Here is a 112,850-nt window from a genome sequence, read left to right as displayed (position 1 = left end):
AACAACCCCGACGGCGGACGCAACGACAGCCTCAAACGGCTGGCCTGGGTACTGGCCAAACACAACATCGCCAGCGTGCGCTACGACAAGCGTGGCGTGGCGGCGAGCCTGGCTGCGACTCCGGACGAACGCAATTTGTCGGTGGAGGCCTATGTGGCCGACGCCGAAGCCTGGGGCCACAAGCTCAAAACCGATCCGCGTTTTGGCAAACTGATTTTGCTGGGCCACAGTGAAGGTGCGTTGATCGCCAGTCTGGCGGCGCCGAGCGTCGATGCCGCAGCGGTGATTTCCATGTCCGGCAGCGCCCGGCCGATCGATCAGGTGCTGCGCCAGCAGTTGAGCAATCGCCTGCCGCCTGCGTTGATGCTGCGCAGCAATGAACTGCTCGACAGTCTCAAGGCCGGCCACACCGACGACAACGTGCCACCGCAATTGCAGGTAATTTTCCGCCCCAGCGTACAGCCGTATCTGATTTCGCTGTTTCGCCAGGATCCCGCCGCCGCTTTCGCCAAACTGAAAATGCCGGCGCTGATCATCCAGGGCAGCAATGACATTCAGGTCGGCGTGGGTGACGCCCAGGCGCTCAAGGCTGCCAAACCGGACGCCGAACTGGCGCTGATCGAAGGCATGAACCACGTGATGCGCATCGTGCCCAACGACGTGAAGCGGCAATTGGCCTCCTATAAGGATCCGCAACTACCGCTGGCAGCGGAACTCGGCGCGCGAATCCTCGGGTTTATTGACGGACTTCGCTCCAGTTAAGCGCTGGTAGGGGGCGTTCTCAACTAGTTTTCACGCCGCGCCGGGCCTGCTGTTGTGCAGGGCAAGGCGCGAGAAGCGTGGTTTGGTCATTCCAAATAAGCTTCGAGCAACGCAGCCCTGCACAACAGCAGGCCCGGCCCTTCGGGTTGTGCCTTAAAGCGGGCCAGGCTGCGTTGCAGGCCTTGGAAAGGGAACAACCATTCCCAGCGGCCTGCGCCTTGCCTGGCCCGCTTTAAGGCGACAACGCGGCGTGAAAACTAGTTGAGAACGCCCCCTAGCCCTCCAGTCCTGAAAAAAACGGCCGATAAGCCTTTGTCGCCAGCGCACTGGCTGGCGGCAATCAGGGCTTGGACAGGATCTCGCCGTTATGACTGATACCCAGACTTCACCCGACACCACCGCTGAAAAAGACGCACCGCCAGCGGTCGAGCTGCCGTGGGCGGACGTCCACGTCGAGCACCACAAAATGCTCCGCCTGGCGCCGCTGCAAACCGACCGCAACACTGGCGGACGGCCATTGCGCTTTGTCGAATTCGGTTACGCCGAACGCAATAGCAAGGAACACAGCCTGATGCGCATGGCCATCAAGCTACCGGGCCAGCGTGTGCGCAAAGAACAGAATCATCTGGACGTGTGGGTCAATCACACGACCAAACGCGTGCATTTCGGGCCGGAAAGCGGTTTGCAGATCGAGCCGATGAACCGCGGCATCGGGCGTTATATGGCCGCTCAGGGCATTACCTGGGCGAAGAAGAGATGGCCCGCCTACACCGTCGATGGCACTGACCTGAACAACAAGGATGCGCTGAACGAAGACACTCGCCTGCGCCGCGATCACTTTCTGCGGGTGCACGGTTTTGACGTGGTCTACTCCGACGCCCAGCATCTGAAGGGCAGCGTCAAAGAGGTGCAGGTCGGTGATTTACTCGGCGACTGGAACAGCGAAAAGCTGCAGCAGGTGGAAATCCTCGAGGCCGCGCAGATGCTCCAGCAAGCCGAGCAGAACCTGGCTGAGCAAGAAGTCAAACTGAAGAAGCATGAAGAAAAGGTCAGCAAGTACAAACGCGAAGACGCCGGGCTGCGTTTTACCATTACCTGTCTGGTGGCGTTTGCGGTGTTTCAGGCGGGGTTATTGATCTGGATTGCTACGCAGAGGTGACTGATCGTTCCCATGCTCCGCGTGGGAACGATCATTGCGGAGTTAAATGCGAGAAGCGAACAACGCCTGATGATCGCGGCACTGCTCCGCTGTCAGCATGAACACCCCATGCCCACCGCGCTCGAACTCCAACCAGGCAAAGTCGACTTCCGGATACAGCGCCTCGACGTGAACCTGGCTGTTACCCACCTCGACAATCAGCAAACCCTTCTCAGTCAGATGATCCGCAGCTTCGGCGAGCATGCGGCGCACCAGGTTCAGACCATCGTCGCCACACGCCAGGCCCAGCTCCGGTTCGTGCTGATACTCGTCCGGCATGTCGGCGAAATCTTCCGCATCGACGTAAGGCGGGTTCGACACGATCAGGTCGAAACGTTGCCCCGGCAAACCATCGAAACCATCGCCCTGAACGGTGTACACGCGCTCGTCGACACCATGACGCTCGATGTTCTGGTTGGCCACTTCCAGCGCTTCGAACGACAGGTCGGCCAGTACCACTTCGGCATTCTGGAACTCGTAAGCACAGGCGATGCCGATGCAACCGGAACCGGTGCACAAGTCGAGGATGCGCGCAGGTTCGGCGCCGAGCCACGGCTCGAAACGCTTTTCGATCAGCTCGCCAATCGGCGAACGCGGGATCAGCACGCGCTCGTCGACAATGAACGACATGCCACAGAACCAGGCTTCGCCCAGCAGATAAGCCGTCGGAATACGCTCTTCAATGCGGCGCTTGAGCAAGCGTTGCAGATTGACCAGCTCGTCTTCTTCCAGACGGCAGTCCAGATAGCTGTCGGCGATTTCCCATGGCAAGTGCAGCGCACCCAACACCAGGTGCCGGGCTTCGTCCCAGGCGTTGTCGGTTCCATGGCCGAAAAACAGATCCTCCCCATGGAAGCGGCTGACGGCCCAACGGATATGGTCACGCAGGGTACGAAGTCGGGAAGTGATCACGGGGCAAACTCCAGAAAAAACGACTGACGATTCTAACAGCCAAAAGGCGCGGCGACGACGCAGGAAAAACACCGGATCAGATGTAGGACTCTTCTATTTTTTCAGCAAGCTATTGAACAGAACGAGTATCTTGACAAGGCTGCGAGCCAACAACGGCGGTGCCTACGATGGTAGCGATTCACAGAAGCGCTCCGCCAGAGGACAATGTCGCAAAAGCCCCACTCGAAGGAGCCCCAGAATGTCCGTTCCAAAAACGATGTTTCAACTCAGCGGCCGTGGTTATGCAGCGGCCAATCTGGGTCATGCGACCCTTGTCATCATCGATGCCCAGAAAGAATACCTCAGCGGCCCCTTGGCACTGAGCGGCATGGATGCTGCCATCGCGAACATCAAACAACTGGTGGCCGCTGCCCGTGCAGCCGGTCGGCCGATCGTGCACGTGCGCCATCTCGGCACCGTCGGTGGGCTTTTCGACCCGCAAGGCGAGCGTGGCGAGTTCATCCCGGGGCTCGAGCCACAAGGCGACGAAACCATCATCGGCAAATTGCTGCCGAGTGCGTTTCATGGCACCGAACTGCTGGAGCGCCTGCAGAATCTCGGCTCGCTGGACCTTATCGTCTGCGGCTTCATGAGCCACTCCAGCGTCAGCACTACCGTGCGCGCCGCGAAGAACCTGGGCTTTCGTTGCACATTGGTTGAAGACGCCTGCGCGACTCGCGACCTGCCCTACAAGGGTGGCGTCCTGAGCGCCGAGCACGTTCAGCACACCGAGATGGCGATCATGGCGGACAATTTCGCCACCCTCGCCCAGACCCGCGAACTGATCTGATCAACGCTTCGATGAGCGGTCCATGCCGCCGCTCATCCGCAAAAGCCTCTCATTTGCTGTAATTGCCCTAGCCTCAGGAACATCCCGGTCAACTCCCGGTCGAAGGGCCGATACCCATTGAGGAAGGTCGGAATGAAGTTATCCGATGGTTTTGATGCACGCCGCTTGCGGCCTAAAGGCCAAAGCAACTGGCGTTTTCGCTTCGGCGCAGCGTTCGCTGCCTTGCTGGCGACGTGCGGTGTGTTGCTGGCGATGGCCGGCGCGGCCAGCCTGCTGGGCCGGCCACCGGCGCTGGGCGAGTTGAATGCCAGCCCGCTGGGCTCGGCGATCATTCTTGCCGTGGGCCTGTTCGTTCTGTACATCGGTGTGTGGTTGTGGCGCCGCTGCCGTCGCCGCTCGCGCCAGTCGCAAGAGCTGAATATGGCACCGCATCTGATGAAAAAACACGACTGAGCCCAACGTCGGACGTTTTGTCGCGCCCCATTCGTCCCGACTTGGGTAAACTGGCCGCCCTTCGCGGAGGCTGACATGCAAGACGACGATTTTTCCCTGTTCAAAAACGCGATCCAAGGCGTCAAGCCGATCAAGCACGATCGCGCCGAAACCGGCAAACCCAAGGCCGACCGTGCGCAAATCGCCAAGCTGCGCCAGGCCGCCACTGTGCGCACCGATGCCACCACTGTTGACGGGCTGTCTGATCAGTTCGTCATCGATGTCGGCCCCGAAGATGAGCTGATGTGGGCCCGCGACGGCGTCCAGGAAAGCCAGATGCGCAAGCTCAAGATCGGACAGATTCCGTTCGAAGGCAGCCTCGATCTGCATGGCATGAACGTGGAAAAGGCCCGTGAAACCCTATGGGCCTTTCTGGCCGAAGCGACCAAATTCGAAATCCGCTGCGTACGTGTCACCCACGGCAAAGCGGTGCGCCTGGACGGTAAACGGCCGATGATCAAGAGTCACGTCAATACATGGCTACGTCAGCATTCACAGGTGCTCGGCTTCACCTCGTGCCAACCAAAACACGGCGGCGCCGGAGCGGTTTATGTGATGCTCAAACGCACCATGATGGAAGGTCGCGACGAGTGATGCTGTCGCTTCACGCTTGCAGCGCCGTGTCCGTCACCGTACCCTTGCCCTTTGCGTAAAATCCCACAGGTAGTTTCATGTCCCTGGAACAGAATTACACCGAGATTCTCGGCCAATTGGGCGAGGACGCCTCCCGCGAGGGCCTGCTCGACACGCCAAAACGTGCCGCCAAAGCCATGCAGTACCTCTGCCGCGGTTATGAACAGACACTGGAAGAGGTCACCAACGGTGCCTTGTTCAGCTCCGACAACAGCGAGATGGTGCTGGTCAAGGACATCGAGCTCTACTCGTTGTGCGAGCACCACATGCTGCCGTTCATCGGCAAGGCCCATGTTGCCTACATCCCGAGCGGCAAGGTTCTGGGGCTGTCGAAAGTCGCGCGGATCGTCGATATGTACGCCCGTCGCCTGCAGATCCAGGAAAACCTCAGCCGCCAGATCGCCGACGCGGTCCAGCAAGTCACCGGCGCCCTGGGCGTTGCGGTGGTGATCGAGGCCAAGCACATGTGCATGATGATGCGCGGTGTGGAGAAACAGAATTCGACGATGATCACCTCGGTGATGCTCGGCGAGTTCCGCGAAAACGCGGCCACCCGCAGCGAGTTTCTCAGCCTGATCAAGTAACACGCAGCACGAAGAAAACCGGCACTGATCGCCGGTTTTTTTTCGCCCGTGAAAAATCAGGTAAGCTGCGCGCCTTCTGTTTGCCCTGTGAGGCTTATCCCGTGTTCGTTAAAGCACTTCGTATCGGCCTCGGCCAACTGATCATCTTCATCGATTTCATCACTCGTCCGGGCAAGAAGCAGCGCCCCGCCGCCGCTCAGGCTCAGGTCGAAACCGCCGCCAAGGGCCTGACCCTGTATCAGTTCCACGCCTGCCCGTTCTGCGTGAAAACCCGCCGCACCCTGCGTCGCCTGAACGTTCCGGTGGCATTGCGTGATGCGAAGAACAACGAACAGGATCGCCAGGCTCTGCTGGAGCAAGGTGGCAAGATCAAGGTGCCGTGCCTGCGCATCGAAGAGAATGGCCAGACCACCTGGATGTATGAGTCCAAGGTGATTATTGATTATCTGGATAAGCGGTTTGCTGCTGCCTGATGGTGTGGTGTTGCTGATTGCCTCTTCGCGGGCAAGCCTCGCTCCTACGGATTGGCGGTGTGTGCAAATGGTCACCTCGCCCCTGTAGGAGCGAGGCTTGCCCGCGAAGGCGTCAGCACAAACACTACAAATCCCAGACAAAAATTAACCGGCCGATTGGCCGGTTTATTTGTTTATACCCTACCCTCAGGCCGCTTCTGCCGCCTGAGCCTGACGCACCACCGCCGCCAATCGCTTGAGCCCTTCGTCCAGCCGCGCCGGGTCGATGTGGCTGAAGTTCAGCCGCAGATGGCCGGGGTTCTTGTCTGGCTCAGGAAAAAACGGTTCGCCCGGCATAAACGCCACATCCGCCGCCAGCGCAGCCTTGAGCAGCGTGCGGGTATCCAGCGGCTGCTTGAGCGTCAGCCAGAAAAACAGCCCACCCTGCGGCACATTCCACTGCGCCAGGTCGCCAAAATGCTTTTCGAGTGCTGACTGAAATGCGTCCCGACGAACCCGATAAAAGTCCCGCAACTCGCTTAGGTGCTGCTGGTATTTCTCAGTGCCGATCCATTGCAGCGCTTGCCACTGCCCGATGCGGTTGGTGTGCAGATCGGCCGATTGCTTGAGCCGCAGCAGGTGTGGGAACAAGTCTGGGCTGGCGATCAGATAACCGACCCGCAGGCCCGGCAACAGGGTTTTCGACACGGTGCCGGTGTAGATCCAGCTGGCCTTGTTCAAGCGACTGACAATCGGCGTGGCACTACCGCCGTCGAAGGTAAGTTCGCGGTAGGGTTCGTCTTCGATCAGGGTCACGCCGAACTCGTCGAGCAACGCCGCCACCGCGTCGCGCTTGGCTTCGCTATAACGCACCGCCGACGGGTTCTGAAACGTCGGAATCAGGTAGATGAACGCGGGTTTGTGTTTTTCCAGACAGCTGCGCAATTGCGCCAGGTTCGGGCCATCGGCTTCCAGCGGGACGGTGATGCAGTCGGCGCCGAACAGCTGAAAAATCTGCAACGCTGCCAGGTAGGTCGGCGCTTCAAGCAGGATCTCGGTGCCTTTGTCGATGTAGAGCTTGGCCGCCAGATCGAGGGTTTGCTGGGAACCGCTGACCACCAGAACCTGACTCGCCTCGCACGGCACGCCCAACGCTCGAGCTTCGGCCGCCAGCGCCTCACGCAGCGCCGGCTCGCCTTCACTCATGCCGTATTGCCCCATGGACAGCGGCATATCCGCCCACTCGACTTCCGGCAACATGGCTTCGGCCGGCAAGCCCCCGGCGAACGACATCACTTCCGGGCGCTGGGCGGCGGCGAGGATTTCACGGATCAAAGAACTTTTAAGGCGCGAGACACGTTCGGAAAAAGCCATGGGGGTCACCGGTAGCGAGGCCTGAGGAAAATGAGTCAAACTGGTTGACCGAAATTACGACAGACCGAGCGGATACGTCAATATGCTTGACCTTAAAAACCCCAGCACTCAGCAACAAGCCATGGAAGCGTTTTTCTTCGGTTACCAGGCCTTCACCGCCAAAGCCGACGAAATGCTCGAGCGTCGCGGCTTGAGCCGGGTGCATCAACGCATCGTGTTTTTCATCGCCCGTTACCCTGCCCTCAGCGTCAAGGAGTTACTGGCGTTGCTGGGTGTGAGCAAGCAGGCGCTGAACATTCCGTTGCGGCAATTGTTGGAAATGCACCTGGTGAACAGCGTTGCGTCCGAGACCGACAAGCGTAAGCGGCTGCTGGAACTGACCGACGATGGTGCGCGGTTCGAACAGTCATTGCGGCGCGAGCAGGTGAAATTGCTGGAGCGGGTGTTTGCCGAGGCTGGGGAGACGGCGGTGAATGGCTGGCTGGCGGTGAATCTCGCGCTGGGTAAAGCCCAGGTCTTTCCAAGCTGATCGTTCCCACGCTCTGCGTGGGAATGCATCCCGTGACGCTCTGCGTCACATCAACGGCGGACGCAGAGCGTCCATGGCGGCATTCCCACGCAGAGCGTGGGAACGATCGTCTATAGCCGATATATCCCAATCAACAAACTTTTCGTCTACAAAATCAAAAACATTATTTGCTTTATTTGTATACAAAAGCATAATTCGCTTCGTGCGAGTTCTTGACCAACAAGTCAACAAATTCGCAAGCACCTCAAAGGGTCGCTGCCACCCTCATGGGTCCGGCCCTGGAAATAACAATAAAACTCTTGAGGAGTACTCGCTGTGGAAAGCCGCAAATCCGAAGCCTCGACGCTGGAACTCTCGCCGCCATTACGCAATGGCTGGCTGGAGCGCATCTTCAAACTCAGCTTGCATGGCACCACGGTGAAGACCGAGCTGATCGCCGGTCTGACAACCTTCATCACCATGGCCTACATCATCTTCGTCAACCCGAACATCATGGCGGATGCCGGCATCGATCATGGGGCGGCGTTCGTCGCCACCTGCATCGCCGCCGCGCTGGGTTGCCTGTTGATGGGTCTGTACGCCAACTGGCCGGTTGGCCTGGCGCCGGGCATGGGCCTGAACGCGTTCTTCACTTACACCGTGGTCGGCACCATGGGCTACAACTGGGAAACCGCACTCGGTGCGGTGTTCGTCTCCGGTGTGTTGTTCATGATTCTGACCTTCTCACGGATCCGCGAATGGCTGCTCAATAGCATTCCAGTGAGCCTGCGCTTCGCCATGGGGGCCGGCGTAGGTTTGTTCCTCGGACTGATCGGGTTGAAAACCGCCGGTATCGTCGTCGATAGCCCGGCCACGCTGATCAAGCTCGGCTCCCTGCGCGAACCTGGCCCATTGCTGGCGGCCATCTGCTTCCTGATGATTGCGGTGCTCAGCTACCACAAAGTGTTCGGCGCGATTCTCATCAGCATCATCACCGTGACTCTGGCTGGCTGGGGTTTGGGCCTGGTGCATTACGAAGGAATTATGTCAGCGCCGCCGAGCCTGGCTCCGACCTGGATGGCCATGAACGTCGCCGGCGTGTTCAACGTCAGCATGATCAGCGTGGTCCTGGCGTTCCTCTTCGTGCACATGTTCGATACCGCCGGCACCTTGATGGGCGTGGCCCAGCGCGCCAATCTGGTGAACCCCGACGGCAAAATCGAAAACCTTTCCCGCGCCATGAAAGCCGACAGTGCATCCAGCGTGTTCGGTGCAGTGGTCGGTGTTCCGCCAGTCACCAGCTACGTGGAAAGTGCCGCTGGCGTCGCAGCGGGTGGTCGGACTGGTCTTACCGCTGTGACCGTAGGTGTGCTATTTATTGCCGCGATGTTTTTCGCACCGCTGGCTGGCATGATTCCCGCTTACGCCACCGCCGGTGCGCTGATTTATGTGGCGATGCTGATGATGGGCGGCATGGCTCATATCGAATGGGACGAAGCGACCGACAGCATTCCGGCGATCGTCACCGCGATCATGATGCCGCTGACCTTCTCGGTCGCCGACGGCATTGCGCTGGGCTTTATCACTTACGTGACGCTGAAGGCCGGCACCGGTAAGTACAAGGAAATTTCCGTCAGCCTGTGGGTGCTTTGCGCGATCTTCATCGCCAAGTTCATTTTCTTGTAAGCCGTACACGTTTCAAAAACAGTGTTTCAAAACAGCCTCACCCCGTCGGGTGGGGCTTTTGCATATAGGGAGGAAAGTGATGAGTCTGGAAACCTGGCTGCTGTTCAGTGGCGCTGCGCTGGTGGTGATCCTGATCCCGGGGCCACTGTCTTTGCTGATGATCAGCAACAGTCTGAATTACGGTTTGCGCCGTTCTTACCCGGCGTTTCTCGGCGGTGTGATCGCATCGATTTGCCTGCTCAGTGCTTCGGCTTTGGGTCTGGGCGCCTTGTTGCTGGCGTCGGAACAGCTGTTCAGCGCCCTGAAAATCGTCGGCGCGCTGTACCTGTTCTACCTCGCCTGGCAGAGCTGGCAGCAATCGCGTCAGCCATCCCAGAGTGCCGAAGTGCCCCAGGCTGCACCGGTGCCGCGCTTTCGCGCACTGTTCGGGCGCGCATTCATGCTCGGCGCGAGTAATCCGAAAGATATTTTGTTCTTTGCCGCTTTCCTGCCGCAGTTTTTGAGTGCCGAGCAACCGTTCCTGCCGCAGTTGCTGGTAATGATCGTGACCTGGACTGTGCTGGATCTGCTGTGCAAATTGGCTTATGGGCTGGGGGCTCATGGCGCTGCGCGGTATTTGCGCAGCGGCAAGGGGCAGAGTTGGTTTAACCGGGTGAGTGCGGGGTTGTTTAGTGGGGCTGGTGCGGCGTCGTTGTTGAGCCGTTAAAAGCAAGAGCTTCGCGGGCAAGCCTCGCTCCTACAGGGATTGGTGAACGGCATAAGTCAAATTGTGAACGACACAGATCAATTGTGAACGGTTTAAATCAATGTGAACGGCACAAATCCCCTGTAGGAGCGAGGCTTGCCCGCGAAGGGTCCCTCCCCTACACCGCATTTCTCAGGGCAAAAAAAGCCCGCAGTGTGAGCGGGCGAAAGACCAAAGAAGCTATATGCGCAGTTGCTTCTGAGAAAGATAGCTTGGGGGATCTAGCTTCCTCTGTAGGTCGAATAGCTATACGGCGAAATCAACAACGGCACATGGTAGTGATCCTGTTCCGCAGAAATGCCGAAACGCAGCACCACCACATCCAGGAACGCAGGCTCAGGCAGCTGAACCCCACGGGCGCGGTAGTAATCACCCGCATGAAACTGAAGCTGATAGACCCCGGATCGATAGTCATCGCCTTGCAGCAGTGGCGAATCGACACGACCGTCGCTGTTGGTAATCGCAGTGGCGACCCACTCCAGCTGCGAACCTTCAACGCGGTACAGCTCGACCTTGATCGAACTGCCCGGGCAACCGTGTGCAGCGTCCAAAACGTGTGTAGTCAAACGTCCCATTGATTCTGCGCGCCTGCCTGCGTGGAGCAGTCAGACCTCGCGCCTCCCGAAGTCAGTTGAAAACGAGGCCGCACCGTTTCGGAGCACGAAAAGCTGCGGCGAGCGACTGATTAAGACACTTTTTAAAAAAATTGTACACAATAAAAACGACATTTTTACCGCCATCCCCGTCATTCAAGGTTTGACAGCGAATCGAACGCTGAACCATAAGATCAAAGGATCTCTTATCCATTAGCTGACCAGTCAGGCAGGTTTCTTGCAATACCGTTCAAAGTGGACAGTCAGTGAAAAATGCAAAAAATCAGGCTTACAAAGTGAATATAAAGTTGTATACAATCACTCCATCGCTGTGACGCCAGCCTGCCCTCTCATCGCCAGGCCGCCACACACACCCTGACTTTGAACAAGTCGACACGAACAAGAAGGAAGACTGCAGTGAGCGCTGACTATCCACGCGACCTGATCGGTTACGGCAGTAACCCTCCTCACCCACACTGGCCGGGCAATGCCCGTATCGCGCTGTCCTTCGTGCTCAACTACGAGGAAGGTGGCGAGCGCAATATCCTGCACGGCGATAAAGAGTCCGAAGCATTCCTCTCGGAGATGGTCTCGGCGCAACCGCTGCAAGGCGAGCGCAACATGAGCATGGAATCCCTTTACGAGTATGGCAGCCGTGCCGGCGTCTGGCGGATTCTGAAACTGTTCAAGGAATTCGACATCCCGCTGACCATCTTCGCCGTGGCCATGGCCGCCCAGCGCCACCCGGACGTGATCCGCGCGATGGTCGATGCTGGCCACGAGATCTGCAGCCACGGCTATCGCTGGATCGACTATCAGTACATGGACGAAGCGCAGGAACGCGAGCACATGCTCGAAGCAATCCGCATCCTCACTGAAGTAACCGGCGAGCGCCCACTGGGCTGGTACACCGGCCGCACCGGCCCGAATACCCGTCGGCTGGTGATGGAAGAAGGCGGTTTCCTTTACGACTGCGACACCTACGACGACGACCTGCCCTACTGGGAACCGAACAACCCGACCGGCAAGCCGCACCTGGTGATTCCGTACACCCTGGACACCAACGACATGCGCTTCACCCAAGTCCAGGGTTTCAACAAGGGCGACGACTTTTTCGAGTACCTGAAAGACGCCTTCGATGTGCTGTACGCCGAAGGCGCCGAGGCACCGAAGATGTTGTCGATCGGCCTGCACTGCCGCCTGATCGGCCGCCCGGCGCGTCTGGCTTCGCTCAAACGCTTTATCGAATACGCTAAAAGTCATGAACAGGTGTGGTTCAGCCGTCGCGTCGACATCGCCCGTCACTGGCACGAAACCCACCCGTATCAAGGGGCCGCGAAATGAGCCACTTCCAAACCCTGAAGCCATCGACCCTGAGCCGCGACGCGTTTGTCGCCGCCTTCGCCGACATCTACGAACATTCGCCATGGGTGGCCGAGAAGGCCTTCGACCTGGGCCAGGACGCTTCGATCGACGAGATCGAAACCCTGCACCAGCGCATGAGCGACATCTTGTTGAGCGCTGATCACACCAGCCAACTGGCCCTGATCAACGCTCACCCGGACCTGGCCGGCAAAGCCGCCGTCCAGGGCCAGCTTACCGCAGCCAGCACTGAAGAACAGTCTGGCGCGGGTATTCACCAATGCTCGAGCGATGAGTTCCAGCGCTTCACCGAGCTGAACGATGCCTACAAGGCCAAGTTCAAGTTTCCCTTCATCATGGCGGTAAAAGGCAGCAACCGGTATCAGATCCTCGCAGCGTTCGAAACGCGCATTCACAACTCGGTCGACACCGAATTCAAATGCGCGCTGGCGGAGATCAACAAGATCGCGTTGTTCCGATTACTGACTCTTTAGCAAGCCTGGCCCGAGCGTAAATGAACGTAAAAATCGCCCAGGGCCCTGCAAGCATCCCAAGCCACTTATTTAAAGGCAGACAAGAAGAATGAAAGCTTACGCCGTACCTTTCGAGAAGTTCGTCAACCTGGCCGACGCCCGTCTGGGCACCAAAATCATCTCGGTCACCGATGACTGGTTCGCAGACGCCAACCGTCTGTTCCAACCGACTCCGGCCGTGTGGAAGGAGGGCGTGTTCGATGACAACGGCAAGTGGATGGACGGCTGGGAGTCGCGCCGCAAGCGCTTCGAAGGCTACGACAGCGCGGTGATCCGCCTGGGCGTACCGGGCTCGATCAAAGGCGTGGACATCGACACTTCATTCTTCACCGGCAACTTCCCGCCGTCGGCCTCCCTGGAAGCCTGCTTCCTGGCCTCGGGCGAGCCGGACGAAAACACCCAGTGGACTGAAGTGCTCTCGGCCGTCGAGTTGCAAGGCAACAGCCACCACTACCACGAAATCAACAACGACCAGGCGTTCAGCCATCTGCGCTTCAACATCTACCCGGATGGCGGCGTGGCCCGTCTGCGTGTGTACGGCATTCCGTTCCGCGACTGGTCGGCTGTGGGCGACAACGAACAGGTCGATCTGGCCGCAGCTCTGAACGGCGGTCGCGCACTCGCCTGCTCCGACGAACACTTCGGCCGCATGAGCAACATTCTCAACCCGGGCCGTGGCATCAACATGGGCGACGGCTGGGAAACCGCGCGTCGTCGTACGCCGGGCAATGACTGGGTGATCATCGCGCTGGGTCATGCGGGGGAGATCGAAAAAGTCATCGTCGACACCCTGCACTTCAAGGGCAACTACCCGGACACTTGCTCGATCCAGGGTGCATTCGTGAAGGGCGGCACCGACAGCCAGATCGAAACCCAATCGCTGTTCTGGCGCGAACTGCTGCCAAGCCAGAAGCTGGAAATGCACGCCGAACACACCTTTGCCGAGCAGATCAAGGCACTGGGCCCGATCACCCACATCCGCCTGAACGTGTTCCCGGATGGGGGTGTGAGCCGCCTGCGCGTTCTCGGCAAGGTCGCGAAATAAGATTGCGATGATCGTTCCCACGCTCTGCGTGGGAATGCATACCGTGACGCTCCGCGTCACAGTGGACGCGGAGCGTCCATGGCGGCGTTCCCACGCAGAGCGTGGGAACGATCAAATTCAAAAGATTAAGAAGACCAGCATGCGCACATTGACGATTGAACCGCTGACCAAAGAAGCCTTCGCCCCTTTCGGTGACGTGATCGAAACCGACGGCAGCGATCACTTCATGATCAACAACGGTTCAACCATGCGCTTTCACAAACTGGCTGTGGTCGAAACCGCCACGCCAGAGGACAAGGCGATCATCAGCATCTTCCGCGCCGACGCGCAGGACATGCCACTGACCGTCTGCATGCTGGAGCGTCACCCGTTGGGCAGCCAGGCCTTCATTCCGCTGCTCGGCAACCCCTTTCTGATCGTGGTCGCGCCACTTGGCGATGAACCTGTATCAGGCTTGGTCCGCGCCTTCGTCACCAACGGCAGGCAGGGCATTAATTACCATCGCGGCGTTTGGCACCATCCGGTGCTGACGATCGAAAAGCGGGATGACTTCCTGGTGGTTGATCGCAGTGGCACAGGCAATAACTGCGATGAGCATTTTTTCAAAGAGGATGAGCGGTTGATCCTCGCCCCCCACCAATAAGAGAAGGTCTGATCACTCGACGACAGAGTGACAGGCGAGAGGTAAAGACTGTGGAAGCACATCTGTTGGAATGGCTGAACCTGAGCGTGCGCTGGGTTCACATGATCACTGGCGTGGCCTGGATCGGCGCGTCGTTCTATTTCGTCTGGCTGGAAAACAACCTCAATCGGGTCAATCCGAAAAACGGGCTGGCGGGCGATTTGTGGGCGATCCACGGCGGCGGTATCTATCACCTGGAAAAATACAAACTGGCTCCACCAACCATGCCGGACAACCTGCACTGGTTCAAATGGGAAGCCTACTTCACCTGGCTGTCGGGGGTCGCGCTGCTCTGCCTAGTGTTCTACTCCAACCCGACGCTGTACTTGCTCGCTCCAGGCAGCAGCCTGACCGGCCCTGAAGGTGTTCTGTTGGGCATCGGCTCGCTGTTCGTCGGCTGGTTCGTCTACTCCTTCCTCTGCGACTCGGCCCTGGGAAAACGCCCTGCCCTGCTCGGCTTCATCCTGTTCGTGCTGATCATCGGCGCCGCTTACGGCTTCAGCAAAGTGTTCAGCGGTCGTGGTGCGTACCTGCACGTCGGCGCAATCATCGGCACCATCATGGTCGGCAACGTGTTCCGCATCATCATGCCGGCGCAGCGCGCCTTGGTCGCGGCGATCGCCGAGAACCGCACACCCGATCCGGCGCTGCCGGCCAAAGGCTTGCTGCGTTCGCGACACAACAACTACTTCACCTTGCCGGTGCTGTTCATCATGATCAGCAACCACTTCCCGAGCACCTACGGCAGCCAATACAACTGGCTGATCCTGGCCGGGATCGCGGTGCTGGCGGTGTTGGTGCGTCACTACTTCAACACCCGTCACGACAGCCACAAGTTTGCCTGGACCCTGCCCGCTGCGGCGGTCGGCATGATTTGTCTGGCCTACGTGACCGGGCCGGCGCCGATGTCCAGCGCACCTGAAGTGGCCAAGGCGCCTGGGACCATCGAGTACCAGCCACTGCCGGAAACCGCCCTTGGCGGTGGTGCCAAACCTGAAGCGGCCAAAGCAGCGCCGGCTGCTGAACCGGCTCAGGCATCAACTCCGGGGCCGTCGTTCGACAAGGTGCATGACGTGATCCAGGAACGCTGCACAGTCTGCCATTCGGCCAAACCCACCAGCCCGCTGTTCAGCGCGGCGCCGGCTGGCGTGATGTTCGATACGCCCGAACAGATCAAGCTCCAGGCTCCGCGCATCCAGGCCCAAGCCGTCGCCAGCCAGATCATGCCACTGGGCAACATCACCCAGATGACCCAGCAGGAACGTGACCTGATCGGCGCGTGGATTGTTCAGGGAGCGCCGACCAACTGATTCATCGTTGAAAGGCTTCGCTGGCAAGCCAGCTCCTACATGTGCATGACCTGTAGGAGCTGGCTTGCCAGCGAATGGCCGCACCGCGGTCACCCTGATGCACGACCGGCGTGCCGCCCTTTCACCGCATCATCCACATACGTACACGCATGACAGGCAGACCTGCACCCACGGTCGCCGTCAGCGACTGCCTGCGCCTCAAACAATAAAAACAAGAGGGAGCAACAGATGATTCGTATCCCGACAAGCCTGTCGTTCAACGCCCGGCTGACCGCCGGTAACCATGCCCCAAACCTGTCACCGCCGCTCTGTTGCGGGGCACTTGAGCCATGGCGCGGGAGTCAGTATTCTCCGCGCCCGCCCGAATCCGCTCTAAAGAAAAGCGCGGATGTAATTTCTGACCGGAAAGCCAACTTACCCCGGCTCTGGACAGTACCAAGGCACCCCAAAATCACGCCCAATCGACTGTTTTCGAACAGCCGAACGGGCGTTTTTTGGCTTTTTGAAAGCCTTGGCTCAGCTCTTGCTTACAGCACTAAAGCTGACCGAATGGATGATTTTTTACAGCAGCAAGAAAAGGCGCCACACCAGAGCGCCGACCTTAGAAAAATAACGTCGAACCACCTACTTTTGGGAGCAACCGAATGAAACGTACGTGCACCAGCCTGATGCTCGCGGGATCCTTGCTGGCCGGGGGCCAGGCAATGGCCGGCGACTTGCTGCAATGGCAGAACAACAGCCTGACCTACCTCTATGGCAAGGACTTCCAGGTCAACCCGCGCATTCAGCAAACCGTCACCTTCGAGCACGCCGATGCCTGGAAATACGGGGATAACTTCTTCTTCGTCGACAAGATCTTCTACAACGGCGAAAAAGACTTCAACGCCGGCCCGAACACTTATTACGGGGAGTTCCAGCCGCGTATTTCGCTGGGCAAAGTCCTCGACCAGAAGATCGAATTCGGCCCGATCAAAGACGTGCTGCTGGCCATGACGTACGAGTTCGGTGAGGGCGATACCGAGTCCTACCTGATCGGTCCGGGTTTCGACCTGGCGATTCCAGGGTTCGACTATTTCCAGTTGAACTTCTACCAGCGCCACACCGAAGGCAGTCGCCCGGGTGACAACGTCTGGCAGATCACACCGGTCTGGTCCTACACCATTCCCGTGGGTGATTCGAACATCCTGATCGATGGCTTCATGGACTGGGTGGTCGACAACGACCAGAACAGCAAGGGCACCTACCACGCCAACCTGCACTTCAACCCGCAGATCAAATACGACTTGGGCAAAGCGCTGAGCATTGGCGAGAAGCAGTTGTACGTCGGTGTCGAGTACGACTACTGGTCAGACAAGTACGGAATCAAGGACAGCCAGTACTTCAAGACCGATCAAAGCAACACGAGCTTCCTGGTGAAGTTCCACTTCTAATCGCCAAAAGCTTCGCGGGCAAGCCACGCTCCTACAGTAGATTTGTGAACGGCACAGATCAATGTAGGAGCGAGGCTTGCCCGCGAATAGCCGCACCGCCAATCTCAAGCCGAAACCGCAGGCTCCACCAACCCCAGAAACCGGCACAACTCATCGCGCTTGGCCAACGCATCGCGCCGCCCCAGATCGATCAATTCGCTGCAATACCCCGCCTCGAACAGCAGATAACTCAGCACCCCTGCCCCGCTAGTCTTGGTCGCCCCCGGCCCGCGCAAAAACAAGCGCAAGGCCGCCGGTAATTCCTGGCGATGCCGTGCCGCAATTTCATCGATCGGCTGACTCGGCGAAATCACCAGCACCTCCACGGGCGCCGCCCCCAATGCACGACTTGGCATGCCGTCGGGCAGCAGATGGCTGAACTGATTCAGACGCTGCAGCAACTCAATGTCACTTTCCAGGCTATCAATGAACGTACTGTTGAGCATGTGCCCGCCGATTTGCGCCAGAGTCGGCTGCTGCCCGGTGTAGACACGCTGCAGCGGCTGTTGCGGATCCACCCCGCGCGGGTTGCCGCTGACGCCCACCACCAGCACGCGGCTGGCGCCAAGGTGCAGGGCCGGGCTGATCGGTGCCGATTGGCGTACCGCGCCGTCTCCGAAATATTCTTCGCCGATTTTCACCGGCGCAAACAACAACGGAATCGCCGAACTGGCCAGCAAGTGTTCGACGCTCAATTGGGTCGGCACGCCGATTCGCCGATGCCGCAGCCAGGACTCGATGGTGCCGCCGCCCTGATAAAACGTGACGGCCTGACCGGACTCATAGCCAAACGCCGTGACCGCCACCGCCTGCAATTGCTTTTGCGCGATGGCCTCGGCAATCCCGGGCATGTGCAGTTTGTCGTTGAGTAAACCGCGTAGCGGCGAGCTGTTGAGCAGGGCCACTGGCACCGGAGCGCCAATGCCCATCAGATTGTGACTGACAAAACGGGTAGCTTGATGGATCACCCCCGGCCAGTCGCTGCGCAATACCAAATGGCTGCGAAAACCTTGCCAGAAGGCGGTCAGACGCTGAATCGCGCCGCGAAAGTCCATTGCCCCACTGGCCAGGCTGACCGCGTTGATCGCGCCGGCTGAAGTGCCGACGATCACTGGAAACGGATTAGCCGCCCCGACTGGCAACAGCTCGGCAATCGCCGCCAGCACACCTACCTGATAAGCCGCCCGAGCCCCGCCGCCGGAAAGTATCAACCCTGTAACCGGTTCAGCAGAACTCATCGCAACACTCCATGGTGCTTAAAGGGATCGGTGACTCAACCGCGTTTGGCGTACAGCTTCGCCTCGCCCGGTGGACGGGTCTTGAAGCGACGATGGGCCCAGAGGTATTGCTCCGGACATTCACGCAAAGCACTTTCGACCCACTGGTTGATCCGGATGCAGTCAGCCTCTTCCGTCTCACCGGGAAAACCCTCGAGCGGCGCATGAATCACCAGCCGATAACCGCTGCCATCCGCCAGTCGTTCCTGGGTGAACGGCACCACCAGCGCCTTGCCCAGCCGGGCGAATTTGCTGGTGGCGGTGACGGTCGCCGCCTGAATTCCGAATAGCGGCACAAAGATACTTTGCTTGGCGCCGTAGTCCTGATCCGGCGCGTACCAGATCGCCCTGCCTGCCCGCAGCAGTTTGAGCATGCCGCGCACGTCGTCACGCTCCACCGCCAGCGAGCCGAGGTTATGCCGCTCGCGGCCAAGACGCTGGATGTAGTCGAACAGCGGATTCTTGTGTTCGCGGTACATGCCATCGATGGTGTGTTGCTGACCGAGCAGTGCCGCACCGATCTCCAGCGTGGTGAAATGCACGGCCATCAGAATCACGCCCTTGCCGTCGCGCTGGGCCTGTTTCAAATGCTCCAGGCCTTCGACATGGGCCAGTTTCGCCAGACGCTGGCGCGACCACCACCAGCTCATGGCCATCTCCAGGAAGGCGATGCCGGTGGAAGCGAAGTTTTCCTTGAGCAGGCGCTTGCGCTCGGCAGCGGACTTTTCCGGGAAACACAGCTCAAGATTGCGCTTGGCGATGCGCCGTCGGTCGCCGGCTACCCGATACATCAATGCGCCCAAGGCGCGACCGATCGACAGCAACGCCGGATACGGCAGCTGCACAATCAGCCACAACAGCCCCAAGCCACACCACAGTGGCCAGAAACGTGGAGAAAGAAATGCTGTTCGAAAACGCGGGCGATCCATTAAAGGTTCCGTCAAGACAGTGGCCGCGCATTCTACATCGTTCGACCCGGCTTGCGGCCCGCGGGCGTTCTCGTTATAAGTCTCGGCACTTTTAGTGACAAGCCGTTGTATGCCGACCATGAGCCAAACCGAACCGCTAGACCAAGATCCCGTGTTCCAGTTGAAGGGCAGCATGCTCGCCATTACGGTGCTGGAACTGGCCCGTAACGACCTTGAGAACCTTGATCGGCAATTGGCCGCCAAGGTCGCCCAGGCGCCAAACTTCTTCAGCAACGCGCCGTTGGTACTGGCCCTGGACAAACTTCCGGCCAGCGAAGGCTCGGTCGATCTGCCGGGGCTGATGCGCATCTGCCGCCAGCATGGCCTGCGCACCTTGGCGATCCGTGCCAGCCGCATTGAAGACATCGCCGCCGCCATCGCGGTCGATCTGCCGGTACTGCCGCCGTCCGGCGCCCGTGAGCGACCGCTCGACGCGCACGAAGGCATCGTTGCGAAAAAACCGGAAAAACCACCGGAACCAACCATCAAACCGACCAAAATCATCACTTCCCCAGTACGCGGTGGCCAGCAGATTTATGCCCAGGGTTGCGATTTGGTGGTGATTTCGTCGGTCAGCCCGGGGGCGGAACTTCTCGCCGATGGGAACATCCATGTATACGGCGCGATGCGCGGTCGTATCTTGGCCGGCGTCAAAGGTGACACGAAAGCCAGGATTTTCTGTCAGCAAATGACCGCTGAACTGGTCTCCATCGCCGGCCACTACAAGGTTTCCGAAGATCTGCGTCGTGATCCATTGTGGGGCGCGGGCGTACAAGTCAGCCTGTCGGGCGACGTGTTGAACATCATTCGGCTTTAACGGATACTGCCGCATTTTCCAAGCATCTCTAAAACGTAGCGAAAACGGCTCAAACGAAGTAGGAAAAAGGCTAAAAGCAGTGTTTACCGGGGGTAAACGCCGCTCAGAACCGGATTCCAGCCAAGGCTGTCCGACTGCAGTAGTTTTTCAAGAGATGTTTTTCAGGGGCTAAACGTCCTTTTTCCTTAGGGGTAAAACACCTTGGCCAAGATTCTCGTGGTTACATCCGGCAAGGGTGGTGTGGGTAAGACCACCACCAGCGCCGCTATCGGTACCGGCCTCGCTCTGCGCGGTCACAAAACAGTTATCGTCGACTTCGACGTCGGTTTGCGTAACCTCGACCTGATCATGGGTTGCGAGCGCCGCGTGGTGTATGACTTCGTCAACGTGGTGAACGGCGAAGCCAACCTGCAACAGGCCCTGATCAAAGACAAGCGCCTGGAAAACCTCTACGTCCTGGCCGCCAGTCAGACCCGCGACAAAGACGCGCTGACCGTCGAAGGCGTGGAAAAAGTCCTGATGCAGCTCAAGGAAGACTTCGAATTCGTGGTCTGCGACTCCCCGGCGGGCATCGAGAAAGGCGCCCACCTGGCCATGTACTTCGCTGACGAAGCGATTGTGGTGACCAACCCGGAAGTCTCCTCCGTACGTGACTCGGACCGCATGTTGGGCCTGTTGGCCAGCAAGTCCCGTCGCGCCGAAAGAGGCGAAGAGCAGATCAAGGAACACCTGCTGATCACCCGTTATCATCCAGAACGTGTGAGCAAGGGCGAAATGCTCGGTGTCGAAGATGTGAAGGATATTCTCTCGGTGACATTGCTCGGCGTGATCCCTGAATCCCAGGCGGTGCTCAAGGCATCCAACCAGGGCATTCCGGTGATTCTCGACGACCAGAGCGATGCTGGTCAGGCTTACAGCGATACCGTTGACCGCCTGCTGGGCAAAACCGTGGACCATCGTTTCCTCGATGTCGAGAAGAAGGGATTCTTCGAGCGCCTTTTTGGAGGTAGGTAATGAACCTTTTTGACTTCTTTCGTGCCAGTAAAAAGGTCAGCACCGCGTCGGTAGCGAAAGAGCGTCTACAGATCATCGTGGCGCATGAACGCGGCCAGCGCAGTACACCGGATTACCTGCCAGCCTTGCAGAAGGAACTGGTGGAAGTGATCCGCAAGTACGTCAATATCGGGTCCGATGACGTGCACGTCGCTCTGGAAAACCAGGGCAGTTGCTCGATCCTGGAACTCAATATCACCCTGCCAGATCGCTGAGTCGATCCGGCAGGAGCCACGGCGGCTCAGGCTCTTACGCACTCCGTAGAAGCGGAGCTTGCTCGCGAACACAGGCAACTCGGTGTATCTGATAGACCGAGGTGACGCATTCGCGAGCAAGCTCCGCTCCTACAGGGGCGGGGCCTGAGCCGCCGTTGGCGTTTGTTACGAGGCTGTTTTAATGCCGTTGTCCAACATCCGCATCATCCATCAGGACGCCGCCGTACTGGTGGTGGACAAACCGACCCTGTTGCTCTCTGTCCCTGGCCGGGCTGATGACAACAAGGACTGCCTGATTACCCGCCTGCAAGAAAACGGCTACCCGGAAGCGCGAATTGTCCATCGGCTGGACTGGGAAACCTCCGGCATCATTCTGTTGGCCCGTGACCCGGACACTCATCGCGAACTGTCTCGGCAATTTCACGACCGCGAAACCGAAAAAGCCTACACCGCCCTGTGCTGGGGACAACCGGAACTGGACAGCGGCAGTATCGATCTGCCCCTGCGCTACGACCCGCCGACCAAGCCACGCCATGTGGTGGACCACGAGTTTGGCAAGCACGCCTTGACCTTCTGGCGTGTGCTGGAGCGTTGTGGCGACTGGTGCCGCGTCGAGTTGACGCCGATCACCGGTCGTTCCCATCAGTTGCGCGTGCATATGCTGTCGATAGGTCACCCGCTTTTGGGTGATGGGCTCTATGCCCATGAGCAAGCACTCGCCGCCTGGCCACGCCTGTGCCTGCACGCGAGCATGCTCAGCTTCACCCACCCCCAGACGGGCGAACGCCTGCGATTCGAGTGCCCGGCACCGTTCTAGAGCAGCAATACGCCCCCCCTGTAGGAGCGAGCTTGCTCGCGAAAGCGGTACATCTGGCGACATTAATGTTGACTGTACCGCCGTCTTCATCGCGGGCAAGCCCGCTCCTACAAGGAATCTTGCACACCAGCGGTCCACCGCCAATTCTCTGACCAATACGTTAAACTGGCGCCATTGCTGTCTGGAGCTTCTTATGCGCGAAGAGTTGAACCAAGGCCTGATCGATTTCCTCAAGGCCTCCCCTACCCCGTTCCATGCCACCGCCAGCCTTGTCCAGCGTCTTGAAGCTGCCGGCTATCAACGTCTCGATGAGCGCGAGCCCTGGAACACTGAAACCAATGGTCGTTACTACGTCACCCGTAACGACTCTTCGATCGTCGCGATCAAAATGGGTCGCCACTCGCCGTTGCACGGCGGTATTCGCCTGGTCGGCGCGCACACCGATAGCCCGTGCCTGCGGGTCAAGCCGCAACCGGAACTGCAACGTCAGGGCTTCTGGCAACTGGGCGTCGAAGTCTATGGCGGTGCACTGCTGGCGCCGTGGTTCGACCGTGATCTGTCGCTGGCCGGCCGTGTGACTTTCCGCCGTGATGGCAAGGTCGAGAGCCAGTTGATCGACTTCAAGGCACCGATCGCGACCATTCCGAACCTGGCCATTCACCTCAACCGCGAAGCCAACATGGGCTGGGCGATCAATGCCCAGACCGAACTGCCGCCGATCCTCGCGCAATTCGCCGGTGACGAACGCGTGGACTTCCGCGCCGTGCTCACCGATCAACTGGCGCGCGAACATGGCCTGAACGCCGACGTGGTACTCGATTACGAGTTGAGCTTCTACGACACCCAAAGCGCTGCGGTCATCGGCCTGCATGGCGATTTCATCGCTGGCGCGCGCCTGGACAACCTGTTGTCCTGCTACGCCGGCCTGCAAGCATTGCTGACGGCCGAAACCGACGAAACCTGCGTGCTGGTCTGCAACGATCACGAAGAAGTCGGTTCCTGCTCGGCCTGTGGCGCCGACGGTCCAATGCTTGAGCAAACCCTGCGCCGTCTGTTGCCCGAAGGGGATGAATTCGTACGGACCATTCAGAAATCCCTGCTGGTCTCGGCCGACAACGCCCACGGCGTGCACCCGAACTATGCGGACAAGCATGACGCCAACCACGGCCCGAAACTCAACGCCGGCCCGGTGATCAAGGTCAACAGCAACCAGCGCTACGCCACCAACAGCGAAACCGCCGGCTTCTTCCGCCATTTGTGCATGGCCGAAGAAGTACCGGTGCAGAGCTTCGTGGTGCGCAGCGACATGGGCTGCGGCTCGACCATCGGCCCGATCACCGCCAGCCACTTGGGCGTGCGCACCGTGGACATCGGTTTGCCGACGTTCGCCATGCACTCGATCCGCGAACTGTGCGGCAGCCATGACCTGGCGCACCTGGTCAAAGTGCTGAGCGCGTTTTACGCCTGCCGCGAATTGCCGTAGCCCTTGGTGATTAAAAGGTAACTTTTGTGGCGAGGGAGCTTGCTCCCGCTCGGCTGCGAAGCAGTCGTAACTTGGGCGAACCCGGCCTCACTGATAACCCGATATTGCTTGTTTTTGGGGCTGCTTCGCAGCCCAACGGGAGCAAGCTCCCTCGCCACGATGATCTTCATCACCTCCGTTCGTCCGAAAGCCGCCTAGACTTGCAATACCCCTCTCCGACAAGGCTGTCACCATGATCTCGTTGTCTTCGTTTCACGCCATGCTGATCCCGATTCTTTCCGGGATGATCATGCTGGCCATCGGCTTCAACTTTCGCGACAAGAACGCTGGCGTGTTCGCAATGTGGGTCGGCATGCTGATGATCCTCGCCACCGTGATCTACAAGATCCTCGCCAAACTCAACGAATAAAACCTAGCGCCTTGATGCTGATGCAGGAGCTGCCGAACGCTGCGCCTACACCACATCCACCCCGACATGAATCGCATCATGGCGCCAAAACTCCAGGTCACAATCGATCAGTCGTTCATGCTGATCGTAATTGACCCGCGCAATCCGCAACCCCGGGCTGCCCACCGATACCCGTAAAGCCGCCGCCGCGTCCACCGACAACGCCGTCGGAACAATCTCGAAGCGCACCCGCCCGTAATGCAAGTCGTAATGCCGTGCATACAATTCGGTCATCGACTGATTCAAATCAAAATCCAGAATCCCCGGAAAAAACTGCGGATTCAGGTAGTGCTCCACATACAGCACCAATCGCCCGTCAATCCGTCGCGAGCGGCAGATCTGGATCACGCTCGATAGCGCCGGCAACTGCAACCAGGCACACACCGCCGCCGACGCTGGCTGCAACCGCGCCGAAATTACCTCGGTGGACGGCACCCGTCCCTGCGCACTGACCATGGCGTGAAAGTGGCTGCGCTGCATCAGGTTATAAGCCAGCCGCGGTGGCGACACGAACCAGCCGCGCCGTTCCTCACGATAAATCTGGCCCTGAGCCTCCAACTGCAATAAAGCCTCGCGCACGGTGATCCGCGTGGTACCGAACAACTCACTGAGCTTGCGCTCTGCCGGCAACTTGCTCCCGGGCGCCAACAAGCCGTGGTCGAGCTGTTCCTGCAGAACCTGCCCGATGGCTGTCACCGCTTTGGTTGTCTCAATGCGCATCAACGTTACCTATCTGGACTAGACCAGCACTGATTCAGGGCAGAACCGCGATTCAAATCGGTTCCTTCAACTGCCAGCAAGCCTAGGCACTGCACATGACTGACAGATGACAAAGCCGCCGAACGGTCGCGCCAGACACCTGCAATTTTATGGCCAAGTCCCTTTCATATCAGCCTTTTAGCCATGGTCTACGCTTATCTCGCACCCCGCGTATCCGAGCGCAGAAAATTCAGGCCGACCGGTCGTCGACATTAAAATGTCATCCAATCCGCCTAAATTGGCTCAGGTATTGCTGACCTAGACCAACACAACCGCAATCGCAGCGTTGAAAACGCCCAAAGGAGCTTCGGATGAAACAGTTTTTCCTGGCATCACTGTTAGGCTCGACCATCGCCCTGTGTACCTCCGCCATGGCGGCGGATGATCTGAAAACCCTGGAAGCCGCTGCGAAAGCGGAAGGCGCAGTCAACAGCGTCGGCATGCCCGATGACTGGGCCAACTGGAAAGGCACCTGGGAAGACCTGGCCAAGAAATATGGCCTGAAACACATCGACACCGACATGAGCTCGGCCCAGGAAATCGCCAAGTTCGCCGCCGAAAAAGACAACGCCAGCGCCGACATCGGCGACGTCGGTGCCGCCTTCGGCCCGATCGCAGTCAAGCAAGGCGTGGTGCAACCTTATAAGCCAACTACCTGGGAACAGATTCCGGATTGGGCCAAGGATAAGGACGGTAACTGGGCGCTGGCCTACACCGGCACCATCGCGTTTATCGTCAACAAAAAATTGCTGCATGGTTCTGAAGTCCCGACCAAATGGGCCGATCTCAAGACGGGCAAGTACAAAGTCTCCATCGGTGACGTCAGCACCGCAGCCCAGGCTGCCAACGGTGTACTGGCCGCCGCCCTCGCCAACGGTGGTGACGAGAAAAACATTCAGCCAGCCCTGCTGATGTTCGCCGACATCGCCAAGCAAGGCCGCCTGTCCATGGCCAATCCGACGATTGCCACCATGGAGAAGGGTGAAATCGAAGTCGGCGTGGTCTGGGACTTCAACGGCTTGAGCTACAAAGCCAAGATGGCCAATCCGGATGATTACACCGTGCTGATTCCGTCCGACGGCTCAGTGATTTCCGGTTACACCACCATCATTAACAAATACGCGAAGAACCCGAACGCCGCCAAGCTGACTCGCGAGTACATCTTCAGCGATGCCGGCCAAATCAACCTGGCGAAAGGCAACGCCCGTCCGATCCGCGCCGAGCACATCAAACTGCCGGAAGACGTGAAGACCAAGCTGCTGCCTAACGAGCAGTACAAAAAGGTCACGCCGATCAAAGACGCCGACGCGTGGGAAAAGACCTCCAAGTCGCTGCCGCAGAAGTGGCAGGAAGAAGTCATTATCAACATGCCGTAACACGGTAGATCCCCATTCGGGGATCTGATGGAGATCCATTGTAGGAGCGAGGCTTGCCCGCGAAGAGGGACTGACATTCAACATTGATGTTGGCTGACAGTCCGCCTTCGCGAGCAAGCTTCGCTCCTACAGGCTTGACGATATTCACTGTTTTTTGCGGAGTCATCGCCCCTATGAAGCACAACGTCATCCTTGTCGTGCTCGACGGCCTCAATTATGAAGTCGCGCGCCACGCCATGGGGCATCTGCAGGCTTACGTTGGCGCAGGGCGCGCGGCACTCTACAAACTGGAGTGCGAACTGCCGGCCCTGTCCCGACCACTTTACGAATGCATCCTGACCGGCGTTACGCCGATCGACAGCGGCATCGTTCACAACAACGTCTCGCGCCTGTCCAACCAGCGCAGCATTTACCATTACGCCACCGACGCTGGCCTTACAACCGCAGCCGCGGCCTATCACTGGGTCAGCGAGTTGTATAACCGTTCGCCGTTCGTGGCCGCCCGGGATCGTCATACTGACGACCCCAAACTGCCGATCCAGCACGGTCACTTCTACTGGAGCGACCACTATCCGGACTCACACCTGTTCGCCGACGCGGAAAACCTGCGTCTGCGCCACGCGCCGAACTTTTTATTGGTCCACCCCATGAACATCGACGACGCCGGGCACAAGCACGGCCTCGACACCCCGCAGTATCGCAATAGCGCTCGCTCAGCCGACATCATCCTGGCTGACTACCTGCAAGGCTGGCTCGACGCCGGTTATCAGGTACTGGTGACAGCCGACCACGGCATGAACAACGACCGCTCGCACAACGGCTTGCTGCCCGAAGAACGCGAAGTGCCGCTGTTCGTCCTCGGCGATGCCTTCAGCTTCAACCAAAACGCCGCACCGAAACAGATCGAAATCTGCGGCACCGTCTGCGAACTGCTGGGCGTGCCCCACGACAAACCTGTGTGCCGGGAGCTGCTCAAGTGAATGCCATGACCCGCGGTAAATGGCTGGCCGCTCTGTGCCTGGTGCCCTTCGCGATTTTCTTCTTCGTGTTCCAGATTGCCCCGTTGCTCTGGGTAATGATCAACAGCCTGGAATCGGAAGAGTTCGGCTGGGGCCTGGCCAACTTCAGCAAAATCTTCAATTCGAAGTTCTATCTGCAGGCGATCCGGCACAGCCTCGAGATCAGTTTCTGGTCCAGCGTGTTCGGCATTATCATCGCCGTCCTCGGCGCTTACTCCTTGCGCCGGGTCGACTCGAAACTGCGCAACTTCGTCAACGCCTTCGCCAACATGACCAGCAACTTCGCCGGCGTGCCCCTGGCCTTCGCGTTCATCATTTTGCTGGGGTTCAACGGCACCTTCACCATCATGCTGAAACAGGCCGGGATCATTCAGGACTTCAACCTGTACTCGAAAACCGGGCTGATCATTCTCTACACCTACTTCCAGATTCCCCTGGGCGTACTGCTGCTCTACCCGGCTTTCGACGCCTTGCGCGAAGACTGGCGTGAGTCCGCCGAATTGCTCGGCGCCAATGGCTGGCAGTTCTGGCGGCACATCGGTTTGCCGGTGCTGACCCCGGCGCTGTTGGGGACGTTCGTGATTCTGCTGGCTAACGCCCTCGGTGCGTATGCCACGGTCTACGCCTTGACCACCGGCAACTTCAACGTGTTGCCGATCCGCATTGCAGCGATGGTCTCCGGCGACATTTCCCTCGACCCGAACCTGGCCAGCGCCCTGGCCGTGGTGCTGGTGGCGTTGATGACCCTGGTGACCATCGTGCATCAGCTGCTGTTGAAGAGGAGCTACCATGTCTCGCGCTGAACTGGGCCCCGTCGGTGTCTATCACCGCGTCGTGGTGTATTTGCTGTTTGCGATTCTGCTGCTGCCGCTGCTCGGAACGCTGATCTACTCGATCTCCAGCAGTTGGTCCGCGACGATTATGCCCAGCGGTTTTACCTTCAAGTGGTACATCCAGCTGTGGAGCGATCCGCGCTTTCTCGACGCGTTCGGTCAATCATTGCTGGTCTGCGTCGGCTCGCTGATTCTGTCGGTGGTACTGATTCTGCCGCTGCTGTTCGTGGTGCATTACCACTTCCCGAAACTCGACGCTTTGATGAACATCCTGATCCTGCTGCCCTTCGCGGTGCCGCCGGTGGTGTCGTCGGTGGGGCTGTTGCAGCTCTACGGTTCGGGGCCGTTCGCGATGGTCGGTACGCCGTGGATTCTGATCGGTTGCTACTTCACCGTGGCGCTGCCGTTCATGTACCGGGCGATCACCAACAACCTGCAAGCGATCAACCTGCGCGACCTGATGGACGCCGCGCAACTGCTCGGTGCCAGCACCTGGCAAGCGGCATTCCTGGTGGTGCTGCCGAACCTGCGCAAGGGTTTGATGGTGGCGTTGCTGCTGTCGTTCTCGTTCCTGTTCGGTGAGTTTGTGTTCGCCAACATTCTCGTCGGCACCCGCTACGAAACCCTGCAGGTCTACCTCAACAACATGCGTAACAGCAGCGGCCACTTCACCAGTGCGCTGGTGATTTCCTACTTCTTCTTTGTGCTGGTTCTGACCTGGGCTGCCAATATCTTGAACAGGGACAAAAGCGAATGAGCTACGTCAGCGTCCAACATCTTCAAAAAAATTATTCTGGAACCACGGTATTCAGCGACATCAACTGCGAAATCAAGAAAGGCGAATTTGTCACGCTTCTCGGCCCGTCCGGTTGCGGCAAGTCCACCCTGCTGCGCTGCATCGCCGGCCTGACCTCGGTGGACGGCGGCAAGATCCTGCTCGAGGGTCAGGACCTCGTCCCGCTGAGTCCGCAAAAACGCGGAATCGGTATGGTGTTCCAGAGTTACGCACTGTTCCCGAACATGACCGTGGAGCAGAACGTCGCCTTCGGCTTGCGCATGCAGAAGGTCAACGCCGACGACAGTCACAAGCGCGTTGCCGAAGTGCTGGCATTGGTGGAACTCAAAGATTTCGCCGCCCGTTACCCGCATCAATTGTCCGGTGGCCAGTGCCAGCGTGTCGCCCTGGCTCGCTCGCTGGTGACCCGGCCTCGATTGTTGTTGCTGGATGAGCCGCTGTCGGCATTGGATGCGCGAATTCGCAAGCACTTGCGCGAACAGATCCGTCAGATCCAGCGCGAACTGGGCCTGACCACGATCTTCGTCACACACGATCAGGAAGAAGCCCTGACCATGTCTGACCGAATCTTCCTGATGAATCAGGGAAAAATCGTACAAAGCGGAGACGCCGAAACCCTTTACACCGCGCCAGTCGATGTTTTTGCCGCAGGCTTCATCGGCAACTACAACCTGCTGGACGCCGACAGTGCCAGCAAACTGTTGCAACGACCGATCACCCATCGCCTCGCGATTCGCCCGGAAGCCATCGAACTGAGCCTCAACGGCGAACTCGACGCGCAGATCCGCAGCCACAGCCTGTTAGGCAACGTGATTCGCTACCGGGTCGAAGCCCGGGGCGTGGAATTGGTAGTGGATGTGCTGAACCGCTCGGCGGCCGACCTTCATCCCGATGGTCAGCGCTTGGCGCTTTCCATCGATCCGACGGCCCTGTGTGAGGTAGCCTGATGACTTTGCTGATGTTGAAGAGAGAACTGCACTGATGGCCCTGGCAATTTTTGATCTGGACGAAACCCTGATCCACGGCGACTGCGCCTCGCTATGGAGCGAACAGATGGCCCGCCTCGGCTGGGTCGACGGCGAATCCTTCCTGCGTCGCGACAGGGAATTGATGGATGCGTATGGCAGGGGCCACTTGGCCATGGAGGAGTACATGGCCTTCAGCCTGGAGCCGATGATCGGACGCACGCCCGAAGAGGTCGAGCATCTGGTCGGCCCGTGGGTGGAAGACTTCATCGAGCCAATCATCTTCAGCGACGCCACCAAAGCCATTGCCGCCCACCGCAAGGCCGGCGACCGGATTCTGGTGATCTCGGCCTCGGGCACGCACCTGGTCGGGCCAATTGCCGATCGCTTGGGCATCGACGAAATCCTCGCGATCGAACTGGAAGTGACCCACGGGGTTTATAGCGGCCACACCGTTGGCACCCTGACCTACCGCGAAGGCAAGATCACCCGCTTGCTGGAATGGCTGGATGCGGAAGAGGAAAACCTGGAAGGCGCGAGTTTCTATTCCGATTCACGCAACGATTTGCCGCTGCTGCTGAAGGTGGATTTCCCACACGTGGTGAACCCGGATCCAGTGCTGCTTGAGCACGCCGAAAAGGCCGGTTGGCCGATCCATATCTGGAAGTAACCCCGCCCCCACTGATCGTTCCCACGCTTCGCGTGGGAATGCAGCCCGGGACGCTCTGCGTTTCCAGAAGCGGACGCAGAGCGTCCATTGAGGCATTCCCACGCGGAGCGTGGGAACGATCATCCCTAAACCAGGCTTTCGTCGATCACCAACACCAACTTCCCCGACACCTTGTTCGTCGCCAGCTCCGCAAACGCCGCTTCGGCATCCTTGATCGCAAATGTCTTGGCCAGTTGCGGGCTCAAACGCCCTTCGGCAAACAACGGCCAGACGTGCTGGCCAAGATCGCTGAACAAGTCGGCCTTGAACTGCTCGTCGCGATTGCGCAGGGTCGAACCCAGCAATTGCAAACGCTTGGCCAGCACCTGAGCCAGATCCAACTGAGCCTCCCGACCGCCCATCAAACCGATCAGCACCCAACGACCATCGCGAGCCAGCAGCTTGAGGTTCAGCGCCGCATAGTTGCCACCCACCGGGTCGAGGATCACGTCGAACGGCGCAAGATCATTCAAGCTGTCCAGATCGCGGTTGCGCACCACTCCACCCTGCGCGCCCAACGCTTCACAGTAGGCCAGACGCTCGGCGGAACCGACGCTGACCCAGCAAGGATTACCAAACGCTTTGCATAGCTGAATGGCAGCTGAACCGATTCCACTCGCTCCAGCGTGCAGGAGAACTTTCTCACCCGGTTTGAGCGCAGCTAGTTGAAACAAATTCAGCCAAACGGTCGCATACACTTCCGGCAATGCTGCCGCCTCGGCCAGAGACAAACCTTCGGGAACCGGCAACACATGCCGTCCGTCGACAACCACCTCTTCGGCCATCCCACCCCCGGCCAGCAAGGCGCAAACCCGATCACCGACCTGCCAGGACGAGCCCGGGCCGACCTCGCTGATCACCCCGGAACACTCAAGACCCAGTACTGGACTGGCCCCCGGCGGTGGCGGGTAAAGTCCTGCTTTCTGTAACAAATCGGCGCGATTGAGTCCTGCTGCCGCCACCCGGATGCGAACTTGCCCTACATCGCACGTAGGACTCGGCTCTTCAACCCACTCCACTCGCCCCTCAACGCCTTGCAATGCTTTCACAGTGCCTCCATAGTGAGTCTGGACTGAGCCCGAAGCTGTAGCACCGGGCTTTTTGCATTATGCGACCGGTCCTTGTGGATCCGGCGACTTCAAAGACGGCCTAATATGCGTTATCAATTGTCCCCGCGTCGAATCAGCATGAAGCATCTGCTCCCCAGCACCGCCCTCGCTCTTGTCATTGGTTTCGGTCTTTTGCCGATGTCGAGCAATTCGTTCGCAGCCAATAGCTGGGACAAGCTTCAGCCCGATCGTGACGAAGTAATCGCCAGTCTGAACGTCGTCGAATTGCTCAAGCGTCACCATTACAGCAAACCACCGCTCGACGATGCGCGCTCCGTGATCATCTACGACAGCTATATCAAGCTGCTGGATCCATCGCGCAGCTACTTCATGGCCAGCGATATTGCCGAATTCGACAAATGGAAAACCCAGTTTGACGACTTCCTCAAAAGCGGCGACCTGAACGCCGGGTTCACCATCTACAAGCGCTACCTGGACCGCGTCAAGGCGCGTCTGGACTTTGCCCTTGCCGAGCTGAACAAGGGCGTCGACAAGATCGACTTCACCGCCAAGGAAACCTTGCTGGTCGATCGCAAGGATGCCCCTTGGCTCAAGACCACCACCGAGCTGGACGACCTGTGGCGCAAACGTGTCAAGGACGAAGTGCTGCGGATGAAGATCTCCGGCAAAGAGTCGAAGCAGATTCAGGAAACCCTGACCAAGCGTTACAAGAATCAGTTGTCACGTCTGGACCAGACCCGCGCGGAAGACATCTTCCAGGCGTACATCAACACCTTCGCCATGTCCTACGACCCGCACACCAACTATCTGTCGCCGGATAACGCGGAGAACTTCGACATCAACATGAGTCTGTCCCTCGAGGGCATCGGTGCTGTGTTGCAGAGCGATAACGATCAAGTGAAAGTCGTGCGTCTGGTGCCTGCCGGCCCGGCCGACAAGACCAAGCAGGTTGCACCGGCCGACAAGATCATCGGCGTGGCCCAAGGCAACAAAGAGATGGTCGACGTGGTCGGCTGGCGCCTGGACGAAGTGGTCAAACTGATTCGTGGTCCGAAAGGCACCGTGGTGCGTTTGGAAGTGATTCCGGCCAGCAATGCGCCGAATGACCAGACCACCAAAATCGTGCCGATCACCCGCGAAGCGGTGAAGCTCGAAGACCAGGCGGTGAAGAAGTCGGTCCTCAACCTCAAGCAGGATGGCAAGGACTACAAGCTCGGCGTCATCGAGATCCCGGCCTTCTACCTGGACTTCAAGGCCTTCCGTGCCGGCGATCCGGACTACAAGAGCACCACCCGCGACGTCAAGAAGCTGCTGACCGAGTTGCAGAAAGACAAGGTCGACGGCGTGGTCATCGACCTGCGCAACAACGGCGGCGGTTCCTTGCAGGAAGCCACCGAGCTGACCAGTCTGTTCATCGACAAGGGTCCGACCGTACTGGTGCGTAACGCCGACGGCCGGGTCGATGTACTGGAAGATGAAAACCCGGGCGCGTTCTACAAAGGCCCGATGGTGTTGCTGGTCAACCGTTTGTCCGCCTCGGCTTCGGAGATTTTCGCCGGTGCCATGCAGGACTACCACCGCGCATTGATCATCGGCGGCCAGACCTTCGGCAAAGGCACCGTGCAGACCATTCAGCCGCTGAACCATGGCGAGCTGAAACTGACCCTGGCCAAGTTCTACCGGGTTTCCGGTCAGAGCACCCAGCATCAGGGCGTACTGCCGGACATCGATTACCCGTCGATCATCGACACCAAGGAAATCGGCGAAAGCGCCCTGCCGGAAGCCATGCCGTGGGACACCATTCGTGCGGCCATCAAGCCTGCGCTCGACCCGTTCAAACCGTACATCACTCAACTCCAGTCCGAGCATGAGATGCGCACGGCCAAGGACGCGGAGTTTGTGTTCATCCGCGACAAACTGGCCCTGGCGCAGAAGTTGATGAGCGAAAAAACCGTCAGCCTCAATGAAGCCGATCGTCGTGCACAACATGCCGATATCGAAGCCAAGCAACTAGCCATGGAAAACATCCGTCGCAAGGCCAAGGGCGAAGAGCCGCTCAAAGAGCTGAAGAAAGAAGACGAAGATGCCCTCGCGGCCGAGCCGGACAAGACCAAGCCTGAAGACGATGCCTATCTGAGCGAAACCGGGCGGATTCTGCTGGATTACTTGAAACTCAACACCGCGGTGGCCAAGCACTAAGTTGTTACAATCAGGATGATGGCAATTTAATACTAATGCTCCCCGGAGCGTCATCAAACAGTCATCATTCTGTCGTGAAATAAAGGACCTGAGTGCACATTGCACTCGGTCCTTTTTTTTCGCCAGAGAACGCCATGACCACAACCGAACAGCTGAGTGCCTTGAGCTCGATACTGACTCAAAGCGGTTTGCACAGTCTGTTCCAGCCGATCATTTCCCTCTCTGAACGACGTATCATCGGTTACGAAGCCCTCAGCCGTGGCCCCTCCAATAGTCCGCTGCACTCCCCCGTCGCCCTGTTCGCGGTAGCCCGTCAGGCCGGTCGCCTCAGCGAACTGGAAATCGCTTGCCGTCAAAGTGCTTGCCGCCGTTTCAATGAACAGCAACTGCCTGGCAAACTCTTCCTCAATGTCTCCCCGGAATCTCTGCTCGAAGCCGCCCACCAACCCGGACGCACTTTGCAACTGCTGCAGGATTTCGGCATACCACCGAGCCAGGTGGTGATCGAACTCACCGAACAGACCCCGACCGACGATTTCCAGTTGCTGCAAACCGCCCTGCATCACTATCGGGCAATGGGGTTTTCCATTGCACTGGATGATCTGGGTGCGGGTTATTCAAGCTTGCGGCTCTGGTCTGAGTTGCGCCCGGATTACGTCAAGATCGATCGGCACTTTATCGACGGTATTCACCAGGACGCGCTCAAGCGTGAGTTCGTCGGCTCGATCCTGCAGATTGCCAAGGCTTCCCGGGCAAAAGTGATCGCCGAAGGCATCGAATTGCCGGAAGAATTGGCGGTGTTGACGGAGATGGGCGTCGATCTGCTGCAAGGCTATCTGCTCTGCCGACCCCAGGAGCATCCGCCCCGCGATGCCCGTAGTTTCATACCCAAACCAAACAACGCCGCAGCGGTACTGAATGAAGAAGTCAGTGACCTCAGCGCCCTGCTCAACGACCAACCGGCAGTGACCAGCCACACCCCGACCGCCACCGTACTGGAAGCCTTCCGCCGCCAAGCCAACCTGAACTCCCTGGCGGTGCTCGACGAACAGGGCCAGCCCTGCGGCATCGTCCACCGTCATTCGCTATCGGACGCCCTGCTCAAGCCCTTTGCCACCGACTTGTTCGCCCGCAAGCCCATCAGCCGCTTGATGAGCGACGACTTCCTCGCCGTGGAGCTGAGCCAGTCGCTGCAACAGGTCAGCCGTTTGATCACCAGCCGTGCCCGCCAGCGCATCGAAGAGGACTTCGTTATCACCCTTAACGGCGGTTATCTGGGACTCGGCCGAGTGATCGACGTGCTCAAGCTGATTACCGAACTAAAAATCCAGCAAGCCCGCTACGCCAACCCATTGACCCTGCTACCAGGCAACGTGCCGATCCAGCAATGCCTGACACGCCTGCTGCAACAGGAACGGGCATCGGTGATCTGCTACGTGGACATCGACAGCTTCAAACCCTTCAACGACATCTACGGCTACGGTCGCGGGGATGAAGTCCTGCTGTGCCTGGCGCAATGCCTGAACGACCGCGTCGACCCGTCCCGCGACTTCGTCGGCCATATCGGCGGCGATGACTTCCTGCTGGTGCTCGGCCCGGAAGACTGGCGCAAACGCCTGAATCAACTGCTGGATGACTTCCACAGCCAATGCCGACGCTTTTACCGCAGCGAACACCTGGAAGCCGGCTGCTTCATCGCCCCCAACCGCCAGGGCGTACGGCAGGAGTTTCCGTTGCTGTCGCTGTCCATCGGCGTGGTGCATTTGCATCCACAGGCCTGCGGACAACTCGATGCGAGTCAGTTGGCGGAAATGGCTTCGCAGGCCAAGCATCACGCGAAGAATGTGCCGGGGTATAGCGTGCATGTGATTGATAGCCTGGCGGTGCCCGGACCTGAAGAAGAACTGCTCATTGGGCATCGCTGAATGATCTGACGCCTTCGCGGGCAAGCCTCGCTCCTACAGATTTTGTGTTATTCACGATACCCACAAATGACTCAAGACCTGTAGGAGCGAGGCTTGCCCGCGAAGAGGCCCGCTCAGTCGCCGCAAATTTCCAGGACTAATCCGTCACGAGACATCGCCCGAAGGCCGAGCCCGCAACCGCCGCCCAATAACATCCAGCACATCGCACCCATCGCGCAGTGGAATGGCACAGAGCAAGGCAAAGTCGCTGAGTATCGTCGAATCACACTCGACTGAGCCGCGCATGGACAGGTTCTCAAGCACCTGGGTGACGGCACGAATTCGGTAGCTGGCAGCGTCGGTCAAAATATCGAGTGGCGCGTGGGTATCGACAGCGTGGGCATGTCGTTGCAGTTGCTGGTGAGCGCCATGAAGCGGCTTTTGGGGTGGGGAATTGGTTTTTCGTAGGGTGGATCAGGGGTAATTGCCGTCATTGTTTGATTCCTAACGTATGGATTGGAGCCGCCAGAAATCACTTCCACGCAATAGGTGGCGGCTGTACGCAGGTGTGGAAGACCAGGACGTTAGGCACCTGGCGCACTCGAAAGCGCCCCGCGCACAGCCACCATAAAACACAGACGATAAAAAACGCCGAACTGGTGGCGCTTGATGCGCCTAACGATAGAAGGGCTTCCACGCCCTGTCACTGAATTTGCAGTGACAACCCCAAGACTATCGATGGAGCGCATCGCGCACCAGTTCATGCAAACCGCTACAACTTGAAGGAAATCTCCGATGGATCGGCCCGACAATAAACGCGCAAGACTTTGCGGGGGAACGATCAGGAAAGAAGTCAGGAAAGGATGATGTTGATGTAGGGCGATTCGGTAATGATCACTCAACTAATCAACAAGCAGGAAAAAACGCAAACGTGGCGAGAGGTTGCCCTCTCGCCACGTTAATTTGTCAGACACATAATTATTTAATCCGTCGAACCACGAGACACCAATTCTTTCAATTTGATCTCAGCCAGCGGATGCCCGGCCTTCGCAGCCATTTCCCACCAGCGCGCGGCTTCAACCGGATCCGGCGCCTTGCTCGGCGTTCCGGCCAGGCTGATAACGCCAACCTGATACGCCGCCTTCCCATCCCCTGCCAAAGCCGCCAGGCGCAGTAATCGCACACCTTCCTCGCGAGCCCCAAGACCGACGCCGCGAAAGGTCAGAATATGGCCGTAGAAGCTCTGGGCGCCGACATCACCCAGGTTCGCCATACGGGCGAACTGGCCCTCGAGCCAACTCCAGCCTCGCGGCTGACGTACAAACCATGACCAGTGGAACAATCGGCGGGCCAGCCAGTAACTGACCCGCGCCTTGAGTCGTAGAAACACTCAGGCTTCCGCCGACTCGGGGTACTCGTATTCGAATACTCGTACCACCTCCGAGGCATGCCAGGACGCGGCAGCCACGCCATCGGACGGTCCGGAAAAGCGCCCGAGGCGCTCGACACATTCAAAGAAGCCGGTGCGCGGCAAGCGGCTGGCGCCCTGGCTGATCACCAACGAGCTGCGCAACGGCTGCTCGGCTCTGGCATCCAGCGCGGCCAGATGCTCAAGGGCTGCGGTCAATGTTTGCATGGCCGGCGTGGGTAGCTGCAAACGCTCCAGCAACGCCCGATAAGTCAAAAGATGGCGCTGACGACGCGCCTGATCCAGCTCCCCCAACAATCCATCCCAATGTTGACGACTGATGCGTACGCTCACGATTCATCCCTCCATCCTGGCACCGTCAATTCCCAGGCGAGGCTGCGGCGAATAGCAGCGTCGGGTTGACGCTCACCGCTTTCGATCAAGGCGAGATATGACGGGCTGATGCCTACCGTGCGGGCGAGCGCCTCAATGGCGATGCCCTTCCCTTCGCGCAAATTGCGTAGTTGATCCAGACCCGGAAGAATCTGATCTGGTGCCGCCGCGGGAGGCATTATGGCGTCACGCGGTGGTTGTTGCTTGATGCCTGCTGCTTTCAGTAGAGCCTGATACTGAGCCCATGGCAGAACCGCATATTCGGGTTCGCCTTCGCGTGTAATTATCTGAATATCCATGACTACCCCGTAGGACAACGACACTTAGCGAGTCGGCGCTTTTCCTTAGAAGTGTAATCCTAACAGCGGCCAAGGTCGCGGGGGGGTATGAATATATGGAGGATTCTGAATTGGCTCAGTTTTTTTTCGGGCCCTGAAGCTGCAATTGTTCCGGGGTATCGGGCAGGCGTTCGACCACCGCGAGCTTCTCCGGCAGCTGGCGCTTGCGCCAGGCGCGGAAGGCGTTGAGCTCGTCATCGAGGACTTTCATCAACCAGGCCAGCACGGCAATGTCGTCGAGCATGCCGAATACCGGGATGAAATCCGGGATGGCATCCACCGGGCTCAGGAAGTACATAAGTCCGGCTACCACCGACACCAGTGCTTTCGGGCTGATGGCCCGGTATTCGCCACGCCAGTAAGCGAGGCAGAGTGCCTGTAACAGGCGCAGATCGTCTTTGAGCTTACCCAGACGATTACCCTGGCTGGCACCTTTGCTGGCAACCGCGAACAGCAGGGTCGGCAAACGACCACGGGCGAGCAGGCGTCCGGCCAGAGGCAGGAAACGAGCGAAATTCCAGGGCGTTTTCATTTGTTCCTCCCGCTGAAATGTTATCCACACAAATTGTGGATAACCTTGTGAACAGAGCTGCATTTCATCGCTGAAAGCCCCGTTTCATAAGGGCCTGACTCAGATCGGGCGTTTTTTACTCACATAAAAAAACCCCAAGATTTCATTGACTTGGCGTTCTGGCCCGTCTAGCTCGAGCGCCTTCACTGGCTATGACTTCAGCGTACCGCATCCGTTCGCTTTGTTTAACTCCACTGAACGTCAGATGCAACAACGCCCCGCATAAGCGAGGCGTTGTTGTCAGAGCAGACGCGAATTACTGGGGAGCGTCTTGTTTTGCTGGATCCTTGATGCCCAGCAGCTCCAGGTCGAATACCAGCACCGAGTTGGCTGGGATCGCCGGGCTTGGGCTCTGGGCGCCGTAAGCCAGTTCGCTAGGGATGTACAGTTTGTACTTCTCGCCAACGTGCATCAGTTGCAGGCCTTCGACCCAACCCGGAATCACACCGCTGACCGGCAGATCGATCGGGCTGCCGCGCTCGACGGAACTGTCGAAAACGGTGCCGTTGGTCAGTTTACCGGTGTAGTGAACAGTCACCACGTCGGTCGGCTTGGGCTGTGCGCCATCAGCCTTCTTGACCACTTCGTATTGCAGACCGGAAGCCGTGGTGATGACACCCGCTTTCTTGCCGTTCTCTTCGAGGAATTTCTTGCCGGCAGCGGCCGACTCTTCGCTCATCTTGGCCAAACGTTCTTCAGCACGCTTCTGCAATGCTGCGAAGGCTTCAACCAGTTCCTCATCCTTCAGCTTCTGTTCTTTCTTGCCGACGGCATCTTCGATGCCTTGGGCTACGGCTTTGGAATCCAGGTCATCCATGCCTTCTTGAGCCAGGCTTTTGCCCATGTTCAGGCCAATGCCGTAGGAAGCTTTTTGCGCCGGGGTTTTCAGCTCTACGCTGGTCTGCGAATCACAACCCGCAAGTACCAGGCCAACCAGGGCCACCGCCGCCGCCAACCGATGCTGTTTCATGCTATTTCCTTGTTCATGCGCCTAAAGGGCAATCGAGTAAAGCCGCGAGCTTATCAGGCGGCCACGACCAATGGCTACCGGCATGAGAGCAGGAAACGTCTGATAAGTTCAGGTGTTTAAACGCATTTCGGGATTAGAAGGATGAAGCTTCTGTCATCTGGCTCTTACAGCGTCGGATGCAGGTTCCCACAGCCTCCGGCGTAATGGCCTCTTGCCGCACCTCGCCAGCTGAGGCATAAGACAGCTACAAACTGACAAGGATGTTTATCTTGCGCCTCATATTCCGCTTGCTGATTCTGATCGCTGTACTGCTGGGGCTGTCCCTTGCCGTGGTGCTGTACTACGTTGCCAACCCGAAATTGCCGGCCTGGTCACCGGCGCAACAGGTGAATTACCTGGAGCAATGGAGCGCCGCCGACCGACAGGCTTACTACTTCACGCCTCAGGGTACCCAGGTCAAAGGCTTGCGCTATGACTGGTTCAACGCCCTGGAACTGCCCTTTTCGCAAAAACGATTCGCCGCTCCTGAATACCTCGCACGCTTTGGTTTTCTGATCGACCCAAGCCAGAAAGCCACGCCGAACAACCCTGGTAACCTGCCCGTCGGCTTTGCCCGTCATCAAAGTCCCGGCAGTCAGGACGAGTTTCTGGACATCACTTGTGCCGCCTGCCACACCGGCGAATTGCGATTCAATGGCCAGGCCGTGCGCATCGACGGCGGTTCGGCACAGCATGTGTTGCCGTCCAGCGTTCCTACGCTGCGAGGCGGCAGTTTCGGACAAGCACTGGTCGCCAGTCTGACCTCGACTTACTACAACCCCTGGAAGTTCGAACGTTTCGCACGAAACGTTCTGGGACAGGACTACGATGCCCGGCATCAACAGTTGCGCAAAGACTTCAAAGTCTCCCTCGATACCTTCTTGAAAGTGGCCTGGAACGACACCCATCGCGGCCTCTACCCCACCGAAGAAGGCCCTGGTCGTACTGACGCCTTCGGGCGTATTGCCAACGCCAGCTTCGGCGACGCGATTTCACCCGCCAACTACCGCGTGGCCAATGCTCCGGTGGACTACCCGCAACTGTGGGAGATGTGGACCTTCGACTGGGTGCAATGGAACGGTTCGGCGCAGCAACCGATGGCCCGTAATATCGGTGAAGCCTTGGGTGTGGGCGCCACGCTGAATTTCTTCGACAGCAGCGGGCAGCCGCTCAAGGGCGACGACCGCTACCCGTCCAGCGTCAGGGTGCGCGATCTGCACCGGATCGAAGAAACGCTGCAACGACTCAAACCGCCTGCCTGGCCGGAGGCCCTGTTGGGCAACATCGACAAGCCCATGGCCGCAAAAGGCCGCGAACTGTTCGCTGAAAACTGCGCCGGATGCCACGTACCTCGCGTCACACAAAGCGACGGCAGACCGGTGCAACATCTGAAATTGCTGCCTGTGGAGGTGGTTGGCACAGACCCCGGCGCCGCCAACAACATTGCCGACCATCGCTTCGACCTGACGGCCTTGCAGTGGGATCCGGCAGAGCTTGCGCAACTGGACGTACAACTGCATCCAAAACCCACAGAACCATTGGATTTGAGCCAGTTGTCAGTGGCCAAGGGACTGGCTTACGTCACTGCTTTCGTGGGCAACCAAGCCTACCGCGAAGCCAATGTAACGCCCGCAGAGCGCCCGAACCTGGACGGATTCGGCCTGCCGATCGGGGTTCAGGAATTACGCAGCTACAAGGCCCGACCACTGGCGGGCGTCTGGGCTACGCCGCCGTTTTTGCACAACGGTTCAGTACCGAGCATCTATCAACTGCTCTCGCCCCAGGATGAACGCGCGACCACATTCTACAAAGGCACCTTCGAATACGACCCCAAGCATTTGGGGTATCGCACCGAAGCCTTCACCAATGGTTTTGTGTTCGACACGCGGATCACCGGCAATCACAACAGAGGTCACGAGTTCCGTGCAGGCGAGCGCGGGAATGGCGTGATCGGTCGCCTGCTGCAACCGGAGGAACGCTGGGCGCTGCTGGAATACCTGAAAGTGCTGGGCGGCCCGCTCGAGTCGCAATTGCCAGACCGCCGTCTCAGTCAAAAGGATTGACCCATGCTGATCACTCTCTGGTTGCGCCTGGGCGCCTTTCTTGGCAAAACCCTGCTGTGGTTGCTGGGTCTGGGTTTGCTCGGCTGGGCGCTGGTCATGGCCTGGTCCGCCTGGCAGCATCGCGGCCCGGTATCGGCTGAAGAGCTGATTCCGGAAGGCGAAGCGGCAATGACCCAGGACATCATCCAGACCGCCGTGCGTATCGTCGATCAACACCGTGAAAGTACCCGCTACCTGCGCGATGCCCATGCCAAGGCTCATGGCTGCGTGAAGGCCGAGGTTCAGGTGCTGCCGGATCTGGCGGCGGAGTTACGTCAAGGCGTGTTCAGCGAACCCGGCAAAACCTGGCAGGCGACAATGCGGCTGTCCAATGGCAATGCATATCCGCAGTTCGACAGCATCCGCGATGCCCGGGGCATGGCGATCAAACTGCTCGATGTGCCTGGTAAACAGCTGCTGAGAGACCGACAAGGGCGCAGCGAACAGGATTTCGTGATGTTCAACCATCCGAACTTCTTTGTCAGCGATGTCGCCGAGTATCGTCAGAATGTGGCCGCTCAGGCTGATGGCAAAAAGGTGATGGCGTTCTTCCCGGGTTGGGACCCGCGCACCTGGCAGGTTCGCCATCTGTTTATTGCGCTGGCGACGCTTTCCCCTGCCCCGGCAAGCCCGACGCAGACCACCTACTTTTCGGTATCGCCGTACAAGTTTGGTGAAGCCAACGCCAAATTCCGGGTGATGCCGGATCCTGATAGCTGCCCGGCCTACGTGCTTCCCACGCAAAATGAAAACCTGCCGAACTTCCTGCGCAGCGCGCTGAACCAGCAGTTGTCGACCGATCGAGTGCCGGCGTGTTTCGTCTTGCAGATCCAGCGCCAAGATGCAGGCAAGTACATGCCGATCGAAGACACCAGTATCGAGTGGAGCGAAAGCGATGCGCCCTTCGAAACCGTGGCCAGGATCAATCTGCCTGCTCAGGACTTCGACACCCCGGCGCTGAACCTGCAATGTGACAATCAGTCGTTCAACCCATGGTTCGGCCTTGAAGCTCATAGGCCGATTGGCGGGATCAACCGGTTGCGCAAAGCCGTTTACGAAGCTGTCAGCGACTACCGACACAGTCGCAACGCTGAACAATAGGCAAGGTAGATCTAGGAGACAGCGGTGCGGCGATTCGACTTGCCGGCGAAGGCGCTCTTAAGGACGCCTTCGCCGGCAAGCCTGGCTCCTACAACCCGAACAGGTCGCTTTTTCAGTGGAAGACCAGCACAAAGTCAAATCCCAGACAGCAGAAAGCCCGCATTAAGCGGGCTTTCTGTGGTGACCTGGCGTTCAGTGTTCCAGGTTACCGAATATGGCGCAGCGGACGGGACTCGAACCCGCGACCCCCGGCGTGACAGGCCGGTATTCTAACCGACTGAACTACCGCTGCGCGTAGCGTTGAAAGTAAATGGTGGGTGATGACGGGATCGAACCGCCGACATTCTGCTTGTAAGGCAGACGCTCTCCCAGCTGAGCTAATCACCCTTTACCTTCGTTGCGGGGCGCATTATGCCACAGGTTTTTATAAAGTGTTGATTTATTTGAAGTTTTTTTCAAAAAATCTAAAAACCGGTGAAACGATGCAACCCACAGGAACAACAGTGAAACTTGAGGCAGAAAAAAGCCCGCCTAAGCGGGCTTTTCCGTGGTGACCTGGCGTTCAGCGTTCCAGGTTACCGAATATGGCGCAGCGGACGGGACTCGAACCCGCGACCCCCGGCGTGACAGGCCGGTATTCTAACCGACTGAACTACCGCTGCGCGTAACACTAAAGCGAATGGTGGGTGATGACGGGATCGAACCGCCGACATTCTGCTTGTAAGGCAGACGCTCTCCCAGCTGAGCTAATCACCCTTCACTTTCGGTGTGGCGCGCATTCTACGGAGCGACCCAATCTCTGGCAAGCACTTTTTTAATTAATTTTCTCAGGCCTTCCAAAGGCTTAGAGAAGGGTTGGCCTATGGCACACGGAGGACAATAATGCCCCCCTTTGTATAAAGGAGAGACTCACCCCATGTGGTTCAAAAACCTGCTTATCTATCGCCTGACCCAAGATCTGCCTTTTGATGCCGAGGCGTTGGAAACTGCACTGGCCACCAAACTGGCGCGTCCATGTGCAAGCCAGGAGTTGACCACCTACGGTTTCGTCGCCCCGTTCGGCAAGGGCGAAGACGCGCCGCTGGTGCACATCAGCGGCGACTTCCTGCTGATCGCCGCCCGTAAGGAAGAACGCATTCTGCCGGGCAGCGTCGTGCGTGACGCGGTGAAGGAAAAGGTCGAAGAGATCGAAGCCGAACAAATGCGCAAGGTCTACAAAAAGGAACGCGACCAGATCAAGGATGAAATCATCCAGGCTTTCCTGCCCCGCGCCTTTATCCGTCGCTCGTCGACCTTCGCCGCCATCGCGCCGAAACAGGGCCTGATCCTGGTTAACTCGGCTAGCCCGAAACGTGCCGAAGACCTGCTGTCCACTCTGCGCGAAGTGATCGGCTCGCTGCCAGTGCGTCCGCTGACGGTAAAGATGTCGCCGACCGCCACCATGACCGAATGGGTCACCACCCAGAAAGCCGCGAATGATTTCTTCGTGCTGGATGAGTGCGAACTGCGCGACACCCACGAAGACGGCGGCATCGTGCGTTGCAAGCGTCAGGACCTGACCAGCGAAGAAATCCAGCTGCACCTGAGCACCGGCAAAGTGGTCACTCAACTGTCGCTGGCCTGGCAGGACAAACTGTCGTTCGTGCTCGACGATAAAATGGTGGTCAAGCGCCTGAAGTTCGAAGACCTGCTGCAAGATCAGGCGGAACAGGACGGTGGCGACGAAGCCCTGGGTCAACTAGACGCCAGCTTCACGCTAATGATGCTGACCTTCGGCGACTTCCTGCCGTCGATGGTTGAAGCGTTGGGTGGTGAAGAGACCCCGCAGGGTATCTAAAAACAACCGGTTCCCCATGAAGGAACCGGATCAAATGTGGGAGCTGGCTTGCCAGCTCCCACATTGATTAGATTTCCAAAGGCAAATCGCTGCTCAGCAGGCGGCGGATTAAGCCGCAAACTTGATCCTCGGGTTAATGATGGAGGTCTTTGATGTCCTGGATCATTCTGTTTTTTGCTGGTCTGTTCGAAGTCGGCTGGGCCGTCGGCCTGAAATACACCGACGGTTTCAGCCGCCCTCTTCCTACCGCACTGACCGTTGCCGCCATGGCGATCAGCCTTGGCCTGCTGGGCCTTGCCATGAAGGAATTACCGCTGGGCACGGCCTATGCGATCTGGACCGGGGTGGGTGCAGTCGGAACGGTAATCGCCGGGATCATTTTGTTTGGCGAATCCATGGCGTTGTTTCGGCTGGCCAGTGTGGCGTTGATCATTGCCGGGTTGATTGGGCTCAAGGTCAGCGCTTAGGCCTCTACCGTCTTCGCGGGCAAGCCTCGCTCCTACAGGGATTGGTGGTGTGTCCACAATATATGGCACAACACAAAACCGTGTTGACGGAAAGGCTCAGAAGAGGCCCGCCCGATCACCAACTATCTAACGGCCCCACGCAACTCCCCCACCAACCCTTGCAATGTCGCCGGCTCAGCCACCTCAACCGCCACCGCCGGCCCCGCCACCAACGTCACCCGCGACCACAGCCGACGGAACATGCCCTTGTCCGGATCACGGCTGAAGAAACTTCCCCACAACCCCTGCAACGCCAGCGGAATCACCGGCACCGGCGTTTCTTCGAGAATCCGCGTCAGCCCGCCCTTGAACTCGTTGATCTCGCCATCGGCGGTCAACTTGCCTTCAGGGAAAATGCACACCAGCTCGCCATCCTTCAGATACTGGGCGATGCGGGTGAAGGCTTTTTCGTAGATCTGAATATCTTCCTGACGCCCCGCGATCGGAATCGTCCCCGCCGTGCGGAAGATGAAGTTCAGCACCGGCAAGTTGTAGATTTTGTAATACATCACAAAGCGAATCGGCCGACGCACTGCACCGCCAATCAGCAAGGCATCGACGAACGACACATGGTTGCAAACCAGCAGTGCCGCGCCTTCATCGGGAATCAGCTGCAGATTGCGATGCTCGACACGGTACATGGAATGGCCGAGCAGCCAGATCATGAAACGCATGCTGAACTCAGGGACGATTTTGAAGATATAGGCGTTGACGCCGATGTTCAGCAGCGACACCACCAGGAACAGCTGCGGGATCGACAGCTTGGCGATGCTCAGCAAGACGATCGACACAATCGCCGACACCACCATGAACAGAGCGTTAAGAATGTTGTTGGCGGCGATCACCCGTGCCCGTTCGTTCTCGACGGTACGCGACTGGATCAGCGCATACAGCGGCACGATGTAGAAACCGCCGAAGATTCCGAGCCCGAGGATATCGATCAACACCAGCCAGGCGTGGCCAAACCCTAGGACTTCGATCCATCCATGGCCAGCAACGCTGTCCGGAATCCCGCCGGAATGCCACCAAAGCAACAGGCCAAACACCGTCAGACCGAATGAGCCGAACGGCACCAGACCGATCTCGACTTTGCGTCCGGAGAGCTTCTCGCAGAGCATCGAACCCAGTGCGATACCGACCGAGAACACCGTCAGAATCAGCGTCACCACAGTCTCGTCGCCGTGCATCCATTCCTTGGCATAGGCCGGAATCTGCGTCAGATAAATCGCCCCGACAAACCAGAACCATGAGTTGCCAACGATCGAACGCGATACCGCGGGCGTTTGCCCTAGACCCAGTTTCAAGGTGGCCCAGGACTGGCTGAAGATGTTCCAGTTCAGGCGCATTTCCGGCGATGCCGCCGCGGCTCGGGGAATGCTGCGGCTGGCCAGGTAACCGAGCACCGCGATACCGATGATGGCCGTGGACACCACCGGCGCATAGTTGCTGGCGGACATCATGATCCCGGCACCAATCGTCCCGGCGAGAATTGCCAGGAAGGTGCCCATTTCTACCAGACCGTTGCCGCCCACCAGTTCTTCTTCGCGCAAGGCCTGCGGCAGGATCGAATACTTCACCGGCCCGAACAGCGCCGAATGGGTGCCCATGGCAAACAGCGCCACCAGCATCAGCGACAGGTGATCGAACATGAAACCGACCGCGCCCACCGCCATGATGACGACTTCCCCGAGCTTGATCAGACGGATCAGCGCGTCCTTGGCGAACTTTTCCCCGAACTGCCCGGCCAGCGCCGAAAACAGGAAAAACGGCAGGATAAACAGCAACGCACACAAGTTGACCCAGATCGAACGGTCACCCTCGATGGTCAGCCTGTACAAAATGGCGAGGATCAGCGACTGCTTGAAGATGTTGTCGTTGAACGCCCCGAGCGACTGCGTGATAAAAAACGGCAGGAAGCGCCGAGTGCGAAGCAAGGTGAACTGTGAGGGGTGACTCATCTTCCATGTGTCCCTGATGTTGGGTAGCTGATGTTAGGTAGAGAGTGGCGTGGATACTTTTATTGGAATATCAAACGTAGATCCAGGCCACAGATTACCCAATCTTTGCCGGTTATTTCTTTAATCCTGCAATGCACGGCGAAACAAACAACTCACCCCGCCACGCGCCCTGCCCCGTACGTTTGGCGACGATCAGCCACATCACCGCCAGTAACGCCACCAACACGCAACCAAAGACACTGAAAAACGTCAGGTTCAAGGTGCTGGCCAGTTTCAGCGTAGCCAGGGAGTAGACCCCCAGCGGGAAAGTGAAGCCCCACCAGCCGAGGTTGAACGGAATGCCGGCGCGCAAGTAACGCACGGTGATCAGCAGCGCCATTAGCATCCACCAGAACCCGAAGCCCCAGAGTGTGATGCCGGCCACCAGGCCAAGCCCCGCAGCAATTTCACCGATACCCGTCAAACCGTTGGCGGCAAAAATCAGCGGCGCGTCGGCTCCCAACAACAACATTCCCAGCGCACCGGTGCCAATCGGCCCAAGGGCCAGCCAACTCGAGGCGGCCATGTTTTCGTGGGGCAATTTATGCAACGCCATACGCAATAACAGGATAGTCAGAATGCTGAACGCCACCGGCAGGGAAAACGCCCAGAGCACGTAGCTGGTCACCAACACCACCAGTTGTGAATGAGCATCGACCAAGTGCGGCGCCAGCAAGCCGCCGCTGACAGCCGCCACTTCCGCCGCCACCACCGGCAACAGCCAGACGGCGGTCATCTGGTCGATGCTGTGCTCCTGACGAGTGAACATCATGTAGGGAATCAATACGCCGCAGGCCAGCGACATCGCCACATCCAGCCACCACAGCACTTCGGCAAGATGAATCACACCGTCACCCCAGCGCGGCAGACCGAACAGCAGAAAGCCATTGATGATGGTCGCAAGCCCCATGGGAATGGTGCCGAAAAACATCGAAACCGTGGAGTGGCCAAAAATCCGCCGCGCCTCGTCGAAGAACATGACCCAACGCGCGGCATACATGGCCGTGAACAAAACAAAAAGGACAATATTGAACAGCCACACCCCTTCGGCAAAGGCATGCAGACCGGGATTCGACACCGGCAATTGCGCAAGCGCCAGCGCCAATACACCCGTGCCCATGGTCGCCGCGAACCAGTTGGGGGTGAATTGGCGGATGGCCTCTCGAGGGTGCTGCAAATGACTGAGCGGTTTGATACCGGGTTTAACGCTATGGGTGCAGGTCATGGTGACTCCTGTCCTCTCGTGAGGTGGAGCTCATGGTAGATCCGAATCGAATATCGATATAACGGGTAATATCTCTAAATGTTATCTGCTTTATAGATAACTAATCAGACACTGCCTTCAGATTCGATCACCAATATTCTTGCCACACCCAACGGATGAGCCACATGCTCGGTGCCCACTGAGGCATAAAATATATCGCCGACTTCGAGTAGCGTTTCCTTTTCCAGGCCTTCTTCGCGATAACGCATCTGCACCTGCCCATCGAGTACCACGAACACTTCCTGACCGTCGTTGATGTGCCATTTATAGGGCTGATCGGTCCAGTGCAAGCGGGTGGTGATGCCGTTCATGTTGGCGATATCCAAAGCGCCCCAGGCACGATCGGCGGTGAAGGATTGGCTGCGGATAATCTTCATGGGGCGGTCCTTCGAAATGAATGGCGGTGCCAAGGCTAACGGTCATAGAACATCGATGCCACAGACTTTGACAGTCTGCACACGCATCAACCCGACCAGCGCACCAAGCGACAGAATGATCAGCACCGCGCCATAACCATCGGTGGTTGCCACCAGGCCAAAGGTCCGCGTCAGACCGCCAGCCAGCAACGACGGCAAGCAGAACGCCAGGTAACTGAGCGCGTAAAACGCCGACATCAAACCCGCCCGCTCATGAGGCAAGGCCAGCGGCACGATGCTTCGCAAGGCACCCAGGAAACCCGCTCCAAAACCGCCGCCCGCCACCAGGGTGCCGAAGAAAAACAACGGCAGGCTGGCGCTGTGTACCGCCAGCAGAATCAGCGCAACGCCCGCAGGCAGCAGACTCGCGCCCAACAGCAAGACTTTGTCGGCCGGCCGATTGCGCAAGGTGTAGATCATCAATGCACCGGTCACTGTCAACACGGCCACCGTAGCCCCGCCAATCAGATTCGAGGTGGACCCAGTGGCGGTCCGCACCAGAGACGGCGCCAGGGAAGCGAAAAAACCACCGAGCGCCCAAACCGCTAGATCTATCGGCAGCACCCGCCACAGCATACGCCGCGCCTGAATCGGCACATGCAAGGTCGGGCGCAGCGAGGCCCAGGCACCCGATTGCCGTGTGACGCTTTCCGGCAGGCGCCAGACGTACAGCGCTTGCATCACAAACAGCGCGAACAGCACCCAATAGGTCAATTGCAGCGGCAGCGGCGCAAACTCGGCCAACACGCCGCAGCCCATGGCACCCAGCGCCATGCCCAGCAACGGCGCAACGCTGTTGACCATCGGCCCTTGCTGACGGTCGGTGTCCAGCAGCGCCGCACTTAAAACGGCGGTGGCCATGCCCGTGGCAAAACCCTGCAGGACCCGCGCACTGATCAGCCAGGCAACGCTGTCGGCGTTGATAAACAGCAACATCGCCAGCATGTTCAGCAATACGGCGGTAAAAATCACCGGTTTGCGCCCCAGATAATCCGAAAGCGAACCGACCGTGAGCAACGCCGCCAGCAAGCTGAGGGCGTAGACGCCGAAAATCAGGGTCAGGGTCGCTGCCGAGAACTGCAGGTGTTCTTGATACAAGTGATACAACGGCGTTGGCGCGGTGGAAGCGGCGAGAAAACTGAGTAAGGTGATCGCCAGAAACCACAGGCTGGAACGGTTTGACGTTAGACGGGACATAAGCACACTCCGCAAAAGCTAACTTTTTGCTTTTGCGGAGTGTGCTACTGGTAAACGCTTAAAGCAAATTCTTTGTGTTAAGGTCCGCCGTATGGCTATTAAAGAAGGTTTACGTCCTGGTGGCCGCAGCGCCAGGGTGCAAGAGTCGATTCATTCGGCAGTCCGCGCGCTCCTCGAAGAACAGGATCGCGCGAGCGTGACCGTGCCGCAAATCGCTGCCCGGGCCGGGGTGACGCCGTCGACCATTTACCGGCGCTGGGGTGATCTGTCGGCGCTACTGGCCGACGTCGCCCTCGCCCGCATGCGCCCCGACAGCGAACCGGCCAATACCGGCAGCCTGCGCGGTGACGTGCGGGCCTGGGCGGAGCAGTATCTGGACGAAATGAGTTCCGAGCCCGGGCGCAACATGATGCGTGACGTGCAATCCAGCGCCACGCCGGGCTATTGCGTGACGATCATTGGCGGGCAGTTGCAGACGATTCTGGATCGCTATCCCGGGCAGCCGAAGCCGAGTGTCGATCGACTGATCAATATGGTGGTGGCGCCGACGGTGTTTCGCATCCTGTTTGCGGCGCAGGTGCTGGAGGTTGAAGAGTTGCATCGGTTGATTGATATTGCGTTGAGTCAGTAACGCCGCCTTCGCGGGCAAGCCTCGCTCCTACAGGTATTGCGTAACCTTTGTAGGAGCGAGGCTTGCCCGCGAAGAGGCCCGAAAATACACCAAAAATCCAACTGACTCTCAACCTGCGACACCCCACCACGCCACGACCTTGGTCGACACTGACTAACTCATGCGGTCATGCGAGACTGTCCTGACCGGGCGGAGTCCCGGATGTCTTTTGCCTGGAGTTCCCATGTCGCTGTCCATCGGGCTGATCGCCACCGTCGCCCTGGCCTATATGGCCATCCTGTTCGCTATCGCCTTTTACGGCGACCGTCGCAGCACGCCGTTGCCGCCACGGGTGCGTGCCTGGGTGTACAGCCTGTCGCTGGCCGTTTATTGCACTAGCTGGACATTCTTTGGTGCCGTGGGCCAGGCGGCCGAACAACTCTGGTCATTCCTGCCGATCTACCTCGGGCCGATCCTGCTGCTGGTATGCGCGCCGTGGGTTCTGCAAAAAATGGTGATGATCAGCAAGCAGGAAAACATCACCTCCATCGCCGACTTCATCGCCGCCCGTTACGGCAAATCCCAATCGCTGGCGGTGGTGGTGGCGCTGATCTGTCTGGTCGGCGTGTTGCCCTACATCGCCTTGCAGCTCAAGGGCATCGTGCTGGGCGTGAACCTGCTGATCGGCGCGGGTGCCGATGCCATGGGCACCCGCGCGCAGGACACGGCGCTGATCGTATCCTTGGTACTGGCGCTGTTCACCATCGTTTTCGGTACCCGCAACCTCGACGCCACGGAACACCACCGCGGCATGGTGCTGGCAATTGCCTTTGAGTCGCTGGTCAAGCTGTTCGCTTTTCTCGCGGTCGGCGCGTTCGTGACCTACGGCTTGTACGACGGTTTCGACGACCTGTTCGACCAGGCCATGCTCGCCCCGCGCCTCGAAGCGTACTGGAAAGAAACCATCAACTGGCCGTCCATGGTGGTGCAAACCGGCGTGGCGATGATGGCGATCATCTGCCTGCCCCGGCAGTTCCACGTAACCGTGGTGGAAAATATCGACCCCCAGGATCTGCGCCTGGCCAAGTGGGTGTTCCCGGCTTATCTGGCGCTGGCAGCGTTGTTTGTGGTGCCGATCGCACTGGCCGGCCAGATGTTGCTGCCCAGTTCGGTACTGCCGGATTCATTCGTCATCAGCCTGCCTCTGGCCCAATCCCACCCTGGCCTGGCGATGCTTGCGTTTATCGGCGGTGCTTCGGCGGCGACCGGCATGGTGATCGTGGCCAGCGTGGCGCTGTCGACCATGCTCTCCAACGACTTGCTGCTGCCGTGGTTACTGCGGCGCAACAACGCCGAGCGACCATTCGAAGTGTTCCGCCAGTGGATGCTTTCGGCGCGTCGGGTGAGCATTGTGGTCATCCTGCTGCTGGCCTACGTCAGTTATCGACTGCTGGGCTCCACCGCGAGCCTGGCAACCATCGGCCAGATCGCTTTCGCCGCCGTCACCCAACTAGCCCCGGCCATGCTTGGCGCGCTGTACTGGAAACAGGCTAACCGCCGTGGGGTGTTCGCTGGGCTGGCCGCCGGTACATTCCTCTGGTTCTACACGTTGGTGTTGCCCATCGCCGCCAACGGTCTCGGCTTGCCCCTGAGCAGTTTTCCGGGTCTGGCCTGGCTGCAAGGCAACCCGTTGAACCTGCCGATCACCCCGCTGACTCAAGGCGTGGTGCTGTCCCTGGCGGGCAACTTCACCTTGTTCGCCTGGGTCTCGGTGCTGTCACGCACACGGGTGTCGGAGCACTGGCAGGCCGGCCGCTTCATCGGCCAGGAAATCAGCGCCCGCCCCAACGCCCGTTCGATGCTGGCGGTACAAATCGACGACTTGCTGCAACTGGCCGCCCGTTTTGTCGGCGAAGAACGGGCTCGTCAGAGCTTCATCCGTTTCGCCTACCGTCAGGGCAAAGGCTTCAACCCGAACCTGAACGCGGACGGTGAATGGATCGCCCATACCGAACGCTTGCTGGCCGGTGTACTCGGCGCATCTTCGACTCGGGCGGTGGTAAAGGCCGCCATCGAAGGTCGGGAAATGCAACTCGAGGATGTCGTGCGGATCGCTGACGAAACCTCGGAAGTGCTGCAGTTCAACCGCGCCCTGCTGCAAGGCGCCATCGAGAACATCACCCAGGGCATCAGCGTGGTCGACCAGTCGCTGAAACTGGTGGCCTGGAACCGGCGCTACCTTGAGCTGTTCAACTACCCCGACGGTTTGATCAGCGTTGGCCGGCCGATTGCCGACATCATTCGCTACAACGCCGAGCGCGGTCTGTGCGGGTCCGGCGAAGCGGAGGTGCATGTCGCCCGTCGCTTGCACTGGATGCGTCAGGGCCGGGCCCATACCTCCGAGCGGTTGTTTCCCAATGGTCGAGTGATCGAGCTGATCGGTAACCCGATGCCCGGCGGCGGTTTCGTCATGAGTTTTACCGACATCACCGCGTTCCGCGAAGCCGAGCAAGCGCTGAAAGAAGCCAACGAAGGCCTCGAGCAACGGGTCACCGAACGGACCCACGAACTGTCGCAACTCAACCTTGCCTTGACCGAAGCCAAGGGCACCGCCGAATCGGCCAACCAGTCGAAAACCCGTTTCCTGGCCGCCGTCAGCCATGACCTGATGCAACCGCTGAACGCCGCGCGGCTGTTCTCTGCCGCCCTCTCTCATCAGGAAGACAGTTTATCCAGTGAGGCGCAGAAACTGGTTCATCACCTGGACAGTTCGCTACGCTCGGCCGAGGACCTGATCAGCGACCTGCTGGACATTTCCCGCCTGGAAAACGGCAAGATCAACCCTGATCGCAAGCCCTTCGAACTCAATGAGTTGTTCCGTACATTGGGCGCCGAGTTCAAGGCTCTGGCGCAAGAACAGGGCTTGAAATTCCGTGTCCGGGGCAGCGCGTTACGGGTCGACAGCGACATCAAGCTGCTTCGGCGGATTTTGCAGAACTTTCTGACCAATGCCTTCCGCTATGCCAAAGGGCCGGTGCTGCTCGGCGTTCGGCGGCGCAACGGTGAGCTGTGCCTTGAGGTCTGGGACCGTGGGCCGGGCATTCCGGAAAACAAACAGCGGGTGATTTTCGAAGAGTTCAAACGCCTCGACAGCCACCAGACTCGGGCCGAGAAAGGCCTGGGTCTGGGCCTGGCGATTGCCGATGGGCTGTGTCGCGTGTTGGGTCACACCTTGCGCGTGCGTTCCTGGCCGGGGCGCGGCAGCGTGTTCAGTGTCAGCGTGCCGCTGGCTCGCGTCCAAGCCGCGATGCCAGCCAAAGTCGCCGAACTGAATGGCCATTTGCTCAGCGGCGCGCAGGTGCTGTGTATCGACAACGAAGACAGCATCCTGATCGGCATGAACAGCTTGCTCACGCGCTGGGGTTGCCAAGTCTGGACCGCGCGCAACCGTGATGAATGCGCGACGCTGCTCGGCGATGGGATGCGTCCGCAATTGGCGCTGGTGGATTACCACCTGGACGATGGCGAGACCGGAACCGAGTTGATGGCATGGTTGCGCACGCAACTGGGCGAGCCTGTGCCAGGGGTGGTGATCAGTGCCGATGGACGGCCGGAGACGGTGGCCCAAGTGCATGCAGCGGGCCTGGATTACCTGGCCAAACCAGTGAAACCGGCGGCGTTGCGGGCGTTGTTGAGTCGGCATTTGCCGTTGTAAAGCGACCTCCGGGTCAACGCAAAACCTGTGGCGAGGGAGCTTGCTCCCGCTCGGCTGCGAAGCAGTCGCAAAACACGAAACGCGGATTGCGTTACGGGAAACGGGGGGCTGCTACGCAGCCCAACGGGAGCAAGCTCCCTCGCCACAGCAAGCCCCCTCGCCACAAATATCATTGGAAACCAGAGGCCTACTCCGGCAACTCGGCCAAGCCATCGACATCCGTCATCGCCCGCTCCAGCAGGTCCGCCGGTAAGCTCTTGCTGGCCCGTGCCCCAAGCAGTTTGAGCTGCTCGCTGCGGCTGACCAGGTTGCCGCGGCCTTCTGTCAGCTTATTGCGTGCAGAGCTGTAGGCCTTGTCCAGTTGCTGCAGGCGATTGCCGACTTCATCCAGATCCTGAATGAACAACACGAACTTGTCGTACAGCCAACCGGCGCGCTCGGCGATTTCCCGGGCGTTCTGGCTCTGGCGCTCCTGCTTCCACAGGCTGTCGATGACGCGCAAGGTGGCCAGCAACGTGGTCGGGCTGACGATCACGATATTGCGGTCGAATGCCTCCTGAAACAGCGTCGGCTCAGCCTGCAACGCCGCAGAAAACGCCGCTTCAATCGGGACGAAAAGCAGAACGAAATCCAGGCTGTGCAAGCCGTCGAGCCGCTTGTAGTCCTTGCCGGCCAAGCCTTTGACGTGACTGCGCAGGGACAGCACATGCTGCTTGATCGCGATCTGGCCGATGGCATCGTCCTCGGCGGCCACATATTGCTGATAAGCCGTGAGGCTGACTTTGGAATCGACCACGACCTGCTTGTCGCCGGGCAGGTAGATAATCACATCCGGCTGGAAACGCTCACCGTCCGGCCCTTTGAGATTGACCTGGGTCTGGTACTCACGCCCCTTCTCCAGGCCCGCATGCTCAAGCACCCGTTCGAGAATCAGTTCACCCCAGTTGCCTTGGGTTTTCTGCCCTTTCAAGGCGCGCGTCAGGTTGGTGGCTTCGTCGCTCAGGCGCAGGTTCAGTTGTTGCAGCCGCTCCAGTTCCTTAGCCAGGGAAAAACGCTCGCGGGCTTCGGCCTGATAGCTTTCCTCGACGCGTTTTTCGAACGACTGGATCCGTTCCTTCAACGGATCGAGCAACTGCCCCAAACGTTGTTGGCTGGTTTCGGCAAAGCGTTGCTCACGCTCATCGAAGATCTTGCCCGCCAGCTCGGCGAATTGCGCACGCAGCTCGTCTCGGGAGCCTTGCAGGTCGTTGAGGCGCTGCTGATGGCTTTCCTGCTGCTCACGCAGTTCGGCGTTAAGAGAGGCTGCCTGAGCGTCGAGGCGACGCAACTCAGCCTCTTTGCCTGCGCGCTCGATATTCCAGGCGTGGGCCGCGTCGCGGGCATCGTCGCGTTCGATCTGCAGCAGTTCGACTTCACGGCGCACAGCGGCCAGATCGGCCTGTTTGGCGGAATTGGCCTGGCTCAGGTCAGCGATTTCATCTCGGCAGGTGTCAAGCTGGGCATTCAAGCCGTCCTGCGTCAGCTGGGCGATGGCGAGGCGCTCTTCCAGCAGCGCCAGCTCGGCCTGCCCCGAACTTGCCCGACGCTGAAGTTGCCAGGCCAGTACCAGTAACGGCAGTGCTGCGCCCGCCAGACCCAGCAATGCGCTGGTCAAGTCCATCGCCATAGCCACTCCTGCCGATTAGATAAAGCGTGAAGGTTAACCAAGGCGTCAGGTCTTGGACAGCTCAGTCTTCGGCCAGGCCGAGTTCCTGTTGTGCGCGTCGGTCGCCCGCACGTGCGGCCTGACGCAACAGCTCCTGACCAATGCGGCGGTCCCGGGCATTTCCACATTCGCGGCACATCAGCTGGCCGAGGCGGCTTTGCGCGGCCACGATTCCTTCGCGGGCAGGCTGCTTGAGCAGGCGTCCGGCGAAGTGTTTAACGTTGGAGTTTTCGCCCAGTCGCGGGCTGTCCAATAACCACTCGGCCACGCGCATCGAAAAGCGCTTGGGCGGGGTAACACTGGGGGATGTTGAGGCAGCAGGGACTGATACTGAGCGAAACTTCATAAAGCACTGTGGGGCAGATCGGAAGGCGCGCCACTCTACTCTTTTTTTCGTACAGGTAAAGCCCGAAAAAAGCCTGCACGCCCGTCCTAGAGCAAGCGCTTGGGACAATCCACAGAAGCTGTGGATAACTCAGTGGACAACCGCCTTTGAACTCGCGCAAAGCCGTGTGGGATGGGGCTCGCAGTCAAACTGACGATTTTTTCACCAGTAAAAAAAAGCGATGTTTTTCATTGACTTAAATTTTCATTACAGGCACCCACTCCCATTGAGGCGAGGATGACAGTGGGATTACAGTTCGCGCAACTTATGTGCACAAGTCCCTGCGAGGCAGTTATATCGATGCGCTTTTTCGGCGCGTTTTTTGGTAATGCCTGGGGATAAACCCGTGCAACCCGCGCTACAGATTGATCCTGGCTCGATCGTCCTCTCGGATCAACGGTCGGGTTGCGGATTATTACGGGGCACTCGTCTGCCGGTGACTCTTGCGACCACTCAACCGGAACTCGTCGGTAGGTATTCCAGCGATCTTTTTTGCGAATAGACTTCCCTTCGGCAGTTCAATCCGTTAGTATCCGCGGCGTTAGTACCAAGCTGAAAGTCAATTCTGGTCGAACAAATCCCCCCGGTCAGCCTTCTCCAAGAGACGCCTCACCGACAAAGCGGGATCGACCACCTCGATGGTTTCCAGGTAAACCTTGCGCCAACATAGCCTTTGAATCGAAAACAAAGGGTGTTGCGAAGCTCACTTACTCTGACCGAACCAACCTGCAAATTGATCAGGATCTTCACCCCGGGCCCAGAACCTTTGCCCTTGATGTGTTGCCTGCCCTCCTAAGTACCTACCTGCCAGCCCAAGCGCGCCAATTTATCAGCGCTTCAAACTGGCTGCTTTGTTCCAGTTGGGTTCTTCGTTCGACCAATGGTGGTCGTCGTCACTGGAACGTTTTAACTTTGCACGGCTCTTATCCCGTGTCGCTTGTAGGAACACCCATTATGTCCACGCAAATCCACACTCAGGATGCCATTCGCACCCTAACCAACGCTTTTGCTCCAATGAACTGCCTGATCATGGCCGCTCGCAAAGGCTGCTTCAGCTTCACTCTGGTCAACGAACACGGCATCGCTCGCCACAGCGAACGCCTGTACCCCGATCAATACTCCAGCGCAGAGCCGCTGCAGGCTGTGATCGAACGCACTCGCCAGGCATTGGTTGCCTGAGACGCCAGAAAAGCTGAAAGCCTCAAAAGCCCTGCTCAAAAGCGGGGCTTTTTATTGCCCGATATTTCTCATTTCATGGTCTACGGCTAAGCACTAACCGATATAACAGTTATAACTCGAAGCCGGAAATATTTTAAAAACAGTCCTTTACAGCGAAATAATGACACTACACTTCAACTCAAGCGGCTTGATCCGCTTCCGGCGAGACTGAATCGATCCATTGCTGCCAAGGCCCCCTTCAGGTCTCGCCGACCACTTCAGGTTTCGAGGGCTTTATGGGTATCGCCGCCAGCGAACTGTGTCGTTATGTGATCCGTCCGACATTGATCTACCTCGGACGCCACAGCGCAACTGCCGAATCCCTGCTGCTGGGCATCGCCGCCAGTCAGTCAGCCCTTGGTTCAGCCCTGCATGACCGCCGTGGACACGGCCTGTACCGAATCACCGAGCTCCGCCACAAAGCACTCTGGGATCACTACCTGGCCTTGGACCCGGATCGGGCAAGCCTGGTCCGCGGCTTGGCCAGCCAGCATGCTTTTCTCAGCGGCCCGCACGTGGAATTGACCGTCAACCTACGTTACGCCACTGCCATCGCCTGGCTGCTGGTAGAAGAACAGAACACTCCCCTCCCCGCCTCCGATGACCTGTTGGGAATGGCCAGAATCTGGCGCCAGACATTCCAGCCCCAAGGTCGTCTGCGAGATTTCACCTACGCCTGGCAAACCTGTGTTTCATCCTTGAATCAAGTCGCCTGCTGATCTACCCATTTTCCGAAGATCGCACAAAATGTCGCGATTTTGGTCGGATTGTCCTACAAAACCGCTCTAACTCAAGCGATACAGGCTATAGCGCCCGAACGAAAATGTTGGTAATTTTCGCTCCGGTGATCACCAAGAGTTCTAATAATGAAAAAAGTAATGCTCAAAACCACCCTTAGTCTCGCCGTTGCCTTGGCATCCACCCAAATATTTGCGAGTGGCTTTGCCCTCAATGAACAAAGCATCAGCGGGATGGGTACAGGTTTTGCCGGGCGATCTTCCTCTGCCGACGACGCAAGCACCATTTTTGGCAACCCTGCCGGCATGTCCCGCCTCAAGCGCGAACAAGTGACCGGCGGCGCTGCACTGCTCGACGCACACACTGACATCAGCCACGCCAGTTCCAGCCCGAATAGCGGCAGCAACGATGGCGACATGGTTCCGCTCGTTGCCGTACCGATGGGCTACTACGTCAAGCCAATCGATGACCATTGGGCATTCGGCATCGGCATGTATGCCCCGTTCGGCCTGGTGACCGACTACGAGAACGGCTTTGCCGGCCGTTACTTCGGCAGCAAGAGCGAAGTGAAAGTCATCACGTTGCAACCGACCGTCAGCTATGCCTTCAACGACAAAGTGTCGATCGGCTTCGGCCCGACCATCAACCGCATCGAGGGCACCCTGGAATCGAACCTGTCGATCACCCAGGCCGCGCCGGACGGCAAGGTCAAGATCAAGGGCGACGACACCGCGCTGGGCTACAACATCGGCGTGCTGGTTCAAGCCACCGACAGCACGCGCGTTGGCCTGACCTACCACTCGAAAGTGAAGTACAAGCTCGAAGGCGACACCAAGGTCAACTACAACGTCCTCGCGGCGGTAGGCCAGAGCACAAGCCAGAAGTACGATGCTTCGCTGGACCTGACCACGCCTGAGTCGGTCGACTTGTCGGTCACTCACGCGCTGAACGACAAGTGGACCCTCTATGCAGGCAGCACCTGGACTCGCTGGAGCCGCCTGAAAGATATCACCGTTGAAAACGAAGGCGTGCCGACCATTTTGAATGGCCAGTTCGGCACCATTACCGAAGAACAGAACTGGCACGACACCTGGGCTCACGCCATCGGCGCGTCCTATCAGCTGAACAAGGAATGGGTGCTGCGTACCGGCCTGTCCATCGACCAGGCACCGACCAACAACGTCGACCGCTCCCCACGCATCCCGACAGGCGATCGCAAGATTTTCAGCCTGGGCGCCGGCTGGAGCCCGACCGACGACCTGACCATCGACGTAGCGTACTCGTACCTGCGCGAAGAGTCGGTCAATATCAACAACAGCAACAACCGTGGCCAGACCTACAACGCCGAGTATGAAAACTCGGCGAACGGTTTCGGTGTAGGTGCGACCTACCGTTTCTGATGATTCACGGCGAGTTTGACTCCCTCGCCGCCTGAATTGAAAAAGCCCCGCGCTCTTGTACAGAGGCGGGGCTTTTTAGTGCGCGTCGATCAGGGTTTCGAAGCCAGGGCTTTCTCAACCGCCTCGATGAACTCGGGATTGTCGGGTTTGGTCAGGCTGGAAAAATTGGCGATCACTTTACCTTGGCGATCGACCACGTACTTGTAGAAATTCCACTTTGGCGAACTGCTTTGTTCAGCAAGGACCTTGAACAAATGCGCTGCGTCATCGCCGCGGACTTTCTGCGGCTCGGTCATGGTGAAAGTCACGCCGTAGTTCACGTAACAGACCTTGGCAGTCTCTGCGCCATCCTTGGACTCTTGCTTGAAATCATTGGACGGAACACCGACCACCTCGAGTCCTTGATCCTTGTAACGCTGATACAGCGCCTCAAGTCCTTTGAACTGCGGGGCAAAGCCACAGAAGCTGGCGGTATTGACCACCACCAGTGGCTTGCCGGCGAAGCGCTGGCACAGATCGATGGATTCCTTGGCTCGCAGCTTGGGCAACGAGCCTTGTAGCAACTCCGGGCATTCTGCCGCCTGGGCCAAGCCGGTAAAAGCCATCAACAACGCGGGAACTGCAAGCCAGCGCATCAGCATGTCAGTGCATCCTTGAACAATCGTCAGAAAACGAAATTACTCGCCTTAGCCGTTCGCTAGCAAGCACCCATGCCCAACTGCATCAATGCCAAACCACCCTGACGCCAGCCCCACCACGCCAAGGCCAGCAGCAATACGCCGATGGCGATTACAGCCATCCGCGGCCAGAGACTGTTCATGCTGCACTCATCCGGGTTTGCAAACGTGTCACCGGCTGCTCTCGCACCGGCCAGTTCAGGGCTGCGGCCACCAGACTCAAGAGAATTGCCACCTGCCAGATCAAGTCGTAACTCCCGGTTCGGTCATACACCACCCCACCCAACCAACCGCCGAGGAACGAGCCGAGCTGGTGGAAGAGGAAAACGATCCCACCGAGCATGGACAAATTTCGTACACCGAACAAGGTCGCTACCGTGCCGTTGGTCAAGGGCACCGTCGATAACCAGAGAAAACCCATGGCCGCACCGAACAGATAAGCCGTGACTTGAGTGACCGGCGCCCAGAGGAACAGCACAATCACCACTGCCCGCAACAGATAAAGACCAGTGAGCAAACGTGGTTTGGACATCCGCCCGCCAAGCCAGCCCGCCGTATAGGTGCCGAAGATATTGAACAGCCCGATCAGCGCCAGCACCGTGGTGCCGACGGAGGCTGGCAAATGTTGGTCCACCAGATAGGCCGGCAAGTGCACGCCGATGAACACCACTTGAAAACCGCAGACGAAAAAGCCGAACGCCAACAGCCAGAATCCTGAATGGGAACAGGCTTCGCGTAGCGCTTCAGAGAGGGTTTGCTCGTGCCCGAGGACCGGCAGCGGCTTGTCCTTGAGCATGCTCACCAGCGGCACAATCAGCGCCACGATCAGACCCAACACCAGCAATGCCGCGGACCAGCCCAGCCAACCGATCAATCCCAGCGTACCGGGCAACATGGCGAATTGACCGAAAGAACCGGCGGCGCTGGCGATCCCCATGCCCATGCTGCGTTTTTCCGGTGGCACGGCCCGGCCGACCACGCCGAGGATCACCGAGAACGAGGTGCCCGACAGGCCGATACCGATCAACAGCCCGGCGCTCAAAGACAAGGTCATCGCCGAATCGGACAGCCCCATGAACACCAGGCCCAAGGCGTACAAAACACCCCCGATTAACACCACCTTCGCGGCGCCAAAGCGGTCGGCCAGCGCACCGGTGAACGGCTGCGCCAGGCCCCAGATCAGGTTCTGCAAAGCAATGGCGAAGGCAAACACTTCGCGGCCCCAGCCGAACTCGGCACTCATGGGCGCCAGAAACAGCCCGAAGCCGTGTCGCACACCCAGGGACAACGCCAGAATCAGCGCACTCCCCAATAGCACCCAACCGCATGTACGCCACATCGATGTCATTCTTGTTCTCCGGTAGCGGGTATATACCCGCTTAAGATTGAACAAACTGGCCTCAAGCCAGTTCATCCAGCAGTTTCAGCAAGATTTCACGCTTCTCGGCACCCAGGCGGTCGATCAACCGTTGCTGCGCTGCTTCCCAGGCCGGCAAGGCCGCTGCCAGACGTTCGCGCCCGGTCTCGGTGAGCAGGACGATGCGATTGCGCATATCCTCGCCCTCGACCAGCGTCACCAGACCTTCGCCCTCCAGCACCCGCAGATTGCGCCCGAGGGTGCTGCGATCCAGGCCCATGGCTTCGGCCAGCGACGAGATGCTCGGCTGATCCAGACGCTGCAGATTGCACAGCAGAGAATACTGGGCAACGTTGATCCCGAAGCCGTCGAGGGCGCCGTCGTAATGCCTGCTGACGCCACGAGCGGCGCGACGCAGGTTGGTACACAAACATTGGGAAGGAAGCATAGTGCGTGTATATACCCGCGGTTAAATGAAAGCAAATTTTTCGACACATTATTACCGTAGGAGCGAGGCTTGCCCGCGAAGGCGCCAGCACAGTCAACATTGATATCAACTGACACACCTCCTTCGCGGGCAAGCCTCGCTCCTACAAGAGCAATGCAAGACCCACCAGCACCGCCACTTCCAGCAATTCCAGCAATGCCCCCGCTGTATCACCCGTCGTCCCGCCCAACCGCCGCACCATCACTTGCCGCAACCAGACAAACAGCACCGTCGCCAATACAAGTGCCCATACACCGTCGAGGCCAGCCATTAGCACACAAACCACCGCACTGATCACTAACACCTGCTGACCGGCCAAACGCGGCAGATGATCGGCCAGCGCCTGCCCCAATCCACCGGGACGCACGTAAGGCGTGGTGAGGAATAACCCCAGCAACGCGCTGCGACTAATCAATGGAACGATGATCAGCACCACGCTGTGCTGCTGCTCGATCAACGCCAGCAATGCGGCGAACTTGAGCAGCAACACCAGCCCCAGCGTCACCACGGCAATCGGCCCGCTGCGCGGGTCTTTCATGATGGTCAGGGTGCGTTCACGGTCGCCGTAGCCACCGAGCCACGCATCGGCGCTATCGGCGAGGCCATCCAGGTGCAACGCTCCGCTGAGCACAACCCAAACACTCAGCAGCAATGCCGCGTGAAGCAATATTGGCGCGCCCAGCAATAGCCAGTTCAGCCCCCACAGAACTGCGCCGAACAGCAAACCGACCAGCGGATAAAACAGCAGCGAGCGGCCCAACTCCTCGGGCGTCGGCATCCCCGGCAGGCGAATCGGCAGGCTGCTCAGAAATTGCAGGGCGATCCAGAACGGCAACATGGTCAGATCGCTTCCCTTAACAAGACGCCGGACTCGACCGACAACGAGAACAACGCGCCATGGCCAACTTCAACATTAAGCAACTGTTCACGCGGCAATCCGCGCGCTTGAGCCAGCAACAAACGCATGACGCCACCATGACTGATCAGCAAGATTCGCTCACCCGCATAGGTCGCGTGCAGCCGTTCGATGGCCGCCAACACTCGCGCAGAAAAATCCGCCACCGGTTCACCTTCAGGCGGAGTGAACGAATAGGGATCGGCCCAGAACAAGCCCAACGCCTCGGCGCTGGTTTCCATCAGCGCCGCCGCGCTCTGCCCTTCCCAGGCACCGAAGTGCAGCTCTTGCAGATCCTTATCCAGCTGCACCGGGAGACCCAGTTGCGCCCCAAGCTCTTGCGCAAAGCGTGCGCAACGCTGCAACGGTGAGCTGACCAGTCGATCCCAAGGCCCCTGCTCGATCACCGCAGCACGCATCTGCTCCCAGCCCTTGCCGGTCAGTGCATCGTCGAGGCTGCCGCGCAAACCGCCGCCGAGTTCGGTTTCGCCATGGCGCAACAGGTCCAGACGCAAGGTCATGCCGGGCGATCCGCCACCGCGGCTTCGGCGAACGTCGCCATCTGCCCGTGCAGGTCGCAGGCCAGACGCAGCAATGGCACGGCCAATGCCGCACCGCTGCCCTCGCCCAGTCGCAGGCCGAGGTCCAGCAACGGTTCGGCGTTCAGGGTTTCGAGCACATGGCGATGACCCGGTTCGGCGCCGCGATGACCGAACAGCAACCACTCACGGCAGGCCGGATTCAAACGCACCGCCACCAGTGCGGCGACGCTACAAATAAACCCGTCGACCAACACCGCGACGCCTTCCTGAGCACAGGCCAGGTACGCGCCGACCAGCGCTGCAATTTCGAAACCGCCGAGGTTGAACAGGGTCTGCAACGCATCGCCCCGTTGAACGCTATGCAACGCCAAGGCGCGTTCGATGACCTGAGCTTTATGGCTGACACCCGCCGCGTTCAAACCGGTGCCCGGCCCGGCCAGATGCACCACCGGGCAATCGAGCAAGGCACAGGCCAATGCGCTGGCCGCGGTGGTGTTGCCGATGCCCATTTCGCCACCGATGAACAGCTGCGCGCCGGCTGCGATGGCGCGCTGCACACTGTCGCGGCCGGCCCGCAAGGCGAGTTCGCCTTGGGCCTGAGTCATCGCCGGCCCCTGGACGAAATTCGCCGTGCCCGGGCCGATACTCAGGTGACGCACACCCGGCAGATTCAACGACGGCGTGACGGTGCCGAGGTCGACCACTTCCAGGGAAGCCCCCAACTGCCGCGCCAACACGCTGATCGCCGCGCCGCCGCTGACAAAGTTGAGCAGCATCTGCCCGGTGACTTCCTGCGGAAACGCCGACACTCCCTCGGCGACCACACCATGGTCACCGGCAAAAATCGCGATCCACAGCTGATCGAGCGTCGGTTTGACCTGCCCCTGCAACCCGGCCAGTTGCACCGCCACCGATTCGAGCTGGCCGAGCGAGCCGGCAGGCTTGGTCAGTTGCTGTTGACGCGCCTGCGCCTGTTCCACCGCTTGCGCGTCGATTGGCTTGCACGGGTTCAGCCACCAGGAGTGAGTCATAACGCAGTTCCTTTCAAAGTCAGGGGCAGGCCGGCGACAGTCAGGACGACTCGCTGACAGCGCTCGGCCAAGGCTTGATGCAGCCAACCGGCTTCATCGACATAGCGGCGAGTCAATTCGCCCAGCGGCACGACACCCATGCCGGTTTCGTTACTGACAAAAATGATTTCACCGGGCAACGACGCCAGGCAGTCCAGCAGGGCTTCGCGTTCAGCCGACAGGCGCTCGGCGTCGTCGAGCATCAGTAGATTGGTCATCCACAGGGTCAGGCAATCCACCAGCAAGCAACGATCGGCACTGGCGTTTTCGCGCAGCACGCGGGCGAGTTCCAGGGGTTCTTCGATCAATGCCCACTCGGCTGGACGACGGGCGCGGTGATGGGCCACCCGTTCGTTCATTTCACCGTCCAGGGGTTGGCTGGTGGCGATGTAGGTGACTTGGAGTTGACTGTCTGCCGCCAGTTTTTCAGCCAGGCGACTTTTACCGGATCGGGCGCCGCCGAGGATCAGTTGCAGCATGGTTTATTCCTTAGATGTGCGGTGTCGGGGCGGGGCCTCTTCGCGGGCAAGCCTCGCTCCTACGGAATGGAGGTGTTCGCAGAATTCGCGAATGCCCAAAACCCTGTAGGAGCGAGCGGTGCGGCGATCCGACTTGCCCGCGAAGGCGCCCTCAAAATCACCTCAAATCCCACAGAGTTCACGCAATAAAGAGGTATCCAGATGCTTCTCCACCAAATCCGCCAACCGCTCGATATCACGCTCGCGCAACCCGTGGTAATCGACTTCCTGCACATCCTGCAATCCGGCCCAGCGCAACAGCGCACTGCACGCCGCCGGTGACTCGAACAGGCCATGCAGGTACGTGCCGAAAATCTGTCCATCGACACTTTGCGCGCCATCGCAGCGACCATCGTCCAGCTGCACCGCGGCGCTTTCCAGCGCCGGCCCGGTGGTCACGCCGGCATGAATTTCATAGCCGCTGACCTCTGCGTCCTCCAGCGCCAGGCGCCCACGCACATTGCGCAATTGCTTCTCTTCTTCGAGCTGCGTCTCGAACGCCAGCAAGCCCAAACCGGCACTGGAACCCGGCGCGCCTTCAAGGCCCAGCGGGTCGTGCACCTGCTCGCCGAGCATTTGCAGACCGCCGCAGATTCCCAGCACTTTTCCACCGTAGCGTAAATGCCGCGAGATCGCCGTGTCCCAGCCGTTGGCAAGCAGGTACGCAAGGTCGCTGCGCACGCTTTTCGAGCCGGGAAGAATGATCAGGTCGGCCGACGGAATCGTCTGGCCGGGGCCGATGAATTGCAGGTCCACTTGCGGATGCAGGCGCAGCGGATCGAAATCGGTGTGGTTGCTGATGCGCGGCAGTACCGGCACCACCACGTTGAGCACTTGATCGGCCTTGTCGGTCTGACGCTGATCGAGACCGTCCTCGGCCTCAAGATGCAGGTCCATCACATACGGCAAAACGCCGATCACCGGTTTGCCGGTGCGCGCCTCCAGCCAGTCCAGCCCCGGTTGCAGCAAGGCGATGTCGCCGCGAAAACGGTTGATGATGAAGCCTTTGACCCGTGCCTGTTCGCTGGGTGACAGCAGCTCCAGCGTACCGACTAAATGCGCGAAAACTCCGCCACGATTGATGTCGGCAATCAGCACCACCGGGCAGTCCACCGCCTCGGCAAACCCCATGTTGGCAATGTCGCCGGCACGCAGGTTGATCTCTGCCGGCGAACCCGCGCCTTCGACCATTACCACCGGATACGCCGCGCTCAGCCGTTCGTGGGAGGCCAGCACCGCTTGCATGGCGATGGCTTTGTAATCGTGATAGGCGACGGCATTCATGGTGGTGACTGCACGACCATGAATGATCACTTGGGCGCCGGTATCGCTGTTGGGTTTGAGCAGCACCGGGTTCATGTCGGTGTGCGGTTCGAGGTTGGCCGCCTGAGCCTGCACCGCTTGAGCGCGACCGATCTCGCCACCGTCGGCGGTCACCGCGCTGTTGAGAGCCATGTTTTGCGGCTTGAACGGCACGACGCTGACGCCCTGGCGCGTGACCCAGCGACACAGCGCCGTCACCAGTGTGCTTTTACCGGCGTCGGACGTGGTGCCCTGCACCATCAGAGTCGCGCCCTGCACCCTCAACGTAGTCATTGCGTTTCCTTAACGTAGGCTTCAAGCGCTTGCTCGAGACGCTGCCAATCCGCTTCATCGGCGGGCAAGCCAAACCTCACGCTGCTGTTGTGGGTGAACAACCGCAGCAGAATGCCGCGCCGCGCCATGAACTCATGCAACACTTCGGCCTGCTCGGTGATCAGCCACTGAAACAAGGCGCAACCGCCCTGAGGTTTGCAACCGTACTGTTCAAGCAGCAAGGCCAGACGCTCGCCGGCTTCGTCAGTGCGAATGCGCTGTCGCGTGTGCCCCTCGGTATCCGTCAAGCACGCCTGACCCAACACGCGGGTCGGACCGCTGACCGCCCAAGGCCCGACCTGTTCAGCCAACAGCTTGAGCAACTTGCGCTCGGCCAATACAAACCCCAGCCGCACCCCGGCCAGGCCGAAAAACTTGCCGAAGGAGCGCAGCACAATCAAGCCGATCTGATTGGCGAACGGCGCCAGACTCAGATGCGGGGTGTTGTCCATGAACGCCTCGTCTACCACCAGCCAGCCACCGCGCTGGGCCAGCCGCGCATGCCAATCCAGCAAGCGAGCCGGGGTCAGACTCAGCCCCGTGGGGTTGTTCGGATTGACCACCACCAGCACGTCGAGGCTGTCGAGAAAGAAATCGACTTCCGACTCCAGCACGTCACGCACGATGTAACCGTTGCGACGCCAGGCTTCGGCGTGCTCGGCGTAACACGGCGACAGCACGCCGACCTTGCCGGCCCGGCGCAAACGCGGCAGCAACTGGATCGCCATTTGCGAACCCGCCACCGGCAACACCTGAGCCGCACCGTAATAATCGCAGGCGGCCTGCTCCAGACCGTCATCGGTTTCCGGCAACCGCGCCCAAGCCCGCAGCGGGATGTCCGGGACCGGGAATGGCCAGGGCGCCAGACCGCTGGAGAGGTCGAGCCAATCGGCTTCGGCAATGCCGTATTCAAGCGCCGCTTTGCGCAAGCGGCCACCGTGCTCAAGCATAGAACTCAGCCCCCACGCAGAGAATCAGCAGCCATAACCATACCCCGCGCTGGACCAATTGCCAGCCACGGTCGATGGAATCGGCATCCGCCGGCACGCCTTCGCCCAATTGCGGACGCTGATGCAGTTCGCCGTGATAGATCGCCGCCCCGCCCAACTCGACACCCAGCGCACCGGCACCGGCCGCCATCACCGGCCCGGCATTCGGGCTGTCCCAAGTCGGGCCTTGTGTACGCCAGCACTTCAGCGCCAGTCGGGTTTTGCCGAGCAGCGCGTAGGTCAACGCCACCAGGCGTGCGGGAATGTAATTGAGAACATCGTCGATCTTCGCCGCGGCCCAACCGAAACGTTCGAAGCGCTCATTGCGATAACCCCACATCGCATCGAGGGTGTTGCTCAGGCGATAGAGCACCACGCCGGGCGCACCCGCCACGGCAAACCAGAACAGCGCGGCGAACACCGCATCGCTGCCGTTCTCCAGCACTGACTCGGTGGCGGCGCGGGCGACTTCGGTTTCATCCAGTTCGCTGGTCTGACGGCTGACCAGATAACCGACGCGGCTACGCGCCTCGATCAGATCATCGCTGCGCAGAGCCTTGGCCACCGGTTCGACATGCTCACCAAGGCTGCGCATTCCGAGGGCGCAATAGAGCACGAGAATCTCGACGATCCAGCCAACATAAGGCGCCCAGGAAAGCGCGGTGGCCAGCAAGGTCAGCGGCACGACCGCCATCACCCAAGCCGTAACGCCATGACTGCGCCACCCGCGACCACCGGAGTTGAAACGCTGCTCGATGCGATCGGCAAAACGACCGAACGCCACCAGCGGATGCCAGCGTTTGGGTTCACCCAGCAGCGCATCCAGCGCGACCGCGGCGACACTCAACAACGCCACACTCATTGACTCACTCCCCAATAGTTTTCATACAGCAACTCGCTGAGTGGACGCGCTTGCGCCCAACCTTCGAGTACCAGCATCGGCGCCGGATAGAATTCCTTGACCGGCCCCAGACAAAGAACGGCCAAAGGCTTGGCTCCGACCGGCAAACCCAGCAAGTCCGCCAGCGCTTGCGGCTCGAACAGAGACACCCAGCCCATGCCCAGGCCTTCGGCGCGGGACGCCAGCCAAAGGTTCTGGATGGCGCAGGACAGCGAGGCCATGTCCATTTCCGGCAATGTACGACGGCCGAAGATATGCCGCTCGCGATCGTCCATCAGCGCGGCGACCAGCACCTCGGCGCAGTCGTTGATGCCTTCGACCTTGAGCTTCATGAATTCATCGGAGCGTTCGCCGAGGGCTTCGGCGGTGCGGATGCGTTCGTCTTCCACCAACTGCTGGATCTTGCCGCGCAGTGCCCGGTCGCTGATGCGGATGAACCGCCAGGGTTGCATCAGGCCGACACTCGGCGCCTGATGCGCGGCTTCGAGCAGACGACGAAGTAATTCGGGCTCGACCGTGCCGCCGCTGAAGTGCCGCATGTCGCGGCGTTCGGCGATGGCTCGGTAGACGGCTGCGCGCTCGGCTTCGGAAAAGGCCTTGTCGATCATGGCCTCTTCGCTGGCAAGCCAGCTCCTAAGGGGGTTAGGTGATCCATTGTAGGAGCGGGCTTGCCCGCGAAGGCGGCCTCAAGGTCAGGCACAAACAGCGCTGCAATCGCCGATGGATTGGACGGAAAATAAAAGTGCACATAGGAAGCCGTCATCCGCCCCTCACGATAAACCGCCTCCGCCCCTCGTCCACCATTCGGGCTCAAGCCACGAGCAATTGGCTCAAGTTCAGTGCTGGTCAACGAGTGGTGATACGTGTGCCCACGCAGCAAACCTTCCGGCAATTCAACCGCCTGTAAAGCCAACGCGGCTAGACGCTTCTGCATCACCGCATCACCGGCCAGCAAGCCGACCAGTTCAGCGCAAGTGCCCTCGACATCGGTCAAGGAGTCCAGCAGATACAGCATGCCGCCACACTCGGCCAGCAACGGTTTGCCCGCCGCGTGGTGAGCGCGGATCGCGGTCAGCATCGACGTGTTTTGCGACAACGCCACATGGTGCAGTTCAGGGTAACCGCCGGGCAGATAAAGGCTGTCTGCCTCCGGCAAGCCGGTGTCGCGGATCGGCGAGAAGAACGACAATTCGGCGCCCATGGCCCGCAGCAGATCCAGGCTCGCGCCGTAGGTAAACGCGAAAGCTTCGTCTCGGGCCACGGCAATCCGCACACCGGCCAGCAACGGTTCGGCTGCGATCATTTCAGGCGCGGTGAATTCCACGGCCGGCGGTAGAGCCACATCGCAACTGCTGGCCAGTGACTCGGCCGCCGCATCGAGGCGCAGGTCGAGATCATTCAGCTCGCTGGCCTGAACCAGGCCTAGATGCCGACTCGGCAATTCGATCCCGGTCTCCCGGGACAACGCTCCGTACCAGCGCAAGCCTTCAGTCAGGCTGCCTTCGAGCAACTGCGCATGACGCACGGTGCCGACCCGGTTGGCCAGCACACCGGCAAACGGCAAATCCGGCTGATAACGCGCAAGGCCCAGGGCCAACGCGCCAAACGTCTGCGCCATGGCGGTGCCGTCGATCACGCCGAGCACCGGCACACCGAAGTGCCGCGCCAGGTCAGCGCTGGACGGCGTACCGTCGAACAACCCCATGACACCTTCGATGAGGATCAGATCGGCTTCGCCAGCGGCCTCCCACAACAGCCGACGACTTTCTTGCTCGCCGACCATCCACATGTCGAGTTGATAGACCGGCGCACCGCTGGCGCGCTCGAGAATCATCGGGTCGAGAAAATCCGGGCCGCATTTGAACACGCGAACCTTGCGCCCCTGATTGCGATGCAAACGAGCGAGGGCGGCGGTAACGGTGGTCTTGCCCTGACCGGAGGCCGGCGCGGCGATCAGTACCGCCGGGCATTGACGATGGCTATTCATAAAGTGCAGTTCACAACTCGACGCCTTTTTGCGCTTTGATTCCGGCCTGGAAGGCGTGTTTGATCATGCCCATTTCAGTGACGGTGTCGGCCAGCTCGATCATCTCCGGTTTGGCGCCACGACCGGTGACCACCACGTGTTGCATCGGCGGACGCGCCTGCAAGTCGCTGAGCACCTGATCGAGATCGAGGTAGCCGTGCTTGAGGGCGATGTTCAATTCATCGAGCACCACTAGGCCAATGGCCGGATCACGCAGCAATTCGCGGGACACCGCCCAAGCGGCTTCGGCGGCAGCGATGTCGCGCTGGCGGTCCTGGGTTTCCCAAGTGAAGCCCTCGCCCATCACATGAAAACGCACTTGCTCCGGGAAGCGCCGGAAGAACAGCTCCTCGCCGGTGCTGCTGCGACCCTTGATGAACTGCACCACGCCGCATTGCATGCCGTGGCCCATGGACCGCGCAAGCATGCCGAACGCCGAACTGCTCTTGCCTTTGCCGTTGCCGGAAAGCACCAACAGCAAACCGCATTCATTCGGCGAATTGGCGATGCGCTCGTCGATCACCGCTTTTTTGCGCAGCATGCGCGCCAGATGGCGTTCGTCACGATCGGGGGTATCAGTCATGGGGGAGCTCTCCGTTGAGGCTGGATAACGGCGGGCAGGCACAAGAATAGACGGCAAGAGGCCTGGCATCGCCCACCGTGATGCCGTTGGATGAATCAGGCCGGTCTCCGGGCTCATGAGTGGCTTGCGCCCGACTGCGCGCCTTCCCATGTCGTCGACACAGTGGCTCAAGGCGCAGTCTTCACTCATTTACCGTTGCGGGGGCAGCGCCGGGATCGTGATCATTCTTCGCTGGAAGAAATTCACTCACCGGCTTCCCTGTTTCACTCTGTCGACCAAGGTCACAGAGCACCTGAAACAAGCAGCGAAGGTTAGAGGGTTGGGGGTGGAGCGTCAATTAAAGCCGGGGCGCCGCTGAGAGAATATCTGCCGCCGATCAATTAACTGACGCCAATCTTGTGCCACACTGCCAGCAGTGATATCAAAGAGCCACAACCTGACAACACAATAACAAGGGTGAGCCACATGCAAGGCATGATCATCAGCAATCCGAAGCTGGAATTCCTGCGACCGGTGCTGGAACGCTGGTTTGACTGTATCGATCGCTACAACACCGTGCGCGGCGATAACGACACACCTTATTGGTACGACGAAAAAGCCAACCTCGGCTTGCTCTCTGCCGCGGCCTGGATGGCAGAAATGGTCACGCTGCAGCAAACGCCGACGCGCAAGCAGAACGAAGAAGGCGAACGCAACGCCCGCGCCGATCTGTTTATCGCCAGCAGCGAAGAGCGCGCGTATTTCCAGGCCACCCAGCGCTGGCCGCGAGTCAATAGCCTGAACCTGACCCAGGCACTGGCGGACATCACCAGCAACGCCAAGCAAATCAGCTACGCCAGCGACCTGAAACTCGGCTGTTTGTTCGTTGCGCCGCAAAAAGCTCAGCAGAGCGCTACACCCGAAGAACTTCAGGACATGGTCGACGACCTGCAGAAGGAACACTGCTGCGCCGTAGCCTGGTATTTCCCGTACGCCTACCGCAAGTTGCGCAACGAAGCCGGAAACTATCACCCCGGCATCGCCGTGCTATTCAAGGAAGCCCGCGGCTGACCGGTTGAACCATCGAGCGTCTACGCTTCTCTATGATTACGTCAATGCATTCATAGGGAAGATCAGTAATGCGCAAACCCCAACTCGCTTTCATCATCGCGCTCGCCGGAGGGCTCGCCGCCTGTGGTGAAACCTCCACTTTGCAAGTCTCAGATGGCACAGGTCCCTCACCCAAGCTGCCAGAGCCGAATAAAACCCTGATCCCGACGGTGAACATCGCCCCGGCGATCGGCTGGCCTGAAGGGGCGAAACCTGTCGCCGCGGCGGGGACTCAGGTGACGGCGTTTGCCGAAGGCCTCGATCATCCGCGCTGGCTCTATGTACTGCCCAATGGCGATGTGCTGGTGGCCGAAACCAACGCGCCACCCAAACCCGATGATGGCACAGGCATTCGCGGCTGGGTCATGGGCAAAGTCATGGGTCGCGCCGGCGCTGGCGTCCCCAGCCCGAACCGCATCACCCTGCTGCGGGACAAGGACCACGACGGCGTCGCCGAAACCCGCACGGTATTCCTGGAAAACCTCAACTCACCCTTCGGCATGACCCTGGTCGGCAAAGACCTGTACGTCGCTGACACTGATCGCCTGCTGCGTTTCCACTATGAAAACGGCGAGACGGCGATCAAGTCGCAGCCGATCAAGGTGGTCGATCTGCCGGGTGGCACGCTGAATCACCACTGGACCAAAAATGTCATCGCCAGCAAGGATGGCAGCAAGCTCTACGTCACCGTGGGCTCGAACAGCAACGTCGGTGAAAACGGCATGGATCAGGAGGAAGGCCGCGCGGCGATCTGGGAAGTGGACCGCGCCACCGGCAACCATCGGATCTTCGCCTCGGGGATTCGTAATCCAAACGGTCTGGCCTGGGAGCCTCAGAGCGGCGCACTGTGGACCGCCGTCAACGAGCGCGACGAAATCGGCAGCGACCTGGTGCCGGACTACATCACGTCAGTGAAGGACGGCGGGTTCTACGGCTGGCCTTACAGCTATTACGGCCAGCACGTCGACATTCGCGTCGAGCCGCAAAACCCCGATCTGGTGGCCAAGGCCATTGCCCCTGATTACGCGGTGGGGCCACATACCGCATCACTGGGCCTGACGTTCGCCGAAGGCAGCAAGCTGCCCGCTCCGTTCACTCAAGGTGCATTCATCGGCCAGCATGGCTCATGGAACCGCAAGCCACACAGCGGCTACAAAGTGATTTTCGTGCCGTTCAGCGCCGGCAAACCGGCCGGGCAACCGGTGGACGTGCTCACCGGGTTCCTCAATGACGAGGAAAAAGCCATGGGCCGGCCGGTGGGTGTGGTGATCGATCAGCAGGGCAGCTTGCTGGTGGCGGATGATGTGGGGAACAAGGTGTGGCGCGTTAGCGCGGCCAAGTAAACAGTTCGACTGTAGGAGCGAGCGGTGCGGCGGTCCGACTTGCCCGCGAAGGCGGCAGCACAGTCAACATTGATATCGACTGACACACCGCTTTCGCGGGCAAGCCTCGCTCCGACAGCGGCAACAACGACAGATCCACACGCGCGTCATCCTTCAAGCGAGCGGTCATGACAACCTTCGCTAGGGATTATGTGCCAAGTGCTCGGGTTGCAAGACGCGCTTGGCGCTCAGGTAGGCTTTCTGCCAGTAGGCCTTGGACAAGCTGTCCAGCTTGACCGTACCACCCGTGGCTGGTGCGTGGACGAAGCGGCCTTCGCCGACGTAGATCCCGGCATGGCTGACCTGGGAGCCGCCATTGGTGGCGAAGAAGATCAGGTCACCGGTTTGCAGGCCTTCCTTGCCGATACTGGGGGCCTGCATGCCGATCATCTCGCGGGTGGAGCGCGGCAAGGAAATGCCTGCGACATCGCGATACACATAACCGATCAAACCGCTGCAATCGAACCCGGAATCCGGCGTGTTGCCGCCCCAGCGATAAGGCGTTCCCACCAGGCCCAGCGCGCGAAACAGCACGTCTTCTGCCGCAGGGGAAAAGGCTTGGGAAGGACCGAAAACAATCGGAGCGCGAACCACTGGCGCAGGTGGTGGTGGACGGCTGGCGCAGGCGCTGAGCAGCGCTGCGAAGAACATGAGTGCGAGGCGGGCCGACATCGTCATAAACAGAACATCCTGATCTGGCTGCGGCTTTTTCCACCGAGAAGGCAGAAAAGAAAACCGCCTGCGCAGAACGCAGGCGGTTTGCCATCAATAATAGATCAGGATTCTAGCGGCTACGCGGCAAACTTCAAGTAAGACTTTAACTTCGCCTTACAAGTCGTACGCTTACTTGCGTGCAGTGACGATAGGAGCCGCAGCCGGCGCCATCGCGAGTGCGCGTTTGGCTTCGATAAAGGTTTTGCTCCAGTAGCTGTCGCCCAGGCTATCGATCCGGACACCACCGCTTTTGCGGCTGCTGGAGTGGATGAACTGGTTGTCACCCAGGTAGATCCCGGCGTGACTGACACGACCGCGACGACCATTGGTGGCGAAGAACAGCAGGTCACCCGGCTTGAGGGCGCTGCGAGCAACCAGAGGAGCGTCAACGTTGATCATTTCGCGGGTGGAGCGCGGCAGGTTCATGCCGGCCTCTTCACGAAACAGATAGCCGATGAAGCCGCTGCAGTCGAAACCAGCCTCGGAGGTGCCGCCGAAACGGTAACGGGTACCGATCAGGGACATGCCACGTTCGAGGATGCTGTCGGCTAGAACTGGAAGCTGGTATGACTTGCCGCCGGCGAAGTCTGCCAGTTCTTTATCGGTGGCTACGCCGTCTTGGTAAAGAGCTTCCTGGAAAAGAACGGAAGAAGACTGCGCGGTAACTGAATTTGAAACCTGCTGTTTTGGCTCTTGCTGGGACACTGGAGAGTGAGCAGCGCAACCGAACAACAGGGTGACGAGTGCGAGAGGCACGAGGGGTGCGAAGCGCTTTAGCATGGGCACGACCGTGGCTGATAGTTATAAAAGAAGCCGCGACTATGCCCGCTATCAACCTCATTTGCAAATTCAATCGATCTTTATGTGACTTCTCGGTTTCTCGTTTACATCTAAGCGCTTAAGCCCATTTTGAACCTTCGCGCAGCCTGCCCTCTGGCAGGAAAGCGGATTTGATGACGCCTGGAATATGCCGGAACCCGCGTAAAACCTGAAGTTGATCAGGTTTTTTTACCAACCAAGGGTTTCTTTCAGGAACGGGATTGTCAGTTTGCGCTGAGCCTGAAGGGAGGCCTGATCGAGGCGTTCAAGCAGCTCGAAAAGCGCACTCATGCTGCGGGTACCGCGGGTCAAAATAAAATGCCCGACTTCGTCAGTCAGGTGCAGGCCGCGACGGGATGCGCGCAACTGCAAGGCACGCAATTTGTCTTCGTCAGAGAGTGGACGCATCTGAAAAATCAGCGCCAGTGTCAGCCGCGACTTGAGGTCTGCCAGCTTCACCGGCAGCTCACGCGGAGATGTCGAGGCGGCGATCAGCAGACGCCGGCCGCTGTCACGTAGACGATTGAACAGATGGAACAGCGCCTCTTCCCAATCCGCCTTGCCGGCGACCGCCTGCAGATCGTCCAGGCATACCAGTTCGTATTGTTCGAGGTTGTCGAGGATTTCGATGCCGCGGTCCAGCAACTCGGCCAACGGCAGGTACACCGCAGGCTCTCCCAACTGTTCGAAGCGCAGACAGGCCGCCTGCAACAAATGCGTGCGCCCTACCCCGTCCTTGCCCCAGAGGTAAATCAGGCTTTCCGTCCAGCCGGCGTCGGCTTCGCAGAGCCGCTCGACATAGCCGAGTGCAGCGGCATTGGCGCCTGGGTAGTAATTGATAAAGGTAGCGTCATCACGCAGACGCACACCTAGGGGCAGCTGAATCGGTTTCATGCTGACTGAACAGTTCCAAAGGAACCGTTAGTGGCCTCTGTGTAAAGTTTGCGAAGTTTATACCCGTGAGGCTGACCGCACAATGCGACAGACCACAAGCAAAATCAAAGGTTTGCGTTAACACACTGGTTTTATGACAGTTTCTTTGACGGCGCATGTGACAGCCATGCGAGCGATACGGGCAAACCTGGCACGAAACCAGCCTGCCCGTCATGAGCGATCAAAAACCCTTACAGCGTGGATTCGTCGACACCGCCGTAGATATCCGAATCCTTATACAAATCATGTATGTGACGCACCAGGACCATAATCACCGCTGCCACCGGCAATGCCAGCAGCACGCCGGTAAAACCAAACAACTCACCGCCAGCCAGGATCGCAAAGATCACCGCCACCGGGTGCAAGCCGATCCGGTCACCCACCAGCAACGGCGTCAGCACCATACCTTCCAGCGCCTGGCCGACCATGAACACCGCGACTATGCCGATCATGGGATACAGATCGCCACCGAACTGGAACAGACCGGCAATCAACGCCGCACCAATCCCGATGACGAACCCCATGTACGGCACGATCGCCGCCAGACCGGCAATCAGACCGATCAACAACCCCAGCTCCAGCCCGACAATCATCAAGCCAGCAGCGTAGATCACGCCTAGCGCCAACATCACCAGCAACTGCCCGCGCACGAAGGCCCCGAGCACTTCATGGCATTCCCCGGCGAGGGTCATGACGCGCACTTCACGATCGCGTGGCAACAGGCTGCGGACCTTGGCCATCATCAGATCCCAGTCGCGCAGCAGATAAAAACTCACCACCGGAATCAGCACCAGATTGGCCAGCCAGCCAAGCAGCGCAAGGCCGGAAGCCGTCGCCTGACTCAGCACCACGCCGACCACATCGGTTGTCTGGCCCATGTGCGCACTGAACGCTGCCTTGAGCTTGTCGAACTTCCAGAAGCCGTCCGACAACCCCATCTTCGATTGCGCCCACGGCACGGCGGTGTGTTGCAACCAGTCGAGCATCTGCGGTGCCAATTCATACAAACGAAACAGCTGCCTGGCGAGCATCGGCACCAGCACCAACAGCAACGCGGTGACGATCAGCGTGAACAACGCGAACACCGCCACCACGCCCCAGGTCCGTGACAGACCGTGCTTCTCCAGCCGATCCACCAACGGGTCAAACAGATAGGCCAGCAGCAGCGCCACCAGGAACGGCGTCAGGATCGGGTGCAACAGGTAAACAAACGCGCAAAGCAGGACCACCCCACCGAGCCAGAACCAACGCCGTGTATCGGCCATGTACCACTCCTGCTTCTATATAAGGAAAAACTACCAGCGAAAACGTAACTGCGGCGTCGGGGCTGGCGCCGGCGCTGCGACCGGTGTCGAGCCTGCCGCCACGGGTTGAACAGGCGCCGTGGAGGCCGGCGCCTCACCAGTCGGAACTTCCTGCAACTTGGCCAAAGACAATTGCGCCCGCAGCTGATCGGGGCTGCCGTTGACCCGATAAAGCACGCGGTCACCATCAACGCTTTGCAGGCGAGCGCCAAAAGGCTCCAGCAAACGCCCGAGCGTCGCATAACGTTCCAGGTTCATCCCCTGCACCTCCAGCAATTGCTCGCTCGATGCACCCGGTTTGGCGACAAAACGCGGCGCCAGGCGTTGGCTGACCGCCAGCATCACAGCATCAGCCAGCGCTGCGGTATCGGCACCCTGCACGCTACCCGCTTCTTTCTGATCGCCCAGCCACAAACGCCACTTGGCTTGCCATTGGCCACCCTCTTCACGGGCATGCACCGCCAGTAACGCGTCAGCATTGTATCGGTCGGATGCGTCACGCAGCGGCGCCGGGTCTGCACTTTCCAGATTCGGCGCCGTGGCGACAATCTGCTCATCCAGGTCCGCCAGCGGCAAACGCAGCGGCAGCCCACGATGTTGAGCCGCTCGACGCAGTGGCGTAGCGCTGGCCTGACCATCGCCGACCAGGCTCGACCCTTCGGCCGAATCGTTCAACCACCAACCGAGAATCGACGGCCGGTTGGCGCCCCATACGGCCAACCCGGCACGCCGCAAGGCCTGTTCGGTGGTGGCCGGATCGAAATCGACTTTCAGCACTTGCGGCGGCCCGGCGTCGTAACCGAACTGACTGATGATCTGCTGAGGATCTTTGCGCACGGCCGCCAGACCCGGGTTCTGCGCAGCCTTGGGGTCGCCGGTCAGGCGCAACACCAACGTATCCAGCGCCCGCTGAGTCGCCTGATCGCGCTCCTCCGGTGTCTGACTGCTGACAGGTTCGCGCACCTGATAGAGGCTTTTGACTGTTTCGGCATGGCTGGTCAGGCTGACCATGGATAAACAGCCTACGAACAAGCATTTAAGAAAACGCATAAAAAGATTCCTGACGACAAGAGCGGCTGGACCAAACCGCATGAACATGAAGACGATTGAGCTAGGCTGTGACCACACGCTCAAGCAAAACATTCACACGATCACGTTAAGTTTTCGCATTGACATAACGATAGACGGTTAGCGTCGATACCTTATACAGCCATGCGGGACGCCACCAATACGAGCAATATCGATTTTTTTAGCGCGATATGCCTCTACCCGTCGGCACGAGGATGGCCGCTGCCCCTCAAGCCTGATAAAATCGCGCGCCTTCGCAGACCGGCAACAGCCGGGCACCCTGAAATTCGCGTACGGCAATTGCCCTTCGCCAGCTTCAGTGGCCCCACTGGACTCGGTCGTTACCCCCTGAATCCCCCCTAAAGGCCTGGATCATGAGCAAGCAACCCTCCCTGAGCTACAAGGACGCCGGTGTAGACATCGACGCCGGTGAAGCATTGGTCGAACGCATCAAGAGCGTCGCCAAGCGCACTGCGCGCCCGGAAGTCATGGGCGGCCTGGGCGGTTTCGGCGCCCTCTGCGAAATCCCGGCCGGTTACAAGCAACCGGTACTGGTATCGGGCACTGACGGCGTCGGCACCAAGCTGCGCCTGGCGCTGAACCTGAACAAGCACGACAGCATCGGCATCGACCTGGTTGCCATGTGCGTGAACGACCTGGTGGTCTGTGGCGCCGAACCGCTGTTCTTCCTCGACTACTACGCCACCGGCAAACTGAACGTCGAAACCGCGACCCAGGTCGTGACCGGCATCGGCGCAGGCTGTGAACTGTCCGGCTGCTCCCTGGTCGGCGGCGAAACCGCTGAAATGCCTGGCATGTACGAAGGCGAAGACTACGACCTGGCTGGCTTCTGCGTCGGCGTCGTGGAAAAAGCCGAAATCATCGACGGTTCTAAAGTCGCTGCCGGCGATGCCCTGCTCGCCCTGCCGTCTTCCGGCCCGCACTCCAACGGCTACTCGCTGATCCGCAAGATCATCGAAGTGTCCGGTGCAGACATCGAAAACATCCAGCTCGACGGCAAACCGCTGACCGACCTGCTGATGGCCCCGACCCGCATCTACGTGAAGCCGTTGCTCAAGCTGATCAAGGACACCGGTGCCGTCAAAGCCATGGCCCACATCACCGGTGGTGGCCTGCTGGACAACATCCCGCGCGTTCTGCCAAAAGGCGCACAAGCGGTGGTTGACGTTGCTAGCTGGACTCGTCCTGCCGTGTTCGACTGGCTGCAAGAGAAAGGCAACGTCGACGAAAACGAAATGCACCGCGTGCTGAACTGCGGCGTCGGCATGGTCATCTGCGTTGCTCAAGAGCACGTTGAAACCGCGCTGAACGTGCTGCGTGAAGCCGGCGAGCAGCCTTGGGTCATCGGTCAGATCGCCACCGCTGCCGAAGGCGCGGCCCAGGTTGAACTGAAGAACCTCAAGGCTCACTGATGCCTAAAACCTGTGATGTGGTGGTGCTGTTGTCCGGCACCGGCAGTAACTTGCAGGCTTTGATCGACAGCACGCGGACCGGCGACAGCCCGGCCCGCATCGCTGCGGTGATTTCCAACCGCGCCGACGCCTACGGCCTGCAACGCGCCAGGGACGCGGGTATCGACACCCGCACCCTGGATCACAAGGCTTTCGAAGGTCGCGAGGCCTTCGATGCCGCGCTGATCGAACTGATCGACGCCTTCAACCCCAAACTCGTGGTACTGGCCGGTTTCATGCGCATTCTCAGCGCTGACTTCGTGCGCCACTATCAGGGTCGCCTGCTCAATATCCATCCCTCGCTGCTGCCCAAATACAAAGGGTTACATACCCATGAGCGCGCGCTGGAGGCCGGCGATACTGAACATGGCTGCTCCGTGCACTTCGTCACCGAGGAACTCGATGGTGGACCACTGGTCGTACAGGCAGTAATACCGGTAGAGTTGCACGATTCGCCGCAGAGTCTGGCGCAGCGAGTCCATACCCAGGAACACCTGATCTACCCGATGGCCGTACGCTGGTTTGCTGAAGGTCGTTTATCACTCGGTGAACAAGGTGCTTTACTGGACGGACAGTTACTCGCGGCCAGCGGCCACTTGATTCGAACCTAGGAGATTTTATGCGTCGCGCCCTGCTCTTCGCTTGCGCTCTGTTCGCCCTGCCGTTTGCGCAGGCCGCAGACCTTCAACCCTTCTCCGCCAGCTACACCGCCGACTGGAAACAGCTGCCCATGAGCGGCACCGCCGAACGCAGCCTGACCAAGGGAGCCAACGGCGTCTGGAAACTCAGCTTCAAGGCGTCGATGATGATCGCCAGCCTGACTGAAGAAAGCACCCTGACCCTGGACAAGGACACGCTGCTGCCGCAGTCCTATCACTTCGAACGCGGTGGCCTGGGCAAAGCCAAGAAGGCTGATCTGGACTTCGACTGGGCCAACAAGATGGTCACCGGCACCGATCGCGGCGACGCGGTCAAACTGCCGCTCAACCGCGGCATGGTCGACAAATCCACCTATCAACTGGCGCTGCAGCATGACGTGGCCGCCGGCAAGAAAAGCATGAGCTATCAGGTCGTCGATGACGGCGAAGTCGATACCTATGACTTCCGCGTGCTGGGCTCGGAGAAAGTCGACACCAAGGCTGGCCAGATCGATGCGATCAAGGTCGAGCGCGTGCGCGACCCGACACAAAGCAAGCGCATCACCGTACTGTGGTTCGCCAAGGACTGGGATTACCTGCTGGTCCGTCTGCAACAAGTCGAAACCGACGGCAAGGAGTACAACATCATGCTCCTCGACGGTACGGTCAACGGCAAGACGGTCAAAGGCAGCTGATCCGCACAACATGAAAGCCCCGCAAATGCGGGGCTTTTTTTCGTCGGTTAACTTGGCACCCCAGATCCCCTGTGGGAACGGGCTTGCCCCAATGCCTGTAGGAGCGAGCTTGATCGCGAAAGCGGTATATCAGGCGACATCAATATTGACTGTACTGCCGTCTTCGCGAGCAAGCTCGCTCCTACAGGAATTTCGCTTAACTGACTGGCATTGTCGCTTGCCCGCGTTCGTCTGACAGGAACGATCAGCGCACGGTAAAGCGCTGCTGAGCCAGTAGACGGTCGCCCTGGAACACCATGAAACGCCATTCACCGGGAACGACTTCGTGACTTTCCGTGAACTCGAAAGCCATCAAGTCTTGCGGAGCGCCTGGCACCAGTTTCTGGGTCACCTCCAGTTTGTCGTGACGCTCACCATCCGGGGTGCGAATGCCCGGCGTGAAATAGAGCAACGTCAGCGGCTGGTCTTCGGCGACCTTGCCGGCCAACTGGTAACGCATCCCGAACTTGGTTCCCAGTTTCGCCGGGACGATTTCGGCCTGCTGGATCTGTTCATTGCTGCGGCGCAAAACTCGCTCGCCCGATTGCAGTTCGGCTTTCGGGCCAGCGAACACGCCGTATTCCACCGGGCCTTCGACGCGGACTTCGGCACTGGCCAGACCACTCACGAGCATCAATGTGGCCAAGGCGGTTAAACGGGTGAGGTGCATGGTGCGCTCCTTGATTGAGATGAGCGCGAGGGTATGACGCCGGGGTGACAGGACGATGACAACCTGTAGGAGCGAGGCTTGCCCGCGAAGAACGATGACGCGTAATACCCAATAACCGCGGTGCATTCTTCGCGGGCAAGCCTCGCTCCTACAGGAATGCTCTATAAATTCAGGGTCTTTTTTGATCGAATGACTTTTCCTGTTACCTGCGAGGTTTCCCATGACTGTTACCGTCAATACCGTCTCCGCCGAAGGTTTTCGTCACAGCGTCCAGATCGATGACCACGAACTCTTTGCCGATGTGGCGAAAACCTCTGGCGGCGAAGGCACCGCACCTGAACCACACGACTACTTCGACGCAGCCCTCGGTGCCTGTAAAGCCCTGACGCTGAAAATGTATGCCAGGAAAAAGGACATCCCGCTGACGGGCGTAGAAGTTGAGGTCACGCGCGACAACAGTGAAGAGCAGAAAGGCAAATACGCCCTGCACGTCGAACTCACGCTCAAGGGTGTGCTCACCGACGCCCAGCGTGACGAACTGCACCGCGTGGCCGACCGCTGCCCGGTACACAAGCTGATGACCACTTCCGATATCAGTATCGAAACCCATCTGTCCGAAGGTGCCTTCAGCCAATAGCGGCAAGGGCTGTGCAAGCGGGTTATGCTCCCAGCGTCACCCGCTCAGCCTGGAACGCACCATGAACACTCCGCTCGTGATCCGCCCTCGCGCCGAAGATGTCGAAGGCCAGCCGATTCTTCGCCCGTTGCCATCAGCCAAATGCCGCAACGTCGGACCTTTCGTGTTTTTCGACCACATGCTCGAAACCCGTTACCCAGCGGGCAAAGGCATGAACATCCGTCAGCACCCGCACATCGGCCTGTCCACCCTCACCTACCTGTTCGAAGGGCAAATCCAGCACAAGGACAGCCTCGGTTCCGATCAGGTGGTGAATGCCGGCGATGTCAGCTGGATGACGGCGGGTAGCGCAATTGCCCACGTCGAACGCACGCCCGAAGCCTTGAAAGAAAGCGGCTTTACCCTGCACGGCTTACAGATCTGGCTGGCTTCGCCCAAGGATCGTGAACACGGCCCGGGACATTACAGCCACCATCCGGCTGACACGCTGCCAGTCAGCGATAACCTTGGCGTGAAGATACGCATGATCGCCGGGTCAGGCTTTTGCCTCGAATCGCCGGTCCCGGTGCTTTCTCCTACGTTGTATGCCGAATTGAACCTGCAAACGGCGACCACATTGCTGATTCCCACCGAGCATGAAGAACGGGCGCTGTATGTGTTGAGCGGCGAGGCGCAGCTTGATGGCGAGCTGCTGGAGCGCTACACGCTAGTGGTGCTGCCAGCCGGGGAAGAGATGACACTGTTTGCCGAGAGCGACTGTCATGCCGTGCTCTTTGGCGGAGCGCCACTGGATGGACCGCGACGGATCAACTGGAATTTCGTGGCCAGCGATCCGGCATTGATCGATGAGGCCCGTCGGCGCTGGGCGGCCGGGGATTGGCCGACAGTGCCGGGGGAAAGTGAGCGGATCGAACTGCCGAAACACCGAAGCCCGCCAACGCCCCTGTAACTGATCGGCGGATCGTTCCCACGCTCCGCGTGGGAATGCAGCCCGTGACGCTCCGCGTCACTGGACGCGGAGCGTCCCTAGAGGCATTCCCACGCAGAGCGTGGGAACGATCAAAAAACCCGCCGAAGCGGGTTTTTTTACAACGCGGTTAAACCGACAGTTCAACCAGCAGCTTGTTCAGACGCCGCACGTAAGCGGCCGGGTCTTTCAAGCTGTCGCCGGCCGCCAGGGCCGCCTGATCGAACAGAATGTGCGACAGGTCGCCGAAGCGCTCGTCGCTCTGCTCGTTGTCGAGCTTCTCGATCAGCGGGTGAGCCGGGTTGAATTCGAAGATCGGCTTCGAATCCGGAACCTTCTGACCGCTGGCTTCCAGGATCTGACGCATTTGCAGGCCCAGGTCCTGTTCACCGATGGCCAGAATCGCCGGGGAATCGGTCAGACGGTGGGAAACCCGAACTTCAGCAACGGAGTCGCCCAGTGCAGTTTTCAGACGTTCAACCAGGCCTTCTTTGGACTTGGCGACTTCTTCCGCGGCTTTCTTGTCTTCTTCCGAATCCAGATTGCCGAGGTCCAGGTCACCGCGTGCCACGTCGACAAAGCTCTTGCCGTCGAAGTCGTTGAGGTAGCTCATCAGCCACTCGTCGATGCGGTCGGTCAGCAGCAGCACTTCGATGCCTTTCTTGCGGAAGACTTCCAGGTGCGGGCTGTTTTTGACTTGCGCATAGGTTTCGCCAGTCAGGTAGTAGATCTTGTCCTGACCTTCCTTGGCGCGAGCCAGGTAATCGGCCAAGCCCACAACTTGCTCGCCGTCGTCGCCCTGAGTGGACGCGAAACGCAGCAGGCCGGCAATTTTCTCTTTGTTGGCGAAGTCTTCTGCCGGGCCTTCTTTCATGACCTGACCGAAGTTCTTCCAGAAGCCCTTGTATTGCTCAGGCTCGTTCTTCGCCAGTTTTTCCAGCATGTCCAGAACACGCTTGGTCAACGCCGACTTCATGGAGTCGATGATCGGGTCTTTCTGCAGGATTTCCCGCGACACGTTCAGCGACAGGTCGTTGGAATCGACCACGCCTTTGATGAAGCGCAGGTACAGCGGCAGGAACGACTCGGCCTGATCCATGACGAACACGCGCTGCACGTACAGCTTCAGGCCTTTCGGCGCTTCACGCTGATACAGGTCGAACGGAGCACGGGTCGGCACATACAGCAGCGAGGTGTACTCGAGCTTGCCTTCGACCTTGTTGTGGCTCCAGCTCAGCGGGTTTTCAAAATCGTGAGCGACGTGTTTGTAGAACTCCTGGTACTCCTCATCTTTTACTTCAGTGCGAGGGCGAGTCCACAGGGCACTGGCGCGGTTGACGGTTTCCCATTCCTGCGTCGGTTGCTCTTCACCTTCAACGGCGGCCACTTCTTTCGGCAGCTCGATCGGCAAGGCGATGTGGTCGGAGTACTTCTTGATGATGTTGCGCAGACGCCAGCCATCGGCGAATTCGTCTTCAGCGGACTTCAGGTGCAGGACGATGCGAGTACCACGGTCGGCTTTCTCGACAGTGGAAATTTCGAACTCGCCTTCGCCCTTGGACGACCAGTGCACGCCTTCGCTGGCGGCGACGCCGGCACGACGGCTGAATACGTCGACTTTATCGGCGACGATGAAGGCCGAGTAGAAACCGACACCGAATTGACCGATCAGGTGCGAGTCTTTTTTCTGATCGCCAGACAGGTGTTTCATGAAATCGGCAGTGCCGGACTTGGCGATGGTGCCCAGATGGGTGACCGCGTCTTCACGGCTCATGCCGATGCCGTTGTCTTCGAGGGTGACGGTTTTAGCGTCTTTGTCGAAGCTCACACGGATTTTCAGTTCAGCGCCGCCTTCCAGCAACTCAGGCTTGGCGAGGGCTTCAAAGCGTAATTTATCGACAGCGTCAGAGGCGTTCGAGATCAATTCGCGAAGGAAAATTTCCTTGTTGGAATACAGCGAATGGATCATGAGGTGCAGCAGTTGCTTCACCTCGGTCTGGAAGCCCAGGGTTTCCTTTTGAGTTTCCACACTCATGGTCATCAAACTCCAATCAGATGGCAGTGGCCGCGACCTTGAGGGTCAGCGGCGGGTTGTCCTCAGAGTTGGGGGCTGAGATCAGGATTTCAAGGGCTCTTCGATTTTGAAGTGAGCGCGAGCCGTGGCAATGGGCTCGGCTTCAGTGCTTTGCCAGGCGGTAATCGCCACATTGGCTACCCGACGCCCCTGACGGCATACCTGGCATCTGGCCCAGGTATCGCGAAACTGCCCCGCGCGCAGGTAATCGAGGGAAAAGTCGATAATCTTCGGCACACCGGGCGAGCCGGTGAAAATCAGCAGGTGCAATGCCGCCGAGAGCTCCATGAACCCGGCAATCACTCCACCATGAATCGCCGGCAATAAAGGATTACCAATGTTGTCCTTGTTGGCCGGCAGACGAAACAGCAGCTCATCCCCCACCCGTGAACATTCAACGCCAATCAGCCTGGCATAGGGAATCAGGTCCAGCAGCGAGGCGTAGTCCCCCTGCGCATGGGCCTGTTGAAGTTGCTCCTTGAACATGTCAGTCATTTCGCACCTCCGGCAATAACACCGCCAAACCCTTTGGTGCCTTTGATGCCCTTGCCCATACGCATGAAGGTGCCCACCACATGGGCGATGGGCTGTTCGGGGTCGTCCTGATAGGCAAAACCACGCGCGAAGATTACGTCGGTGGTCACCCGGTAGCATTGGGCGAAGCCGTAGACGTCCTTGTGCGGCTCGGCGGCGTGCATGTAATCGATGCGCAAGTCGAGCGTCGGGCAGACTTCGAATTCGGGCAGCACGCAGAGAGTGGCCATGCCGCAGGCGGTGTCCATCAGCGAAGTCAGTGCACCGCCATGAATCACTCCGGTTTGCGGGTTGCCGACGATCTGCGGGCTGTACGGCAGAATCACCGTCAACCCTTCGCTGCTGGCACTGTGAACGCGCATGCCGAGTACCTGACAATGCCGCAATGCCGACAGGAATCGCGTCGCACGCTCAAAAACGGGGTTTTCGGCCATTGGATAAAACTCTTCTTAGTGTCGGGCCAAAATAGCAGGCTAGAGGGCAAAAGTTCCGCAGCAAAACAAACTTATATATCTGTGCGAATTGAGGAACTTAACCCTGATCGCCGTGCTCGAAAGGCCAACTAGATATTTCCATAAGGAGAAACACCCCATGCGTAAGACTTTAGCTATTGCCTTGATGTTGACCGCTTCCCTCGGTCTCGCTGCCTGCGATAAAAAATCCGAGGACAAAGCTCAAGAAGCCACCAAACATGCTGAGCAAGCTCAGGAAAAAATGGGCGAAGCTCAGGATAAAGTGAACGAGGCAGCAAAAGAAAACGCCGAAGCTGCCAAAGCTCAGGCCGAATCGAACGAAGCAGCGACAAAAGAAGCCGCTCCAGCTCCGGTTCCAGCACCAGAAGCACCTAAAAACTAAAACCGTTTTTAGTGTGATAAAAGAAAACCCGCCAAGTGCGGGTTTTCTTTTTATTGGCGATAAGTGTTAGAGCAAAACCGCCCTAAAAGTCGGACTAATCATCAGCAACAACGAACACACTAAACCCACAAACCACACCAGACTGCGCTGCCAGGCCAGATCTACCCAATAGCACAGCAAGTAAATGACGCGTGTGATCACGAAGATGATTGCGAGCGCATCGATCAGCCATCCCGCCGTCTGCGTGGTGTGCGCCATCAACACCCCAACCGCAAACAATAGGAACGCCTCAAAACTGTTCTGGTGAGCCGCCAATGCACGGGCACCAAAGCCGGTAAGTTGCGCCTGCTGCTGGCGCGGCAGATGATTGTTGTAACCACCTTGCTCGTTCATGGCCTTGGCCACTGGAATCTTTGCCACGTAAATCAACAATGCGCTGATAAACACACACCAGAACGGAATACTCATCAAGCAGCCTCTTTGTTCGCCTCAGGCAATGGCGCCTCTGTAGGGGTATAGACCATCACATCAAGAACATCGGAGTGAAACTCGCGGCGATACAACACCAGCACGACGCCGGCACTCATCAACATGAACAACCAGGGGCTGACGAACCACGCCAGCATGGTCATGCCAAAGTAATAGGAGCGCAGACCGAAGTTGAACTGGTTGGCCGCCATGGAGATGACACGGGCGGCTCGGGAGGCGAAGGCTTTGCGTTCTTGCTCGGACACATGGCGCTCGCCAATCATCGGCGCCGAACCCACGAGAATCGCCGCAAAGTTGTACTGACGCATGCACCAGCTGAACGTAAAGAACGCATAGACAAACACCAGCGCCAGGCACAACAACTTGATCTCCGACATGCCTTGGGAGGCCTGTTGCACCATCGGGATATCCGCCAGCAACGACACGGCTCTGTCGGACGCACCCAACACCGTGAGAATACCGGCCAGGATAATCAGCGTACTGGAAGCGAAGAACGAGGCATTACGCTCCAGGTTACCGATCACGCTGGCATCGGCAATGCGGTTGTCGCGCAACAGCATGCGGCGCATCCAGTCTTCGCGATACAGGTGCAACACGCTGGCCAGGCACGCGGTGTCGCGGCCCTTCCATGAGGCATAACGGGTGTAACCACCCCAGCAGACGACAAACCAGAGCGCGGCGAGGATGTGGATCAGATTGGCGTGGATGAACGACATGCAATTCCCTGTGAGACATTGGCAACAGTAGAACCTGTAGGAGCGAGGCTTGCCCGCGAAGGCGGTGTCCACATGCAAAAGAATTATCGCCTGACACACCGCCTTCGCGGGCAAGCCTCGCTCCTACACAGGCAATGCTTCGACGTTAGCGCAAGGAAAAAGACACTGCATCACGCGCATAAAAAATGCCCCGTATCGATTGATACGGGGCATTTCCATTTGCAGCTCGAGGCCCGCTTGTGGCGGGTCATGAAGCAGCTTAAGCCAGCGCTTCTTCGCGCTTGCCCAGCAGACGGTCACAAGCCACGGCAACCACCAGGGTCATGACCGACGGCACCAGCCAAGCCAAACCCTGCTCGCTCAACGGCAAGTGAGCCAGTTGAGTTGGCATCCAGTCCGCAAGTCCGGCGCCCTTGAGGGCATCGATCAGGCCGAAGATGAACGACACCAGCATCACCGGACCGACAATGCGGCCCTGCTCATGCCAGAAGTCCTTGCAGAAACTCAGGGCGACCAAGGCGATGCACGGCGGGTAGATGGCGGTCAGCACCGGGATCGAGAACGCGATCAGCTTGGTAAGGCCCAGGTTGGACACCAACAGGGAGAACGCAGCCAGGATAATCACCAGTGTCTTGTAGGACAGTGGCAGTACACGGCTGAAGTATTCAGCACAGGCACACGTCAGACCGACCGCTGTCACCAGGCAGGCCAGGGAGATCAGCACCGCAAGGAAACCGCTGCCCAATGAACCAAACGTGTGCTGCACGTAAGCGTGCAATACCGCAGCGCCATTGGCAGCACCGGCGGCCACTTCATGGCTGCCCGAACCGAGACGGAACAGACTGACGTAAACCAGCGCCAGACCCACGCCGGCAATCAGCCCGGCGATGATCGCGTAACGGGTGATCAACGCCGGCGATTCCACGCCCCGGGAACGAATGGCGTTGACAATGACAATGCCAAATACCAGCGCACCCAGGGTATCCATGGTCAGGTAACCATTGATAAAGCCTTGGGAGAACGGTGCAGCGACATATTCAGGAGTGGCCACGCCGATATCACCAGCCGGCAACGCGAACGCGGCAATGCCGAGAACGGCCAGGGCGATGATCTTCAGCGGCGCAAGGAAACGTCCTACGGTATCCAGCAGACGGCCCGGATAGAGCGAGATGAAGAACACCACCAGGAAGTACACCGAGCTATAGAGAAACAGCGCCAGCGGGCTCTCGCCGGTCAGCGGCGCCAAGCCTACTTCAAACGACACGGTCGCGGTGCGCGGCGTCGCGAACAATGGGCCGACAGCGAGGTAGCACGCGGCTGCCAGCAGGCCACCGGCGACTTTACCGATCGGGCTGCTCAACGCATCCATTGCACCACCGACTTTGGCCAGGGCAACAACGGTGATCACCGGCAGACCGACCGCGGTGATCAGAAAACCCAGCGCCGCCATCCAGACATTAGGCCCGGACTGCAAACCGACGATAGGCGGGAAGATGATGTTGCCAGCCCCGACGAACAGGGCAAACGTCATAAAACCCAGTGCCAGGATGTCCTGGCCTTTCAACACTTTCATTAAGGAAATACCACACTACTGAATCGGAATTTAGAGAGGGATTTCCCTTATGGGTGAGGGAAATGCTGTCGGCCCGTATAGGACTGACCCGTTTAGCGCGTCGCTGCCTTGTGGGCCGCGGACGCAAAAATGGCTGCTAGCCTAACGAATTTGCACGACAAACGCACTGTTAGGGTGCGATCTATCCGATACGCGACACTTCAATGTCGCGTTTTTGCATGTAAATGGTGGGTGGCTGCAAGTAAGCCTTCGCGGGCAAGCCTCGCTCCTACAGGTATTGAGTCATTCGCCATATTTGTGAGCGACGTAAATCTGTAGGAGCGAGGCTTGCCCGCGAAGAGGCCCTCCCCGGAAACGACAAAGGCCACCCGAAGGTGGCCTTTGTTTGGTAAAGCGTCAGTTAAGCGCGAAGCTTACTTGATCGCCCAACCGGTCAGCTCGGACAAAGCCTTGCCGATGTCTGCCAGCGAACGCACGGTTTTAACGCCTGCGTCTTCCAGGGCAGCAAACTTCTCGTCTGCAGTGCCTTTGCCGCCAGAGATGATTGCGCCAGCATGGCCCATGCGCTTGCCCGGAGGAGCAGTCACACCAGCGATGTAGGAAACAACCGGCTTGGTCACGTGTGCCTTGATGTAGGCAGCCGCTTCTTCTTCAGCCGAACCGCCGATCTCGCCGATCATTACGATCGCTTCGGTCTTCGGGTCTTCCTGGAACAGCTTCAGGATGTCGATGAAGTTCGAACCCGGGATCGGGTCACCACCGATGCCGACGCAAGTCGACTGACCGAAACCGGCGTCAGTAGTCTGCTTCACAGCTTCGTAGGTCAGGGTGCCGGAACGGGAAACGATACCGACCTTGCCTGGCAAGTGAATGTGACCTGGCATGATGCCGATCTTGCATTCGCCTGGAGTGATCACGCCTGGGCAGTTAGGGCCGATCAGGGTGATACCCAGCTCGTCGCACTTGACCTTGGCATCCAGCATATCCAGGGTAGGAATGCCTTCAGTGATGCAAACGATCAGCTTGATGCCGCCGAATGCTGCTTCCAGGATGGAGTCCTTGCAGAAAGGAGCTGGAACGTAGATCACGCTGGCGGTGGCGCCAGTGGCAGCTACAGCGTCTTTCACGGTGTTGAACACTGGCAGACCCAGGTGCTCGGTGCCGCCTTTGCCTGGAGTTACACCACCAACCATCTTGGTGCCGTACTCGATGGCTTGCTGGGTGTGGAAACTACCTTGCGAACCGGTAATGCCCTGGCAGATAACTTTGGTGTCTTTATTGATCAGGACGCTCATTATTTGCCCTCCGCAGCTTTGACAACTTGTTGAGCAGCGTCGGTCAGGCTGGTAGCAGCGATGATGTTCAAACCGCTTTCTGCCAGTACTTTAGCGCCCAGCTCAGCGTTGTTGCCTTCAAGGCGAACAACAACCGGGATTTTCACGCCGACTTCTTTCACAGCGCCGATGATGCCTTCGGCAATCATGTCGCAACGAACGATGCCGCCGAAGATGTTGACCAATACTGCAGCGACGTTAGTGTCGGACAGGATGATCTTGAACGCTTCGGTTACGCGTTCTTTGGTAGCACCGCCGCCCACGTCGAGGAAGTTGGCTGGTTTGCCGCCATGCAGGTTGACGATGTCCATGGTACCCATGGCCAGGCCAGCACCGTTGACCATGCAACCGATGTTGCCTTCCAGTGCTACGTAGTTCAGTTCGAACTTGGCAGCGTGCGCTTCGCGCGGATCGTCTTGCGACGGATCGTGGAAAGTCTTCAGCTTAGGCTGACGGTACATGGCGTTGGCGTCGATGTTGATCTTGGCGTCGAGGCAATGCAGATCGCCGTCAGCCTTGATCACCAGCGGGTTCACTTCCAGCAGAGCCAGGTCGTGATCCTTGAACAGCTTGGCCAGACCTACGAAGATCTTGGCGAACTGAGCAACTTGCTTGCCTTCCAGACCCAGCTGGAATGCCAGCTCGCGACCCTGGAATGGCTGAGCGCCAACCAGTGGATCGATAGTGGCCTTGAGGATTTTCTCAGGGGTGTCGTGAGCGATTTTCTCGATGTCCACGCCACCTTCGGTGGAAGCCATGAACACGATGCGACGGCTCGAACGGTCAACGACAGCGCCCAGGTACAGCTCTTTAGCGATATCAGTGCACGATTCAACCAGGATCTTGGTGACTGGCTGACCATTGGCATCAGTCTGGTAAGTCACCAGACGCTTGCCCAACCACTGTTGAGCGAATGCTTTGGCGTCTTCTTTGCTGCGAACCAGCTTTACGCCGCCCGCTTTACCGCGACCACCAGCGTGGACCTGGGCTTTGACAACCCACTCGGTGCCGCCGATTTTGTCGCAAGCTTCTGCTGCTGCTTCCGGGGTGTCTACTGCATAGCCGGTGGAAACTGGCAGGCCGTATTCAGCGAACAGCTGCTTACCCTGATACTCGTGAAGATTCATGCTTATTACCGTCTTCGTTAGGTACTGCGCATTCGGTGCTGCACTTGTTCAAGTGCCGCACCACCTGTGACTGCTGCTTGCGTAGTCTTTCCGGATACCCGGTACAACTACACAAGACTGCGTCCAGCGGACATTCCGCGGTGAGTCTTGCATGCAAGGCTCACGACGGGCCGTACCGCCGTGGTTTCTTATTGTCTTAACGCTTCTTGCGGTTGGCGATGTGGATGGCGCCGCCATTCACTGCCAAAGCTGCTTCGTGCAAGGCTTCAGACAGGGTCGGATGGGAGAAAACCATCATGCCCAGGTCTTCAGCGCTGGTGCCGAATTCCATACCGATCGCGCCCTGCTGAACCAGTTCTGCAGCGCTCGGGCCAATCACGTGGACGCCCAATACGCGGTCAGTCTTGGCATCGGCAATGACTTTCACGAAACCGCCGGTGTCGTTGGCTGCCATGGCACGGCCACTGGCTGCGAACGGGAAGGTGCCAACGTTAACTTCAACGCCTTCAGCCTTCAAGGTCTGCTCGGTTTTGCCGACCCACGCGATTTCCGGGTGAGTATAAATAACTGACGGGATCAGGTCATAGTTGATTTGGGCTTTGTGGCCCTTGATGCGCTCAACCACCATGATGCCTTCTTCGGACGCCTTGTGCGCCAGCATCATGCCGCGAACCACGTCACCGATCGCGTAAACGCCCGGTACGCTGGTCGCGCACTGGTCGTCAACGAAGATGAAGCCACGCTCGTCGATGGTCACACCGCTGTCGGCAGCCAACAGTTCGGTGGTCACTGGACGGCGACCAACGGCAACGATCAGCTTGTCGAAAGTGATGTTCTGTTCGCCATTGGCATCGGTGTAGTTCACAACGACTTCGTCGCCGTTCACTTTGGAACCGGTGACGCGAGCGCCCAGCTTGATATCCAGACCTTGCTTGGTCAGGGTTTTGTAGGCTTCTTTGGAAACGGCGTCGTCAGCGGCTGGCAGGAACTTCTCCAGGGCTTCCAGAACAACCACTTCAGCGCCCAGACGGGACCAAACCGAACCCAGCTCCAGACCGATCACGCCAGCGCCGATAACGCCCAGACGCTTGGGTACGGATTGGAATTCCAGCGCGCCCGTCGAATCGACGATCACGTTCTGGTCAACCGGAGCCGGCGGAATGTCGATCGGACGCGAGCCCGAAGCCAGAATCACGTTCTCGGCTTCGATGATTTCAACGCTGCCGTCTGGCTTGGTCAGTTCGACTTTCTTGCCGGCCAGCAGTTTGCCGTGGCCTTGCAGGGAAGTGACGCCGTTGGCCTTGAACAAGGTCGAAACGCCAGAGGTCAGGCCTTTGACGATGGTGGATTTACGGCCGACCATCGCTGCCACGTCCATGGTCACGCCAGCGTGATTGATACCGTGGATCGCGAAGCCTTCTTTGGCTTCCTTGTATTTCCAGGAGCTGTCCAGCAGCGCCTTGGATGGAATGCAACCGACGTTCAGGCAAGTACCGCCGAGGGCCAGTTTGCCTTCCTTGTCGGTGTATTTCTCGATGCAGGCAGTGGAGAGGCCCAGTTGCGCTGCTTTAATGGCAGCCACGTAACCGCCAGGGCCCGCACCAATCACTACCACGTCGAATTTCTGAGTCATGTGTCATTCCTTCTCGAATCAAACCGGACGGTCCCTTTTGAGGACCGTCGTGGGACGAAGCTGGTCATTACAGAAGGGCCGCTCATCGCTGAACGGCCCGTGCAACGAAATCAGATATCCAGCAGCAAACGAGCCGGGTCTTCCAGCAGGTTCTTGATGGTAACCAGGAAGGTCACAGCTTCTTTGCCGTCGATCAAACGGTGATCGTAGGACAGAGCGAGGTACATCATCGGACGGATAACAACTTGACCGTTGATTGCCATAGGACGCTGCAGAATGTTGTGCATGCCCAGGATGGCCGCTTGTGGCGGGTTGACGATCGGCGTCGACATCATCGAACCGAAGGTACCACCGTTGGTGATGGTGAACGTACCGCCAGTCATCTCGTCCATCGACAGCTTGCCGTCACGAGCCTTCTTGCCGAAGGTGGCGATGCCGCCTTCGATTTCAGCCAGGCTCATCAGTTCGGCGTTACGCAGAACCGGTACAACCAGGCCGCGGTCGCTGGAAACAGCAACACCGACGTCAGCGTAGCCGTGGTAAACGATGTCGGCACCGTCGATCGACGCGTTGACAGCCGGGAAACGTTTCAGCGCTTCGGTGGCAGCCTTGACGAAGAACGACATGAAGCCCAGGCGTACGCCGTTGTGGGACTTCTCGAACAGGTCTTTGTACTTCGAACGCAGGGCCATGACTTCGGTCATGTCGACTTCGTTGAAAGTGGTCAGCATCGCCATGTTCGACTGAGCTTCAACCAGACGCTTGGCAACGGTGGCCCGCACGCGAGTCATCGGTACACGCTTCTCGACGCGATCGCCAGCAGCGAAAACCGGAGCAGCAGCAGCCGGTGCAGCAGCCTTGGCAGGTGCGGCAGCCGGAGCGGCTTTCTTGGCAGTAACAGCTGCGACCACGTCTTCCTTGGTCACACGACCGCCTTTGCCAGTGCCGGCAACGGAAGCGATGTTGATGCCGTTTTCTTCAGCCAGCTTGCGAGCAGCCGGTGCAGCAACAGGATCGTCTTCGCCGACTTCGGCAGGAGCAGCGGCAGCAGCAGGTGCAGCAGCGGCGGCTGGAGCGGCAGCAGCACCGCCCTCACCGATGGAGCCCAGAACTTCGTCGGACAGAACGGTGTCGCCTTCGTTCTTGACGATAGCGCCCAGCACGCCGTCAGCGGTGGCCAACACTTCCAGTACGACTTTGTCAGTTTCGATGTCGACGATCAGTTCGTCACGCTTGACGGCGTCGCCCGGTTTTTTGTGCCAGGTGGCAACGGTGCCATCGGCAACCGATTCCGGGAAAGTGGGGGCTTTGATTTCGATAGCCATTATCTGTGGGTCCTTAAATTCGGTTTCAGGTGCGCGAAGGCGTTAAACAGTAAAGGCGTCTTGCAGCAGTTGTTCCTGCTGCTCAGCGTGCATCGATGCGTAACCACAAGCAGGTGCAGCAGAAGCCTCACGGCCCGCGTACTCAAGTACGAGAGACTTGTCGTGATTGCCAACGATGCGGCGCATGTGGTGTTGGCTGCAGTACCAGGCACCCTGGTTCATCGGCTCTTCCTGACACCAAACGATATGTTTGAGGTTGGTATAAGGAGCCAGGACTTCGTTCAAGTCGTCCTCAGGGAATGGGTACAGCTGCTCGATACGCACGATGGCGATGTCGTCACGACCTTCGGCACGGCGTTTTTCCAGCAGGTCGTAGTAGACCTTGCCGCTACACAGAACAACGCGCTCGACCTTTTTCGGGTCCAGGGCATCGATTTCCGGGATAACGGTCTGGAACGAACCTTCGGCCAGATCTTCCAGGGTCGAGATGGCCAGTTTATGACGCAACAGCGATTTCGGCGTCAGGACGATCAATGGCTTGCGCAGAGGGCGAATCACCTGACGACGCAGCAAGTGGTAGATCTGGGCCGGCGTGGTCGGCACGGCTACCTGAATGTTGTGCTCGGCGCACAGTTGCAGGTAACGCTCCAGACGGGCCGAGGAGTGCTCCGGACCCTGACCTTCATAACCGTGCGGCAGCAGCATGGTCAGACCGCAAAGACGGCCCCACTTGTGCTCGCCACTGGTGATGAACTGGTCGATAACCACTTGGGCACCGTTGGCGAAGTCGCCGAACTGGGCTTCCCAGATCACCAGCGCCTCAGGCGTGGTGGTCGAGTAACCGTATTCGAACGCCAGCACGGCTTCTTCGGACAGGAACGAATCGTACAGGTCGAAACGTGGCTGGCCCTTGTACAGGTTTTGCAGCGGGACGTAGGTACCCGCGTCTTTCTGGTTGTGCAAGACAGCGTGACGGTGCGAGAACGTACCGCGACCGATGTCCTGACCCGTCATGCGAATCGGGTGACCTTCGAACGCCAGGGTCGCGTACGCCATGGTTTCGGCGTAACCCCAGTTGATCGGCAGGCCGCCGGCTTGCATCTTCTGACGGTCTTCGTAGATTTTCGAGACCTGGCGCTGAACCACGAAGCCTTCCGGAATTTCCAGCAGCTTGGCAGACAGTTCCTGCAAGGTTTTCAGATCGAAGCGAGTGTCGTGACGCGCGGTCCAGGCGTGGCCCAGATACGGACGCCAGTCCACGAACAACTCTTTGTTCGGCTCTTTGACCAGGCTTTTTACCACGTGCAGACCGTTGTCCAGCGCGTTGCGGTATTCGTCGACTTTCGCCTGAACACGCTCAACGTCCAGTACACCGCTCTGGGTCAGACGATCGGCGTACAGTTCACGGGTGGTGCGCTGTTTGGTGATCTGCTGATACATGATTGGCTGGGTGCCGCTAGGCTCGTCGGCCTCGTTGTGGCCGCGACGACGGTAGCAGACCAGGTCGATCACCACGTCACGCTTGAACTGCATGCGGTAGTCGATGGCCAGCTGGGTCACGAACAACACGGCTTCCGGATCATCACCATTTACATGGAGGATCGGCGCCTGGATCATTTTCGCGACGTCGGTGCAGTACTCGGTGGAGCGCGAGTCTTCCGGATTGCTGATGGTGAAGCCGACCTGGTTGTTGATCACCAGGTGGATCGTGCCGCCAGTCTTGAAGCCGCGGGTCTGCGACATCTGGAAGGTTTCCATGACCACGCCTTGACCGGCGAATGCCGCGTCACCGTGGATGGAAATCGGCAGAACCTTTTCACCGGTAGGGTCGTTACGACGATCCTGACGGGCGCGGACCGAACCTTCGACCACTGGAGAAACGATTTCCAGGTGAGACGGGTTGAAAGCCATGGCCAGGTGAACTTCACCGCCAGTGGTCATGACGTTGGACGAGAAGCCCTGGTGATATTTAACGTCACCGGAACCCAGCTCGACCTTCTTCTTGCCTTCGAACTCGTCGAACAGCTCGCGCGGGTTTTTGCCGAAGGTATTGACCAGCACGTTCAGACGACCACGGTGGGCCATGCCGATCACGATTTCCTTGGTTCCGTAGGAACCGGAACGCTGGATCAGCTCGTCGAGCAACGGAATCAGGCTCTCGCCCCCTTCCAGACCGAAGCGCTTGGTGCCCGGGTATTTGGTGCCCAGGTATTTTTCCAGGCCTTCAGCCGCGGTAACGCGCTCAAGCAAGTGGCCCTTGATATCGGCGGAGTACGTCGGACGGCCGCGCACGCTTTCCAGACGCTGCTGGAACCACTGGCGCTGCTCGGAATCGACGATGTGCGTAAATTCAGCGCCGATGGTGCGGCAATATGTCTGCTGCAACGCTTCGTGAATTTCGCGTAGGCTCGCCTCCTCTTTGCCGATGAACAGGTCGCCGGCACGGAAGGTCGTATCAAGATCGGCATTGGTCAAGCCGTAATGATTGATTGACAGGTCTGCAGGAGCAGGACGCTGCCACAGCCCCAGCGGGTCAAGCTGGGCTGCCTGGTGGCCACGCATACGGTAGGCCTGGATCAATCGCAGCACTTCAACTTGCTTCTTCTCGTGCTCACTGCTCACGCTGCCGGCGGAAACCGGTTGGGCGCGGCGCTGGTTCTTTGCCAGCAAGACGAAATGATCGCGAATTGTGGAGTGCGAAACATCGGTAGCAGTGTTGCCATCAGCAGGCAACTTCTGGAAGTAGGTGCGCCACTCTTCTGGCACAGCGTTAGGGTCGTGCAGGTAGAGCTCGTAGAGCTCTTCCACATAGGCAGCGTTACTACCGGATAGGTAGGCGCTGTTCCACATGCGCTGCATCACGCTTTCTTGCATGCTTGGTCACCCTCGGTTAGGGGAACACCACCGGCGTCGACACCGAGAAAACTTGCAGAAGTCCGAATGCAGCGACTAAAACAAGCCACTTAGGATCACGCTGATAGTCCGGGTACCAGCCCGGATGCCCCTGCTTGTCTCATTTCTTCAAAATAAGAGCCGCAGCCTTATAAGCTGCTGCTCAGGTTAAAACTACGGCGCCGGTTGAAGCCTGCGCCGTAGCATCTACGGGTACAGCGGTCCTACGGGTACAGCAGCTGAATCACACGCCGCTTTGCAGCAGCATGTTACGGATGTGACCGATGGCCTTAGTCGGGTTCAGGCCTTTCGGACAAACGTTGACGCAGTTCATGATGCCCCGGCAGCGGAATACGCTGAACGGGTCATCCAGCGAAGCCAGACGCTCGGATGTCTTGTTGTCGCGGCTGTCTGCCAGGAAGCGATAGGCTTGCAGCAGAGCAGCCGGACCCAGGAACTTGTCCGGGTTCCACCAGAAGGACGGGCACGAAGTCGAGCAGCAAGCGCACAGAATGCACTCGTACAGACCATCGAGCTTTTCACGCTCTTCAGGGGACTGCAGACGCTCGATGGCCGGAGCCGGCGTGTCGTTCTGCAGGTATGGCTTAACCTTTTCGTATTGCTTGTAGAAGATGCTCATATCGACGACCAGGTCACGGATAACCGGCAAACCTGGCAGCGGACGAACGATCAACTTGTTGCGCTTTACGACGGCAGACAGCGGCGTGATGCACGCCAGACCGTTCTTGCCGTTGATGTTCATGCCGTCGGAACCGCAAACACCTTCACGGCAAGAGCGACGATAGGAGAAACCTTCGTCCTGCTCTTTGATCAGGGCCAGCACGTCCAGCACCATCAGGTCTTTACCACCGGTATCAACCTGGAATTCCTGCATGAACGGCGCAGCGTCCTGATCAGGGTTGTAACGATAAACACTGACTTGCAACATGGCGGCCACCCTTAATAAGTCCGAATCTTAGGTTCAAAAGTCGGAACAGTCTTCGGCGAGAAGTTCACAGCACGCTTGGTTACGCGCTTGTCACCCGGGAAGTACAGGGTGTGGCACAGCCAGTTTTCGTCGTCACGGTCTTCGAAGTCTTCACGGGCGTGAGCACCGCGGGACTCTTTGCGCACTTCTGCGGCGATGGCGGTGGCTTCAGCCACTTCCAGCAGGTTCTGCAGTTCCAGCGCTTCGATACGCGCAGTGTTGAACGCCTGGCTCTTGTCGTTGATCTTGACGTTGGCGATACGGCCACGCAGATCAGCCAGCTGAGCAATACCCTTCTGCATGTATTCGCCGGTACGGAACACACCGAAGTAGTTCTGCATGCAGCTTTGCAGTTCGCGACGCAGGGTTGCCACGTCTTCACCTTCAGTACGCTCGTTCAGAGCGGACAGGCGTGCCAGAGCAGCTTCGATGTCGGCGTCAGTAGCGTCGTCGTATTCGATACCTTCGGTCAGCGCTTTTTCCAGGTGCAGGCCGGCAGCACGGCCGAACACCACCAGGTCGAGCAACGAGTTGCCGCCCAGACGGTTGGCACCGTGAACCGATACGCAAGCCACTTCACCGACCGCGAACAGGCCTGGAATGATGGTATCTACGCCATCGGCGTCCTGAGTCATCGCCTGACCATGAATGTTGGTGGCAACGCCGCCCATCATATAGTGGCAGGTCGGAACGACTGGAACCGGAGCAACTACCGGGTCAACGTGTGCGAAAGTCTTGGACAGTTCGCAGATACCTGGCAGACGGCTGTGCAGCACTTCCTCGCCCAGGTGGTCGAGTTTGAGCATCACGTGGTCGCCATTCGGACCGCAACCGTTGCCGGCGATGATTTCCTTAACCATCGAACGGGCAACAACGTCACGACCGGCAAGGTCTTTGGCGTTCGGAGCATAACGCTCCATGAAACGCTCGCCGTGCTTGTTGATCAGGTAACCACCTTCACCACGGCAACCTTCGGTAACCAGTACACCGGCGCCGGCGATGCCGGTCGGGTGGAACTGCCACATTTCGATGTCTTGTACCGGTACGCCGGCACGCAGCGCCATACCAACGCCGTCACCGGTGTTGATCAGGGCGTTGGTGGTCGAAGCGTAGATGCGACCTGCACCGCCGGTGGCCAGTACGGTGGCCTTGGCACGGATGTAGGTGGTTTCGCCGGTTTCGATGCAGATGGCAATCACGCCGACGAATGCGCCGTCCTGGTTTTTCACCAGATCAACAGCGTAGTACTCGTTCAGGAACGTGGTGCCGGCTTTCAGGTTGCCCTGATAAAGGGTGTGCAGCAGCGCGTGACCGGTACGGTCGGAAGCGGCGCAGGTACGGGCAGCCTGACCACCTTTACCGTAATCCTTCGACTGACCGCCGAATGGACGCTGATAGATACGACCCTGTTCGGTACGGGAGAACGGCATACCCATGTGGTCCAGCTCGTACACCGCAGCCGGGCCTTCCTGACACATGTATTCGATAGCGTCCTGGTCACCGATATAGTCGGAACCCTTGACGGTATCGTACATGTGCCAGCGCCAGTCATCGTTCGGATCGGCAGACGCAATGGCGCAGGTGATGCCGCCCTGGGCCGATACGGTGTGCGAACGAGTCGGAAAAACCTTGGTGATCACGGCAGTCTTGTGACCGCCTTGCGCCAGTTGCAGCGCTGCGCGCATGCCGGCACCGCCGCCACCAATAATGATGGCGTCGAAAGAAATCGTTGGAATGTTAGCCATGGATCAGATACCCCAGAGAATCTGCACACCCCAGACGAAGTAAGCGAACATCGCAACGCCGCATACTGCCTGGAAAAGGAAACGTACTGCAGTCGCGGACTTGCCCAGCGCCATCGGCGTCAGGTAGTCGGTCGCGATGGTCCACATGCCGACCCAGGCGTGAGCGCCCAGGGCCACCAGGGCCAGCAGACTGAAGATACGCATCCAGTTGCTTGCGAACAGTTCGTGCCATTGGGCGTAGCCAATGCCGGGGTTCGCAACGAGGTATCCGATCAGGAAAATGAAATAAGCCGCGAGAACAACCGCAGACACACGTTGTGCCATCCAGTCATAGAGGCCCGAACGCGAAAGGTTTGTAACGCTGGTTACCATATCCAAACTCCTGCCAGAACGATCAACACCACGGATACGGCGATGATAATTTTCGAGCCCAGGCGGCCGCCTTCCAGCGTCTCACCGATGCCCATATCCATGATCAAATGGCGCACACCGGCTACCAGGTGATACAGAAGAGCGGACAGGAGGCCCCATGCTACGAACTTGGCCAGCGGGCTGGTCAAGCATGCCTTCACGTCGGCAAAACCTTCCTCGGAACCCAGAGACTTGCCCAATGCATACAGCATGAAGCCAAGGCCCAGGAAGAGGATGATGCCGGAAACACGGTGAAGGAACGACGTAACGCCGGTGATGGGGAGTTTGATGGTCCTTAGGTCTAGGTTTACAGGTCGTTGGCTTTTCACGGCTTTTTTTTCACACTGAAGAGCCCCTAACAATCAGGGCAAAGTTGTTGGGGAGTGCACTGGTCAGGTAACCACCACCCAGGGATGCGACCCCCAATAAAGCTGGCCCAAAAGCCCCTGGCGGTCGGTGGCCGAGTATAGACAGTTAGGCTACTAATGACAACGCGTTCACCTTCCCCTAATAGCTGATTGCACAAGTGGGATAAAAGGCGTAAACGGCAGTCATTTTCGAGAAAAAAGTCCGGTTAAAGCCTTCTGGAGCAAGACTTTAGGCAAATTGACATTCGAATTTATCTCACTATAGTGGTGCGGGCCCTGCGTGGGGGGTCTGTCTGATGATTTCAAGCATAAATAGGAGGCCACATGGCTGACAAAAAAGCGCAGTTGATCATCGAGGGCGCAGCCCCCGTCGAGCTGCCCATTTTAACCGGCACCGTTGGTCCCGATGTTATCGACGTTCGGGGCCTGACGGCCACGGGCCGTTTCACCTTTGACCCTGGTTTCATGTCGACCGCCTCCTGCGAGTCGAAGATCACCTATATCGACGGCGACAACGGCATTCTGCTGCACCGCGGCTACCCGATCGAACAGCTGGCTGAAAAGTCGGACTACCTGGAAACCTGTTACCTGCTGCTCAACGGCGAATTGCCGACCGCAGAACAGAAGGCCCAGTTCGTCGGCACCGTGAAGAACCACACCATGGTTCACGAGCAGTTGAAGACTTTCTTCAACGGCTTCCGTCGCGACGCCCACCCGATGGCCGTCATGTGCGGCGTAGTGGGCGCCCTCTCGGCCTTCTACCACGACTCCCTCGACATCAATAACCCGCAGCATCGCGAAATCTCCGCGATCCGCCTGGTTGCCAAGATGCCGACCCTGGCCGCAATGGTTTACAAGTACTCCATGGGTCAACCCATGATGTACCCGCGCAACGACCTGTCGTACGCGGAAAACTTCCTGCACATGATGTTCAACACCCCGTGCGAGATCAAACCGATCAGCCCGGTACTCGCCAAGGCCATGGACCGGATCTTCATCCTCCATGCCGACCACGAGCAGAACGCATCGACCTCTACCGTCCGTCTGGCCGGTTCGTCGGGTGCCAACCCGTTCGCCTGTATCGCCGCCGGCATCGCTGCACTGTGGGGCCCTGCCCACGGCGGTGCGAACGAAGCCGTTCTGACCATGCTTGACGAGATTGGCGATGTTTCGAACATCGACAAGTACATCGCCAAGGCCAAGGACAAGAACGATCCGTTCAAATTGATGGGCTTCGGTCACCGGGTTTACAAAAACCGCGACCCACGCGCCACCGTCATGAAGCAGACCTGCGACGAAGTACTGAAAGAACTGGGCATCACCAACGATCCGCAACTCGAACTGGCCATGCGCCTGGAAGAGATCGCCCTGACTGACCCGTACTTCATCGAACGCTCGCTGTACCCGAACGTCGACTTCTACTCGGGGATCATTCTCAAGGCGATCGGCATTCCGACCAGCATGTTCACCGTGATCTTCGCCCTGGCGCGGACTGTCGGCTGGATTTCCCACTGGAAAGAAATGCTCTCCAGCCCGTACAAGATCGGCCGTCCGCGTCAGTTGTACACTGGCTATGAGTCGCGTGATATCACCAAGCTGGAAGACCGCGAATAAGACCTGTCTTGCGATAATGTCTTGAGCTGAGCTGTACCGGGAACGGCCTCTATTTAGATAGGGGCCGTTTTTGTTTGGGCCTGATGTTGGATTATGCGGCGGCCTGAGGGCCGACCGGGTTCTTTGGTTGTGTACATATCCGTTTCTGCGGTCACGGCGGCTGGCGGTTTCGCTTTTACAGCGAGTCACTTTCGAAAAGCGCGAAAGTGACTCGCTGTAAAAGCGAAACCATAGGCGGCCATAACCGCAGAAACGGATATGTACCCGATCAAAGAGCAGGCCACCTCTGCGGAAAAGCCATACAGAGTGCGATAACCGCCCAATAAAAAATGCCCCGATCTCTCGACCGGGGCATTCGTTTTAACGCGACTTATATATAGAAGCCCTAGTGCGAAACCGCTCCACTCGCCCCCAACCCGGTCTGCGAACGAACGAACTGCGGGAAGAACAGCGCCCGCTCGTTCACGCCCTCGGCCGATTTATCGGTGATCGAGAAGAACCAGATCCCGACAAAGGCAATGGCCATGGAGAACAGCGCCGGGTATTCATACGGGAAGATCGCCTTCTCGTGACCCAGGATCTGCACCCAAATGGTTGGCCCCAACACCATCAAGCCAACAGCACTGACCAGACCCAACCAGCCGCCGACCATCGCACCACGAGTCGTCAGCTTCTTCCAGTACATGGAAAGCAGCAGCACCGGGAAGTTGCAGCTCGCCGCGATGGAGAACGCCAGGCCCACCATGAACGCGATGTTCTGTTTCTCGAACAGAATGCCCAGACCGATCGCCAGCACCGCCAGAGCGATGGTGGTGATTTTCGAGACACGGATCTCGTCCTTCTCGTTGGCCTTGCCCTTCTTGATCACACTGGCATACAGGTCGTGAGACACCGCCGAGGCACCGGCCAGGGTCAGACCAGCGACTACCGCCAGGATGGTCGCGAACGCTACCGCCGAGATGAAGCCCAGGAAGATACTGCCCCCGACCGCGTTGGCCAGGTGCACCGCCGCCATGTTATTGCCGCCCAACAGCGCGCCGGCCGCATCTTTGAAGACCGGGTTGGTGCTGACCAGCAGGATCGCGCCGAAGCCGATGATGAAGGTCAGGATGTAGAAGTAGCCAATGAAGCCAGTTGCATACAGCACGCTTTTACGTGCTTCTTTAGCGTCGCTCACGGTGAAGAAGCGCATCAGGATGTGTGGCAGGCCAGCGGTACCGAACATCAACGCCAAGCCGAGGGAGAACGCCGAGATCGGATCTTTCACCAGGCCGCCCGGGCTCATGATCGCTTCACCTTTAGGGTGAACCTTGATCGCCTCGGAGAACAGCGCGTTGAAGTCGAAGTTGACGTGTTTCATCACCATCAGCGCCATGAACGAGGCACCGGACAGCAACAGCACCGCCTTGATGATCTGCACCCAAGTGGTCGCCAGCATGCCGCCGAACAGCACGTACATGCACATCAGGATACCGACCAGAATCACCGCAACGTGATAGTCGAGACCGAACAGCAGCTGAATCAGCTTGCCGGCACCAACCATTTGCGCGATCAGGTAGAACGCCACCACCACCAGCGAACCGCACGCCGACAGCGAACGGATCTGGGTCTGCCCCAGGCGATATGACGCAACGTCGGCAAAGGTGTACTTGCCCAGGTTACGCAGGCGCTCGGCGATCAGGAACAGAATGATCGGCCAGCCCACCAGGAAGCCGATCGAGTAGATCAGGCCGTCGTAGCCAGATGTGAACACCAGGGCGGAAATACCCAGGAAGGACGCCGCGGACATGTAGTCACCGGCAATCGCCAAGCCGTTCTGGAAACCTGTGATCTTGCCGCCCGCCGCATAGTAGTCGGCCGCCGAGTTGTTACGCTTGGATGCCCAATAAGTGATGCACAAGGTTGCACCCACGAATGCCACGAACATCAGGATCGCTGAAATGTTGAGTGGTTGTTTCTGTACCGCACCCGTCAGGGCTTCAGCCGCCCAGGCGCCAGGTGCAAAGGCTGCGATGCTCAATAGAGCCATTAGACGCCGGATCATTGCTGAGCCTCCTTGAGAATCGCATTGTTCAAGTCGTCGAATTCGCCGTTGGCGCGTCGCACGTAGATGCCCGTCAGGATAAAGGCCGAAACAATCAGCCCGACACCGATCGGAATGCCCAAGGTAATCGAAGACTCGGGGCTGATTTTCGCGCCCAGAATATGCGGCCCGTAAGCAATCAGAAGGATGAATCCGGAGTACAGCCCAAGCATGATCGCTGAAAGAATCCAGGCGAATCGTTCTCTCTTGCTGACCAGCTCCTTGAAGCGCGAGCTGTTTTGAATCGAGAGGTAAATGCTGTCGTTCATTGTTTTTATCCTCGCAGCACAGATTTAAGTTGGAACGTGATCCACTCTATGCGGCTGCCGGACAGGTTCCAGACGACCTTAGTATTAGAACGACATGACGGTTTCGTTTCCCTGTAGGAGCCCGGCTTGCCGGCGATAGCGTTATTGAGGGTGCCATCGCCGGCAAGCCGGGCTCCTACAGGAATGCAAAAGGCCCCTTGGCATTTATGCCAAGGGGCCTTGATAGGTGCTGACTAGACGCTTCAGGTCAAATCATTTGATCCAGTCGGCAACGCGTTCCGGGTGTTTGGCCACCCAGTCTTTCGCTGCGGCTTCAGGCTTGGCGCCCTCTTGAATCGCCAACATGACCTCGCCGATTTCGTCTTTCGACGCCCACTGGAAGTTCTTCAGGAACTTCGCGACTTCCGGCGCTTTGGCATCCAGGCCTTTGCTGCCGATGCTATTCACGGTTTCAGCCGCGCCATAAACGCCTTTTGGATCTTCCAGGAAGCGCAGTTTCCACTTGGCGAACATCCAGTGCGGCACCCAACCGGTGACGGCAATGGATTCGTTTTTCTTCTCGGCACGGGTCAGCTCGGCAATCATGCCGGCGCCAGAACTGGCCTTGAGGGTGTAGCCGTCCAGGCCATAGTCCTTGATCGCCTGCTCGGACTTGAGCATCACGCCTGAACCGGCATCGATACCGACGATACGATTTTTGAAGCTGTCGTCGGTTTTCAGATCCGCAATAGACTTGGCCTTGACGTACTCAGGCACGATCAAGCCGATTTTCGCATCCTTGAAGTTCGGGCCGTAATCGACGACCTGATCCTTGTTCTTGGTCCAGTATTCACCGTGAGTCACGGGCAGCCACGCCGACAGCATGGCGTCGAGTTTGCCGGTGGCCACGCCCTGCCACATGATCCCCGTGGCAACTGCTTGCAGCTTCACGTCATAACCGAGTTTCTGCCTGATCACTTCTGCGGCCACGTTGGTCGTGGCAACGCTGTCCGACCAGCCGTCGACATAACCGATAGTCACTGCCTTGCCTTCAGCGCTGGCCACCGTAGAACTGATCGCCAGCACCAAAGCGGCACCTGCGCCCAAGAGTCGTCGCATCTTCATCGTTACTTCCCCGAAAGTGCTGCGCTCGACGGATGTCGAGCCGCTCAACGTATTGTTATGGTGCACAGCGCCCCCATCACGCCTCACCGCAAACTCGTTCGAACATCAGCGGAGTACTGACGATTGGATGATCAACCTGACGCTCGCGACGACCTGCTCTGTCAGCGACATCAAGACATCGAGAAACGACATCAGAAGGCCATTAATTGCGACAGTCACAAATGCGTCAGCCAACCCGCTCGAACTTTGCATGTCAAAATCATGCAGGCCACCAAGCACGAGGAAAATACAGGTAACATGCGCGGCTTTGCTCCCAGACGGCCTGACCATGCCCGCGACATCCCGCTTTCCTTTTTTTGCTTATTTATTCGCCTGCCTGCTGGGGATTTTTGCCCTCGGCGGCTTCTGGTATGGACTCGGCAAACCGGTGATCCTGCCGGACGTGGCCAGCGCGACGCACAAGCTGCAATGCGCCTCCTACACCCCGTTCGACAAAGACCAATCGCCGTTCGATGTGCCGTTCAAACTGCGCCCCGAGCGCATGGACGCCGACCTCGCGCTGCTGGCGACCCGGTTCGAATGCATCCGCACTTACTCCATGACCGGCCTCGAGGCGCTGCCCGATCTGGCACGCAAGCACGGCTTGAAGCTGATGATCGGCGCCTGGGTCAACAGCAACCCGGTAGATACCGCCAAGGAAGTCGACCTGCTGATCGCCTCGGCCAATGCCAACGCCGATGTCGTGACCTCGGTGATCGTAGGTAACGAAACCCTGCTGCGCAAGGAAGTCACCGGCGCACAGTTGGCGACGCTGATTAACAAGGTCAAAAGTCAGGTCAAACAACCGGTGACCTACGCCGACGTCTGGGAATTCTGGCTCAAGCACCCCGAAATTGCTCCGGCTGTGGACTTCCTGACCATCCATTTGCTGCCGTACTGGGAAGACGATCCGTCGAACATCGACGCTGCACTGCAGCATGTGGCCGAAGTGCGTCAGGTGTTCGGCAACAAATTTGCGCCCAAAGACGTGATGATTGGCGAAACCGGCTGGCCGAGCGAAGGCCGTCAGCGCGAAACCGCCCTGCCGAGCCGGGTCAATGAAGCCAAGTTCATTCGCAGCTTTGTGATCATGGCCGAGCAGCAAGGCTGGCATTACAACCTGATCGAGGCTTTCGACCAGCCCTGGAAACGCGCCAGCGAAGGTGCGGTCGGAGGTTATTGGGGACTGTTCGACGCCGATCGCCAAGATAAGGGCGTACTCGCCGGACCAGTCTCGAACGTACCGTACTGGTCGCAATGGCTGGCGGTGGGTGGCTTGATCTTCATCGGCACGCTGATTCTCGGCGGTCGCGTTCGCAGTACCCGCGCGGCGTTGGTGCTGCCACTGCTCGGTGCGTTGGCAGCCTGTTCGATTGGCGCCTGGGGCGATCTGGCTCGTGTCACCACGCGATTTGCCAGTGAATGGTTGTGGGTGGCGTTGCTGTCGGGGTTGAATCTATTGGTGCTGACCCATGCTGCACTGACCTTGAGCACTCGCACTGGTTGGCGTGAACAGGCATTCAACGCCTTTGAGCGCCGGGCTGGATGGCTGGTCGCGGTGACCGGTTTTGCCGCGGCCGTGACGATGCTGGAACTGGTGTTCGATCCGCGTTATCGCAGTTTCCCGAGTGTCGCGTTCATCGTGCCGGCGCTGGTGTATCTGTGCCGCCCGGTGAGCGTGCCGCGCCGGGAGATTGCCCTGCTGACCTTCATCATCGGCGCCGGCATTGCGCCGCAGCTGTATCAAGAAGGCTTGCAGAACCAGCAGGCTTGGGGGTGGGCGCTGGTGAGTGGGTTGATGGTGGTGGCGTTGTGGCGGTGTTTGCGGGTTCGCAAGGGCTGAAACCGGCACCGGATTGTCCGAAGGAAAATCAGGATGTCCTTCGGACAGTTTGCGCTAGCTGACCAATGCGCTTGAGTTCCTCCGCCCCAAACCCCGTGGCACCCTGCCATTTTTTAACGGCCTCGTTCATTCGAACTCGTGCATGTTGAAGCGCCTGATTATCCGCATAAACCCTTTTCAGGGTTGCATCTGCCAAAGCCGAGTTCTCAAGTAACTGATTGAAATCCTGGGTTGGGCCATTTTCCAGTTTGCGTGGTCCCACAAAATTTTCAATCGCAGATTTCTGAGCCGAGACATGGTTTTTGGTCGCGGTAAAAGGTGGATGATCCGTCATATGACTGCGAATTTTGTTGTATTCATCAATGCGAGCAAGTCTTTCAGTATTGGTAGTCTGAATTAGCTCATCAGCCTTGGCAGCTCGATAGGACGGGCGCAGCTTGCTAAAAGCATTGACGGTCTCGCCTATCCACCTGCGCGCGGTTGAGTCCACGATACTGTAGACACGTTGCGCCAACACCCGTGGAGTCACCCCCGAGATAAGTACTACGGCAAAATGATGTCCCGTCGGGTCCACCCGATTGACCGGATCCCCCGCGCAATACGCATACGCATTCAACCCCCCCTTCCCAAACGGACTCAAACTGTCCGGACTGTTGAACCGCATTAACACGGGATTGAATGCGCGATACCCATTCCCGAGCAAATAATACCCAGTCACTGGATCTCGTCGTTCCCCATTGAAACCCAGGAGCCCAGGAGACTGGTCAAGCCACTTTCAGGAGAGCGGTGACCATAGGGACAATAGACCGGTTGCTGATGCTCACTCGCAGTAACGAAATGCAGGACCGAACGCTGCCGATCAGTCGCCAACAAAGCCGAGTCGACCCGGCCCGCTTGAAGTTGCTGTTGAGCCAGCAGATGTGCCTCATGTTCAAATATCGAGTGTTGTACCTGCCCCTGTATTTCAGTCGCCAACCGGTTTTTTCGGTAAAAACGCTGAATGCTCTGCTGACTCAACGGCGCACAACTCACAACCCGATCCAACGGGTCGTACTGATAGCGGCACAGCACCGTTTCTCGCTGCCCCGTCATGGCGTTGCTCCGTTTCTCATCCAGGGGTTTGGATGACTAGATTCGGAGTTAACGGGGCGACTGTCTACTATCAGAACTGTTAGGTTGGAAGGGAGACACTGTGAATCTTTAGCGCGGCTACTGTCCTCTTCGCGGGCAAGCCTCGCTCCTACAGTGTTGTTCATAAATAATGTAACCGACACAATTCTGTAGGAGCGAGGCTTGCCCGCGAAGACTGACTATCAGGCGCTACGGGACGCCCGGACCAGACGCAATGCAGCAATCACCACCGCAAACACCGCCAACGTGGTGTTGTACAACGCCAGCGCTGGCAACCCGAACACCAGCGCCAGCACCGCCAGCCACCACCCCGCTCGCCCAGGCAGCACAAAACCGAGCGCGGCGGCGGCCACGGCGGCCCAGCCCAGCACTTTGAAATGAATCATAAAGCCCAGGTTCGAACGAATCTGGCATTCCCAGCGACTGGCCTCGTCTACGCAAATGCCGACCCATTGCGCATCCTCCATGAAGCCATAACGTGCGCCATAACTGGCGGCCAGCCACATTGGCAGAAGAACGAGCAACAGGATCACAGGCAGACGGCGGGACATGAAGCACTCCAATAAACGAAATCGGCGGCCAGCTTAATCCCCCGACAGCCTTACGCAAGCGCTAACAACAGTTAACTGGTCAGACAATCACTGCAAAGTGTATCGTCCCGCTACCGTTGCTCCGAAATCAGGTTTGTCTGGTGCCGATCATGGCACTTTGGCGCGAATCCTGTGGTCATAGCCTGCGAACTTCATTCGGCACCTTCCTCTAAGGGATCTAGTCATGCTCCGTTCCTTGCGCTTCGCCGCCCTGTTTGGCGGCTTGATTTTAAGTGCGTCCGCACTGGCGGCCGACATTGATGCCGCCAGTTACGGCTACCCCCTGACCAACCCGTTCGAGGCGACCATCGCCACGACACCGCCGGAGTTACGCCCGGAATTGCCGCTGGACGACGACATCAATCAGTCGGACCGCAGCGTCACGTTGCGTCCCGAGCGCGAGTTCAGCCTGCCGGACAATTTCTGGCCGGTAAAGAAACTCACCTACCGCATCGCCACGCAAGATCAAGCCGCACCGTTGATCTTCCTGATCTCCGGCACCGGTGCACGCTATGACAGCACCCTCAACGAGTACCTGAAAAAGCTCTATTACAAGGCTGGCTATCACGTGGTGCAGCTGTCGTCGCCGACCAGCTTCGACTTCATGACCGCCGCCTCACGCTTCGCCACCCCCGGCGTGACCAAGGAAGATGCCGAAGACATGTACCGGGTGATGCAGGCCGTGCGGGCGCAAAACCCGAAACTGCCGGTCACCGACTATTTCCTGACCGGTTACAGCCTCGGCGCCCTGGATGCGGCATTTGTGGCGCACCTGGATGAAACCCGTCGCAGCTTCAATTTCAAGAAAGTCTTGTTGCTCAACCCTCCCGTCAATCTCTACACCTCGGTCACCAATCTGGACAAGCTTGTCCAGACAGAGGTGAAGGGTATCAACAACACCACCACTTTCTATGAGTTGGTGCTGGACAAACTGACCCGTTATTTCCAGCAGAAAGGCTATATCGACCTCAACGATGCCCTGCTCTACGACTTCCAGCAGTCCAAGCAGCACTTGAGCAACGAGCAGATGGCCATGCTGATTGGCACTTCGTTCCGTTTCTCGGCGGCCGACATTGCCTTCACCTCGGACCTGATCAATCGTCGCGGCCTGATCACGCCACCGAAATACCCGATCACCGAAGGCACTACCCTCACGCCGTTCCTCAAACGTGCGCTGCAATGCGACTTCGATTGTTATCTCACCGAACAGGTCATCCCGATGTGGCGTGCCCGCACCGACGGCGGCAGCCTGTTGCAACTGATCGATCAGGTCAGCCTGTATGCGCTCAAGGATTACCTGCACGACAGCCCGAAAATCGCCGTCATGCACAACGCTGACGACGTGATCCTCGGCCCTGGTGACCTGGGGTTTCTGCGCCGGACCTTTGGCGACCGTTTGACTGTTTATCCATTGGGCGGCCATTGCGGCAACCTCAACTATCGCGTCAACAGCGACGCCATGCTGGAGTTTTTCCGTGGCTAAATACCCCCTGCTGATCGCAGCGTTACTCTGTGCAGGCGTAGCCAATGCCGACAACAGCAAAGCCAATGCACCTGTGGTGATCGATTCCGACGGTTTCAAAGAACCGCTGAGCAAACTCAAATTCAATCCGGGGCTGGATCAACGCGAGTTCGAACGCTCGACGCTCAACGCGCTGAACGTCTACGACCCGCTGGAAGAGTGGAACCGCCGCGTCTACCACTTCAACTACCGTTTCGACCAATGGGTATTCCTGCCGGTGGTCAACGGCTATCGCTACATCACCCCAAGTTTCCTGCGCTCCGGCGTCAGCAACTTCTTCAACAACGTCGGCGATGTGCCGAACCTGATGAACAGCCTGCTGCAATTCAAGGGTCAGCGTTCGATGGAAACCACCGCGCGCTTGCTGCTCAACACCACCATCGGTGTCGCTGGCCTGTGGGACCCGGCCACCGCCATGGGGCTGCCGCGTCAGAGCGAAGACTTCGGCCAGACGCTAGGCTTCTACGGCGTACCGGGCGGCGCCTACTTCGTGTTGCCGATCCTCGGCCCGTCGAACCTGCGTGACACCGCGGGCCTGGTGGTCGATTACACGGCCGAATCGGCGATCAACTTCCTGAACGTTTCCGAAGTCAGCTCCAACCACCCGGAAGTCCTGGCACTGCGCATCATCGACAAGCGCTATCAGACCAGCTTCCGCTACGGCCAATTGAACACGCCGTTCGAATACGAGAAAGTG

General features: G+C 58.8%; 110 protein-coding genes, 4 tRNA genes, 2 pseudogenes and 1 riboswitch (2 of these 117 only partly in view). Of the genes and pseudogenes, 53 read left to right on the top strand and 63 right to left on the bottom strand.

Features of this window, described 5'->3' with window-relative positions:
* Positions 1-762: the 3' portion of an alpha/beta hydrolase gene (locus tag CKW20_RS04910; protein WP_095051894.1), read on the top strand. It extends 237 nt beyond the left edge of the window; the window shows 762 of its 999 coding nt (coding positions 238-999); its start codon lies off the left edge, out of view; the stop codon is at positions 760-762.
* Between the two features lie 367 nt (positions 763-1,129).
* Positions 1,130-1,921 (top strand): hypothetical protein, encoded by a 792-nt coding sequence (locus CKW20_RS04905; protein WP_095051893.1) that lies wholly within the window; start codon positions 1,130-1,132, stop codon positions 1,919-1,921.
* Between the two features lie 42 nt (positions 1,922-1,963).
* Here the strand turns inward: CKW20_RS04905 and prmB are convergent, their stop codons facing one another.
* A complete protein-coding gene (prmB, locus tag CKW20_RS04900) occupies positions 1,964-2,872 on the bottom strand; it encodes a 50S ribosomal protein L3 N(5)-glutamine methyltransferase (RefSeq protein ID WP_095051892.1) in 909 nt (302 codons plus the stop codon).
* A 238-nt stretch (positions 2,873-3,110) separates the two neighbouring features.
* Between prmB and CKW20_RS04895 the strand changes: the two genes are divergently transcribed.
* From CKW20_RS04895 to CKW20_RS04875, 5 genes are all read left to right on the top strand, one after another.
* Positions 3,111-3,701, top strand: coding sequence for a cysteine hydrolase family protein (locus tag CKW20_RS04895; RefSeq protein WP_095051891.1), 591 nt, complete (start codon positions 3,111-3,113; stop codon positions 3,699-3,701).
* A 132-nt stretch (positions 3,702-3,833) separates the two neighbouring features.
* Complete coding sequence (locus CKW20_RS04890; RefSeq protein WP_095051890.1) at positions 3,834-4,154, top strand: hypothetical protein; 321 nt, start codon at positions 3,834-3,836, stop codon at positions 4,152-4,154.
* Between the two features lie 75 nt (positions 4,155-4,229).
* Positions 4,230-4,787: a Smr/MutS family protein gene (locus CKW20_RS04885; protein ID WP_095051889.1), complete on the top strand. Its 558-nt coding sequence runs from the start codon at positions 4,230-4,232 to the stop codon at positions 4,785-4,787.
* 77 nt (positions 4,788-4,864) lie between these two features.
* On the top strand, positions 4,865-5,410 hold the full coding sequence (gene folE, locus CKW20_RS04880; RefSeq protein ID WP_007898818.1) for a GTP cyclohydrolase I FolE: 546 nt from the start codon (positions 4,865-4,867) through the stop codon (positions 5,408-5,410).
* 101 nt (positions 5,411-5,511) lie between these two features.
* The gene (locus CKW20_RS04875) at positions 5,512-5,883 is read left to right on the top strand and encodes a glutathione S-transferase N-terminal domain-containing protein (protein WP_095051888.1); all 372 of its coding nucleotides are present in this window, start codon (positions 5,512-5,514) and stop codon (positions 5,881-5,883) included.
* A 186-nt stretch (positions 5,884-6,069) separates the two neighbouring features.
* On the opposite strand, the gene CKW20_RS04870 is transcribed toward CKW20_RS04875, so the two are convergent.
* Positions 6,070-7,236, bottom strand: a complete 1,167-nt coding sequence (locus CKW20_RS04870) for a PLP-dependent aminotransferase family protein (RefSeq protein WP_095051887.1) — start codon at positions 7,234-7,236, stop codon at positions 6,070-6,072.
* Positions 7,237-7,318: 82 nt separating this feature from the next.
* Here CKW20_RS04870 and CKW20_RS04865 point away from each other — a divergent pair, with 82 nt between their 5' ends.
* From CKW20_RS04865 to CKW20_RS04850, 3 genes are all read left to right on the top strand, one after another.
* A complete protein-coding gene (locus CKW20_RS04865; protein ID WP_095051886.1) occupies positions 7,319-7,765 on the top strand; it encodes a MarR family winged helix-turn-helix transcriptional regulator in 447 nt (148 codons plus the stop codon).
* 315 nt (positions 7,766-8,080) lie between these two features.
* Positions 8,081-9,430, top strand: a complete 1,350-nt coding sequence (locus CKW20_RS04855) for an NCS2 family permease (RefSeq protein WP_095051884.1) — start codon at positions 8,081-8,083, stop codon at positions 9,428-9,430.
* A 79-nt stretch (positions 9,431-9,509) separates the two neighbouring features.
* The gene (locus CKW20_RS04850; protein WP_095051883.1) at positions 9,510-10,136 is read left to right on the top strand and encodes a LysE family translocator; all 627 of its coding nucleotides are present in this window, start codon (positions 9,510-9,512) and stop codon (positions 10,134-10,136) included.
* 260 nt (positions 10,137-10,396) lie between these two features.
* On the opposite strand, the gene uraH is transcribed toward CKW20_RS04850, so the two are convergent.
* Complete coding sequence (gene uraH, locus CKW20_RS04845) at positions 10,397-10,750, bottom strand: hydroxyisourate hydrolase (protein ID WP_095051882.1); 354 nt, start codon at positions 10,748-10,750, stop codon at positions 10,397-10,399.
* A gap of 435 nt (positions 10,751-11,185) precedes the next feature.
* Between uraH and puuE the strand changes: the two genes are divergently transcribed.
* From puuE to CKW20_RS04810, 7 genes are all read left to right on the top strand, one after another.
* Positions 11,186-12,112: an allantoinase PuuE gene (gene puuE / locus CKW20_RS04840; protein WP_095051881.1), complete on the top strand. Its 927-nt coding sequence runs from the start codon at positions 11,186-11,188 to the stop codon at positions 12,110-12,112.
* Positions 12,109-12,624, top strand: coding sequence for a 2-oxo-4-hydroxy-4-carboxy-5-ureidoimidazoline decarboxylase (uraD, locus tag CKW20_RS04835; RefSeq protein WP_095051880.1), 516 nt, complete (start codon positions 12,109-12,111; stop codon positions 12,622-12,624). Before puuE ends, uraD begins: the two co-directional genes overlap by 4 nt.
* A gap of 88 nt (positions 12,625-12,712) precedes the next feature.
* Positions 12,713-13,708: an allantoicase gene (alc, locus tag CKW20_RS04830; protein ID WP_095051879.1), complete on the top strand. Its 996-nt coding sequence runs from the start codon at positions 12,713-12,715 to the stop codon at positions 13,706-13,708.
* A 139-nt stretch (positions 13,709-13,847) separates the two neighbouring features.
* The gene (locus tag CKW20_RS04820; protein WP_052963640.1) at positions 13,848-14,351 is read left to right on the top strand and encodes an ureidoglycolate lyase; all 504 of its coding nucleotides are present in this window, start codon (positions 13,848-13,850) and stop codon (positions 14,349-14,351) included.
* A gap of 50 nt (positions 14,352-14,401) precedes the next feature.
* Positions 14,402-15,700 (top strand): urate hydroxylase PuuD, encoded by a 1,299-nt coding sequence (locus CKW20_RS04815; protein WP_095051877.1) that lies wholly within the window; start codon positions 14,402-14,404, stop codon positions 15,698-15,700.
* A 228-nt stretch (positions 15,701-15,928) separates the two neighbouring features.
* Positions 15,929-16,348, top strand: coding sequence for a hypothetical protein (locus CKW20_RS28910; RefSeq protein ID WP_141228910.1), 420 nt, complete (start codon positions 15,929-15,931; stop codon positions 16,346-16,348).
* Positions 16,345-17,130, top strand: coding sequence for an outer membrane protein OmpK (locus CKW20_RS04810; protein WP_095051876.1), 786 nt, complete (start codon positions 16,345-16,347; stop codon positions 17,128-17,130). The genes CKW20_RS28910 and CKW20_RS04810 overlap by 4 nt, the downstream gene beginning before the upstream one ends.
* A gap of 104 nt (positions 17,131-17,234) precedes the next feature.
* Here CKW20_RS04810 and CKW20_RS04805 read toward each other — a convergent pair whose 3' ends face one another.
* Together CKW20_RS04805 and CKW20_RS04800 are read right to left on the bottom strand one after the other, a co-directional pair.
* A complete protein-coding gene (locus CKW20_RS04805; protein ID WP_095051875.1) occupies positions 17,235-18,407 on the bottom strand; it encodes a patatin-like phospholipase family protein in 1,173 nt (390 codons plus the stop codon).
* Between the two features lie 35 nt (positions 18,408-18,442).
* A complete protein-coding gene (locus CKW20_RS04800; protein WP_095051874.1) occupies positions 18,443-19,375 on the bottom strand; it encodes a lipid A biosynthesis lauroyl acyltransferase in 933 nt (310 codons plus the stop codon).
* Between the two features lie 118 nt (positions 19,376-19,493).
* On the opposite strand from CKW20_RS04800, the gene minC reads away from it, so the two are divergent.
* The 6 genes from minC (at position 19,494) to CKW20_RS29515 (ending at position 24,208) form a co-directional block, all read left to right on the top strand.
* The gene (gene minC / locus CKW20_RS04795) at positions 19,494-20,231 is read left to right on the top strand and encodes a septum site-determining protein MinC (protein WP_095052260.1); all 738 of its coding nucleotides are present in this window, start codon (positions 19,494-19,496) and stop codon (positions 20,229-20,231) included.
* A gap of 201 nt (positions 20,232-20,432) precedes the next feature.
* Positions 20,433-21,245 carry a septum site-determining protein MinD gene (gene minD / locus CKW20_RS04790; protein ID WP_095051873.1) on the top strand — a complete coding sequence of 271 codons (813 nt, stop codon included), beginning with the start codon at positions 20,433-20,435 and terminating at the stop codon, positions 21,243-21,245.
* Entirely contained in the window at positions 21,245-21,499 is a 255-nt protein-coding gene (gene minE / locus CKW20_RS04785; RefSeq protein ID WP_007898843.1) for a cell division topological specificity factor MinE, read from the top strand. The genes minD and minE overlap by 1 nt, the downstream gene beginning before the upstream one ends.
* Positions 21,500-21,680: 181 nt before the next feature.
* A complete protein-coding gene (locus CKW20_RS04780; protein WP_030131660.1) occupies positions 21,681-22,316 on the top strand; it encodes an RluA family pseudouridine synthase in 636 nt (211 codons plus the stop codon).
* Positions 22,317-22,509: 193 nt separating this feature from the next.
* A complete protein-coding gene (locus CKW20_RS04775) occupies positions 22,510-23,799 on the top strand; it encodes a M18 family aminopeptidase (protein WP_095051872.1) in 1,290 nt (429 codons plus the stop codon).
* Between the two features lie 232 nt (positions 23,800-24,031).
* On the top strand, positions 24,032-24,208 hold the full coding sequence (locus CKW20_RS29515; RefSeq protein ID WP_007898847.1) for a hypothetical protein: 177 nt from the start codon (positions 24,032-24,034) through the stop codon (positions 24,206-24,208).
* Positions 24,209-24,253: 45 nt separating this feature from the next.
* Here CKW20_RS29515 and CKW20_RS04765 read toward each other — a convergent pair whose 3' ends face one another.
* Positions 24,254-24,967 (bottom strand): UTRA domain-containing protein, encoded by a 714-nt coding sequence (locus CKW20_RS04765; RefSeq protein WP_007898856.1) that lies wholly within the window; start codon positions 24,965-24,967, stop codon positions 24,254-24,256.
* Positions 24,968-25,317: 350 nt separating this feature from the next.
* On the opposite strand from CKW20_RS04765, the gene CKW20_RS04760 reads away from it, so the two are divergent.
* From CKW20_RS04760 to CKW20_RS04735, 6 genes are all read left to right on the top strand, one after another.
* Complete coding sequence (locus CKW20_RS04760) at positions 25,318-26,382, top strand: ABC transporter substrate-binding protein (protein WP_095051870.1); 1,065 nt, start codon at positions 25,318-25,320, stop codon at positions 26,380-26,382.
* Between the two features lie 173 nt (positions 26,383-26,555).
* Positions 26,556-27,362, top strand: coding sequence for an alkaline phosphatase family protein (locus tag CKW20_RS04755; protein ID WP_095051869.1), 807 nt, complete (start codon positions 26,556-26,558; stop codon positions 27,360-27,362).
* Between the two features lie 5 nt (positions 27,363-27,367).
* Complete coding sequence (locus tag CKW20_RS04750; RefSeq protein ID WP_176466872.1) at positions 27,368-28,204, top strand: ABC transporter permease subunit; 837 nt, start codon at positions 27,368-27,370, stop codon at positions 28,202-28,204.
* Positions 28,191-28,991: an ABC transporter permease gene (locus CKW20_RS04745; protein WP_095051867.1), complete on the top strand. Its 801-nt coding sequence runs from the start codon at positions 28,191-28,193 to the stop codon at positions 28,989-28,991. Before CKW20_RS04750 ends, CKW20_RS04745 begins: the two co-directional genes overlap by 14 nt.
* Positions 28,988-29,977, top strand: a complete 990-nt coding sequence (locus CKW20_RS04740; RefSeq protein WP_095051866.1) for an ABC transporter ATP-binding protein — start codon at positions 28,988-28,990, stop codon at positions 29,975-29,977. Before CKW20_RS04745 ends, CKW20_RS04740 begins: the two co-directional genes overlap by 4 nt.
* 34 nt (positions 29,978-30,011) lie before the next feature.
* Positions 30,012-30,665 carry an HAD family phosphatase gene (locus CKW20_RS04735; protein WP_095051865.1) on the top strand — a complete coding sequence of 218 codons (654 nt, stop codon included), beginning with the start codon at positions 30,012-30,014 and terminating at the stop codon, positions 30,663-30,665.
* A 125-nt stretch (positions 30,666-30,790) separates the two neighbouring features.
* Here the strand turns inward: CKW20_RS04735 and CKW20_RS04730 are convergent, their stop codons facing one another.
* Positions 30,791-31,753, bottom strand: a complete 963-nt coding sequence (locus CKW20_RS04730) for a zinc-binding dehydrogenase (RefSeq protein ID WP_095051864.1) — start codon at positions 31,751-31,753, stop codon at positions 30,791-30,793.
* Positions 31,754-31,891: 138 nt separating this feature from the next.
* Between CKW20_RS04730 and CKW20_RS04725 the strand changes: the two genes are divergently transcribed.
* Complete coding sequence (locus tag CKW20_RS04725; RefSeq protein WP_176466851.1) at positions 31,892-33,973, top strand: carboxy terminal-processing peptidase; 2,082 nt, start codon at positions 31,892-31,894, stop codon at positions 33,971-33,973.
* 134 nt (positions 33,974-34,107) lie between these two features.
* Positions 34,108-35,898: a bifunctional diguanylate cyclase/phosphodiesterase gene (locus tag CKW20_RS04720; protein ID WP_095051862.1), complete on the top strand. Its 1,791-nt coding sequence runs from the start codon at positions 34,108-34,110 to the stop codon at positions 35,896-35,898.
* 144 nt (positions 35,899-36,042) lie between these two features.
* Here the strand turns inward: CKW20_RS04720 and CKW20_RS29785 are convergent.
* From CKW20_RS29785 to CKW20_RS04690, 6 genes and pseudogenes are all read right to left on the bottom strand, one after another.
* Positions 36,043-36,371: pseudogene (locus CKW20_RS29785) on the bottom strand (hypothetical protein).
* 488 nt (positions 36,372-36,859) lie between these two features.
* Entirely contained in the window at positions 36,860-37,267 is a 408-nt protein-coding gene (locus tag CKW20_RS04710) for a tetratricopeptide repeat protein (RefSeq protein WP_095051861.1), read from the bottom strand.
* Positions 37,268-37,639 (bottom strand): hypothetical protein, encoded by a 372-nt coding sequence (locus tag CKW20_RS04705; RefSeq protein WP_007898892.1) that lies wholly within the window; start codon positions 37,637-37,639, stop codon positions 37,268-37,270. It lies immediately after the preceding gene.
* Positions 37,636-37,977 carry a helix-turn-helix domain-containing protein gene (locus CKW20_RS04700; RefSeq protein ID WP_095052259.1) on the bottom strand — a complete coding sequence of 114 codons (342 nt, stop codon included), beginning with the start codon at positions 37,975-37,977 and terminating at the stop codon, positions 37,636-37,638. The genes CKW20_RS04705 and CKW20_RS04700 overlap by 4 nt, the downstream gene beginning before the upstream one ends.
* A 115-nt stretch (positions 37,978-38,092) precedes the next feature.
* Positions 38,093-38,548: a YkvA family protein gene (locus CKW20_RS04695; protein ID WP_007898895.1), complete on the bottom strand. Its 456-nt coding sequence runs from the start codon at positions 38,546-38,548 to the stop codon at positions 38,093-38,095.
* A gap of 295 nt (positions 38,549-38,843) precedes the next feature.
* Complete coding sequence (locus CKW20_RS04690) at positions 38,844-39,557, bottom strand: FKBP-type peptidyl-prolyl cis-trans isomerase (RefSeq protein WP_095051860.1); 714 nt, start codon at positions 39,555-39,557, stop codon at positions 38,844-38,846.
* Between the two features lie 269 nt (positions 39,558-39,826).
* Between CKW20_RS04690 and CKW20_RS04685 the strand changes: the two genes are divergently transcribed.
* Positions 39,827-41,659 carry a di-heme-cytochrome C peroxidase gene (locus CKW20_RS04685; protein ID WP_095051859.1) on the top strand — a complete coding sequence of 611 codons (1,833 nt, stop codon included), beginning with the start codon at positions 39,827-39,829 and terminating at the stop codon, positions 41,657-41,659.
* A 3-nt stretch (positions 41,660-41,662) separates the two neighbouring features.
* Positions 41,663-42,799 (top strand): catalase family protein, encoded by a 1,137-nt coding sequence (locus tag CKW20_RS04680; RefSeq protein WP_095051858.1) that lies wholly within the window; start codon positions 41,663-41,665, stop codon positions 42,797-42,799.
* Between the two features lie 215 nt (positions 42,800-43,014).
* Here the strand turns inward: CKW20_RS04680 and CKW20_RS04675 are convergent.
* From CKW20_RS04675 to CKW20_RS04660, 4 genes are all read right to left on the bottom strand, one after another.
* Positions 43,015-43,091 (bottom strand) — tRNA-Asp (locus CKW20_RS04675).
* A 19-nt stretch (positions 43,092-43,110) separates the two neighbouring features.
* Positions 43,111-43,186: transfer RNA gene (locus CKW20_RS04670), tRNA-Val, on the bottom strand.
* A 198-nt stretch (positions 43,187-43,384) separates the two neighbouring features.
* Positions 43,385-43,461, bottom strand: a tRNA-Asp gene (locus tag CKW20_RS04665).
* A gap of 18 nt (positions 43,462-43,479) precedes the next feature.
* Positions 43,480-43,555 (bottom strand) — tRNA-Val (locus CKW20_RS04660).
* Between the two features lie 160 nt (positions 43,556-43,715).
* Here CKW20_RS04660 and rdgC point away from each other — a divergent pair.
* Entirely contained in the window at positions 43,716-44,636 is a 921-nt protein-coding gene (gene rdgC / locus CKW20_RS04655) for a recombination-associated protein RdgC (RefSeq protein ID WP_052967943.1), read from the top strand.
* 152 nt (positions 44,637-44,788) lie between these two features.
* Entirely contained in the window at positions 44,789-45,103 is a 315-nt protein-coding gene (gene sugE, locus CKW20_RS04650; RefSeq protein WP_010456757.1) for a quaternary ammonium compound efflux SMR transporter SugE, read from the top strand.
* A gap of 122 nt (positions 45,104-45,225) precedes the next feature.
* On the opposite strand, the gene CKW20_RS04645 is transcribed toward sugE, so the two are convergent.
* The 4 genes from CKW20_RS04645 to CKW20_RS04630 form a co-directional block, all read right to left on the bottom strand.
* On the bottom strand, positions 45,226-47,100 hold the full coding sequence (locus CKW20_RS04645; protein ID WP_095051857.1) for an MFS transporter: 1,875 nt from the start codon (positions 47,098-47,100) through the stop codon (positions 45,226-45,228).
* A gap of 112 nt (positions 47,101-47,212) precedes the next feature.
* Complete coding sequence (locus CKW20_RS04640; protein WP_095051856.1) at positions 47,213-48,364, bottom strand: TDT family transporter; 1,152 nt, start codon at positions 48,362-48,364, stop codon at positions 47,213-47,215.
* 104 nt (positions 48,365-48,468) lie between these two features.
* Positions 48,469-48,780 carry a cupin gene (locus CKW20_RS04635; RefSeq protein WP_095051855.1) on the bottom strand — a complete coding sequence of 104 codons (312 nt, stop codon included), beginning with the start codon at positions 48,778-48,780 and terminating at the stop codon, positions 48,469-48,471.
* Between the two features lie 42 nt (positions 48,781-48,822).
* A complete protein-coding gene (locus tag CKW20_RS04630; RefSeq protein WP_095051854.1) occupies positions 48,823-50,016 on the bottom strand; it encodes an MFS transporter in 1,194 nt (397 codons plus the stop codon).
* A gap of 91 nt (positions 50,017-50,107) precedes the next feature.
* Here CKW20_RS04630 and CKW20_RS04625 point away from each other — a divergent pair, with 91 nt between their 5' ends.
* Complete coding sequence (locus CKW20_RS04625; RefSeq protein ID WP_095051853.1) at positions 50,108-50,647, top strand: TetR/AcrR family transcriptional regulator; 540 nt, start codon at positions 50,108-50,110, stop codon at positions 50,645-50,647.
* Between the two features lie 223 nt (positions 50,648-50,870).
* Entirely contained in the window at positions 50,871-54,341 is a 3,471-nt protein-coding gene (locus tag CKW20_RS04620) for a PAS domain-containing hybrid sensor histidine kinase/response regulator (RefSeq protein ID WP_095051852.1), read from the top strand.
* Between the two features lie 187 nt (positions 54,342-54,528).
* Here CKW20_RS04620 and rmuC read toward each other — a convergent pair whose 3' ends face one another.
* Together rmuC and CKW20_RS04610 are read right to left on the bottom strand one after the other, a co-directional pair.
* Positions 54,529-55,893, bottom strand: a complete 1,365-nt coding sequence (gene rmuC, locus CKW20_RS04615; RefSeq protein ID WP_167344813.1) for a DNA recombination protein RmuC — start codon at positions 55,891-55,893, stop codon at positions 54,529-54,531.
* Between the two features lie 175 nt (positions 55,894-56,068).
* Positions 56,069-56,392, bottom strand: coding sequence for a hypothetical protein (locus CKW20_RS04610; RefSeq protein WP_095051850.1), 324 nt, complete (start codon positions 56,390-56,392; stop codon positions 56,069-56,071).
* A 993-nt stretch (positions 56,393-57,385) separates the two neighbouring features.
* Here CKW20_RS04610 and CKW20_RS04600 point away from each other — a divergent pair.
* The 3 genes from CKW20_RS04600 (at position 57,386) to CKW20_RS04590 (ending at position 59,787) form a co-directional block, all read left to right on the top strand.
* Positions 57,386-57,610: a hypothetical protein gene (locus tag CKW20_RS04600; RefSeq protein ID WP_007898912.1), complete on the top strand. Its 225-nt coding sequence runs from the start codon at positions 57,386-57,388 to the stop codon at positions 57,608-57,610.
* Between the two features lie 275 nt (positions 57,611-57,885).
* Positions 57,886-58,368: a hypothetical protein gene (locus CKW20_RS04595; RefSeq protein ID WP_095051849.1), complete on the top strand. Its 483-nt coding sequence runs from the start codon at positions 57,886-57,888 to the stop codon at positions 58,366-58,368.
* Between the two features lie 147 nt (positions 58,369-58,515).
* Positions 58,516-59,787, top strand: a complete 1,272-nt coding sequence (locus tag CKW20_RS04590; protein ID WP_095051848.1) for an OmpP1/FadL family transporter — start codon at positions 58,516-58,518, stop codon at positions 59,785-59,787.
* 89 nt (positions 59,788-59,876) lie between these two features.
* On the opposite strand, the gene CKW20_RS04585 is transcribed toward CKW20_RS04590, so the two are convergent.
* From CKW20_RS04585 to cobO, 14 genes are all read right to left on the bottom strand, one after another.
* Positions 59,877-60,428: a glutathione peroxidase gene (locus CKW20_RS04585; protein ID WP_095051847.1), complete on the bottom strand. Its 552-nt coding sequence runs from the start codon at positions 60,426-60,428 to the stop codon at positions 59,877-59,879.
* 56 nt (positions 60,429-60,484) lie between these two features.
* Positions 60,485-60,607: a hypothetical protein gene (locus tag CKW20_RS29780; protein WP_256580749.1), complete on the bottom strand. Its 123-nt coding sequence runs from the start codon at positions 60,605-60,607 to the stop codon at positions 60,485-60,487.
* Positions 60,604-61,812, bottom strand: a complete 1,209-nt coding sequence (locus CKW20_RS04580; protein ID WP_095051846.1) for an MFS transporter — start codon at positions 61,810-61,812, stop codon at positions 60,604-60,606. Before CKW20_RS04580 ends, CKW20_RS29780 begins: the two co-directional genes overlap by 4 nt.
* 52 nt (positions 61,813-61,864) lie before the next feature.
* Complete coding sequence (locus tag CKW20_RS04575) at positions 61,865-62,269, bottom strand: MarR family winged helix-turn-helix transcriptional regulator (protein ID WP_095051845.1); 405 nt, start codon at positions 62,267-62,269, stop codon at positions 61,865-61,867.
* A 142-nt stretch (positions 62,270-62,411) separates the two neighbouring features.
* Entirely contained in the window at positions 62,412-63,146 is a 735-nt protein-coding gene (locus tag CKW20_RS04570; RefSeq protein ID WP_095051844.1) for an adenosylcobinamide-GDP ribazoletransferase, read from the bottom strand.
* A 2-nt stretch (positions 63,147-63,148) separates the two neighbouring features.
* A complete protein-coding gene (gene cobC, locus CKW20_RS04565; protein ID WP_095051843.1) occupies positions 63,149-63,724 on the bottom strand; it encodes an alpha-ribazole phosphatase family protein in 576 nt (191 codons plus the stop codon).
* Complete coding sequence (gene cobT / locus CKW20_RS04560; RefSeq protein WP_095051842.1) at positions 63,721-64,776, bottom strand: nicotinate-nucleotide--dimethylbenzimidazole phosphoribosyltransferase; 1,056 nt, start codon at positions 64,774-64,776, stop codon at positions 63,721-63,723. Before cobT ends, cobC begins: the two co-directional genes overlap by 4 nt.
* Positions 64,773-65,294: a bifunctional adenosylcobinamide kinase/adenosylcobinamide-phosphate guanylyltransferase gene (gene cobU / locus CKW20_RS04555; protein WP_095051841.1), complete on the bottom strand. Its 522-nt coding sequence runs from the start codon at positions 65,292-65,294 to the stop codon at positions 64,773-64,775. Before cobU ends, cobT begins: the two co-directional genes overlap by 4 nt.
* A gap of 162 nt (positions 65,295-65,456) precedes the next feature.
* Positions 65,457-66,929, bottom strand: coding sequence for a cobyric acid synthase (locus CKW20_RS04550; protein WP_095051840.1), 1,473 nt, complete (start codon positions 66,927-66,929; stop codon positions 65,457-65,459).
* Positions 66,926-67,918 (bottom strand): threonine-phosphate decarboxylase CobD, encoded by a 993-nt coding sequence (gene cobD, locus CKW20_RS04545; RefSeq protein WP_095051839.1) that lies wholly within the window; start codon positions 67,916-67,918, stop codon positions 66,926-66,928. The genes CKW20_RS04550 and cobD overlap by 4 nt, the downstream gene beginning before the upstream one ends.
* Positions 67,911-68,819 (bottom strand): adenosylcobinamide-phosphate synthase CbiB, encoded by a 909-nt coding sequence (cbiB, locus tag CKW20_RS04540; RefSeq protein ID WP_095051838.1) that lies wholly within the window; start codon positions 68,817-68,819, stop codon positions 67,911-67,913. The genes cobD and cbiB overlap by 8 nt, the downstream gene beginning before the upstream one ends.
* The gene (bluB, locus tag CKW20_RS04535; protein ID WP_095051837.1) at positions 68,816-69,466 is read right to left on the bottom strand and encodes a 5,6-dimethylbenzimidazole synthase; all 651 of its coding nucleotides are present in this window, start codon (positions 69,464-69,466) and stop codon (positions 68,816-68,818) included. The genes cbiB and bluB overlap by 4 nt, the downstream gene beginning before the upstream one ends.
* The gene (locus tag CKW20_RS04530; protein ID WP_095051836.1) at positions 69,463-70,845 is read right to left on the bottom strand and encodes a cobyrinate a,c-diamide synthase; all 1,383 of its coding nucleotides are present in this window, start codon (positions 70,843-70,845) and stop codon (positions 69,463-69,465) included. The genes bluB and CKW20_RS04530 overlap by 4 nt, the downstream gene beginning before the upstream one ends.
* Before the next feature lie 10 nt (positions 70,846-70,855).
* Complete coding sequence (gene cobO / locus CKW20_RS04525) at positions 70,856-71,467, bottom strand: cob(I)yrinic acid a,c-diamide adenosyltransferase (protein WP_095051835.1); 612 nt, start codon at positions 71,465-71,467, stop codon at positions 70,856-70,858.
* 80 nt (positions 71,468-71,547) lie between these two features.
* Positions 71,548-71,778, bottom strand: a riboswitch (cobalamin riboswitch).
* 154 nt (positions 71,779-71,932) lie between these two features.
* On the opposite strand from cobO, the gene CKW20_RS04520 reads away from it, so the two are divergent.
* Together CKW20_RS04520 and CKW20_RS04515 are read left to right on the top strand one after the other, a co-directional pair.
* Positions 71,933-72,517: a hypothetical protein gene (locus tag CKW20_RS04520; RefSeq protein WP_095051834.1), complete on the top strand. Its 585-nt coding sequence runs from the start codon at positions 71,933-71,935 to the stop codon at positions 72,515-72,517.
* Positions 72,518-72,585: 68 nt separating this feature from the next.
* Positions 72,586-73,899 carry a sorbosone dehydrogenase family protein gene (locus tag CKW20_RS04515; RefSeq protein ID WP_095051833.1) on the top strand — a complete coding sequence of 438 codons (1,314 nt, stop codon included), beginning with the start codon at positions 72,586-72,588 and terminating at the stop codon, positions 73,897-73,899.
* A 180-nt stretch (positions 73,900-74,079) separates the two neighbouring features.
* On the opposite strand, the gene CKW20_RS04510 is transcribed toward CKW20_RS04515, so the two are convergent.
* The 5 genes from CKW20_RS04510 to CKW20_RS04490 form a co-directional block, all read right to left on the bottom strand.
* Positions 74,080-74,616 carry a C40 family peptidase gene (locus tag CKW20_RS04510; protein WP_095051832.1) on the bottom strand — a complete coding sequence of 179 codons (537 nt, stop codon included), beginning with the start codon at positions 74,614-74,616 and terminating at the stop codon, positions 74,080-74,082.
* Positions 74,617-74,781: 165 nt separating this feature from the next.
* Entirely contained in the window at positions 74,782-75,432 is a 651-nt protein-coding gene (locus CKW20_RS04505) for a C40 family peptidase (protein ID WP_030131708.1), read from the bottom strand.
* Positions 75,433-75,660: 228 nt separating this feature from the next.
* The gene (hda, locus tag CKW20_RS04500) at positions 75,661-76,365 is read right to left on the bottom strand and encodes a DnaA regulatory inactivator Hda (protein WP_007898944.1); all 705 of its coding nucleotides are present in this window, start codon (positions 76,363-76,365) and stop codon (positions 75,661-75,663) included.
* A 230-nt stretch (positions 76,366-76,595) separates the two neighbouring features.
* Complete coding sequence (locus CKW20_RS04495; RefSeq protein WP_095051831.1) at positions 76,596-77,669, bottom strand: AI-2E family transporter; 1,074 nt, start codon at positions 77,667-77,669, stop codon at positions 76,596-76,598.
* 30 nt (positions 77,670-77,699) lie between these two features.
* Positions 77,700-78,758: a DUF2066 domain-containing protein gene (locus CKW20_RS04490; RefSeq protein ID WP_095051830.1), complete on the bottom strand. Its 1,059-nt coding sequence runs from the start codon at positions 78,756-78,758 to the stop codon at positions 77,700-77,702.
* 392 nt (positions 78,759-79,150) lie between these two features.
* On the opposite strand from CKW20_RS04490, the gene purM reads away from it, so the two are divergent.
* From purM to CKW20_RS04475, 3 genes are read left to right on the top strand one after another with little or no spacing between them, the layout of a single operon-like run.
* Positions 79,151-80,209 carry a phosphoribosylformylglycinamidine cyclo-ligase gene (gene purM, locus CKW20_RS04485; RefSeq protein ID WP_095051829.1) on the top strand — a complete coding sequence of 353 codons (1,059 nt, stop codon included), beginning with the start codon at positions 79,151-79,153 and terminating at the stop codon, positions 80,207-80,209.
* A complete protein-coding gene (gene purN, locus CKW20_RS04480) occupies positions 80,209-80,859 on the top strand; it encodes a phosphoribosylglycinamide formyltransferase (protein ID WP_095051828.1) in 651 nt (216 codons plus the stop codon). The genes purM and purN overlap by 1 nt, the downstream gene beginning before the upstream one ends.
* An 8-nt stretch (positions 80,860-80,867) precedes the next feature.
* Positions 80,868-81,581 carry a DUF3108 domain-containing protein gene (locus CKW20_RS04475; RefSeq protein ID WP_095051827.1) on the top strand — a complete coding sequence of 238 codons (714 nt, stop codon included), beginning with the start codon at positions 80,868-80,870 and terminating at the stop codon, positions 81,579-81,581.
* A 244-nt stretch (positions 81,582-81,825) separates the two neighbouring features.
* On the opposite strand, the gene CKW20_RS04470 is transcribed toward CKW20_RS04475, so the two are convergent.
* Complete coding sequence (locus tag CKW20_RS04470; protein ID WP_095051826.1) at positions 81,826-82,290, bottom strand: DUF3859 domain-containing protein; 465 nt, start codon at positions 82,288-82,290, stop codon at positions 81,826-81,828.
* Between the two features lie 220 nt (positions 82,291-82,510).
* On the opposite strand from CKW20_RS04470, the gene CKW20_RS04465 reads away from it, so the two are divergent.
* Both CKW20_RS04465 and CKW20_RS04460 read left to right on the top strand, forming a co-directional pair.
* The gene (locus CKW20_RS04465) at positions 82,511-82,927 is read left to right on the top strand and encodes an OsmC family protein (protein WP_095051825.1); all 417 of its coding nucleotides are present in this window, start codon (positions 82,511-82,513) and stop codon (positions 82,925-82,927) included.
* A gap of 61 nt (positions 82,928-82,988) precedes the next feature.
* Positions 82,989-83,876, top strand: coding sequence for a pirin family protein (locus CKW20_RS04460; RefSeq protein ID WP_095051824.1), 888 nt, complete (start codon positions 82,989-82,991; stop codon positions 83,874-83,876).
* Between the two features lie 148 nt (positions 83,877-84,024).
* Here the strand turns inward: CKW20_RS04460 and htpG are convergent, their stop codons facing one another.
* The 3 genes from htpG to CKW20_RS04445 all read right to left on the bottom strand — a co-directional run bounded on the left by htpG (position 84,025) and on the right by CKW20_RS04445 (position 86,936).
* Positions 84,025-85,929, bottom strand: coding sequence for a molecular chaperone HtpG (gene htpG / locus CKW20_RS04455; protein ID WP_095052258.1), 1,905 nt, complete (start codon positions 85,927-85,929; stop codon positions 84,025-84,027).
* 81 nt (positions 85,930-86,010) lie between these two features.
* Complete coding sequence (locus CKW20_RS04450; RefSeq protein ID WP_095051823.1) at positions 86,011-86,463, bottom strand: PaaI family thioesterase; 453 nt, start codon at positions 86,461-86,463, stop codon at positions 86,011-86,013.
* Entirely contained in the window at positions 86,460-86,936 is a 477-nt protein-coding gene (locus CKW20_RS04445; RefSeq protein WP_095051822.1) for a PaaI family thioesterase, read from the bottom strand. Before CKW20_RS04445 ends, CKW20_RS04450 begins: the two co-directional genes overlap by 4 nt.
* A 157-nt stretch (positions 86,937-87,093) precedes the next feature.
* Here CKW20_RS04445 and CKW20_RS04440 point away from each other — a divergent pair, with 157 nt between their 5' ends.
* Positions 87,094-87,357 carry a hypothetical protein gene (locus CKW20_RS04440; RefSeq protein ID WP_095051821.1) on the top strand — a complete coding sequence of 88 codons (264 nt, stop codon included), beginning with the start codon at positions 87,094-87,096 and terminating at the stop codon, positions 87,355-87,357.
* 66 nt (positions 87,358-87,423) lie between these two features.
* Here the strand turns inward: CKW20_RS04440 and CKW20_RS04435 are convergent, their stop codons facing one another.
* From CKW20_RS04435 to sdhC, 12 genes are all read right to left on the bottom strand, one after another.
* A complete protein-coding gene (locus CKW20_RS04435) occupies positions 87,424-87,825 on the bottom strand; it encodes an MAPEG family protein (RefSeq protein ID WP_095051820.1) in 402 nt (133 codons plus the stop codon).
* A complete protein-coding gene (locus CKW20_RS04430) occupies positions 87,825-88,562 on the bottom strand; it encodes a DUF599 domain-containing protein (protein WP_030131722.1) in 738 nt (245 codons plus the stop codon). Before CKW20_RS04430 ends, CKW20_RS04435 begins: the two co-directional genes overlap by 1 nt.
* A gap of 259 nt (positions 88,563-88,821) precedes the next feature.
* Positions 88,822-90,135, bottom strand: coding sequence for a branched-chain amino acid transport system II carrier protein (gene brnQ, locus CKW20_RS04425; RefSeq protein WP_095051819.1), 1,314 nt, complete (start codon positions 90,133-90,135; stop codon positions 88,822-88,824).
* Positions 90,136-90,548: 413 nt separating this feature from the next.
* Positions 90,549-91,430 carry a succinate--CoA ligase subunit alpha gene (gene sucD, locus CKW20_RS04420; RefSeq protein WP_095051818.1) on the bottom strand — a complete coding sequence of 294 codons (882 nt, stop codon included), beginning with the start codon at positions 91,428-91,430 and terminating at the stop codon, positions 90,549-90,551.
* The gene (gene sucC, locus CKW20_RS04415) at positions 91,430-92,596 is read right to left on the bottom strand and encodes an ADP-forming succinate--CoA ligase subunit beta (RefSeq protein ID WP_007898980.1); all 1,167 of its coding nucleotides are present in this window, start codon (positions 92,594-92,596) and stop codon (positions 91,430-91,432) included. The genes sucD and sucC overlap by 1 nt, the downstream gene beginning before the upstream one ends.
* Before the next feature lie 196 nt (positions 92,597-92,792).
* Entirely contained in the window at positions 92,793-94,229 is a 1,437-nt protein-coding gene (gene lpdA, locus CKW20_RS04410; protein ID WP_095051817.1) for a dihydrolipoyl dehydrogenase, read from the bottom strand.
* A 110-nt stretch (positions 94,230-94,339) separates the two neighbouring features.
* Complete coding sequence (odhB, locus tag CKW20_RS04405; RefSeq protein ID WP_095051816.1) at positions 94,340-95,554, bottom strand: 2-oxoglutarate dehydrogenase complex dihydrolipoyllysine-residue succinyltransferase; 1,215 nt, start codon at positions 95,552-95,554, stop codon at positions 94,340-94,342.
* A 42-nt stretch (positions 95,555-95,596) separates the two neighbouring features.
* The gene (locus CKW20_RS04400) at positions 95,597-98,428 is read right to left on the bottom strand and encodes a 2-oxoglutarate dehydrogenase E1 component (RefSeq protein ID WP_095051815.1); all 2,832 of its coding nucleotides are present in this window, start codon (positions 98,426-98,428) and stop codon (positions 95,597-95,599) included.
* A gap of 262 nt (positions 98,429-98,690) precedes the next feature.
* The gene (locus CKW20_RS04395; protein WP_007898989.1) at positions 98,691-99,395 is read right to left on the bottom strand and encodes a succinate dehydrogenase iron-sulfur subunit; all 705 of its coding nucleotides are present in this window, start codon (positions 99,393-99,395) and stop codon (positions 98,691-98,693) included.
* A gap of 11 nt (positions 99,396-99,406) precedes the next feature.
* Positions 99,407-101,179 carry a succinate dehydrogenase flavoprotein subunit gene (gene sdhA / locus CKW20_RS04390; protein ID WP_095051814.1) on the bottom strand — a complete coding sequence of 591 codons (1,773 nt, stop codon included), beginning with the start codon at positions 101,177-101,179 and terminating at the stop codon, positions 99,407-99,409.
* A gap of 3 nt (positions 101,180-101,182) precedes the next feature.
* Positions 101,183-101,551, bottom strand: a complete 369-nt coding sequence (sdhD, locus tag CKW20_RS04385; RefSeq protein ID WP_003446906.1) for a succinate dehydrogenase, hydrophobic membrane anchor protein — start codon at positions 101,549-101,551, stop codon at positions 101,183-101,185.
* Positions 101,545-101,919: a succinate dehydrogenase, cytochrome b556 subunit gene (gene sdhC, locus CKW20_RS04380; RefSeq protein ID WP_056852964.1), complete on the bottom strand. Its 375-nt coding sequence runs from the start codon at positions 101,917-101,919 to the stop codon at positions 101,545-101,547. The genes sdhD and sdhC overlap by 7 nt, the downstream gene beginning before the upstream one ends.
* 363 nt (positions 101,920-102,282) lie before the next feature.
* Here sdhC and gltA point away from each other — a divergent pair, with 363 nt between their 5' ends.
* A complete protein-coding gene (gene gltA / locus CKW20_RS04375; RefSeq protein WP_007898998.1) occupies positions 102,283-103,572 on the top strand; it encodes a citrate synthase in 1,290 nt (429 codons plus the stop codon).
* Between the two features lie 385 nt (positions 103,573-103,957).
* Here gltA and CKW20_RS04370 read toward each other — a convergent pair whose 3' ends face one another.
* The 3 genes from CKW20_RS04370 to CKW20_RS04360 form a co-directional block, all read right to left on the bottom strand.
* Entirely contained in the window at positions 103,958-105,616 is a 1,659-nt protein-coding gene (locus CKW20_RS04370; RefSeq protein ID WP_095051813.1) for a cation acetate symporter, read from the bottom strand.
* A complete protein-coding gene (locus CKW20_RS04365; protein WP_030131730.1) occupies positions 105,613-105,924 on the bottom strand; it encodes a DUF485 domain-containing protein in 312 nt (103 codons plus the stop codon). The genes CKW20_RS04370 and CKW20_RS04365 overlap by 4 nt, the downstream gene beginning before the upstream one ends.
* Positions 105,925-106,176: 252 nt before the next feature.
* Positions 106,177-107,028: a glycine betaine ABC transporter substrate-binding protein gene (locus CKW20_RS04360; protein WP_095051812.1), complete on the bottom strand. Its 852-nt coding sequence runs from the start codon at positions 107,026-107,028 to the stop codon at positions 106,177-106,179.
* Positions 107,029-107,356: 328 nt separating this feature from the next.
* On the opposite strand from CKW20_RS04360, the gene CKW20_RS04350 reads away from it, so the two are divergent.
* On the top strand, positions 107,357-108,910 hold the full coding sequence (locus CKW20_RS04350; RefSeq protein ID WP_256584986.1) for a beta (1-6) glucans synthase: 1,554 nt from the start codon (positions 107,357-107,359) through the stop codon (positions 108,908-108,910).
* Positions 108,911-109,466: 556 nt separating this feature from the next.
* Here the strand turns inward: CKW20_RS04350 and CKW20_RS29510 are convergent.
* Positions 109,467-109,825, bottom strand: a pseudogene (locus CKW20_RS29510) (RHS repeat-associated core domain-containing protein); the annotation flags it as partial.
* On the opposite strand from CKW20_RS29510, the gene CKW20_RS29505 reads away from it, so the two are divergent.
* Positions 109,727-110,038: a hypothetical protein gene (locus tag CKW20_RS29505; protein ID WP_176466838.1), complete on the top strand. Its 312-nt coding sequence runs from the start codon at positions 109,727-109,729 to the stop codon at positions 110,036-110,038. The pseudogene CKW20_RS29510 and the gene CKW20_RS29505 sit on opposite strands and share 99 nt — an antisense overlap.
* A 185-nt stretch (positions 110,039-110,223) precedes the next feature.
* Here CKW20_RS29505 and CKW20_RS04340 read toward each other — a convergent pair whose 3' ends face one another.
* On the bottom strand, positions 110,224-110,592 hold the full coding sequence (locus CKW20_RS04340) for a hypothetical protein (protein WP_095051811.1): 369 nt from the start codon (positions 110,590-110,592) through the stop codon (positions 110,224-110,226).
* Positions 110,593-110,815: 223 nt separating this feature from the next.
* Here CKW20_RS04340 and CKW20_RS04335 point away from each other — a divergent pair, with 223 nt between their 5' ends.
* Both CKW20_RS04335 and CKW20_RS04330 read left to right on the top strand, forming a co-directional pair.
* Complete coding sequence (locus CKW20_RS04335; RefSeq protein WP_095051810.1) at positions 110,816-112,114, top strand: serine/threonine protein kinase; 1,299 nt, start codon at positions 110,816-110,818, stop codon at positions 112,112-112,114.
* Positions 112,107-112,850, top strand: the 5' portion of a protein-coding gene (locus tag CKW20_RS04330) for a VacJ family lipoprotein (RefSeq protein ID WP_095051809.1). The gene runs 45 nt beyond the window's last position; the window shows 744 of its 789 coding nt (coding positions 1-744); its start codon is at positions 112,107-112,109; its stop codon lies off the right edge, out of view. Before CKW20_RS04335 ends, CKW20_RS04330 begins: the two co-directional genes overlap by 8 nt.

Origin of the sequence: Pseudomonas sp. Irchel s3b2 (genome assembly GCF_900187445.1) — a bacterium.
Classification (GTDB): domain Bacteria; phylum Pseudomonadota; class Gammaproteobacteria; order Pseudomonadales; family Pseudomonadaceae; genus Aquipseudomonas.
Note: the sequence above shows the minus strand (reverse complement) of the source record. Positions and strands in the feature narration are given on the sequence as shown.

What these genes read in the sequence shown, in the direction of transcription:
- CKW20_RS04890 (WP_095051890.1), top strand. Translation starts at nt 3,834, where the DNA reads ATGAAGTTATCCGATGGTTTTGATGCACGCCGCTTGCGGCCTAAAGGC.
- CKW20_RS04575 (WP_095051845.1), bottom strand. Translation starts at nt 62,269, where the DNA reads ATGCTTCCTTCCCAATGTTTGTGTACCAACCTGCGTCGCGCCGCTCGT.
- CKW20_RS04505 (WP_030131708.1), bottom strand. Translation starts at nt 75,432, where the DNA reads ATGCTAAAGCGCTTCGCACCCCTCGTGCCTCTCGCACTCGTCACCCTG.
- CKW20_RS04360 (WP_095051812.1), bottom strand. Translation starts at nt 107,028, where the DNA reads ATGAAGATGCGACGACTCTTGGGCGCAGGTGCCGCTTTGGTGCTGGCG.
- CKW20_RS04580 (WP_095051846.1), bottom strand. Translation starts at nt 61,812, where the DNA reads ATGACATCGATGTGGCGTACATGCGGTTGGGTGCTATTGGGGAGTGCG.
- CKW20_RS04800 (WP_095051874.1), bottom strand. Translation starts at nt 19,375, where the DNA reads ATGGATCGCCCGCGTTTTCGAACAGCATTTCTTTCTCCACGTTTCTGG.
- cbiB (WP_095051838.1), bottom strand. Translation starts at nt 68,819, where the DNA reads ATGAGTGTGGCGTTGTTGAGTGTCGCCGCGGTCGCGCTGGATGCGCTG.
- CKW20_RS04895 (WP_095051891.1), top strand. Translation starts at nt 3,111, where the DNA reads ATGTCCGTTCCAAAAACGATGTTTCAACTCAGCGGCCGTGGTTATGCA.
- CKW20_RS29780 (WP_256580749.1), bottom strand. Translation starts at nt 60,607, where the DNA reads ATGAACAGTCTCTGGCCGCGGATGGCTGTAATCGCCATCGGCGTATTG.
- CKW20_RS04570 (WP_095051844.1), bottom strand. Translation starts at nt 63,146, where the DNA reads ATGTTGCCGTTCTGGATCGCCCTGCAATTTCTGAGCAGCCTGCCGATT.
- CKW20_RS04350 (WP_256584986.1), top strand. Translation starts at nt 107,357, where the DNA reads ATGCCCGCGACATCCCGCTTTCCTTTTTTTGCTTATTTATTCGCCTGC.
- CKW20_RS04590 (WP_095051848.1), top strand. Translation starts at nt 58,516, where the DNA reads ATGAAAAAAGTAATGCTCAAAACCACCCTTAGTCTCGCCGTTGCCTTG.
- CKW20_RS28910 (WP_141228910.1), top strand. Translation starts at nt 15,929, where the DNA reads ATGATTCGTATCCCGACAAGCCTGTCGTTCAACGCCCGGCTGACCGCC.
- minC (WP_095052260.1), top strand. Translation starts at nt 19,494, where the DNA reads ATGAGCCAAACCGAACCGCTAGACCAAGATCCCGTGTTCCAGTTGAAG.
- CKW20_RS04440 (WP_095051821.1), top strand. Translation starts at nt 87,094, where the DNA reads ATGCGTAAGACTTTAGCTATTGCCTTGATGTTGACCGCTTCCCTCGGT.
- CKW20_RS04635 (WP_095051855.1), bottom strand. Translation starts at nt 48,780, where the DNA reads ATGAAGATTATCCGCAGCCAATCCTTCACCGCCGATCGTGCCTGGGGC.
- bluB (WP_095051837.1), bottom strand. Translation starts at nt 69,466, where the DNA reads ATGATCGACAAGGCCTTTTCCGAAGCCGAGCGCGCAGCCGTCTACCGA.
- CKW20_RS04645 (WP_095051857.1), bottom strand. Translation starts at nt 47,100, where the DNA reads ATGAGTCACCCCTCACAGTTCACCTTGCTTCGCACTCGGCGCTTCCTG.
- sucC (WP_007898980.1), bottom strand. Translation starts at nt 92,596, where the DNA reads ATGAATCTTCACGAGTATCAGGGTAAGCAGCTGTTCGCTGAATACGGC.
- CKW20_RS04625 (WP_095051853.1), top strand. Translation starts at nt 50,108, where the DNA reads ATGGCTATTAAAGAAGGTTTACGTCCTGGTGGCCGCAGCGCCAGGGTG.
- CKW20_RS04470 (WP_095051826.1), bottom strand. Translation starts at nt 82,290, where the DNA reads ATGCACCTCACCCGTTTAACCGCCTTGGCCACATTGATGCTCGTGAGT.
- CKW20_RS04820 (WP_052963640.1), top strand. Translation starts at nt 13,848, where the DNA reads ATGCGCACATTGACGATTGAACCGCTGACCAAAGAAGCCTTCGCCCCT.
- CKW20_RS04735 (WP_095051865.1), top strand. Translation starts at nt 30,012, where the DNA reads ATGGCCCTGGCAATTTTTGATCTGGACGAAACCCTGATCCACGGCGAC.
- folE (WP_007898818.1), top strand. Translation starts at nt 4,865, where the DNA reads ATGTCCCTGGAACAGAATTACACCGAGATTCTCGGCCAATTGGGCGAG.
- CKW20_RS04700 (WP_095052259.1), bottom strand. Translation starts at nt 37,977, where the DNA reads ATGGATATTCAGATAATTACACGCGAAGGCGAACCCGAATATGCGGTT.
- purM (WP_095051829.1), top strand. Translation starts at nt 79,151, where the DNA reads ATGAGCAAGCAACCCTCCCTGAGCTACAAGGACGCCGGTGTAGACATC.
- gltA (WP_007898998.1), top strand. Translation starts at nt 102,283, where the DNA reads ATGGCTGACAAAAAAGCGCAGTTGATCATCGAGGGCGCAGCCCCCGTC.
- CKW20_RS04365 (WP_030131730.1), bottom strand. Translation starts at nt 105,924, where the DNA reads ATGAACGACAGCATTTACCTCTCGATTCAAAACAGCTCGCGCTTCAAG.
- CKW20_RS04780 (WP_030131660.1), top strand. Translation starts at nt 21,681, where the DNA reads ATGCCGTTGTCCAACATCCGCATCATCCATCAGGACGCCGCCGTACTG.
- CKW20_RS04885 (WP_095051889.1), top strand. Translation starts at nt 4,230, where the DNA reads ATGCAAGACGACGATTTTTCCCTGTTCAAAAACGCGATCCAAGGCGTC.
- CKW20_RS04335 (WP_095051810.1), top strand. Translation starts at nt 110,816, where the DNA reads ATGCTCCGTTCCTTGCGCTTCGCCGCCCTGTTTGGCGGCTTGATTTTA.
- sdhA (WP_095051814.1), bottom strand. Translation starts at nt 101,179, where the DNA reads ATGGCTAACATTCCAACGATTTCTTTCGACGCCATCATTATTGGTGGC.
- CKW20_RS04750 (WP_176466872.1), top strand. Translation starts at nt 27,368, where the DNA reads ATGACCCGCGGTAAATGGCTGGCCGCTCTGTGCCTGGTGCCCTTCGCG.
- CKW20_RS04745 (WP_095051867.1), top strand. Translation starts at nt 28,191, where the DNA reads ATGTCTCGCGCTGAACTGGGCCCCGTCGGTGTCTATCACCGCGTCGTG.
- CKW20_RS04810 (WP_095051876.1), top strand. Translation starts at nt 16,345, where the DNA reads ATGAAACGTACGTGCACCAGCCTGATGCTCGCGGGATCCTTGCTGGCC.
- hda (WP_007898944.1), bottom strand. Translation starts at nt 76,365, where the DNA reads ATGAAACCGATTCAGCTGCCCCTAGGTGTGCGTCTGCGTGATGACGCT.
- CKW20_RS04465 (WP_095051825.1), top strand. Translation starts at nt 82,511, where the DNA reads ATGACTGTTACCGTCAATACCGTCTCCGCCGAAGGTTTTCGTCACAGC.
- CKW20_RS04610 (WP_095051850.1), bottom strand. Translation starts at nt 56,392, where the DNA reads ATGAAGTTTCGCTCAGTATCAGTCCCTGCTGCCTCAACATCCCCCAGT.
- cobT (WP_095051842.1), bottom strand. Translation starts at nt 64,776, where the DNA reads ATGACTCACTCCTGGTGGCTGAACCCGTGCAAGCCAATCGACGCGCAA.
- CKW20_RS04430 (WP_030131722.1), bottom strand. Translation starts at nt 88,562, where the DNA reads ATGTCGTTCATCCACGCCAATCTGATCCACATCCTCGCCGCGCTCTGG.
- cobO (WP_095051835.1), bottom strand. Translation starts at nt 71,467, where the DNA reads ATGACTGATACCCCCGATCGTGACGAACGCCATCTGGCGCGCATGCTG.
- htpG (WP_095052258.1), bottom strand. Translation starts at nt 85,929, where the DNA reads ATGAGTGTGGAAACTCAAAAGGAAACCCTGGGCTTCCAGACCGAGGTG.
- lpdA (WP_095051817.1), bottom strand. Translation starts at nt 94,229, where the DNA reads ATGACTCAGAAATTCGACGTGGTAGTGATTGGTGCGGGCCCTGGCGGT.
- CKW20_RS04530 (WP_095051836.1), bottom strand. Translation starts at nt 70,845, where the DNA reads ATGAATAGCCATCGTCAATGCCCGGCGGTACTGATCGCCGCGCCGGCC.
- sugE (WP_010456757.1), top strand. Translation starts at nt 44,789, where the DNA reads ATGTCCTGGATCATTCTGTTTTTTGCTGGTCTGTTCGAAGTCGGCTGG.
- CKW20_RS04515 (WP_095051833.1), top strand. Translation starts at nt 72,586, where the DNA reads ATGCGCAAACCCCAACTCGCTTTCATCATCGCGCTCGCCGGAGGGCTC.
- CKW20_RS04740 (WP_095051866.1), top strand. Translation starts at nt 28,988, where the DNA reads ATGAGCTACGTCAGCGTCCAACATCTTCAAAAAAATTATTCTGGAACC.
- uraD (WP_095051880.1), top strand. Translation starts at nt 12,109, where the DNA reads ATGAGCCACTTCCAAACCCTGAAGCCATCGACCCTGAGCCGCGACGCG.
- alc (WP_095051879.1), top strand. Translation starts at nt 12,713, where the DNA reads ATGAAAGCTTACGCCGTACCTTTCGAGAAGTTCGTCAACCTGGCCGAC.
- purN (WP_095051828.1), top strand. Translation starts at nt 80,209, where the DNA reads ATGCCTAAAACCTGTGATGTGGTGGTGCTGTTGTCCGGCACCGGCAGT.
- brnQ (WP_095051819.1), bottom strand. Translation starts at nt 90,135, where the DNA reads ATGAAAGTGTTGAAAGGCCAGGACATCCTGGCACTGGGTTTTATGACG.
- odhB (WP_095051816.1), bottom strand. Translation starts at nt 95,554, where the DNA reads ATGGCTATCGAAATCAAAGCCCCCACTTTCCCGGAATCGGTTGCCGAT.
- sdhD (WP_003446906.1), bottom strand. Translation starts at nt 101,551, where the DNA reads ATGGTAACCAGCGTTACAAACCTTTCGCGTTCGGGCCTCTATGACTGG.
- CKW20_RS04760 (WP_095051870.1), top strand. Translation starts at nt 25,318, where the DNA reads ATGAAACAGTTTTTCCTGGCATCACTGTTAGGCTCGACCATCGCCCTG.
- CKW20_RS04905 (WP_095051893.1), top strand. Translation starts at nt 1,130, where the DNA reads ATGACTGATACCCAGACTTCACCCGACACCACCGCTGAAAAAGACGCA.
- CKW20_RS04680 (WP_095051858.1), top strand. Translation starts at nt 41,663, where the DNA reads ATGCTGATCACTCTCTGGTTGCGCCTGGGCGCCTTTCTTGGCAAAACC.
- CKW20_RS04550 (WP_095051840.1), bottom strand. Translation starts at nt 66,929, where the DNA reads ATGACTACGTTGAGGGTGCAGGGCGCGACTCTGATGGTGCAGGGCACC.
- CKW20_RS04620 (WP_095051852.1), top strand. Translation starts at nt 50,871, where the DNA reads ATGTCGCTGTCCATCGGGCTGATCGCCACCGTCGCCCTGGCCTATATG.
- CKW20_RS04805 (WP_095051875.1), bottom strand. Translation starts at nt 18,407, where the DNA reads ATGAGTTCTGCTGAACCGGTTACAGGGTTGATACTTTCCGGCGGCGGG.
- CKW20_RS04490 (WP_095051830.1), bottom strand. Translation starts at nt 78,758, where the DNA reads ATGCGTTTTCTTAAATGCTTGTTCGTAGGCTGTTTATCCATGGTCAGC.
- cobU (WP_095051841.1), bottom strand. Translation starts at nt 65,294, where the DNA reads ATGCTGCAACTGATCCTCGGCGGCGCCCGATCCGGTAAAAGTCGCCTG.
- uraH (WP_095051882.1), bottom strand. Translation starts at nt 10,750, where the DNA reads ATGGGACGTTTGACTACACACGTTTTGGACGCTGCACACGGTTGCCCG.
- CKW20_RS04725 (WP_176466851.1), top strand. Translation starts at nt 31,892, where the DNA reads ATGAAGCATCTGCTCCCCAGCACCGCCCTCGCTCTTGTCATTGGTTTC.
- CKW20_RS04595 (WP_095051849.1), top strand. Translation starts at nt 57,886, where the DNA reads ATGGGTATCGCCGCCAGCGAACTGTGTCGTTATGTGATCCGTCCGACA.
- CKW20_RS04600 (WP_007898912.1), top strand. Translation starts at nt 57,386, where the DNA reads ATGTCCACGCAAATCCACACTCAGGATGCCATTCGCACCCTAACCAAC.
- CKW20_RS04870 (WP_095051887.1), bottom strand. Translation starts at nt 7,236, where the DNA reads ATGGCTTTTTCCGAACGTGTCTCGCGCCTTAAAAGTTCTTTGATCCGT.
- rdgC (WP_052967943.1), top strand. Translation starts at nt 43,716, where the DNA reads ATGTGGTTCAAAAACCTGCTTATCTATCGCCTGACCCAAGATCTGCCT.
- CKW20_RS04475 (WP_095051827.1), top strand. Translation starts at nt 80,868, where the DNA reads ATGCGTCGCGCCCTGCTCTTCGCTTGCGCTCTGTTCGCCCTGCCGTTT.
- CKW20_RS04400 (WP_095051815.1), bottom strand. Translation starts at nt 98,428, where the DNA reads ATGCAAGAAAGCGTGATGCAGCGCATGTGGAACAGCGCCTACCTATCC.
- CKW20_RS04450 (WP_095051823.1), bottom strand. Translation starts at nt 86,463, where the DNA reads ATGACTGACATGTTCAAGGAGCAACTTCAACAGGCCCATGCGCAGGGG.
- cobD (WP_095051839.1), bottom strand. Translation starts at nt 67,918, where the DNA reads ATGCTTGAGCACGGTGGCCGCTTGCGCAAAGCGGCGCTTGAATACGGC.
- CKW20_RS04435 (WP_095051820.1), bottom strand. Translation starts at nt 87,825, where the DNA reads ATGAGTATTCCGTTCTGGTGTGTGTTTATCAGCGCATTGTTGATTTAC.
- CKW20_RS04510 (WP_095051832.1), bottom strand. Translation starts at nt 74,616, where the DNA reads ATGACGATGTCGGCCCGCCTCGCACTCATGTTCTTCGCAGCGCTGCTC.
- CKW20_RS04495 (WP_095051831.1), bottom strand. Translation starts at nt 77,669, where the DNA reads ATGGCCGATACACGGCGTTGGTTCTGGCTCGGTGGGGTGGTCCTGCTT.
- CKW20_RS04370 (WP_095051813.1), bottom strand. Translation starts at nt 105,616, where the DNA reads ATGATCCGGCGTCTAATGGCTCTATTGAGCATCGCAGCCTTTGCACCT.
- CKW20_RS04775 (WP_095051872.1), top strand. Translation starts at nt 22,510, where the DNA reads ATGCGCGAAGAGTTGAACCAAGGCCTGATCGATTTCCTCAAGGCCTCC.
- CKW20_RS04460 (WP_095051824.1), top strand. Translation starts at nt 82,989, where the DNA reads ATGAACACTCCGCTCGTGATCCGCCCTCGCGCCGAAGATGTCGAAGGC.
- CKW20_RS04865 (WP_095051886.1), top strand. Translation starts at nt 7,319, where the DNA reads ATGCTTGACCTTAAAAACCCCAGCACTCAGCAACAAGCCATGGAAGCG.
- CKW20_RS04695 (WP_007898895.1), bottom strand. Translation starts at nt 38,548, where the DNA reads ATGAAAACGCCCTGGAATTTCGCTCGTTTCCTGCCTCTGGCCGGACGC.
- CKW20_RS04765 (WP_007898856.1), bottom strand. Translation starts at nt 24,967, where the DNA reads ATGCGCATTGAGACAACCAAAGCGGTGACAGCCATCGGGCAGGTTCTG.
- CKW20_RS04340 (WP_095051811.1), bottom strand. Translation starts at nt 110,592, where the DNA reads ATGTCCCGCCGTCTGCCTGTGATCCTGTTGCTCGTTCTTCTGCCAATG.
- CKW20_RS29515 (WP_007898847.1), top strand. Translation starts at nt 24,032, where the DNA reads ATGATCTCGTTGTCTTCGTTTCACGCCATGCTGATCCCGATTCTTTCC.
- CKW20_RS04640 (WP_095051856.1), bottom strand. Translation starts at nt 48,364, where the DNA reads ATGACCTGCACCCATAGCGTTAAACCCGGTATCAAACCGCTCAGTCAT.
- CKW20_RS04720 (WP_095051862.1), top strand. Translation starts at nt 34,108, where the DNA reads ATGACCACAACCGAACAGCTGAGTGCCTTGAGCTCGATACTGACTCAA.
- CKW20_RS04395 (WP_007898989.1), bottom strand. Translation starts at nt 99,395, where the DNA reads ATGTTGCAAGTCAGTGTTTATCGTTACAACCCTGATCAGGACGCTGCG.
- CKW20_RS29505 (WP_176466838.1), top strand. Translation starts at nt 109,727, where the DNA reads ATGCTCACTCGCAGTAACGAAATGCAGGACCGAACGCTGCCGATCAGT.
- CKW20_RS04850 (WP_095051883.1), top strand. Translation starts at nt 9,510, where the DNA reads ATGAGTCTGGAAACCTGGCTGCTGTTCAGTGGCGCTGCGCTGGTGGTG.
- CKW20_RS04585 (WP_095051847.1), bottom strand. Translation starts at nt 60,428, where the DNA reads ATGCTGATGCGCTGGCTTGCAGTTCCCGCGTTGTTGATGGCTTTTACC.
- sucD (WP_095051818.1), bottom strand. Translation starts at nt 91,430, where the DNA reads ATGAGCGTCCTGATCAATAAAGACACCAAAGTTATCTGCCAGGGCATT.
- CKW20_RS04755 (WP_095051869.1), top strand. Translation starts at nt 26,556, where the DNA reads ATGAAGCACAACGTCATCCTTGTCGTGCTCGACGGCCTCAATTATGAA.
- cobC (WP_095051843.1), bottom strand. Translation starts at nt 63,724, where the DNA reads ATGACCTTGCGTCTGGACCTGTTGCGCCATGGCGAAACCGAACTCGGC.
- CKW20_RS04445 (WP_095051822.1), bottom strand. Translation starts at nt 86,936, where the DNA reads ATGGCCGAAAACCCCGTTTTTGAGCGTGCGACGCGATTCCTGTCGGCA.
- CKW20_RS04520 (WP_095051834.1), top strand. Translation starts at nt 71,933, where the DNA reads ATGCAAGGCATGATCATCAGCAATCCGAAGCTGGAATTCCTGCGACCG.
- CKW20_RS04690 (WP_095051860.1), bottom strand. Translation starts at nt 39,557, where the DNA reads ATGAAACAGCATCGGTTGGCGGCGGCGGTGGCCCTGGTTGGCCTGGTA.
- CKW20_RS04630 (WP_095051854.1), bottom strand. Translation starts at nt 50,016, where the DNA reads ATGTCCCGTCTAACGTCAAACCGTTCCAGCCTGTGGTTTCTGGCGATC.
- minE (WP_007898843.1), top strand. Translation starts at nt 21,245, where the DNA reads ATGAACCTTTTTGACTTCTTTCGTGCCAGTAAAAAGGTCAGCACCGCG.